General features: G+C 38.8%; 104 protein-coding genes and 1 tRNA gene (1 of these 105 running past the window's edge). 43 read left to right on the top strand and 62 right to left on the bottom strand.

Annotated elements, in window-relative coordinates:
• Positions 1-322 precede the first annotated feature (322 nt).
• The 7 genes from H561_RS0110970 to H561_RS0111000 all read right to left on the bottom strand — a co-directional run bounded on the left by H561_RS0110970 (position 323) and on the right by H561_RS0111000 (position 12,563).
• A complete protein-coding gene (locus H561_RS0110970; RefSeq protein WP_034762064.1) occupies positions 323-649 on the bottom strand; it encodes a VanZ family protein in 327 nt (108 codons plus the stop codon).
• 25 nt (positions 650-674) lie between these two features.
• On the bottom strand, positions 675-1,052 hold the full coding sequence (gene gcvH / locus H561_RS0110975) for a glycine cleavage system protein GcvH (protein WP_027387050.1): 378 nt from the start codon (positions 1,050-1,052) through the stop codon (positions 675-677).
• A gap of 110 nt (positions 1,053-1,162) precedes the next feature.
• Positions 1,163-8,266: a T9SS outer membrane translocon Sov/SprA gene (gene sov / locus H561_RS0110980; protein ID WP_027387051.1), complete on the bottom strand. Its 7,104-nt coding sequence runs from the start codon at positions 8,264-8,266 to the stop codon at positions 1,163-1,165.
• A gap of 6 nt (positions 8,267-8,272) precedes the next feature.
• Positions 8,273-8,857, bottom strand: a complete 585-nt coding sequence (ruvA, locus tag H561_RS0110985; protein WP_027387052.1) for a Holliday junction branch migration protein RuvA — start codon at positions 8,855-8,857, stop codon at positions 8,273-8,275.
• A gap of 188 nt (positions 8,858-9,045) precedes the next feature.
• On the bottom strand, positions 9,046-11,346 hold the full coding sequence (locus tag H561_RS0110990) for an NADP-dependent malic enzyme (protein WP_027387053.1): 2,301 nt from the start codon (positions 11,344-11,346) through the stop codon (positions 9,046-9,048).
• A 16-nt stretch (positions 11,347-11,362) separates the two neighbouring features.
• A complete protein-coding gene (locus tag H561_RS0110995; protein ID WP_027387054.1) occupies positions 11,363-12,214 on the bottom strand; it encodes a BadF/BadG/BcrA/BcrD ATPase family protein in 852 nt (283 codons plus the stop codon).
• An 85-nt stretch (positions 12,215-12,299) separates the two neighbouring features.
• A complete protein-coding gene (locus H561_RS0111000; RefSeq protein ID WP_027387055.1) occupies positions 12,300-12,563 on the bottom strand; it encodes a hypothetical protein in 264 nt (87 codons plus the stop codon).
• A gap of 230 nt (positions 12,564-12,793) precedes the next feature.
• Here H561_RS0111000 and H561_RS0111005 point away from each other — a divergent pair, with 230 nt between their 5' ends.
• From H561_RS0111005 to H561_RS0111040, 10 genes are all read left to right on the top strand, one after another.
• Positions 12,794-13,252: a GtrA family protein gene (locus tag H561_RS0111005; protein WP_027387056.1), complete on the top strand. Its 459-nt coding sequence runs from the start codon at positions 12,794-12,796 to the stop codon at positions 13,250-13,252.
• Positions 13,252-13,989, top strand: coding sequence for a lysophospholipid acyltransferase family protein (locus H561_RS0111010; RefSeq protein ID WP_027387057.1), 738 nt, complete (start codon positions 13,252-13,254; stop codon positions 13,987-13,989). The genes H561_RS0111005 and H561_RS0111010 overlap by 1 nt, the downstream gene beginning before the upstream one ends.
• A 30-nt stretch (positions 13,990-14,019) precedes the next feature.
• A complete protein-coding gene (locus tag H561_RS24290; RefSeq protein ID WP_027387058.1) occupies positions 14,020-15,774 on the top strand; it encodes an MFS transporter in 1,755 nt (584 codons plus the stop codon).
• 85 nt (positions 15,775-15,859) lie between these two features.
• Positions 15,860-16,822, top strand: a complete 963-nt coding sequence (locus H561_RS0111020; RefSeq protein ID WP_081411659.1) for a DUF3810 domain-containing protein — start codon at positions 15,860-15,862, stop codon at positions 16,820-16,822.
• A gap of 474 nt (positions 16,823-17,296) precedes the next feature.
• On the top strand, positions 17,297-18,802 hold the full coding sequence (locus tag H561_RS0111025; protein ID WP_027387060.1) for a thioredoxin domain-containing protein: 1,506 nt from the start codon (positions 17,297-17,299) through the stop codon (positions 18,800-18,802).
• Positions 18,803-18,902: 100 nt separating this feature from the next.
• On the top strand, positions 18,903-19,079 hold the full coding sequence (locus tag H561_RS23950; RefSeq protein ID WP_155845782.1) for a bacteriocin-like protein: 177 nt from the start codon (positions 18,903-18,905) through the stop codon (positions 19,077-19,079).
• Positions 19,080-19,281: 202 nt separating this feature from the next.
• Positions 19,282-19,482, top strand: a complete 201-nt coding sequence (locus H561_RS0111030) for a bacteriocin-like protein (RefSeq protein WP_027387061.1) — start codon at positions 19,282-19,284, stop codon at positions 19,480-19,482.
• A gap of 145 nt (positions 19,483-19,627) precedes the next feature.
• Positions 19,628-21,826 carry a peptidase domain-containing ABC transporter gene (locus H561_RS0111035; protein ID WP_034762020.1) on the top strand — a complete coding sequence of 733 codons (2,199 nt, stop codon included), beginning with the start codon at positions 19,628-19,630 and terminating at the stop codon, positions 21,824-21,826.
• A gap of 46 nt (positions 21,827-21,872) precedes the next feature.
• Complete coding sequence (locus tag H561_RS23955; RefSeq protein WP_155845783.1) at positions 21,873-22,076, top strand: bacteriocin-like protein; 204 nt, start codon at positions 21,873-21,875, stop codon at positions 22,074-22,076.
• 63 nt (positions 22,077-22,139) lie between these two features.
• Positions 22,140-23,438, top strand: a complete 1,299-nt coding sequence (locus H561_RS0111040; protein ID WP_027387063.1) for an HlyD family secretion protein — start codon at positions 22,140-22,142, stop codon at positions 23,436-23,438.
• A gap of 300 nt (positions 23,439-23,738) precedes the next feature.
• Here the strand turns inward: H561_RS0111040 and H561_RS0111045 are convergent.
• The 5 genes from H561_RS0111045 to greA all read right to left on the bottom strand — a co-directional run bounded on the left by H561_RS0111045 (position 23,739) and on the right by greA (position 27,455).
• A tRNA-Met gene (locus H561_RS0111045) sits at positions 23,739-23,812 on the bottom strand.
• Positions 23,813-23,856: 44 nt separating this feature from the next.
• The gene (locus H561_RS0111050; protein ID WP_027387064.1) at positions 23,857-25,143 is read right to left on the bottom strand and encodes a peroxiredoxin family protein; all 1,287 of its coding nucleotides are present in this window, start codon (positions 25,141-25,143) and stop codon (positions 23,857-23,859) included.
• Positions 25,144-25,281: 138 nt separating this feature from the next.
• A complete protein-coding gene (gene clpX, locus H561_RS0111055) occupies positions 25,282-26,469 on the bottom strand; it encodes an ATP-dependent Clp protease ATP-binding subunit ClpX (protein WP_027387065.1) in 1,188 nt (395 codons plus the stop codon).
• A gap of 71 nt (positions 26,470-26,540) precedes the next feature.
• A complete protein-coding gene (locus H561_RS0111060) occupies positions 26,541-26,930 on the bottom strand; it encodes an HIT family protein (RefSeq protein WP_027387066.1) in 390 nt (129 codons plus the stop codon).
• Positions 26,931-26,984: 54 nt separating this feature from the next.
• Entirely contained in the window at positions 26,985-27,455 is a 471-nt protein-coding gene (gene greA / locus H561_RS0111065; protein ID WP_027387067.1) for a transcription elongation factor GreA, read from the bottom strand.
• A gap of 109 nt (positions 27,456-27,564) precedes the next feature.
• Here greA and H561_RS0111070 point away from each other — a divergent pair, with 109 nt between their 5' ends.
• The 3 genes from H561_RS0111070 to H561_RS22370 are packed head-to-tail and all read left to right on the top strand — an operon-like array spanning position 27,565 to position 29,182.
• On the top strand, positions 27,565-28,017 hold the full coding sequence (locus H561_RS0111070; protein ID WP_027387068.1) for a hypothetical protein: 453 nt from the start codon (positions 27,565-27,567) through the stop codon (positions 28,015-28,017).
• 2 nt (positions 28,018-28,019) lie between these two features.
• Entirely contained in the window at positions 28,020-28,469 is a 450-nt protein-coding gene (gene dtd / locus H561_RS0111075) for a D-aminoacyl-tRNA deacylase (protein ID WP_027387069.1), read from the top strand.
• A 29-nt stretch (positions 28,470-28,498) separates the two neighbouring features.
• Positions 28,499-29,182, top strand: coding sequence for an FKBP-type peptidyl-prolyl cis-trans isomerase (locus H561_RS22370; RefSeq protein ID WP_051349358.1), 684 nt, complete (start codon positions 28,499-28,501; stop codon positions 29,180-29,182).
• Positions 29,183-29,262: 80 nt separating this feature from the next.
• Here the strand turns inward: H561_RS22370 and H561_RS0111085 are convergent, their stop codons facing one another.
• The 8 genes from H561_RS0111085 to H561_RS0111125 form a co-directional block, all read right to left on the bottom strand.
• Positions 29,263-29,775, bottom strand: a complete 513-nt coding sequence (locus H561_RS0111085; protein ID WP_027387070.1) for a hypothetical protein — start codon at positions 29,773-29,775, stop codon at positions 29,263-29,265.
• Positions 29,776-29,827: 52 nt separating this feature from the next.
• Positions 29,828-30,373, bottom strand: coding sequence for a hypothetical protein (locus H561_RS0111090; protein WP_228372259.1), 546 nt, complete (start codon positions 30,371-30,373; stop codon positions 29,828-29,830).
• Positions 30,374-30,630: 257 nt separating this feature from the next.
• Positions 30,631-32,001, bottom strand: coding sequence for a DUF4153 domain-containing protein (locus H561_RS0111095; RefSeq protein WP_027387072.1), 1,371 nt, complete (start codon positions 31,999-32,001; stop codon positions 30,631-30,633).
• Positions 32,002-32,026: 25 nt separating this feature from the next.
• Positions 32,027-32,512 (bottom strand): Coq4 family protein, encoded by a 486-nt coding sequence (locus tag H561_RS0111100; RefSeq protein ID WP_027387073.1) that lies wholly within the window; start codon positions 32,510-32,512, stop codon positions 32,027-32,029.
• Positions 32,513-32,900: 388 nt separating this feature from the next.
• Positions 32,901-33,740, bottom strand: coding sequence for a metallophosphoesterase (locus H561_RS0111110; protein ID WP_027387075.1), 840 nt, complete (start codon positions 33,738-33,740; stop codon positions 32,901-32,903).
• A gap of 21 nt (positions 33,741-33,761) precedes the next feature.
• Positions 33,762-34,052 carry a hypothetical protein gene (locus H561_RS0111115; RefSeq protein ID WP_027387076.1) on the bottom strand — a complete coding sequence of 97 codons (291 nt, stop codon included), beginning with the start codon at positions 34,050-34,052 and terminating at the stop codon, positions 33,762-33,764.
• Between the two features lie 65 nt (positions 34,053-34,117).
• Complete coding sequence (locus tag H561_RS0111120; RefSeq protein ID WP_027387077.1) at positions 34,118-34,408, bottom strand: winged helix-turn-helix domain-containing protein; 291 nt, start codon at positions 34,406-34,408, stop codon at positions 34,118-34,120.
• Positions 34,409-34,465: 57 nt separating this feature from the next.
• Positions 34,466-35,083 (bottom strand): hypothetical protein, encoded by a 618-nt coding sequence (locus H561_RS0111125; RefSeq protein ID WP_027387078.1) that lies wholly within the window; start codon positions 35,081-35,083, stop codon positions 34,466-34,468.
• A gap of 130 nt (positions 35,084-35,213) precedes the next feature.
• Here H561_RS0111125 and H561_RS0111130 point away from each other — a divergent pair, with 130 nt between their 5' ends.
• Positions 35,214-36,020 carry a hypothetical protein gene (locus tag H561_RS0111130; RefSeq protein ID WP_027387079.1) on the top strand — a complete coding sequence of 269 codons (807 nt, stop codon included), beginning with the start codon at positions 35,214-35,216 and terminating at the stop codon, positions 36,018-36,020.
• 57 nt (positions 36,021-36,077) lie between these two features.
• On the opposite strand, the gene H561_RS0111135 is transcribed toward H561_RS0111130, so the two are convergent.
• Positions 36,078-36,842 (bottom strand): enoyl-CoA hydratase/isomerase family protein, encoded by a 765-nt coding sequence (locus tag H561_RS0111135; protein ID WP_027387080.1) that lies wholly within the window; start codon positions 36,840-36,842, stop codon positions 36,078-36,080.
• 560 nt (positions 36,843-37,402) lie between these two features.
• On the opposite strand from H561_RS0111135, the gene H561_RS0111140 reads away from it, so the two are divergent.
• The 3 genes from H561_RS0111140 to H561_RS23305 are packed head-to-tail and all read left to right on the top strand — an operon-like array spanning position 37,403 to position 39,364.
• Positions 37,403-37,945 (top strand): phage tail protein, encoded by a 543-nt coding sequence (locus H561_RS0111140; RefSeq protein ID WP_027387081.1) that lies wholly within the window; start codon positions 37,403-37,405, stop codon positions 37,943-37,945.
• Positions 37,946-37,978: 33 nt separating this feature from the next.
• Positions 37,979-38,509: a phage tail protein gene (locus H561_RS0111145; RefSeq protein WP_027387082.1), complete on the top strand. Its 531-nt coding sequence runs from the start codon at positions 37,979-37,981 to the stop codon at positions 38,507-38,509.
• 27 nt (positions 38,510-38,536) lie between these two features.
• Complete coding sequence (locus H561_RS23305; RefSeq protein ID WP_027387083.1) at positions 38,537-39,364, top strand: T9SS type A sorting domain-containing protein; 828 nt, start codon at positions 38,537-38,539, stop codon at positions 39,362-39,364.
• Between the two features lie 72 nt (positions 39,365-39,436).
• Here H561_RS23305 and H561_RS0111155 read toward each other — a convergent pair whose 3' ends face one another.
• From H561_RS0111155 to H561_RS0111245, 19 genes are all read right to left on the bottom strand, one after another.
• On the bottom strand, positions 39,437-40,138 hold the full coding sequence (locus H561_RS0111155; RefSeq protein ID WP_027387084.1) for an SMUG2 DNA glycosylase family protein: 702 nt from the start codon (positions 40,136-40,138) through the stop codon (positions 39,437-39,439).
• A 2-nt stretch (positions 40,139-40,140) separates the two neighbouring features.
• Complete coding sequence (locus tag H561_RS22380) at positions 40,141-40,920, bottom strand: DUF4241 domain-containing protein (protein WP_051349359.1); 780 nt, start codon at positions 40,918-40,920, stop codon at positions 40,141-40,143.
• Between the two features lie 51 nt (positions 40,921-40,971).
• Positions 40,972-41,508 carry an SMI1/KNR4 family protein gene (locus H561_RS0111165; protein ID WP_027387085.1) on the bottom strand — a complete coding sequence of 179 codons (537 nt, stop codon included), beginning with the start codon at positions 41,506-41,508 and terminating at the stop codon, positions 40,972-40,974.
• Between the two features lie 68 nt (positions 41,509-41,576).
• Complete coding sequence (paaZ, locus tag H561_RS0111170) at positions 41,577-44,072, bottom strand: phenylacetic acid degradation bifunctional protein PaaZ (protein WP_027387086.1); 2,496 nt, start codon at positions 44,070-44,072, stop codon at positions 41,577-41,579.
• A 37-nt stretch (positions 44,073-44,109) separates the two neighbouring features.
• Positions 44,110-44,370 (bottom strand): hypothetical protein, encoded by a 261-nt coding sequence (locus tag H561_RS0111175; protein ID WP_027387087.1) that lies wholly within the window; start codon positions 44,368-44,370, stop codon positions 44,110-44,112.
• Positions 44,371-44,377: 7 nt separating this feature from the next.
• Positions 44,378-45,205: an alpha/beta hydrolase gene (locus tag H561_RS0111180; RefSeq protein ID WP_027387088.1), complete on the bottom strand. Its 828-nt coding sequence runs from the start codon at positions 45,203-45,205 to the stop codon at positions 44,378-44,380.
• A 21-nt stretch (positions 45,206-45,226) separates the two neighbouring features.
• The gene (locus H561_RS0111185) at positions 45,227-45,820 is read right to left on the bottom strand and encodes an acyltransferase (protein WP_027387089.1); all 594 of its coding nucleotides are present in this window, start codon (positions 45,818-45,820) and stop codon (positions 45,227-45,229) included.
• Between the two features lie 135 nt (positions 45,821-45,955).
• A complete protein-coding gene (pcaF, locus tag H561_RS0111190) occupies positions 45,956-47,164 on the bottom strand; it encodes a 3-oxoadipyl-CoA thiolase (RefSeq protein WP_027387090.1) in 1,209 nt (402 codons plus the stop codon).
• An 81-nt stretch (positions 47,165-47,245) separates the two neighbouring features.
• Positions 47,246-47,659, bottom strand: a complete 414-nt coding sequence (locus H561_RS0111195) for a PaaI family thioesterase (RefSeq protein ID WP_027387091.1) — start codon at positions 47,657-47,659, stop codon at positions 47,246-47,248.
• A gap of 3 nt (positions 47,660-47,662) precedes the next feature.
• Positions 47,663-47,977 carry a hypothetical protein gene (locus H561_RS0111200; protein WP_027387092.1) on the bottom strand — a complete coding sequence of 105 codons (315 nt, stop codon included), beginning with the start codon at positions 47,975-47,977 and terminating at the stop codon, positions 47,663-47,665.
• An 89-nt stretch (positions 47,978-48,066) separates the two neighbouring features.
• Entirely contained in the window at positions 48,067-49,203 is a 1,137-nt protein-coding gene (locus H561_RS0111205) for a 3-hydroxyacyl-CoA dehydrogenase NAD-binding domain-containing protein (RefSeq protein WP_027387093.1), read from the bottom strand.
• Between the two features lie 80 nt (positions 49,204-49,283).
• Positions 49,284-50,084 carry an enoyl-CoA hydratase/isomerase family protein gene (locus H561_RS0111210; RefSeq protein WP_027387094.1) on the bottom strand — a complete coding sequence of 267 codons (801 nt, stop codon included), beginning with the start codon at positions 50,082-50,084 and terminating at the stop codon, positions 49,284-49,286.
• Between the two features lie 94 nt (positions 50,085-50,178).
• Positions 50,179-50,643 carry a 1,2-phenylacetyl-CoA epoxidase subunit PaaD gene (gene paaD, locus H561_RS0111215; RefSeq protein ID WP_027387095.1) on the bottom strand — a complete coding sequence of 155 codons (465 nt, stop codon included), beginning with the start codon at positions 50,641-50,643 and terminating at the stop codon, positions 50,179-50,181.
• Between the two features lie 96 nt (positions 50,644-50,739).
• The gene (gene paaC / locus H561_RS0111220; RefSeq protein ID WP_027387096.1) at positions 50,740-51,489 is read right to left on the bottom strand and encodes a 1,2-phenylacetyl-CoA epoxidase subunit PaaC; all 750 of its coding nucleotides are present in this window, start codon (positions 51,487-51,489) and stop codon (positions 50,740-50,742) included.
• A 71-nt stretch (positions 51,490-51,560) separates the two neighbouring features.
• Positions 51,561-51,842, bottom strand: a complete 282-nt coding sequence (gene paaB, locus H561_RS0111225) for a 1,2-phenylacetyl-CoA epoxidase subunit PaaB (protein ID WP_027387097.1) — start codon at positions 51,840-51,842, stop codon at positions 51,561-51,563.
• 115 nt (positions 51,843-51,957) lie between these two features.
• On the bottom strand, positions 51,958-52,896 hold the full coding sequence (paaA, locus tag H561_RS0111230) for a 1,2-phenylacetyl-CoA epoxidase subunit PaaA (RefSeq protein WP_027387098.1): 939 nt from the start codon (positions 52,894-52,896) through the stop codon (positions 51,958-51,960).
• A 67-nt stretch (positions 52,897-52,963) separates the two neighbouring features.
• Positions 52,964-54,049 (bottom strand): 2Fe-2S iron-sulfur cluster-binding protein, encoded by a 1,086-nt coding sequence (locus tag H561_RS0111235; RefSeq protein ID WP_027387099.1) that lies wholly within the window; start codon positions 54,047-54,049, stop codon positions 52,964-52,966.
• On the bottom strand, positions 54,046-55,365 hold the full coding sequence (locus tag H561_RS0111240; RefSeq protein WP_027387100.1) for a phenylacetate--CoA ligase family protein: 1,320 nt from the start codon (positions 55,363-55,365) through the stop codon (positions 54,046-54,048). The genes H561_RS0111235 and H561_RS0111240 overlap by 4 nt, the downstream gene beginning before the upstream one ends.
• Positions 55,366-55,553: 188 nt before the next feature.
• Positions 55,554-56,132: a TetR/AcrR family transcriptional regulator gene (locus tag H561_RS0111245; protein ID WP_027387101.1), complete on the bottom strand. Its 579-nt coding sequence runs from the start codon at positions 56,130-56,132 to the stop codon at positions 55,554-55,556.
• Between the two features lie 318 nt (positions 56,133-56,450).
• Here H561_RS0111245 and clpB point away from each other — a divergent pair, with 318 nt between their 5' ends.
• Together clpB and H561_RS0111255 are read left to right on the top strand one after the other, a co-directional pair.
• Complete coding sequence (clpB, locus tag H561_RS0111250; protein ID WP_027387102.1) at positions 56,451-59,045, top strand: ATP-dependent chaperone ClpB; 2,595 nt, start codon at positions 56,451-56,453, stop codon at positions 59,043-59,045.
• A gap of 298 nt (positions 59,046-59,343) precedes the next feature.
• On the top strand, positions 59,344-60,339 hold the full coding sequence (locus tag H561_RS0111255) for a zinc metalloprotease (protein ID WP_027387103.1): 996 nt from the start codon (positions 59,344-59,346) through the stop codon (positions 60,337-60,339).
• Between the two features lie 65 nt (positions 60,340-60,404).
• Here the strand turns inward: H561_RS0111255 and H561_RS0111260 are convergent, their stop codons facing one another.
• Both H561_RS0111260 and H561_RS0111265 read right to left on the bottom strand, forming a co-directional pair.
• Positions 60,405-62,270: a M1 family metallopeptidase gene (locus H561_RS0111260; RefSeq protein WP_027387104.1), complete on the bottom strand. Its 1,866-nt coding sequence runs from the start codon at positions 62,268-62,270 to the stop codon at positions 60,405-60,407.
• Between the two features lie 92 nt (positions 62,271-62,362).
• On the bottom strand, positions 62,363-64,735 hold the full coding sequence (locus H561_RS0111265; protein ID WP_027387105.1) for an outer membrane beta-barrel family protein: 2,373 nt from the start codon (positions 64,733-64,735) through the stop codon (positions 62,363-62,365).
• Positions 64,736-64,883: 148 nt separating this feature from the next.
• Here H561_RS0111265 and H561_RS0111270 point away from each other — a divergent pair, with 148 nt between their 5' ends.
• Together H561_RS0111270 and H561_RS0111275 are read left to right on the top strand one after the other, a co-directional pair.
• Entirely contained in the window at positions 64,884-66,206 is a 1,323-nt protein-coding gene (locus H561_RS0111270; protein WP_027387106.1) for a sensor histidine kinase, read from the top strand.
• Positions 66,196-66,882 (top strand): response regulator transcription factor, encoded by a 687-nt coding sequence (locus H561_RS0111275; protein WP_027387107.1) that lies wholly within the window; start codon positions 66,196-66,198, stop codon positions 66,880-66,882. The genes H561_RS0111270 and H561_RS0111275 overlap by 11 nt, the downstream gene beginning before the upstream one ends.
• Here H561_RS0111275 and H561_RS0111280 read toward each other — a convergent pair.
• The 3 genes from H561_RS0111280 to H561_RS0111295 all read right to left on the bottom strand — a co-directional run bounded on the left by H561_RS0111280 (position 66,879) and on the right by H561_RS0111295 (position 71,143).
• Positions 66,879-67,715: an endonuclease/exonuclease/phosphatase family protein gene (locus tag H561_RS0111280; RefSeq protein ID WP_027387108.1), complete on the bottom strand. Its 837-nt coding sequence runs from the start codon at positions 67,713-67,715 to the stop codon at positions 66,879-66,881. The genes H561_RS0111275 and H561_RS0111280 overlap by 4 nt on opposite strands.
• 126 nt (positions 67,716-67,841) lie before the next feature.
• On the bottom strand, positions 67,842-70,040 hold the full coding sequence (locus tag H561_RS0111285) for a M1 family metallopeptidase (protein WP_034762030.1): 2,199 nt from the start codon (positions 70,038-70,040) through the stop codon (positions 67,842-67,844).
• A gap of 221 nt (positions 70,041-70,261) precedes the next feature.
• Entirely contained in the window at positions 70,262-71,143 is an 882-nt protein-coding gene (locus H561_RS0111295) for an SDR family oxidoreductase (protein ID WP_027387110.1), read from the bottom strand.
• Positions 71,144-71,334: 191 nt separating this feature from the next.
• Here H561_RS0111295 and H561_RS0111300 point away from each other — a divergent pair, with 191 nt between their 5' ends.
• The 5 genes from H561_RS0111300 to H561_RS0111325 all read left to right on the top strand — a co-directional run bounded on the left by H561_RS0111300 (position 71,335) and on the right by H561_RS0111325 (position 77,836).
• The gene (locus H561_RS0111300) at positions 71,335-73,632 is read left to right on the top strand and encodes a GH92 family glycosyl hydrolase (protein ID WP_027387111.1); all 2,298 of its coding nucleotides are present in this window, start codon (positions 71,335-71,337) and stop codon (positions 73,630-73,632) included.
• Positions 73,633-73,802: 170 nt separating this feature from the next.
• Complete coding sequence (locus H561_RS0111305) at positions 73,803-74,804, top strand: aldo/keto reductase (RefSeq protein WP_034762033.1); 1,002 nt, start codon at positions 73,803-73,805, stop codon at positions 74,802-74,804.
• Positions 74,805-74,984: 180 nt separating this feature from the next.
• Positions 74,985-75,878 carry a helix-turn-helix domain-containing protein gene (locus tag H561_RS0111315; RefSeq protein ID WP_027387113.1) on the top strand — a complete coding sequence of 298 codons (894 nt, stop codon included), beginning with the start codon at positions 74,985-74,987 and terminating at the stop codon, positions 75,876-75,878.
• A gap of 100 nt (positions 75,879-75,978) precedes the next feature.
• Positions 75,979-76,878, top strand: coding sequence for an SDR family oxidoreductase (locus tag H561_RS0111320; protein WP_027387114.1), 900 nt, complete (start codon positions 75,979-75,981; stop codon positions 76,876-76,878).
• 43 nt (positions 76,879-76,921) lie between these two features.
• Positions 76,922-77,836 carry a helix-turn-helix domain-containing protein gene (locus H561_RS0111325; RefSeq protein WP_027387115.1) on the top strand — a complete coding sequence of 305 codons (915 nt, stop codon included), beginning with the start codon at positions 76,922-76,924 and terminating at the stop codon, positions 77,834-77,836.
• A gap of 11 nt (positions 77,837-77,847) precedes the next feature.
• On the opposite strand, the gene H561_RS0111330 is transcribed toward H561_RS0111325, so the two are convergent.
• On the bottom strand, positions 77,848-78,234 hold the full coding sequence (locus H561_RS0111330; protein ID WP_051349360.1) for a winged helix-turn-helix transcriptional regulator: 387 nt from the start codon (positions 78,232-78,234) through the stop codon (positions 77,848-77,850).
• Between the two features lie 112 nt (positions 78,235-78,346).
• Between H561_RS0111330 and H561_RS0111335 the strand changes: the two genes are divergently transcribed.
• Positions 78,347-78,949 (top strand): FMN-dependent NADH-azoreductase, encoded by a 603-nt coding sequence (locus H561_RS0111335; protein WP_027387117.1) that lies wholly within the window; start codon positions 78,347-78,349, stop codon positions 78,947-78,949.
• A gap of 140 nt (positions 78,950-79,089) precedes the next feature.
• On the opposite strand, the gene H561_RS0111340 is transcribed toward H561_RS0111335, so the two are convergent.
• On the bottom strand, positions 79,090-80,427 hold the full coding sequence (locus H561_RS0111340) for a dihydroorotase (protein ID WP_027387118.1): 1,338 nt from the start codon (positions 80,425-80,427) through the stop codon (positions 79,090-79,092).
• A 240-nt stretch (positions 80,428-80,667) separates the two neighbouring features.
• On the opposite strand from H561_RS0111340, the gene H561_RS0111345 reads away from it, so the two are divergent.
• From H561_RS0111345 to ribA, 8 genes are all read left to right on the top strand, one after another.
• Entirely contained in the window at positions 80,668-82,086 is a 1,419-nt protein-coding gene (locus H561_RS0111345) for a lipopolysaccharide biosynthesis protein (RefSeq protein ID WP_027387119.1), read from the top strand.
• An 82-nt stretch (positions 82,087-82,168) separates the two neighbouring features.
• The gene (locus H561_RS0111350; protein WP_027387120.1) at positions 82,169-83,185 is read left to right on the top strand and encodes a sugar phosphate nucleotidyltransferase; all 1,017 of its coding nucleotides are present in this window, start codon (positions 82,169-82,171) and stop codon (positions 83,183-83,185) included.
• A gap of 108 nt (positions 83,186-83,293) precedes the next feature.
• Positions 83,294-84,142 (top strand): DUF4292 domain-containing protein, encoded by an 849-nt coding sequence (locus H561_RS0111355; protein ID WP_027387121.1) that lies wholly within the window; start codon positions 83,294-83,296, stop codon positions 84,140-84,142.
• On the top strand, positions 84,139-85,704 hold the full coding sequence (locus H561_RS0111360) for a peptidoglycan DD-metalloendopeptidase family protein (protein ID WP_027387122.1): 1,566 nt from the start codon (positions 84,139-84,141) through the stop codon (positions 85,702-85,704). The genes H561_RS0111355 and H561_RS0111360 overlap by 4 nt, the downstream gene beginning before the upstream one ends.
• A gap of 30 nt (positions 85,705-85,734) precedes the next feature.
• The gene (locus H561_RS0111365; protein ID WP_027387123.1) at positions 85,735-85,941 is read left to right on the top strand and encodes a twin-arginine translocase TatA/TatE family subunit; all 207 of its coding nucleotides are present in this window, start codon (positions 85,735-85,737) and stop codon (positions 85,939-85,941) included.
• Positions 85,942-85,957: 16 nt separating this feature from the next.
• Positions 85,958-86,569, top strand: a complete 612-nt coding sequence (locus H561_RS0111370; RefSeq protein ID WP_027387124.1) for a DUF4254 domain-containing protein — start codon at positions 85,958-85,960, stop codon at positions 86,567-86,569.
• Positions 86,566-87,021 (top strand): hypothetical protein, encoded by a 456-nt coding sequence (locus H561_RS0111375; protein ID WP_027387125.1) that lies wholly within the window; start codon positions 86,566-86,568, stop codon positions 87,019-87,021. The genes H561_RS0111370 and H561_RS0111375 overlap by 4 nt, the downstream gene beginning before the upstream one ends.
• A gap of 22 nt (positions 87,022-87,043) precedes the next feature.
• On the top strand, positions 87,044-87,646 hold the full coding sequence (gene ribA / locus H561_RS22385; RefSeq protein WP_051349361.1) for a GTP cyclohydrolase II: 603 nt from the start codon (positions 87,044-87,046) through the stop codon (positions 87,644-87,646).
• A 71-nt stretch (positions 87,647-87,717) separates the two neighbouring features.
• Here the strand turns inward: ribA and H561_RS0111385 are convergent, their stop codons facing one another.
• Positions 87,718-88,215: a hypothetical protein gene (locus tag H561_RS0111385; RefSeq protein WP_027387126.1), complete on the bottom strand. Its 498-nt coding sequence runs from the start codon at positions 88,213-88,215 to the stop codon at positions 87,718-87,720.
• A gap of 115 nt (positions 88,216-88,330) precedes the next feature.
• On the opposite strand from H561_RS0111385, the gene H561_RS22390 reads away from it, so the two are divergent.
• The 5 genes from H561_RS22390 to H561_RS0111410 all read left to right on the top strand — a co-directional run bounded on the left by H561_RS22390 (position 88,331) and on the right by H561_RS0111410 (position 93,401).
• Positions 88,331-90,052, top strand: coding sequence for a glycoside hydrolase family 3 protein (locus H561_RS22390; RefSeq protein ID WP_034762037.1), 1,722 nt, complete (start codon positions 88,331-88,333; stop codon positions 90,050-90,052).
• Between the two features lie 15 nt (positions 90,053-90,067).
• Positions 90,068-91,216 (top strand): N-acetyl-alpha-D-glucosaminyl L-malate synthase BshA, encoded by a 1,149-nt coding sequence (bshA, locus tag H561_RS0111395; RefSeq protein ID WP_027387127.1) that lies wholly within the window; start codon positions 90,068-90,070, stop codon positions 91,214-91,216.
• 180 nt (positions 91,217-91,396) lie between these two features.
• Positions 91,397-92,662: a DUF2851 family protein gene (locus H561_RS0111400; RefSeq protein ID WP_027387128.1), complete on the top strand. Its 1,266-nt coding sequence runs from the start codon at positions 91,397-91,399 to the stop codon at positions 92,660-92,662.
• Between the two features lies 1 nt (position 92,663).
• Positions 92,664-92,885, top strand: a complete 222-nt coding sequence (locus tag H561_RS0111405) for a PspC family transcriptional regulator (RefSeq protein ID WP_027387129.1) — start codon at positions 92,664-92,666, stop codon at positions 92,883-92,885.
• 3 nt (positions 92,886-92,888) lie between these two features.
• Positions 92,889-93,401 carry a GNAT family N-acetyltransferase gene (locus H561_RS0111410; RefSeq protein ID WP_027387130.1) on the top strand — a complete coding sequence of 171 codons (513 nt, stop codon included), beginning with the start codon at positions 92,889-92,891 and terminating at the stop codon, positions 93,399-93,401.
• A 95-nt stretch (positions 93,402-93,496) separates the two neighbouring features.
• Here the strand turns inward: H561_RS0111410 and H561_RS0111415 are convergent, their stop codons facing one another.
• From H561_RS0111415 to H561_RS0111425, 3 genes are all read right to left on the bottom strand, one after another.
• Complete coding sequence (locus H561_RS0111415; RefSeq protein WP_027387131.1) at positions 93,497-94,231, bottom strand: SIMPL domain-containing protein; 735 nt, start codon at positions 94,229-94,231, stop codon at positions 93,497-93,499.
• Between the two features lie 85 nt (positions 94,232-94,316).
• Positions 94,317-95,090, bottom strand: a complete 774-nt coding sequence (locus H561_RS0111420) for a carboxypeptidase-like regulatory domain-containing protein (protein WP_228372260.1) — start codon at positions 95,088-95,090, stop codon at positions 94,317-94,319.
• A 21-nt stretch (positions 95,091-95,111) separates the two neighbouring features.
• The gene (locus H561_RS0111425) at positions 95,112-95,867 is read right to left on the bottom strand and encodes a carboxypeptidase-like regulatory domain-containing protein (RefSeq protein WP_027387133.1); all 756 of its coding nucleotides are present in this window, start codon (positions 95,865-95,867) and stop codon (positions 95,112-95,114) included.
• Positions 95,868-96,049: 182 nt separating this feature from the next.
• On the opposite strand from H561_RS0111425, the gene H561_RS0111430 reads away from it, so the two are divergent.
• On the top strand, positions 96,050-99,190 hold the full coding sequence (locus H561_RS0111430) for a UvrD-helicase domain-containing protein (RefSeq protein ID WP_027387134.1): 3,141 nt from the start codon (positions 96,050-96,052) through the stop codon (positions 99,188-99,190).
• Between the two features lie 177 nt (positions 99,191-99,367).
• Here the strand turns inward: H561_RS0111430 and H561_RS0111435 are convergent, their stop codons facing one another.
• The 7 genes from H561_RS0111435 to folE all read right to left on the bottom strand — a co-directional run bounded on the left by H561_RS0111435 (position 99,368) and on the right by folE (position 108,298).
• Positions 99,368-99,877, bottom strand: a complete 510-nt coding sequence (locus H561_RS0111435; protein ID WP_027387135.1) for a ferritin — start codon at positions 99,875-99,877, stop codon at positions 99,368-99,370.
• A 128-nt stretch (positions 99,878-100,005) separates the two neighbouring features.
• Positions 100,006-100,464: a hypothetical protein gene (locus H561_RS0111440; protein WP_027387136.1), complete on the bottom strand. Its 459-nt coding sequence runs from the start codon at positions 100,462-100,464 to the stop codon at positions 100,006-100,008.
• 189 nt (positions 100,465-100,653) lie between these two features.
• Entirely contained in the window at positions 100,654-101,679 is a 1,026-nt protein-coding gene (locus H561_RS0111445; protein ID WP_027387137.1) for a hypothetical protein, read from the bottom strand.
• 138 nt (positions 101,680-101,817) lie between these two features.
• Positions 101,818-104,469, bottom strand: a complete 2,652-nt coding sequence (locus H561_RS0111450; RefSeq protein WP_027387138.1) for a 4-alpha-glucanotransferase — start codon at positions 104,467-104,469, stop codon at positions 101,818-101,820.
• Positions 104,470-104,593: 124 nt separating this feature from the next.
• Entirely contained in the window at positions 104,594-105,760 is a 1,167-nt protein-coding gene (locus H561_RS0111455; protein WP_027387139.1) for a T9SS type A sorting domain-containing protein, read from the bottom strand.
• Between the two features lie 248 nt (positions 105,761-106,008).
• Complete coding sequence (gene cysS, locus H561_RS0111460; protein WP_027387140.1) at positions 106,009-107,475, bottom strand: cysteine--tRNA ligase; 1,467 nt, start codon at positions 107,473-107,475, stop codon at positions 106,009-106,011.
• A 154-nt stretch (positions 107,476-107,629) separates the two neighbouring features.
• A complete protein-coding gene (gene folE / locus H561_RS0111465; RefSeq protein ID WP_027387141.1) occupies positions 107,630-108,298 on the bottom strand; it encodes a GTP cyclohydrolase I FolE in 669 nt (222 codons plus the stop codon).
• Between the two features lie 88 nt (positions 108,299-108,386).
• Here folE and H561_RS0111470 point away from each other — a divergent pair, with 88 nt between their 5' ends.
• Complete coding sequence (locus H561_RS0111470; RefSeq protein WP_034762081.1) at positions 108,387-109,541, top strand: hypothetical protein; 1,155 nt, start codon at positions 108,387-108,389, stop codon at positions 109,539-109,541.
• 18 nt (positions 109,542-109,559) lie between these two features.
• A complete protein-coding gene (locus tag H561_RS22395) occupies positions 109,560-110,066 on the top strand; it encodes a hypothetical protein (protein ID WP_051349362.1) in 507 nt (168 codons plus the stop codon).
• Between the two features lie 98 nt (positions 110,067-110,164).
• Here the strand turns inward: H561_RS22395 and metF are convergent, their stop codons facing one another.
• The 4 genes from metF to H561_RS0111495 all read right to left on the bottom strand — a co-directional run.
• Entirely contained in the window at positions 110,165-111,124 is a 960-nt protein-coding gene (gene metF / locus H561_RS0111480) for a methylenetetrahydrofolate reductase [NAD(P)H] (protein ID WP_027387143.1), read from the bottom strand.
• Positions 111,124-112,503, bottom strand: a complete 1,380-nt coding sequence (locus tag H561_RS23310) for a Fic family protein (protein ID WP_051349363.1) — start codon at positions 112,501-112,503, stop codon at positions 111,124-111,126. Before H561_RS23310 ends, metF begins: the two co-directional genes overlap by 1 nt.
• 24 nt (positions 112,504-112,527) lie before the next feature.
• Positions 112,528-115,188, bottom strand: a complete 2,661-nt coding sequence (gene metH / locus H561_RS0111490) for a methionine synthase (protein ID WP_027387144.1) — start codon at positions 115,186-115,188, stop codon at positions 112,528-112,530.
• A gap of 61 nt (positions 115,189-115,249) precedes the next feature.
• On the bottom strand, positions 115,250-115,343 hold the 3' portion of the coding sequence (locus tag H561_RS0111495; protein WP_027387145.1) for a homocysteine S-methyltransferase family protein. It continues 926 nt past the right edge of the window; 94 of the gene's 1,020 nt are visible here — the last part of the coding sequence; its start codon lies beyond the right edge, outside the window; its stop codon occupies positions 115,250-115,252.

The following is a 115,343-nucleotide window of genomic DNA, read 5'->3' on the forward strand; positions in this document are numbered from 1 at the left end:
TAATGATGATAGTTGTAAACATAACTGTGGAAGATCATGATAATATTAATGGTAAGAAACTTTGTCAGATAACAAACCGGATAGCAACTGGAGATTAGTGACCATTGGTGGTAATTTTATTTATATGCATGCCATTATTATATAGCAGACTACCCTAGCCCCGATAGAAACGGTTACCCCGCAGCAAAAAAGGATAAGCAAAGGCTTTGCGGCCGGAAAGCATGGTGTGAGGAGTATAAGTGGATAGCGGGATTAGCTCCAAAAGAAAAAATACTATAAGAAATGAAGTAATAAGTGAAGTAATGAATTCTCGTTTACGCAATCAGAAAAAACGTTTGATAAGCATCTTATATATAAAGTATCCGATCAGACAGCCGATGGTATCCGCAACAACATCCAACGTTTCCATCGATCTTCCGAGGCCCATCTTTTCCTGAAGAATCTCGGTGATGAATGCATAAATCAGGATGATCTGAAAAAAGTAGGAAAATCTGATCCTGGGAAAGGCAGAAATGAAACAAAAACCCAGCATGGCAAATATACTGACATGCAAAACCTTGTCGATCCCACTGAACATAAACCAATATTCGTGGTTTTCTTCTCCGGGCCTGAGAAGCATATAAGTAAGAAATGCCCAGTAAACGGGCAAAATCTTACTAAATATGTTTGAAATCTTATCCAATGATTTCCTGATATTCTTCTGCAGAAAGCAATTCTGAATGATCTGCACCTTCAGCAACTTCTAATTTGATGATCCATCCGTTTCCATAAGGATCTGTATTCAATAACTCAGGCTGGTCTTCCAAATCTGAATTGAATTCGATTACTTTCCCTGCAATAGGCAAGAACAGATCCGAAACTGTTTTTACAGCTTCTACACTTCCGAAAACGGCACCTCCTTCCAATTCATCATCTACGGTATCTATATCTACATAAACGATATCTCCAAGCTCGCCCTGTGCGAAATCTGTAATACCGATGGTAGCTACGTTACCTTCGATTTTAATCCATTCGTGATCTTTCGTGTACTTTAATTCTGATGGTGTGTTCATTTTTAAATTTTATTTTGTACAAATGTATTCAAAATTCCATAAGGTTCAAATATCGGATATAAAAAATGTCCTTCAAAACTGAAGGACATCCCTATTTATTTTTGTTCTTATTAAAAACCTCCTGAATCCCCGAAGGTAAACGTAGCGGAAATACCGGCCCTAACCGTTGACAGCGGGAAAGCGGTTGATATTTTATATTTGGAAGTCATCTGCTCATAGAATACCCTCAGGTTTAAGTTTTCGGAAACATTATAGTCGGCGGAAACTTTGATGTTCATCAGCCTCTGGCCTCCCGTTACCTGCGAGTCATCCAACAGAATATTGGTTATGCTTGTTCTGCTGTCTCTCAGTGAAAAATCTCCCCTGATATTCAAGTCGGTGCCCTTCCCTTTTCCTCTTCCTCTGACATTGGTCATCCCCAACCTGAAATTCCTGATGATATACCCTACTCTTACGACATATTCACTGTTTGAATCTTCCGTTAAAGTATGGTTAACCAATCCCAATAATAATGTCCGTAACCGGTTGTACTGAATACCGAGCTGGATATTGTTTCTCATGGTCATATCTACCCCGATCAGTGGTGAGAAATTCTCAACATATCCTACCTGAGCGAAAGTAAATGGATTGATATAATCATCATTGATATCCCTCTGGGTAGCATTGAAAGAACTGAGGGAATTGAAATAATCTATACTTGACTGGATTCCCGTTGCCGTATAGGTGGCTTGATAAGCATGCAGGATATCAAATTTTGAGAACTGCCCGTTAATGATAGGGACATTCCTCAACCCTGAATAGGTAATCCTCCAGTTCGGAATCGGAAGTCCTGCTTTCTTAGGATTATCCATCATTTTTACCGTCTTCCCTTCCACTGCTGCACGGAATGCCGGAATTAAAATATAGGCATTTGAAATTCCGTACCCGTCTTTAAATCCGTCCGATTGAAGAGCTCCCGGCATCTGCTGGGATAAGGTTCTTGCATTTTCCCTGATGGCCTGGTAAATAGCCGTCCCGTCCTGGAATGCTGTTTTCAGGAGCACTACAGAATTGGTATAAGTAACCAGATCATTGGCAAAAGTATAATCCGGGTTTGAGAGTCCAGTGATCGGATCCCTGTAATTAAATCCGGTATGGGTAAAATTCCGGTTGTAATTATGTATTGCGCTGAGATCAATCCTCAGATCATTCATCGGCATCACCTGTAAATTGGCCCGAAGTTCCCTCGTTGACATCCGGATGTAAGGATCCGTCATAAAATCTGAATCACTGACCCAGCCATTTTCTATAACCGCCCTTCTGATATCCGCCTGTGAACCCAATAAGAACCCTACTGTCGGACCTCCTCCTGTCTGTCCGTAGCCATACCAGTTCGGAGCAGATAATAGGCCCGGAAGCACCGTTCCGTTATTTTCAGAATAATTAACATCCAATTGCTTGATTGATGTCAGTAAATATGCCATGCTCTGAAGTGGAGTCAGCCTGTTTTTAAACTTATATTTTTTGTATGCATACCTGTTTTTCTCCCAGGCCTGGGTATAAACATTATTCAATGAATCGACCTCCTGCTTACGCTTCTGAAGCTTCGCAGAAACGTTTTTGAAATATTTGAACTGACTGAAGAATTTGGTAAAGTCTGCTGATCCCGTCGCCTGGATCACGTTGGTATTCTGACCGATTGACCCTAGGTTTCCATCCGGACTTGCCAGTAAAACGGTAGATCTTGCATTCCAGTTATAGGTAAATCCGTATCCCAGTTCCGCATCAATGAAATCCAGATAAGGAAGATACTGGAACGGCAGCTTGTAGTTCAACTGTACCCTGTGGTTATACAATACCGGCCTTCCGGCTCTGAATACGTTTCCAAAAATGGACGTATTATCCATGGTATTGACATCCATATTATCGTTCAGCGTTCTGGTAGCGGAATTGATCTCAAGCTTTAAAGATTTAGTAAAGTTGAATCCTAAACCATACTGCCATCCGAAATAAAAATTCCTGTTCTTAAGGGCCCCAAAGTCATCTCCATAATTCCCGTTTAGGATAGCATCAATATTCCTGAACTCCAGTTCATTGTAATTCCTGTCTACTTCTGTCCTGAAAGAGAATCTCGTAGGAACCGGGTTAAAGTTAAATTCTTTTACCCATCTTAAATATTTCGTAGACTTCGCAGTATCGCTGATCATTTTGTTGAACGGACGGATTACCCATGGCTTGAACGTATAGTTGTAATCAACATACCCTCTCAGATACTGCCTGTAATTTCTTTTTGTGTAAATATCCCTGTAGAAATCGTCATTATAAACAGCCGTTACGGAAATGTTTTCCACATCATAGAATTTCGGTTTTCTATTCTGGTTCATCCTTTCTTTATGCATGTTTACCACACCGATACTTCTCTGCTGGGTATAAGTTCTTGCTACTTTTTTCAGCTCCTCCCTGTTAGCCGCTTTCTTAAATTCAACATCGGTATCCAGAGGATTGTACTTCGGATCTTCGATGGTCTGAGAATAAGAATAATTCAACGGGATTTTCACTCCGCTCTTCGCCGGCAACAATTTATCCACATTCACCGCTGTGTTAATACTGAAAGCTGACTGTGTCGATTGGTTTCTTTCCGCCGGTTTAGAATCAATATTTCCAAAGCCTACAGAGGTATAGGATGCACTTGTATTTACGGTCGCAAAATCTCCGAGATTGAAGTTTAAACTCGCGTTTCCTGCATATCCTCCGTCATTTTCAATTTCAGAAAGACGGATTTCGTTGACCCAGAGAATTCTGTCAATCGGTGCTGCACCAAGCTCGCCTCTCGCATAGCCGTTTCTTACCCCGATCATAATTGTAGTAACATTCCCCAGACTCGGGCGCCCCTTGATATATAACTTTCTAAAGGTTCCACCTTCATCAAATGAAGTGTCCATGAGCCTTTTTGTAATATCATTAGGATTATTTTTATCCCTTCTGATTTTAGCATCTACAAAGTCCTGAATGTTCAAATCCACATCATTTTCCATCGGCCAGATTTCCATTGGTGCCGTTGCTGTTGTCGGAGTCATTTTCAAAGCAGATTCATACTCGTAGTAATTATCTGTAGCATCACTTCCGAAACGGATAAAGAACTTAGTGTTCTTATCCAAACCAATTACTCTGTTCGTCGGATCCTGTGCGTGTACAAAAAGTTTAAGCTTTTTATATCTTCTCATATCAAGAGAAGTATTTTTGAACACCCCTTTTGCTTCTGTAGATGCTAAATCTTTAACTTTTAAATATAATGAAGATTCATTTTGTCTCTGAGCTCCTGCATTTCCACTCAATATCTGTCTGTCGATTCCCGGAGGCAGTACATAAGGGGGCTGATTTAATGCATTTTCTTCAATATTCACACTTCCTACCTCCAGATTCTCAATCGTTGTATCATTGTTAAATCCCTCATTGGTTGCAGGATCAGCCTGAGTATTACTTCCAAATACCGCAACATTTTTAGGATACTTTCTCCAATCCGATCTTACAAGATCCATCGTTCCGAATCTTAAGGTCGAAGTCTGGTCAAAACCTTTTAATAATAATCTTGCAAAGCGTACATTATTTAAAACCGAAGGATCAGCGTCACCTGCAGTGGTCACATATTGTGAAACCGGAATTCTGAACAAATACCATTTTACCTGTGAAGTCTGACCATTCTGGAAGGTTGCCTGAACGGTTTTAATATCAACAATATTATTATTTGATCCTAAAGTTAAGCTTCCCGGCGCCAAATCCACTTCATACTGGTTATAGCTTTCACTCTGGTCCAGGTTGTAATCTTTATTGATATCTTCTGCATCCGGAGTCTGTGAAGCTACTTCCAGAGAGTTGCTCTGTGAGTTGCCTTCAGGCCCCCTGAAATATTTGTATCTCTGGATAACGGACGAAGCCTGGTTCCCTGTAAAGCGGTCAGACATATAGAATACAAAATCATCTACTGCCGGATCAGATAAATTCGTCACCGGATTGATGAATGTATTTCCGAATAAAGCCGCTTCCTGATCTGAACTCAAGCCGTCATAACCCAAATCCTGCGCTACCCTGTCCTCCCCTTCACTGGAGAAAGCATATAAAATCGGCGGCTGCTTAGGCTGGGTTCCCCAGTTTGAGCTTGTGGTGGTTGACGAGGCCGAAGCTGTCGGCAATCCGTTTTCGTACTGCATCTGTCCGTCTTTCAGAACATCCTCGGATACATTCCCTAACTGTAATAAAAGTTTTGGAGCGGCACCCAGTGTATTTCCATCGGCATAAGGATCCATCATCCAGAATTCTACATATTCAATATTAGAATTCACAAAATTGGAAACCGAAATCGGTCTCATGATCCCGGCCCATCGCTGTGCCGTGCTTTCGGTTGCCGGGTTTGAGTTGTAAGGTCCTTTTTCTGTAGGATAATAGGAAATATCGAAAGTATTCGTAAATGTCTGTTCACCCGCAACAAAATCACGGTTGTTGAAGATTTCGGAAAACTGAACCCTTCTTGAGGCGTGATTAGACACTGACTGTGGTGTAATACCGGTCGGCGCTTTTCCTCCTACTCCCCAGAATCTCGGGTCGATGTTGTACCATGATAACAAACCTCTTCCATAACCTTCTCTTATGTCATTATTTTTTCCGGCTCCTGCAAAAAGAGGATCCGACTGGTTTCTTTCAGGTTTCGAAGCCAGGCTCCAAGCTGTCGGTTCCTTTAAAGTAATTTTTGAGGTGGTCTGTTCGAAATCATCAATATAAGACTGATCATTGATTCCTTTATTGAGTCCCGGAAGCAGATAAGCGGCTTCCATTTTGAAGTTCAGATTTGAAGGTGCTTCGGTATTGACCAGCGGGATCTTATCCGTTAATCTGGTCAGGAACGGGAGCTGGTTGTTGTACATCAGATTGATACCGGCCATGGTATTGTTTACGGCTTCCTGACCGTAATTTACTTTCTGGGTCAGCGGAGACTCGGAATAATTGACAACGGTTCCGCCTAAAATAAAGTTTTCATTAAACCTTCTTTCTAAATTCACTCCCAGAAAGCGTTTTCTCTGGGTATTGAAAGTCAGTTGATTTTCCAGTGAAATATTAATCGCCTGACCTGATTGTTTTACCTGGTCATTAATAATCGTTACGGTTCCCAGCATGTAATCCACGGTATAGTCGATTCCTTCTGTCAGCTGTACGCCGTTTGCAGAAACTTTTACTGAACCCTGCGGAACATTCACAGCCCCTAATGAGATTCCCTGGCCCTGGGTTCCTTTATACCGGCCTTCAATGGTGTAACGCTGCGCCAGATTACTGGAAGTAGCCACCTGCTTCTGCTGGTTATACAAGTCTGAAAATACATACTGAGGATCGTTACTTCCGATCACATTCTGAATAAAGCTTCCGAAAGGCTGAACTTTGGTAAAGATCACCTTCCCGGTTTCCGGCCTGATGGTAATGCCGTTGACAAAGTCAAAAATACCGTCTCCGGTTGACCCTCCGTTATTCTGTAAATCCCCGTTGGCATTCAGCCTGTCCCAGTTTAATAATTTAATTAAAGGCTGGCTCCGGATCTGCTCGTTATTGTTAACCGGAAGATAATTTACCTTACCTCCGGACTGGGGATCCCTGTATAAAACGTTCAGAATAAATCCGTCCTGGTTTACCTGTCCGGCATCCAGGGAATAGATGTTTTTCATCATCAGATTCCACATCGGAGAAGAGGTCTTTACGGTCGTGTTCGGTTTTAAGAGCTTAGTTACCAAAACCGTACTTTCTTCAGAGAATTCCCCTACTTTATACACCTGGTTGCTTCCGTTTACCGTGTAGGAAAATGAAACTCCCAAAAGCTGGTTGTCATTCAGTCTCTGGTTTAATGAAATGTACCCTAACTGCGGCTGAACTATATATTCGTTCTGATTTAATCTTCTTGCTTTCTTGTTAAAAATAAAATGCTCTCCGTCTACATACGGTTCCGTACCTCCTGAAGAAACCGGAAGATTGGCGCCCTTGATTGCATTATAGGCTGTACTCGCATCCCTGAGTCCGGGTAAACCGTTCACTGTAGAATACAGATTCAAACCCGGCTGATCATTATTCGGCAGAATGCCCGGAGCATCCCCTAAATCCCTGATCCCGACAATACTTTTCTGATATTGTAAATTACTGTTCCCCTGATCCAATACCCAGACTTCCATCCTGGTGATGCTTATTTTTGAGTTGATCTGAGGATAGTTCAGCAAGGAATTATCATAACTGTCAAGGAAATAATGTCCTATAAAATAATGCTGGTTGTCTTCATAATCAATGGCATTCAGCTTGAAGTTATTCAGGACGCCGCCGCCCTGAACCGTAATATTTCTTGCTTCTCCCTGCTGTTGGGATAAAACCACCGTCCCATATGTTTTTCCCATCTGAAACTCGGTCTTCACCCCAAATAACGACTGGGAACCGCGTATCAAACTGGTTGACAGCGGCATATTCACGTTACCGAATTCTACTCTTTTAATGATTTTATCTTCTCCTCCTGCACTCGGCTTATCCACATCCTGGAGCCCTTTCTGCTGAAGGTCTTTCCAGCTTCCTTTAGCCTGCCAGACCAGGTTCATCCTGTTCTCGAAGGCAAAACCACTCTGGGTATCATAATTGGCTTTCAGCTGGAGGTTTTCTCCTACTTTTCCTAATAAACCCAACTGGATCCTCTGGTCGATATCAAACGTAAAGCTGGTTCTGTTCTGTGGCAGAATCAGAGGGTTGTCAATCTTTTGATATAATCCGCCGAAATCAAACGAAGCATATCCCGAAGGAATAATTTCAATCTTATTGCTTCCGAAAATGGTTTCAAAAAGCCTGTTGTTGATCTGTAAGGAAGGAATCAATCCTTTTCTTGCCGCATCGCTTTTGTCTTTCCTGAACATCAGACTGTAGCGGTCTGATTTTTCCTTGTAATAGGCACGCGTCTGTTCCGCCATCATGAACTCCTTATAATCTTCAGGAGACATGGCAGTCGGTGGCCCGGTTATTGTATTTCCTACTTTAGGATATACGAAATACATCCCTGTTTTTATATCATAATAAGCCTCATACTGTGTAGGATCGGCCAGTTGATAGTCTTTTTTTATGATCGCTGTGTCACGGACCGGCGGTCTCTGCTGTGCAAAAGTAAATACTGATACACATAAAAACGACAGGAACAAAAATATGTTGAGATACTTATTATTTGCCACCAAATGTTAAATGTTTTTTAAAATTTGTTTTACCAATTCTTCTATTGTAATATCGGGATTCTGTTTTATAATCCTGTCCGCAATCTTCTCGCTCATCCGTTTCGGAATCCCCAAAACTTCTAATGCAGATAACGATTCTTCCTTTACTTTATTATTTGCATAGGTAGAAATATTTTCATCCGGATTACTGAATTTCTGCACTTTATCCTTTAGGTCGACAATAATTCTTTCCGCCGTTTTTACCCCAAGCCCTTTGGCTTTCTGAATCAATGCGCTGTTTTTGGAAAGTATAGCTGAGGCTATTTCATCGAGACTTAATGTTGACAATAAGATAAGGGCCGAAACAGCGCCTACTCCGTTAACACTTATTAAGAGATTGAACATTTCTTTTTCTGAACGGGTATTAAATCCGAAAAGCAAATGAGCATCTTCTCTGATGATCTGCTGAATAAAAAGGAAGGTCTCCCGGTTGACAGCAAGTGTCTGTGAAGTCATTAGACTTATACCAACATAGTAACCAACTCCCTGTACGTTGATCACTGCATAGGTAGGTGTAAGTTCCTGAACAGTGCCTTGTAGTGAAAATATCATTATTAATTTTTAAAACTCCCAAATATAGCAAATTAAACTAAGTAATGTTTTCATTTAACACACGAATGGTTTTTAACTTAATTTTTAATGACGATTTTAAAGATCGTGTATAAAAACAAAAGACTTCAAAAAATTGAAGCCTTTGTTTAAGTATGTGTATTGAGATTATTTAATTACATATTCCCATTTTAAATAGTTGCCTGTCCCTTTTTCTCTCTTTTCTGGGCATCCAGAACGGCAATGGTGGCCAGATTCACGATCTCATCGACGCTCGAACGCATCTGCAGTACGTGAACAGGCTGCTTTAACCCCATCAAAATCGGCCCGATGACCTGCGCCACTTTCATTCCTCTGATAATTTTGTATGATAAGTTCGCACTTTCAAGATTCGGGAAGATAAAAGTATTGGCCGGCGTTGTTCCTAATTTTGAGAAAGGATAGTCGCTTAGATGGTCGGCATTCATGGCGAAATCCGGCTGGATTTCTCCGTCAACCACCATTTTAGGATATTTTTCGTGAAGGATGCTTACCGCTTTTGCTACTTTTTTGGACGTTTCCGAAATTGCTGCAAAGTTTTCAAACCCAAGCATGGCAATTCTCGGCTCAATGGCAAAAGATTTCACTGTGATTTCCGCCATTTTAGCAATATTGACCAGATCTTCGGCTGTAGGATTTTGGTTTACGGAGGTATCTGCAAAGAAGATCGGTTTCTTTTCAGAAAGGATCATCATCATAGCCGCCACTTTATCAACACCTTTGTCTTTTTCAATGATTTCCAGAACCGGTCTTAAAACAGAGACATAGTTTTTAGAGAAACCGACAATTAATCCGTCCGTATCGCCATGCCTTAACATCAGAGGCCCGAAGTAATCCCTCTGGCGAACGAATCTTTTTGCTTTGTATTCATTCATCCCTTTTCTCTGACGAAGTTTCCAAAGCGTTTCCCTGTATTTTTTGCGGTTTTCTTTCTGGTCGTCATCGCTCGGATCGATAATCGGTACATCAAGACTGATGCCGAAACGCTCCATCTGCTCCTGGATATATTTTTTGTTTCCTAAAAGACTTGGATAGGCAATCCCTTCTTCATAAAGGATCTGTGCCGCTTTCAATACATTGTATTCTTCTGCATTTCCTAAAGTAATCCTTTTGGGATTGGCTTTCGCACGGCTCTGCATCATCCTTACCAGCTTCTCGTCCCTTCCCATTCTGTCCAGAAGGCTGTTTTCATATTCATCAAAGTCGGCAATTGTTTTTCCGGCAATACCGCTGTCAATGGCAGCTTTAGCTACCGCACTAGACACCTTCGTGATCAAACGGTTATCAAACGGCTTAGGGATAAAATACTCTCTGCCGAACTGTAAATTCTGAACGTTATATGCTAAAATTACAGCTTCAGGAACCGGTTCTTTAGCCAGATCTGCAATTGCTTTTACGGCGGCCAGCTTCATTTCTTCATTGATCCCTTTTGCCTGAACATCCAACGCTCCGCGAAAGATATAAGGGAACCCTAATACATTATTAACCTGGTTAGGATAATCGCTTCTTCCGGTAGCCATGATCACATCCTTACGGGTTTCAAGCGCAACATCATAAGCAATTTCCGGATCTGGATTGGCCAAGGCAAATACAATCGGATTTTCGCTCATGCTTAACAGCATTTCGGGAGTCATGACATTTCCTTTGGATAATCCGATGAAAACGTCTGAGCCTTTTACGGCATCCTCCAGGGTATCAATATCCGTATTGGCAACGAAATCTATTTTTTCAGGGGTAAGGTTTTCTCTTTTGTGATTGATTACGCCTTTGCTGTCGCACATCAATACATTTTCTCTTTTTAAACCTAAAGAAATATATAAATTGGTACAGGCAATGGCCGCAGCTCCCGCTCCGTTTACCACCACTTTCACCTCTTCGATCTTCTTATTTGCAATCTGCAGTGAATTAATCAGTGCCGCTGCAGAAATAATAGCCGTTCCGTGCTGGTCGTCGTGCATTAACGGAATATCCAGCTCTTCCTTCAACCGCTGTTCGATATAAAATGCTTCAGGCGCTTTGATGTCTTCCAGGTTGATCCCTCCGAAAGTCGGGGCAATCCCTTTGACAATATCGATAAATTTATCGGGGTCTTTTTCATTGATCTCAATATCAAAAACATTGATATCCGCAAAAATTTTGAACAGAAGACCTTTTCCTTCCATCACCGGTTTTGAAGCCTCCGCACCGATATCTCCCAATCCCAGCACTGCCGTACCGTTAGAAATTACCGCCACCAGGTTTCCCTTACCTGTGTAGTCGTATACTGTTTCCGGCTTGTTATGGATTTCCATACAGGGAACGGCAACTCCCGGTGAATATGCCAGTGACAGATCTCTCTGGGAAGAGTGCGGTTTTGAAGGGATTACTTCAATTTTTCCTTTAGGTTCAGCTTTATGATAATCTAACGCGGCCTGATTGAAATTCTTTTCGTCGCGTTGGTTTTTTTTTGACATATTGAATGTTTTTTATTTATAATATATATTGGATATGGTAACTGACTAAACTTTCGATAGGTTTCTGTACAATCTGTCCCACATTTAAATTGAGCTCCGCCGCTGCAGAACGCAGAATATCTTCATAGTAATACGCAATTGAACCGATAAAATTAATTTCGGCATCTTTTGATTCTTCATACGGCAATACCTGGTAATCGAAGAAATTCAGCATTTCATCAAAAACCATTTTTTTGAAATAAGGATGGTCCTTTCTTTCTACCACAAATTTATTGAAATCGGCCAGGTATGCATTCGGGCGTGATGTATGATACATATTTTTAAGTGCCTCATCTACCGTCAGCTTATACGTTTCTTCAAATTCAGAAGACAGGTCTTGCGGCAGTTTCTGCATAAAGAATCTCCGCACCAATTGTTTTCCGATAGAGCTCCCGCTTCCTTCGTCACCAACGAGGAAACCAAGAGACGGCAGTTTAATTTTTACGTGTTCACCATCAAAAAAACAGGAATTGGATCCTGTTCCCAGGATACAGACGATGGCAGGCGTCCCTCTGTAAGCAGCATAGGCCGCTGCTGTCAGGTCTTCTTTGGCTTTTATTTCCGCATGAATAAAGAACTTCTCCAGCTCTCTTTCAATAATGGCGCAATTCTCCGGGATACCGCAGCCGGAACCATAGAAGAAAACTTTTTTAATAGAATTCTTCACCGATCCCAGACTGACGTTTTTCTCAATCTCGGGAACAATAAGCTCTGCTGCAATGTTATTAGGATTAAAACCAATGGTTTCGGTTTTTAAAAAGACCTTGTTAAAGTCATCCAAAATTACCCAATCACATTTTGTAGATCCACCATCAACAATAGCAACCATATTTTAGATTTTAGTTTAAGGATGCTAAATTAGGAATTAATCTTTAAACGGCCTTTACAAACAGCATGGAAGCTGTCTAAAATCATCAATGTTTTATATCAGTTTTATTTTCGCTGAACTGTACCAGCCAGTCTTCGATTTCTTCTTCCAGATAGGAAGCCTGCAGAATCATCGCATTGATAAAATCATCCGGAACGGATTTACCATCAGAATTTTCGAGGCTCCAGAGTTCATTAGACATATTTTCATATTCTGAATACACCCGCCGGAAACGGGAATTTTCTCTTTCAAGAGTCGCAATATTTTCCTGCTGGAGCTGGAATTTTCTGTATTTGTTTTGATGTTTCATACAAATAATATTAATATTTAGCGGTAAAATTTTAGATATTATACCTACCTTCAGGCACTACAAGATAGAAAAACCATCAACATAAATTGTTGACAATGAATTTATTATCAGGTACGGGTTTCTTTATTCAGAAAATTAAATTTAGAAATTATTTTGAATTTAAAAAAATTTTTAACATCTTTTTTCAGTGTTTAACATATAGTTATAAATTTGCATACCATATCAATTGAATGAGAGATTTACTATTACGTCAGAAGCAGGTTCTGTTCTTCATTATAGCAGGAGGGCTGAGCGCTATTGTAGAAATCGGGAGTTTTAAGTTCCTGAGCACTTCCCTTCCTCACTTTTTTCCGCGTGAGACCAATTTTCACGGAGTGCACTATCCCCTGAGTAATATCTTCTCGACCAGCTGCGGCATTATCACCAATTATTTTCTGAGCATCTGGTTTGTTTTTGAAAGAGGCAAGCATTCCAAACGAAAAGAATTCGCCTACTTCATGATGGTCTCCTTTATTTCCACTTTATTGAGCCTGGGGTTTTTCCAGATTTTTTACAGTTATGTTTTTAAGGATAATATTGATCTTATGGTATATACTTTAAGTCCGGAAGTCATCAGTAAGATCGCAGCCATCCTGCTCGTTTCGGTTCTTAATTATTCGATCAAGAAAAAAATAATTTTTAACGGATAATGACGAAAGCTTTAAACTATCTCTGGAGATTCTGGCTTTTGCTGCTCGCATTTGTTTTCACGATCCTTTTCGGAATTCCTGTCTACATTTTATCTTTTAACAAGAAACACTACCGCTATGCGTACCGGTTCATCAGGTATTGGAGCTACTGTATGTTTTTCGGAATGGGTTTACGCTACGAACTTCAGAAACTTTCTGAACAGAAGCTTGATAAAAACCAGCAGTATGTTTTCATTTCCAATCACACCTCGATTATGGATATTATGCTGATGTGCATTTTATGCGCTGATCATCCGGTATGTTTCGTAGGAAAAAAAGAACTGGTAAAAATCCCTATTTTCGGGACCATTTATAAAAGGATCTGTGTCATGGTAGACCGTAAAAGCGCCAGAAGCCGTGCCGATGTATACCGAAGATGCGCAGAAAAAATGGAAGAAGGAAACAGCATTGTCATTTTTCCGGAAGGCGGTGTTCCGGATGATACTTCTGTTATCCTGGATGAATTTAAAGACGGAGCCTTTACTCTCTCTTCGAAGCATAATTCCCCGATCGTTATTTTTACTTTTACCGGATTGAAGGAAATTTTTCCGTTTAAAAGTTCAGAAGGTCATCCCGGTAAAGCAAAGGTTTATTTTAACGGTATTCTCAATCCTTCAGCGTCACCGAAAGAGCTTAAAATGTCTTCTTTTGAGACCATAAAAAAAACTTTACTGGAATATAATAATCGGAAGAAATAATATATATTTGTTTTTCTTAATTTTTATGATATGGATGCAAATCAACAGCAGACCAAGTGGTCTCAATTTCTATCTTTAATTGTTGTCTTCTTCTTCTGGGGATTTGTTGCGGCAAGTAATGATATATTAATCCCGGTATTCAAGAAATGGTTTGTCCTGTCTCAGGTTCAGAGCCAGCTGGTGGCCTGGGCATTTTATGTTGCCTATTTCGTGGGATCAGTTATATTCTTTCTGATTTCTTTAAAAAGTGATATTCTTCAAAAATTCGGATATAAGAAAACACTGGCTGTAGGATTAGGGCTTTCCGCTTTGGGAGCATTCTTATTTGTTCCTGCTGCCTCTGCTGCCAGCTTCTGGTTTTTCCTTACAGCTTTATTTATTGTCGGATTAGGCTTTTCGGTACAGCAGATTGTTGCGAATCCATTAGCAATTAAGATGGGAAGCCCGAGAACGGGAGCCCACCGTCTGACTTTAGCGGGCGGAATCAACTCTTTGGGAACCACCATAGGTCCGATTCTGGTAGGTATTGCCCTTTTCGGAATGGGAAATAAAGAGGAAACCGTTAAAAATGATAACCTCACTAAAATCGAGATCGTAAAGACTGAATACGTGACGCATAAGAATGAACTTAGTGCCAATATTGCAGAACTGAAAAAGGACAGTCAGGATGACCCGGCTTCCATCAACGAAACGGTTACAAAATTAGAACAGAATATTAGTGAACTGGATAAGCAGATTGTCGTAATAGATCAGAATCCTGATGATTCAAAGGTTGATGCTTATAACTCAAAACTGAGCGAAATCAAACAGAAATCGACCAACATTTCTTATCCTTTGGGATTTGTAAAGGAAAATCTTAAAATGGTTAAGATCCCTTTTATTGTTTTGGGTATTGCGTTTATTTTTGTGGCGATCTTTATGCTTTTCTCAAAAATTGAAGATCCTGTTAAAGACGAAGAGGTTAAAACAGATGATGCAGATACCAAATTCAGTATTTTTAATTACCCTCAACTGTATCTAGGCATGCTCGCGATCTTTATCTATGTAGGCGTAGAGGTTTCCATCATCAGTAACCTGCCTGCACTTTTACATACAAAAGAATTCGGCGGGGTTCTGGAACATAATATTGCGCCGTTTGTTTCTTTATACTGGGGGAGTTTGATGATCGGCCGATGGAACGGAAGTATCAATGTTTTCAATATCTCCAAGGCAACTAATATGATCCTGAAATTCATTGTCCCTTTCATTGCATTCGGAATTATTATCGTAGCCAATGAACTGAGCGGTAAAGACGTTTCTTCATTCTATATTTACGCCATATGGATCGTTGCATTTATCATCATGAGCTTTATCGGCGGTAAAAACCCGGGCAGAACGCTTATGATTTTTGGGGTAGCCGGCATATTAATGATGTTTTTGGGACTGGTATATCCGGATAAAGAGATTGCAAAATATTTCTTTATATCAGGCGGGCTTTTCTGCTCGATTATGTGGCCGTCTATTTTTGACCTTGCGATTGCAGGGCTTGGAAAGAATACCGGAAAGGGATCTTCTTTCCTTGTGATGATGATCCTGGGAGGAGGTATTATTCCTTTAATCCAGGGTTGGATCTGTGATTTTGACAAATCCAGTCCCGAAGGAATCATGGGGCTTACCTGGACACATTTTTCATATGTCATCCCTATCCTGTGTTTTGTTTACCTTGCTTTTTACGGATTCGTTACCCCGAGAATTTTAAAAAGACAGGGAATAGAAATGGAAGAATCTACATCAGGTGGACACTAAAAAGATATTTTTTTCAAAGAAAAAATTTTGGGCAGGTTTATTACTTGCCCAATTTCTTTTGTTCTATGCATTTTCAAAATCAGGAATGATGATTACTTTTTTTGAATGGTTTTTTGAAATCCAGAAGGCGGCCCATCAAAAAATGTTTTCATGGATTCCTTTTGCTTTCGGAGACCTCCTGTATGTGGGGTTAGTCATTGTACTTTTTTATCTTATCATCAGATGTTTTAAAAGTAAGACCCGAAACAGTGCTTTATTACGGCTTTTTGTCCTGGTTAATGTTATCTATTTTATATACCAGATCTTTTGGGGAATACTGTATTTCCAGACCCCGATTATTAAAAAGTTGCCAACCCAGAGACAGCCGACAGTAGTACATGCAAAAATACTGGCTTTAAGATATCTTGAAAAATGCAGGGAAACAAGAAAACTTGTCCATGAAGATCAGAATAGGATTTTTATCATCACCGATCTGAAAGCCATTCAGGAAGAGATTCTTTTGCAACAAACCAAACTTCCTAACAACATTTCGAATAAAAAGTGTCCTGGGATCAATTCATTTAAGCCAAGCCTGTTCAGGAACATGATGAGCTTTACAGGAATACTCGGATACTATAACCCTTTTACCGCAGAGTCTCAGTTCAATTCCCAATTGCCCAATACATTGATCCCCTTTACCTCTGCTCATGAAAGTTCACATCAGCTCGGTTTTGCCAGAGAGCAGGAAGCTAATTTTATAGGTTACATGATAGGGATTCATTCCACCAATGACGAACTTCGCTACAGCACCGAATATTTCACTTTAAAAAGTCTGCTGAATTTTATTTTTGATAAAGATCCTGAATTTGTAAAGGACGTCATGGAAAATTATTCTCCCGGGATGCAAAGAGACAGGGCGTATGAAAAGTCATTTATGATGCAACATCAGGGATGGCTGGATGATTTTTTCGGATTTACCAATAATCTTTTCTTACAAAGCAACCAACAGGAAGGTTCGGTGACGTATTCGTATTTTATTGACCTTCTCCTGAATTATGAAAAACAATAAAATAAAAGAATCGTATCAGTGATACGATTCTAAAACACAAATGATGAAAAAAAATTTATTACCCTGATTTGTTCCCTCATTCAAGGCTCTGTAAAAATACGATATATTTTAGTAAAACAAAATCATTTCATCCGTTTTTTAAAAATTTAAGAAAATTTTAAGATTTCAAAATCCCCACTCAGATAGATGCAATTTTACTACTGATTATTAACAAGTTAAACCATCAGTAAAAGACCATTAACTCTACTATTGAATCATAAAGAGCCACAAACTAATCATTTGTTTGATAGATAAAAAAGTACAGATGATCATCTCCAATATGTAGGAATCAGTTACATTAAGTAAAATATAAAAAGACTGCTGTTTTTTCATTCAATTCATTACAGGAAGTTTCAAAAAAATCATAAATCACTTAAAATAGAAAAAACTATTTGTTTTTCTCAAACATCTGCGTATTTTAGTTGAAAAATTAATATGCTTTTGGATAAACTCATCAACTATCTCAAACTAGACAAACAGGAGTTTCTATTTCAGTTCAATTCACATCCGAATTACCCTTCAGCCTTAGCGTTCAGTGATACCCTAAATTTTATGGGCGTAAGAAATGATGCATATGAACTGGATAAAGAATATTGGGATGAACTTCCGGAAGAATTCATAGCGATCGTTGACAATTCTTTCTCTTTGGTAAAAAAATCCGGCAACCAATATTCAGTTTATTCAGATAAAGCAAAAACGCTGGACAAAACGGAACTGCATCAAAAATCTACGGATTTTGTTCTTTTATTTGAAAAGGAAAAAACAGAAAGCCATTCAGCAACTAATTATAAACCGTTTATATATGCCGTTTTCGCGATAACTTTGATCTACTCGCTGTTAAATCTGGTTTGGTATGAAGCTGTTTTCAATCTGCTTTCATTAGCAGGAGTTTATATTTCATTAGAAATTTTCAATCAGAAATTCGGAAATACATCGGCCGTTATCGGAAGTATTTGTGGTGATACGGCTGGCAGCCAAAGTGTGAATTCATGTAATAAGATTATTACTCAGGACAAAACAAGCATTCTCGGATTAAAATTTTCAGATTTCTCTTTAATTTATTTTATCGGGCTCACCGTTCTTGGCTTATTTCTGCCCGCAACATCTTTTATTATTAAAGGGTTTACATTGGCTTCAGTAATTGCAATCGGTTACTCAATATATATTCAGGGTATTGTGGAAAAAACCTTTTGCCGTGTATGCCTTTTAATTATTACAGTTCTGGCAGCTCAGTTATTCATCGGAATATTTCTTTTTGACAATCTGTATTTTGATATGAAAATCGCTTTGTTAAGCCTTATTTTATGGATTGCTGCTTTTTCTTTAATTCTATATGTCAACAATACGCTTGAACAAAAAGAAAATTTACAGAAATCAAATGCAAAAAATTTGAGATTTAAAAGAAATTATGATCTTTTCAAAAGAGAACTTCTGGAAAATGAAAAAATAACGTTCACTGATACAGAAACTTTTTTTGTTGGAAATAAAGAGGCAAAACTTCATCTTTCCATTGTTTCAAACCCCTATTGCGGCTTTTGTAAAGATGCTCATAAAATTATGGAAAACCTTCTGGAAAGATATCCCAACGATATTTCTGTGCAGATGAGGCTCAACTATTCTCCGGATCCTAATAACGAAAAATCGACCAATCTGTTCTCTGATTTTATGCATACCTATAAGAATAAATCTGCCAAAGAATTCTTAGACCTGGTAGAATATTGGTTTGAAACCCGTGATGAAGAGAAAACGAGAAAAAAAGCAGGGATGATATCAGGAAGTGAAGATCTTACTCCGTTAATCAATATTTCTGCAGAGAACAGGAATGCAGGTCTTAATTTCACACCGATTATTTTGGTTAACGGATATCAGTTCCCTGACAAGTATGAACGTGAAGATATTTATTATTTTATCGATGAGCTGACGGAAGATGAGGAAATTTAATAAAAATAATTTTCGTAATATAATATTCACTAAATTAGGAAAAAATTAAGCGGAATCCGAAAAGCTATATAGAGTAGGAAAATAAAAACAACTTATTACTATGAAAAATCTAAAAAAGATTTCAAGAACAAATCTAAAATCTGTAAAAGGGGGAATTACAGAAGAATGTGCAAGAGCTCAAGCAACGATGACTTGTTTTTCAACTTTAAGTGCTTGCCAGGCGGGTATTGAAATTGATGATCTCTGTCTAAAAGTGTGTAACAAATATTGTCGTTAAATAAAATACGAAGGTAGAATTTAAATCTATAAAAGGAGGAATTTCCATTGAATATGTATCAGCTAAAGCTTTTTTTAAACAATATTAGCTTGTCAATCTGATACGAACTCAACAGATTCTAATTTCAGATTTTTGTATTGCCAACGTTTTTGTAACAAGTATTGTTATTAACATATTTTAGAATAAATCATAAAATTAAACTATGAAAAATTTAAAAAAGATTTCAAGAGAGGGCTTAAAATCAGTAAAAGGAGGCACCAAGGAAGGATGTCCTGGACCTAAATCACCATATTACCGTCCGTATGCATCACAGGAACAATGTGAAATTGCAACAGGAAAAACTTGTTATTATTCAGAGGACAGCTATTGCTTTCCTGCAGGATGGAATGCTGATTTACTATAATTTCTTAATTTGATAAAATCTATTATTGTTTTGATAATTATAACAAAATTTATAGTTTTATAAAAATTAAATGTCGTCAAAATATTGACGACATTCTAATAAAATATCAAAATATTTCTTATCTATCGGAACGCTTTAATATCAAATGATTTCAAAACAATTTCCTTTCTACCGCCAGCCCGATTCCAAAGACTGCGGCCCTACCTGCCTTCGTATTGTAAGTAAACATTACGGTAAAAGCATCTCCTTACAACAAATCCGGAACCTTTCAGAAACAACCCGGGAAGGAAGCAGCCTGCTCGGCTTAAGTGATGCTGCAGAAGATCTGGGATTCCGCTCATTGGGCGTTCAGATCAACTTTGAGTCCCTTGCTGAAGAAGTTCCGCTTCCGTGCATTGTGCACTGGAATAAAAACCACTTTGTGGTGGTTTATAAAATCGATAAAAACAATAAAATATATGTCTCAGATCCGGGCTATGGCCTGATCACGTATTCCCGTGAAGAATTCATTAAGCTTTGGATCGGTGAGAACGCAAATGAAAAAACAGAAGAAGGGATTGTACTTATTTTAGAGACCACTCCTGCTTTTTTCCAGTCTGAATTTGATGATCAGGAAAGCAAGGCCAGCTTCAGTTTCCTTTCAAAATACCTGCTGAAGTATAAATCACTTGTTATTCAGCTTGCCGTAGGACTGTTAGCGGGAAGTTTACTATCCCTTATACTTCCGTTTCTTACGCAAAGTATTGTCGATGTCGGGATTCAGAATCAGGATCTGAATTTTATTTACCTGGTCCTGTTAGCTCAGATCATGCTTTTCCTTGGCAGAATGGGTATCGAAGTAATCCGGAGCTGGATTTTACTGCACCTTTCCGCAAGAATCAATATTTCTATCATTTCCGATTTCTTTATTAAATTGATGAAACTTCCCATCAGTTTTTTTGATACGCGCATGACCGGAGATATTATGCAGCGGATCAATGACCATCACAGGATCGAGCAACTGCTGACCAGTTCTTCGCTGAATACTCTATTTTCATTAGTGAATCTCGTTATTTTCAGCATTGTCCTTTTATTATATGATTACAGGCTGTTTGTGGTCTATCTGGTGGGCGCTGTTGCCTATATCGGATGGATCAGTTTTTTCCTTGGCAGAAGAAAGGAACTTGATTACAAAAGGTTCTCACAGGTTTCACAGGAACAGAGTAAAGTGATCGAACTTATTAACGGCATGCAGGAGATCAAAATGCACAATGCCGAAAAGCAGAAACGATGGGATTGGGAATTTCTACAGGTTAAACTATTTAAAATCAGGATTAAATCACTTTCACTGGAGCAGTGGCAATCTGTAGGAGGAAATTTCATCAATCAAATGAAAGATATCCTGGTGAGCTTCCTGTCTGCAAAACTTGTTCTCAGCGGGAATTTAACGTTGGGGATGATGCTTTCCGTTCAGTACATCATCGGCCAGCTGAACAGTCCTTTGCTGCAGCTGATTGATTTTATCAAACAGACCCAGGACGCCAAGATTTCCCTTGAGCGATTAGGCGAAATCCATGATAAAGAAGATGAGGAAAATAAAGATGAACAATATTCGCACGACCTCCCTCAAAAAGATATTGAAGTAGAAAACCTTTCTTTCAGATATATCGGTTCCGATGCATTTGTTTTCGAAAATCTTACCCTGACTATTCCTTATCAAAAAACGACAGCTATTGTGGGAAGCAGCGGGAGCGGGAAAACAACACTTTTAAAATTGCTGATGAAGTTTTATGAGCCTACCCAGGGAGATATTAAGCTTGGCAATACAAAACTTAAAAATATTTCACCGAGATTCTGGAGGGATCATTGCGGTGTAGTGATGCAGGAAGGATATGTGTTTAATGACACGATAGCCAATAATATTGCGATAGGCGAAGATTATGTGGATAAAAATAAACTCAGAAGAGCTGTAGAGATTGCCAATATTAAAGAATTTATTGAAGAATTGCCTTTAAGTTACAATACGAAAATCGGAAACGAAGGTCTGGGCGTAAGCGGCGGCCAGAAGCAAAGATTATTTATTGCCAGAGCGGTTTATAAATCCCCGGAATACATTTTCTTCGATGAGGCTACTTCCGCTTTAGATGCCAACAATGAAAAAGTCATTATGGAAAACCTTGAACAGTTTTTCAAAGGTAAAACCGCTATTGTCATCGCCCACCGGCTTTCTACGGTAAAACATGCCGATAAAATTATTGTTCTTGATAAAGGTAACGTCGTAGAAGAAGGCAGCCATACAGAACTGGTAGCGTTGAGGGGCGAATATTACAGACTGGTAAAAAACCAACTAGAATTAGGAAACTAATTAATATTTCATTAAATTTAAATAACCAACTCAAAATCTTATAGTTATGAGAAATTTAAAAAAAATTGAAAGAAAGAACTTAAAAAATGTGTATGGCGCAGGCCCGGTTCCTGTAGTCCCATGCAATTGTTTCTGCTTCATCAATGACGTTAAGCAGTGGAGTCCCTGCAACCGATACTGCCCCGGCGGAGTAATCCCGGGAGTAGAGACCGGTAATGATCCCAAATGTAATTATACATTACCATCGTAACGATTATTTTTTAGAACCTGCTCAATAATCTTCACCATTGAAGATTATTGAGTTTTTAAGTATATGGAAAAAGACATTTTAGACAATATAGAACTTCGCTCAGAAAGCGTTCAGGATATCCTTACCCAACCGCCTCACTGGATGATCCGCTGGGGAAATACCATTATTCTTTTAATCCTTGTTCTCATTATGATGATGAGTTATGTGATCAAATATCCGGAATTCATTCCCGCACCTATTGTGGTAACATCTGAAAACCCGCCGGAAAAACTGGAAGCAAGAACCAATTCTAAAATTGAAAAAATATTCATCAAAAATCACCAGGAAGTTAAAAAAAATGATGTTTTGATGGTGATGCAGTCTACAGGAAATTACAAGGATATTCTGGAATTAAAAAAAATAATTGATTCAATAAATCCCAACCGATTATCCTCTTTCCCTGTAAATGAGACCACCCATTTCAAATTAGGTGAATTGCAGGGCGACTACAACAGCTTTGCAAAGGCGTTTCAGGACGAAGCCTTATTTACCAGGCTTCAGCCTTATGCCCCGGAAAATCTTGCGGCCAATCAGAGTCTGTCGGAATATAGGGTCAGAATTGCCACTTTAAAGCAGCAAAAGAACCTTGAACAGGCAAAATATGATCTAACCAGAAAAAGCTACCAGCGTTCTCAGGAATTATATAATCAGGGCGTTATTGCGGCACTGGAACTGGAAAATGAAAAAATAAAATATATTCAGGCTCAGCAGAATCTGGAAAATATTGCCCTTTCCCTTTCTCAGATTGAAGAAGGAATCTCCAATCTTAATAAGACCAAAAGCGGAACTGCTATTAATACGGAAAAAGATAAGATCAATTATTCATCCCAGACCTTGCAGCTGTTTGAGCAGCTGAGAAAATCTTTAAAGCAATGGGAGCAGAATTACCTCGTGATTTCCAATACGGATGGCGTGGCAAGTTTTCAGCAGTTTTTCGGTGAAAACCAGTTTGTAAAAGCCGGGGATGCCATTTTATCCATTCTTCCTAAAAGCAGGGACAAGATTGTAGGCAGAATGTCTGTTCCCGCCACAAATTCCGGTAAGATCGTAGCGGGAGAAAAGGTGTTGATCAAGCTGGATAATTACCGCTACCAGGAATATGGTATTGTAGAGGGGAAAGTTCAGAACATCTCGCTTTCTCCCGATAAAGACGGTAATTATTATGTAGACGTAATTCTCCCCAAAGGCTTGAAAACCTCTTACAACAAAAATCTGACTTTTGACAAAGAGTTAAGAGGGAATGCGGAAATTGTCACACAGGACTTAAGACTTATTGAAAGATTCTTCTACCAGATGAGGAAACTTCTGGGATATCAAAGCTGATTCTTTAATAAAAAGCATCACATAGTATATAGGCTGTCTCAAACGAGATGGCCTTTTTACAGCTCATTATTAATGATTAGTACTATTAATAATGAATCAATATGTTATATTTCAGATATAATTTGCATATAATTTCATATAAATATTGAGAATTTGATAAATTGTTAAAGAAAAATTTACTTGGTTTCATATTAACCTTAATACAATATAAAAACCTCTGTAATGTCAAACTGAAGAAGATATGATTTGCTATTATACCTTTAGTAAAAAAGGCTGTAAGAAATCTTACAACCTTTTTTGTAGCGAAGACGGGAATTGAACCCGTGACCTCAGGGTTATGAATCCTGCGCTCTAACCAACTGAGCTACCTCGCCGTTTTGGTGGTGCAAATATAGAAAATATTTACAAATCACCAAAATTATTTTAGCTTAAAATATTCCAAAACATCACCCACATGCTCTGGCTTGCTGATTATCTTATTGTTAGCATCCAAAATAAAATAGGTTGGAGTGGCATGAACATTATAGGTCTCTGCATAAGTACTGTTCCAACCTCTCAGTTCAGAATCATTTACCCAGGGAAAAGCACTGATCTTTTTGGAATAAGAATCTTTATCCATATCCAGAGACAGCCCTACTACCTGGATATTCTTAGCTTTTAAATCATTATATTTTGCCAATAACTGAGGCAGTTCAGTTTCACAGTGCGAACAGGTAGACGACCAGAATACGATAACCTTTTTGTCCGCTTTAATCGCATGAATTGTTTTAGCGGTAGTGTTCACAGGCGACTGGAATTTATAATCAGGAAAAACAGCGCCCATTTCCACGTTGGCATTAGATTTTAAGGTGGTAGCCAATCTGTCGGTAATGGTACATTTTAAATTCTTGGCGAGACCCAGATATTTATCCTTAAATTCCTGCATATCGTAGACATCAAAAATATCAATCAGCTCAGAAAGTACCGTCTGTCCCCGTGGGGTTTCAACTTTCAACCGGTCCAACAGCTTATCTACAGAAGCGGATACGTTGGTATTTCCTCCGGTATTAAGATATGATACTAAAATAGGTCTCAGCAGAGATGATGTTTCAAGCATGTCATTAGACTTGTCTATAAAGTTAATGATTTCCTCCTGATTTACCTTTTTAGAGGCATCTGCAGAAAGGTATTTGCTGTAATTGGTATTGTAATAATAGATGAACGGATGCTGAGCCTGATCGATTCCCTGTGAGCCGCCTGACAGCCTGTCGATCTCAGTCTTCAGCGCTTTTCCGAATTCCGTGTTGTCTTTATAATATTCTTTGATCTGGGAAAGAGCCGGAAGAATGAGTTCTTTTTTCTGGGACCCTTCCTGAAGTCCGTTCATAAGGTTATTAGACTCATCCAGATAAATAATGTTTTTAATTTTATTGGCCTGTGTTTCAAGTTTAACGTTTACATTTTTATTTTCTGAAATAAAATTGAATGTATTATTGGAACCGGGAAAATAGACTTTCATCATCCCCATATAATTTTTCGGGTATTTAAAAGTCCAGGTATTCCCTTTACTCTGCTCTTTCGAGAAAATAATATCTTTGGAACCGTTTAAAGTATATAGAATAGCATCTGGGTCTTTGAAATCAGCAGGAGCCTGAATAGTAACTGTAAACTGAGCCTGCAATGAAAATACAGCTAAGAAAGCTGATAATGTAAAAATCTTTTTCATAGCGTAAAAATAAAAAAACTCCCCGACTAATCAGAGAGTTTGTTATTATTTTAATAAAATTTTATATTTTCTGGCTTTAGGCTTTGCCTTGGTAAAAATACAATCAAAGCAAAAGGGATATTATAAAATCAAAATATTTTATTTGCTGACAAAAATATTTTCTTCAGTTAATACGATCTCTTTCTCTTCTCCAATCGAAAACATATAGTCTTCAAGAACCTTTTCCGTAGTTCCTCTTAAACCTCTTGCGCCTAAGCCTTTTTCAAGAGTTTCCTCTACAATTTTTTCAATGGCCCCGTCTGTGAAAACAAGATGGGTTCCGTCCATTTTGAAAAGTTCGATAAACTGGTTCACGATTGAGTTTTTAGGCTCAGTCATGATCCTTATCATCGTCTCTTTGGTAAGTTTATCCAGATAAGTAATGATCGGAAATCTTCCTAAAAGTTCAGGGATTAAACCGAACGACCTCAAATCTATTGCATTCAGATTGGTTAATATATATTCATCCTCACCGGTTTTATTAATTTTTTCCGAACTGAAGCCGATAGCCTGCTTGTTCATCCTTCTTTCGATAATTTCCTTGATCCCGTCAAAAGCTCCTCCGGCAATAAACAGAATATTCTGTGTATTGACCTGGATATATTTCTGATCCGGATGTTTTCTCCCTCCCTGAGGTGGAACATTCACAATACTGCCTTCAAGTAATTTCAACAATCCCTGCTGGACACCTTCCCCGGAAACGTCTCTAGTGATACTCGGGTTATCAGATTTTCTTGCAATTTTATCAATCTCATCGATAAATACAATTCCTCTTTCCGCTTTTTCAACATCATAATCCGCTACCATAAGCAGTCTGGACAGGATACTTTCCACATCTTCTCCCACATATCCGGCTTCCGTTAAAATAGTAGCATCAACGATACAGAACGGAACGTTCAGTTCTCTGGCGATAGTCTTGGCCAGCAAGGTTTTACCCGTACCGGTCTCGCCGATCATGATGATATTGGATTTTTCCAGCTCCACTTCCCGGTTTTCATCCTTCGCATGAAGCAGTCTCTTGTAATGATTGTATACCGCTATCGATAGCTGTTTCTTTGCCTGATCCTGTCCTATGACATACTGATCCAGAAATACCTTGATCTCTTTAGGCTTTTTAAGTTCTTCCATATTTTCTGCCGGAGCATACCCGGATTCTGAGCCACTGTCTTTTACAATAGCATGAGCCTGCTCAATACAGTTTTCACAAATGAAACCGTTTTGGCCGGAAATCAGCATCTGAACTTCATTTCTCTTTCTTCCACAGAAAGAACACTGGTTTGAATTCATTTTTTATATATGATATATAAGATATAGATTAAAGAAACTCGTAAAGGTTGGTTTACGAGCTTCGGTATTTTTTAGGAATTAATAATTGAGTCCTGAATTTCTTTATATTCTTCATCTGTTAATTTCAGCCTCTCATTTCTGAAATTCATCTCTTCTATTGTATTGAGAGGAATTAAATGGATATGGGCATGGGGAACTTCCAATCCTACCACTGCCACCCCTACCCTTACACAGGGAATCGCATTTTTGATCTTTTTGGCCACTTCCTGAGCAAATCCCCAGAGGTTTTTGTACTCTTCAGTTTCAAGATCGAAAATCAGATCGGTTTCTTTTTTGGGAACTACCAAGGTATGTCCTTTTACCAAAGGCATCGCATCTAAAAAAGCAATAAAGTTTTCATCTTCGGCAATTTTATAAGAAGGGATCTCGCCATTAATGATCTTAGTGAATAGGGTGCTCATTTTTCAGAAATTAATTTAAGATAGAATCAGGTTTAAATATCTAATGGTTAATGATTACAGACTGATGTCCAGTACTTCAAAAGACAGTTTGTTTCCGTTGGGTAATGTAATATCAGCCGTTTCCCCGATCACTTTGCCCAAAAGCCCTTTGGCAATCGGCGTACTCACAGAAATTTTCCCTGCTTTAAGATCACTTTCGTTATCAGGAACCAATGTAAATACCTGTTCCTGATTGGTGGCATTATTTTTAAGCCTTACTGTTGTAAGGATGGAAACCTTTGAAGTATCTAATTGACTTTCGTCTATAACTTTAGAAGAGGAAATGACATCTTTCAGCTTGGAAATTCTCATTTCAAGCATGCCCTGAGCCTCTTTTGCCGCATCATACTCTGCATTTTCAGATAAATCCCCCTTGTCTCTGGCTTCTGCAATCTGCATGGTAATTTTCGGTCTTTCTACAGTTTCCAACTGTTCCAGCTCAGCTTTCATTTTCTCTAACCCCTCCTTTGTAACATAGCTTGCCATAATTTTCAAAATTTAGTTTTAGTATAAAAAAATAATCCGACATTTGCCGGACAATGTTTTCGTGTTGTAATTGTTTACTTTATACAAATATATAAAAATTTAAATTGAAATGAAAAAAACTTTTTCAATCTTAACCATAATCACATTATTGATTTTCAGTAATTTAACTATACAATCCTGCGGAAGCCGTGAAGACACCGTAAGTTGTTTCCCTAACAACCCGATCAACGTTACATTGAATCTTAATCTGCCCGCTTATTACGCCTTAAACCAGGTAGGAGGATGGGTCTATATCAACGAGCAGCAATCAGGAACCCAGGGCCTGATCATTGTAAGATCGTCGGATACTACCTTTAAAGTATATGACAGAAATGCACCGCACATATGCCCGGACAATAATACGACCCTCGAAGTCCAGGACAATATCAGAGTGGTCTGCCCGAAAGACAATGCCCAGTGGATTTTACTGACGGGACAACCGACCGCCGTCGCCAACGTGCCCCCGAAAACCTATCTTTACAATTATGATCCTGCGGGGAAAATTTTAAATATCTATTATTAAAAATGAAAATCGTCATTCAAAGAGTTTCAGAATCCAGTGTAAAAGTGGACGGCAAAACAGCAGGCGAAATCGGTAAAGGCCTGATGCTCCTGATCGGGATTGATGAAAATGATGAAAAAACAGATGCAGACTGGCTCATTCAGAAGATTTTAAACCTGAGGATTTTCGGGGATGAAGAAGGCAAGCTCAATCTTTCCGTACAGGACATCAAAGGGGAAATCCTCTGCATCAGCCAGTTCACACTGATTGCCGATTATAAAAAAGGCAACCGTCCATCTTTCATTAAAGCAGCCAGACCTGAAAAAGCCATTCCCCTCTTCGAGTATTTTAAAGAAGAAATCGCAAAATCCGGACTGAAAACGGAAAGCGGGATTTTCGGAGCCGATATGAAAGTATTATTAATTAACGACGGCCCGGTAACGGTTGTCATGGATTCTATGACCAAAGCTTAAATTTACAAAACAGATTATATTTAATAAACATGAAAAAGACATTCATTAGTTTAGTTCTGCTGACCGCATTCAATTTTTCTTTTGCGCAAAAAACGTATACGGATGACCAGAAAGCATCCTATTACATCGGGCTGGATATTGCCCAGAATATGAAAAAACAGGGATTCCCAGTAGATCCGGACCTTTTGGCCCAGGCGATGAAAGATGAGTTCTCCGACAAGCCGAAATTATTCCCGAAAGAGGAAATGGGAACTTTCTTACAGGGTTTCATGCAGAAGCAGAATGAAAAAAGACAGGCCCAGGAAAAAGCAAAGGCAGACGAAAACAAAAAAGCAGGCGCTGAATTTCTTGCCAAAAACAAACAGAACAAAAAAATAGTCACCACTGCAAGCGGACTGCAGTATGAAGTATTGAAAGAAGGCGACAAAAAAGCCAGACCTGCCGCTTCAAGTACAGCTACCGTGACTTACACCGGAAAACTGATGGACGGTACCGTTTTCGATTCTACGGATAAAAAAGACGGAAAACCTATTGAGCTTAACCTTTCCAGTGTTATAAAGGGCTGGACCGAAGGCATACAGCTGATGAGCAGAGGAGCGAAATACCGGTTTTACATTCCTTCCGACCTTGCTTATGGTGATAACGGAGCGGGCAATGTAATTCCTCCGGGATCAACGCTTATTTTTGATATTGAACTGGTAGATTTTAAATAATAATCATTTTACTATCTGACAAAAACGTCTTTCAAAATTTTGAAAGACGTTTTTTAAATAAATAAATTTTTATAAAAAAATTAATTCGCAGGAATACTGCTGAAATTAAGGGCAATTCTAAGGTTCATGTCTGAACTGGTCTGGTTTTTAAGTTCATATACGGTTCTTACCGTAAGTCCCGTACTTTTCACCACCGTATCCAGAAAACCTGAGTTTTCAATATCAAGACTCAAACTTGAAGCATCCGTAGAAATATTTGATCTTGAAGCAACCAGTCTTTCTCCGGTTCCGTTTGATGAGATATATACTTTAATCGATTTAAAAGCATTCAGACTTCCGCCTGAAGGAGATACTACCGAAACTTTTGCCTCTGAAATCCTGACATCTTTAATTTGTGCATTATTATTACCGCCAAACCATGTCTGAACGTTGGAAGCCGTAGAAGATGATGAAACCTCGTTATTGGCAGGAACTCCGGTAGAAACTAAAACATTGGCCGTATAGGGAAATGTATTCTGAACCAGCGACTGTACGGTTCCACAGCTTACCAAAGCCGCTGAAGCCACTGCCGCTGACAAAAACATATTTTTCATAATGATAAATTTTAAAGTTGTATTTGCAGAAATTATACCAAACGACAAAAAATTATTCAATGCTTACGGTAAAACTCCCTTTGGTATTTCCTGAAGCCATATTGCTTTTCCCGATCATCAGCCAGACTTCTCCTTTCTCTTTTACTTCATAGGTGATCTCTCTGCCGAAAGGGCCATCGTAATCACCGTTCGGCAGCCTGATCTGGTTAAACCTGATATTAAAATCCTTTTCTTTCGTCGATATTTCAGCCTTGATTCCAGGCTTATTAAACCCGGTTACTTTAAGCACGAATTCCTGGCCGTCTTTGGTAAATTCCTCACCCAAGGTCACAGGAAGCTGCTCTGCATCTATTGTCCTGGTAATTTTTCCTTCCTTTACTTCCCGCATCACGCCTGTCTTCAACACTTCTTTGGTTTTCGGAGCATTATTGATTACGGAATCCCTCATCCTCAATGCAGCAGAATCTTTTTTTTCCGAAGAGACAGGCTGCTCTGTCACCATCGATGAATCCATTCCGGAAGAAGTTTCGGAAACAACCGGATCTTTTTTACAGGAAACCATAACCAACGGAATGAGCAATAAGGATTTTTTCATCATAATTCTTTTGTATAATAGTTTAAACATCTCGTTCACCACCCGCATAAGGTAAAAAAATCTGATTATCAACCAATGCAACTTTTCGGTCTACTCTATTTTAAATTTAAACAGATTGATATTAAAGCCATCTGACTTTTGAGTATACAGAAAAGCCAAAACTGTTCCATCTTCAGGATTTTAAACTTAAAAAAATATTAGAATCAGCTTCAGTGGATGTAATTTTTTATTTTAAAAACTTTTATTTTCAGTTATGAGGTTTACCGTACAGTCTGATAATAAAGGGCCTTGGAAAGAAATTTCTTGTTTTTCCGTGGCTTCACCTTATTCAGAATTTCGGCTTTTAATTTTAAATTGCCTTTCTCTTCGGCATACTTCAGGAGCTGCTTTTCATTAAACCTGATTTCGTTCATATGATAATTTAAAGCAAAGTCTTTACGCTTCATATTTTCAGCAGTAATAATGCCGCCCCAGTTGATATAGCTGCAGATCAGAACCGTACCGTATACATACCAGGTCATGGTGTTGAAAAGAAAAGCATTCTTCTTTTGCATCTGGATTTTGATGAGTGTCATGATTAAACCTACCAATGACAACATGAGAAATACGTAAACCCCTAACCGTTTGTAGGTAAACCCATAGTTGATAATATATTCCGAATTTTTCACCATGGCAGAAATGATCAGTACAGCGTTCAGCAGGATCCATATTTTAGCTAAGATTTTCATCAGTCCCGCTTTCGGATCAAAATTAAAACCGGATTTGAAGTAAAACATAATTACCAAAACGGCCATTATAATGGATAGGATCACTGCGTTTACCCTTTCATGGGTTTCTTCCGAAAGACGGCCGGGGGTTTTTGGCGTTTCATAAAACTGTTCATAGTTATAGGTGATGATGAAAAAGATCAGCATGATATTTAAAGTGAAGAAAGAAACCACTCCGCTCATTCTTTCAGCATCCAGATCAAGAAATGAATAAGTCGGCTTCTGAATCTGATCTCTTACTTTGAAATCATTATCCAGAACAGGATTGTTTTTATAGATTAATTTTTCCACGGCATAATTCCAGTAATTAAAGGCGATAAAAAAACCTAAAATGATCATCGCAACAAGCTGCCAGAAATTAATGTCAAATTCTACATTAGCAAAAAGATTGGCAAAATGATCGCTCCCCGCAGAATAAATTCCAAAGAAAGCCGAAATTAAAAACAACGGAATGAGCACAAATGCCAGCGTTTTCTGCCATAGCCCAGGGACATTTCTTTTAGGCAGCCATTCATCAAAGCTGAAGAATCTGCAGAGAGATGTAAATGCATTCACAATAATAACCGGAATCAGTAAAAGGATTTTCATCCGCCTGTTTTTTGACCGGTATCCTAACAATAAAAGGGAACTTACCTCCGCCAGGAATGAGGCCAAATCTCCATACCAGGCAAATGCTATACTTGAAAGTACGCTTGTCAGGAAAAGGAAAATAAAGGTCATGGTTCTATTTCTTACGGGCGTTCTAATAAAAGTAAGAAGGGCATAGATGATCCCGATAATCCCGAGATTCAGGCCTGTATTCTGATCGTAAAATACAATAACAAACAGAGCGGTGGTAAGAAATATATAGTGATGTGTTTTCATAGTATGGAATTTTAAAATTGTAATATTAATATAGAGCCTGGGTTTCTTTTTGACGGATAAAATCTTTCAGGTGGTCAAAATTCTGCCACAAAAGACCTTCAAAATCCCAATGATGGAAAGCCTTCATATTTTGTCCTTTACGGAAAGCTTTTAAATACGTTTTGAAATACTCAGGAAAAACCATGGTCCCCAAAGCCAGAACTCCTAAAAGATAAGCGCTTCGCTTCCCGTTTCCGAAAAGCAGATACTGCATGGCAATTTCATCCTGAATATTGGTTCCGAAATCTGTGATCAGATGATACACATCATGGTTTTCCATCTTGGCAATCATTCGGAAACCATGGTTGTGATAAAATTCACCCAAGGTTCTCCCAAGAGAATCTTCATTGAAACTCAACAGCTGTTTTTCATTGAACTGCCATTGCCTTTTTTTCTTTTTAAAATATTTCCTGTACTGCTTCTGTGAACTTTCGTACATAAAGATGATAAAGCGGACGCGTAGTGTTTTCATAATTTAAAGATTTTATAGTATTCAGGTCTGTAAAGTGACTGCCATCAGGATGGGGAAGTTTTAAGTTTTGTTTCGTGTTTAAAAATTCAGAAGAGATGTTCCTATAAAAAAATAGAGAACTGATACCGGAATATTTATACAGATAATTAATGATGCTCTCATGCAGGTTTTGAGTTGATCTGTATTGATCAGGCCGTAAATCACTAAACACAAGATCACTGATAAATTTATTATAGCCCCGAAGATTAAAAGAAGATAGCCTCCGATTGCGAACTGATCATTTTTGGAAACTATATATCCGAAAAGGCATATATTTCCTAAGATCAATGAAAGCCAAAAGAAAAACTTTCCAACTGATATGATTTTTTTATTATCCATTATTTTAAGTTTAAGCCTGAGTTAAAGTAAAAACTGTAATTTCCGGGCGCACCATAAACCTCACCTGAAAAGAATGCCCTAAGGCCCGGTTGATATAGAGCATTCTTCCGTCTTCCAAATCAATTTCCCCAGAAATGTATTTTTTGTTTTCGACAGGAAGAACGGGCGTGATCACTCCGGGAATCCGGCATTGTCCGCCGTGCGTATGACCACTCAAGATCCAGCCCTGATAACCGTTCCAGACCTTTTTATCGCAGACATCGGGATTATGGCAAAGCACCAGATTTGCTTTTCCGGGATCATAATCTTTCATCACCTTCATCGGATCAAAATTGGGAGACCATAAATCATCAAAGCCGATGATATTTAAGCCGTGAGATTCTTCCTGTTCATTCATCAGCATGGTCACGCCACTGTTTTGAAGGATGCGGCAAACCTGTTCTGAAGAGCCCAGGTTTTTCCAGCCTTCTCCGTAATCATGATTGCCGAGGATCCCAAAAGTCCCCATTTTTCCATAGACTGCTTTTTCCATCACTTTTAAAAGGTGTTTTTGATCTTCTGAAGTTCCGTGATTGACGTAATCTCCCGTATATACCACAAAATCCGGATCGAATTTTTTCGCTTTCTGGAAAGATTCAATCAGAAAATTCCAGTCGAAACGGTTTCCTACATGCAAATCTGAAATCTGCATCAGTATCTTTCCTTCCAATGCTGCCGGCAAATTTTTTATCGGAAGCTTCCTCTCTACAAACTCTACCCAAAAAGGCTCGATCTGCCAGGAATACAGAAAGGGCAAAGCTCCAGCTGCTGAAAGCTGCAGAAGTTTCTTGAGAAAATGTTTTCTGGTCATCATTTCAGAATTAATGACAAACTAATTTCCAGCGAAAGGAGTTCCGAAGATTCCGACCGCCAATTCTGTCCAGATAAGCATCAGCAGGAGAACAATTGCCACACCCATAAGAATTTTCCAGGTTTTGTTCTGTACTGTTCTCTGTATCAAATCAACAAGAAAAGCGGTTCCGAATAAAAGTATACCTCCGATTATAAAATCGTTTACCGACCAATTAAATTCCCCAGAAAAAATATTTCCCAGCAGCGGAATGCATAATAAAACTGCAGGCAGCGTGTAAATGAGCGTTGTTGTTTGTTTTTGAGTAGTCATTTTTTTTGATTTTAATTTTATAAAGTACTTTGTATTTCAAAGTTAATTAGCAAAAAAATATAGAGTTATCTTGCTATTAATTTTTCCAAGGCATCTAGATGCTCGGTAAAGGCAGTCCGTCCAGATTGCGTCACCCGGTAAGAAGTCTTTGGCTTTTTGCCTACGAATTCTTTTTTCACTTCAATATAATGGGCCTTTTCCAGAGCATTGCTGTGGCTGGCCATATTCCCGTCAGTAATTTCCAGCAGGCTTTTCATCTCTGAAAAATCAACCCAGTCGTTGACCATAAGGACAGACATAATGCCCAGTCTTACACGGCTTTCGAATTCTTTGTTGAGTTGATTTATATTGATCATAATCAGAGTGTGGTTTACAGGATGTTTAACAGCTCTTTCCAGCCTGCAATTTATAATTTATTTATATTTTTTGTGCATAATCAGGCCGTATACAATATGCAGAATGCCAAAACCAATGGTCCAGAAAAGCAGCCCCCAGCCTAAAAAGAACAAGGAAACCAATCCTAAAACAATCTGGCAGTAGCCTAAATATTTTATATCAGTCAGTGTATACCTTTCCGCATTTACCAGAGCCAGGCCGTAAAAGACCAGCGTTGCAGGAGCAACAAATACAAACAGGTGATGAAAAAGAAGGGCTAAGCAAAATATACCCCCGGCCAGTAAGGGAACAGCAAAAGTAATCAAAAGGCGCTTTGTTGTGGCATCCCATATTTTAAGCCCTTTTCTTCTGCTTTTATTAGCGGTAAAAATATATCCGCTGAGCACAGCAGCTAATAAAATCAAAGTCCCTACCAGTACAAGTTCTTTTACAAGGGACAGCCCGAAAATGTTTCTTTCTCCGTCAAAATAGTCAATTCCTTCTCTTTTAAAAACGAAGTATACATATACGGCACCAATAACAGCAGCCAGCCCTGCAACCACTCCGGATAAACCGCTCAGAGAAATAAACCGGGAAGACCGTTCCATCATAGAACGGATATGCAATAAGTCTTCGTGATAGTTTTTCGAATCCATATAAAGAACTTTGAAATACAAAGTTATAATTAAATTTGAAATCTCAAAATGTTTTTTGATGTTTTCACCATATTTTTAATTCTGACTGTTTAATTAATTATCTTTAGAATAAATCTGTTACTCACAATATATGAAAAGATTTTTTAAAGTTGTCCTGGTATTGTTCGGGGTTCTTTTCGGGATTATAGCTGTAATCATCATTGCATGGAACGTTTCAAGTTGTCAAAGAAGAAAAAAAGCAAATGAAGATTTTATTACCTTTTCGGAAAAATGCGATTCTGTTCCTTCCATAACCGAGCAGCCTGAAATCGGGTTTTCAGATTTCAGCAGTAAAGAAATAAGCATCCTCAGATTTCAGATTTTACGGAATAATAAACTGATCGGAGATTCAGTTATCAAAACAAATTTCAAAGAGAATTCCTTGATGCAAGTGAAGATCCCGTACAGAGAATTCCTGAAAACCGACACCATTGTAGTTATTACCGCCCGCAACAACCTTAAATATTACATCTCAGGCTATCATCATGTAGCAAGCCTCCATTATGGGATGATGGGTTATGTAGGCAGCCACGACTGTTCATTATCCGAAAGCTGTACCATTAATAAAAGCGAAACCAATGGGGTTATTTCAAAGACGGAAGCATGGCTGGAATCAGAAAAAGAAAACAGAATAAAAATCATCAGTCCTCAAAGCGAAGAGTATGAAGAAATCTCAAAGCGTTCGAAAATAAATAAGGACATGGCAAGCCATATATTTCAGAATAACAGGAAAAATGAACACCTGATGTCTGAAATCATGTGTGGAATTGAAATCCGGCGGGAAGGAACATTCTATATTTTTAAGGAGGAAATGGAAGATTCAAGGAAAAAAGATATCATTAAAATCAATGCTGAAACGGGAAGCTGTAAAAGATATACCGATTATCCTTTCCATTAAAAAAACCGCTGAGTGAGTTCATCAACGGTTTTTACAATTTTTTCAGAAGAAATATTATTATTTTGCTCTCAGCCTTTCTTTGATAGAGGCTATATTTTTCTTTGCAGAATCTTCCAGGATCAGGCTTGCGCTCATATGAATCCTTGCCGGCATCAGCTCATTAAAATGTTCCGTACCTTCCCATGAAACTTTTTTAATTAAAGCCAGAGCTTCACTGCTCCTTGAAGCCAAAGTCTCTAAAAATTTATCCAGCTTTGCATCCATCTCTGCAATATTTTCAGAAACCGAATGATAAATATTATGCTGTTCTGCCCAGGCTGCCGATCTGAAATCTGCATCAATAGCCATCGCTGAAAACTGGGATTTCCCAATTTTTCTTTCTACATATGGCCCGATTACAAAAGGCCCGATTCCAAGGTTGATTTCCGTTAAAGCCAATGCTGAATCTTTTGTTGCAAAACAGTAATCGGCACCACTGGCAATTCCTACGCCTCCACCGGTGGTTTTCCCCTGAATTCTTACGATCACAATTTTACCGCAGTTCCTCATGGCATTCAGAACTTTTGCAAAACCGCCGAAAAACCGGGTTGATTTTTCCAATTCTTCAATTTCCAGAAGTTCATCAAAGCTTGCCCCGGCACAGAACGCTTTTTCACCTTCACTTTTTATGAGAATTGCTTTTACCTCATCTTTTGCGCCTTCATCCATAATAGTCTGTGACAGCTTTTCAAGAATGGCTCCGGGAAGCGAATTGCTTTTGGGAGTTCCGAATGTGATTTCGGCAATATGATTTCTAAGTTCTGATGTTACGAATCCGTTCATTTTAGTATAATTGATTATTGCAAAAATAGTAAATAGAATGTGCCCGTACAGAATAACTTTAAAAATTAAGGAATTTATCTCATTATGTAAATCAGCTGGCTAATCATCAGTCATCTTTCCTGTAAATCTATCAGATCTTCTAATTACAAGTAATGAAAAAAGTGAAAAATCCGGAAATATGACAAGCAGGAAACTCAAACCAGACAAAATTTGGCGTATTTTATAGCAAACACATGAAAGATCAAACACAAACATAAAGGAAAATTTATCATAAAATCGCAATAATATCCTATTATATATTTTAAATTAAATACATAATTACCAATCAAGTGAAAATAATTTAAAATTAATATGGTAAATAAACACCATATCGTGATTTATTATTACATTTACAGCCTATCCGTAGAAATACGTAATCCTGAATTTGGTATTTTCTACGCTATTGCAGAACATCCGGTTATTGTTACTTTGTCATATCAATAGGACACAGATAAGATTAAGGCGGCATCCGAAAAGCCAATGACAGAGTAGGAATATTAAAACTGAAAAAACTATTAATTATGGACGAGTATTTAGGTATTATCAAATTATTTGCAGGAGACTTTGCACCCAGAGGATTTATGTATTGTGACGGATCTTTATTAAGTATTGCACAAAACACAGCACTTTTTTCTCTTTTGGGAACGACTTATGGTGGAGACGGACAAACAACGTTTGCTTTACCTAACCTGAAAGGACGTTTTCCTTTAGGAGCAGGCAATGTAAATGCCAATGAATATTATCCTTTAGGCGTACAGGCAGGAACTGCACAAAATACACTTGGCGTTCAAAATTTACCAAGCTTCAGCAGTCAGCTGAAAATTGCAAATGCAAATGCGAATTCTTCTGCACCCTCCGCTTCTTCTTCAATAGCTATTACAGGAACTCCCAACGGCAGAGAATTCAGTCCGCTTCCAAGCTTTGTAGACGGTGATCCTGATACAATGATTAACGCAAAAGCTGTTTCATTTACAAGCCAGAATACCCCGTTTAACAATATGCCTCCTTATTTAGGATTGAACTACATTATTTGTGTGGAAGGAATTTACCCTTCAAGACCGTAACAATAAACACTAACAAAAAAACTTATTAATATTATGGACGAATATCTTGGATTTATCAAAATGTTTGCAGGCAATTTTGCACCGAAAGGTTTCATGTTCTGCAACGGAGCTTTATTAAGCATTGCAAATAATTCAGCACTTTACTCGATTTTAGGAAATATATACGGTGGAGACGGTCGAACCACTTTCGCCTTACCTAATCTAAACGGCAGAATGCCGGTAGGAGCAAGTACAGGACAATATAATCTTGGTGAAGCTGCAGGAAGTACACAAACCACAATCCTGTCTCAAAACCTTCCGAGCTTTGTGAGCCAGCTGAAAGTGGCGAATGTAAACGGAGCCTCTGCTACACCGTCAGCCACCTCATCCATAGCGATTACGGGAATCCCGAACGGAAGAGAATTCAGTCCGCTACCAAGCTTTGTAGACGGTGATCCGGATACTGCAATCAATGCAAAGTCAGTTTCGTTTGCAGGTCAAAATCTACCGGTAGATAATATGCCTCCGTATTTAGGGATGAATTATATCATCTGTGTACAGGGGTTATATCCATCCAGGCCTTAAATCATAAAACAACCTAAAAATAAAATTATGAAGAGTACAACTATTTTCTTATTCTGCAGCATGCTACTATCTACTTTAGGATTTGCGCAGACCAGTACTGAACAGTTTGAAACAGAATCTGTAGGCAGTAGCAGTTTCACAGATAATGGGGTAATTTTTAATATTATCTCCCATCAGGCAACGTTTGACATGTATGTTTTAGCTAACGCAGGATGGAACGGAACAGCCGCTGACAACAGGTTTATAGACAACACCGGAACCGCTACTGCAGCCAATACCAATCCCTCTTTCAGTATTAAAACAACATCCAACCTGTTTAAAGTTAACAGGTTCTGGGTATTCGTTACCAATCAGTTTTTTAATCAAAATGCTGTAGGAACGCTTACCGTGACAGGAAAATTATCTGGTGTAACAAAATTTACCCAAACTAAAACTACAGGTTTCGTTACAAGTTTAGGTGCTACGAACGGATATACATTAATTGACCTTACCAATCTTAACGGTCAGAACTATTCTAACCTTGTTCTTGATGAGATTATGATCACAATAGGAGGTAACTACCGTTATTTAGGATTGGATGCATTTACCTGGGTAAAAGATACCGGTATTGTATTATCTGCGAATGACGTGAAAACTTCTAAAAAAGAACCGAGTATTTATCCTAATCCTACGAGTGGTCCACTTACCATTAATGCTGTTGAAAATACAAAGTTTGAAGTATATAGTCAGTCTGGACAGTTGCTTAAAACCATTGAGGCAAAAAAAGGAGTCAATGCAGCAGATATTTCAGAACTTCCTAAAGGAGTTTATATGGTTAAATCTCCTTCAGAATCTTACAAGATTATTAAAAAGTAAGATCCCGGCTTTTTTGATACCGTAAGAGATCAGAAAGATTCTAATACATAAATGAATAATAAATCCCCTGAATTATTTTTCAGGGGATTTGTTTTTCAGTGCTAAAATATACTTGTCAATATATATTACTTTTTCTTTTGATTTGTACTGTTGAATATAGCGCGGATGCTCCAGTACAGTCATGGCATCAAAAAGACAGGCCTCCTCATTCAACCGTGTAAGGAATTCAGCATTTTTCTTGCCAAGAATAAATACTTCTGAAGTATCCAGGTTAAGGCTGATATGCTTTTTCAGTGAAGCGATCATAAAATCTTTTACTTCATTAAACAATCCTTTATCATCATAGTAATTGGCATTGATCCAGCTGCCTTTTGACTTCCTTACAATAGCTAAGGGAAAAGGGGAATTGATGTAGATATCATTGTAGAATTCTTCCGGCCCTCCGTATGCTGAAATAACGTCATACATGAAAACAGAGGAAATTTCGTGGGTTCTGGCAGATTTCATCGGAATTCCGCAGACACTTTCCAGACGTTTGGTATCCGTAAAAGGAACGCCGGTAACCCCGGCTCCGTGGCGGCTCGGATTAATCCCGATCATGAATTTTCTCCGGTTGAAGTCATTGTAATATTTGTGATAAAACTTTTGCATGACTTCCATTGTTTCAGGATTGTCCAGATACGGATTCAGTACCAAAAAATCTTCTGGTAATTGTCCGTCATAATCCAGATTTTCATTGAATTCTATGACTTTGTCAGCAAAAGTTTTATTCATGTCTAGTCTCTGGGAAAAATAAAATTTTCCGGCTGGTTATTACCATCTTCTTCGTTTTCATCCTCCTCATCTTCATCGCTTAAAACCAGTTCAACATCAATAAACTGAATATATAATCCGCAGACTTTTTCATTCGCATCATAGGCAAAGTAGACAGGATATACTCCATCTCCGAAACCGCTTGCAAACATCGGAATCTGATATTGGGTATTTGGTACAGTCCAGTTGATCCAGTCTCCTGCCTCTCTCTGGTTATCCGGATTTTCTTTATAACTCTGTTCAAACAGTTCTGCAAAGTAATTGTCGTAAATATTATCAACATTCAGTTGAGACAAGAACTGATCCACATGCGGAAGAACTTCCGGGTCAGCAATACATGCCAAGCCGGCATCCACTCCAAAACCGAAATAATCATCTTCTTCTATTCCTTCCAGGTCCTCCTCACCCGTCAGAGCTTCCCGGTAAACAACAGGCTTTTCTTTGGTAAATTCCACTTTTACCACAGCATAGCGGTCCCCCCATTCTTCTGATTTTACCACCGCAACGGTTACAGGAAAATTTCCTTTCGGAGTGGTCTCAAAATAAGGCTCTTCACCGGAATTCAGAGATACTAACGGATCTCTTACCAATACCTTACCGGAAGGAAGGGAAACATTTCCTATTTCCATGGTTTCCATCGTCTGCCCGGAAATTTTATCCGAAATAAAATAGGATTCTAAATCCGTAGAACAGAATAAAATATCTTTCACTTCTTCCCATTTCTGCATCCAGTTTTCATTCATTTTTCTAATATTTTAAATTTGGTTGAATTAAGAATTAAAAATACAGTTTATTTACTCTTCATCAAACTCTTCTTCATCTTTTAACCCTTTAATAAACGTTTCAAAATCTTTTGCCAGAAAAATCTTCTTATAATCACCTTCCTGATCCACATGTACCACTTCCGGTTCCCCGTCTTTTCCGCATTTCGAATAATCTAGCAGGATCATATCATGGCCGGCAGAGGGACAGTCTGCGATATAAACACCGTCTGCAGGATATCCCCATTCTTCCATCATAAACCGGCTCCCGAGTTCTCCGCAAACAGAATAAGTTTTCTCGCGTCCTATTCCCATAATTCCGGTGATCGCTATATGGTTGTCTGCCCAGGAATTGTCTTCTGTTGTTGGGAAGCAGCTTTTTTCTACCAATCCTCCGTTCTGGATTCTCATTAATTCGATATAGGAGGCAGGGAGCTTGTAACCTAATTCATTTTCAATCGAAGCTATCATTTCATCGTTGGGGAATCCTTCGATATAATCTTTTTCCGAATAACGGTTTTCACTCCAGAAATCTGTAAAGTCAAAGTCTTTGAAAAATTGCAATTCCATACTATTCTGTTTTATTAAAAAAGGAAGCCTTGTAAAAAGCTTCCTCAAATATCATTATTTATTTTGAATTAAATCAATCCGAACTGTTCAAAATGATGGGTAAAATGTTTTTTATGAATCAGTTCCCACATTTCTTTGTTTAATTTTCCGAAAACGAAATTCATGTGTTCTGCCTGCGGATTTTCTTTATAATAAACAGAGAATTTCTTCAGGTTATCCATGAAAGACTGTTTCGCCGCTTCAAGATTTTTATGCCTTAGATCCAATAACTTTTCATCTTCCGCTAAGAAAGGTGCCGGGAAATCTTTCGGCATTTTTCTGTGATTGTACAGAGAATCCTGCCATTTTTCCAACTGTTCTTCCGGTGTGAAACATTTATCGGCTTCCGGTTCGCCTAAACTTACCAAAACAGTAAAATCCAAATGCTCGATCATCTGCTGAGGTGACATTTCCCCCCAGTTTGGCTGCGTGCTTTCGGTTAAACCATTTAATGATTTCTGAATATTTTTTAGATTAAGATCAATAAAAGGAGACTTTTTCGCCACCAACGTTAAGATGGTCGCTACACATACGATCTCATCTCTCTGATTGACTACCTCAACCAGCCATTTAACTACGCCGGAAGGAATGTTTCTGCCTTTTACGCCACGGTTGATCTTTTCTTTTGCCGTTAAATAAACCGTCATCGTGTCTCCTGCATAAACAGGTTTGAAGAATGAACAGTTTTCCAATCCGTAATTTGCAATAACCGGCCCTTTTTTCCCTGAAACAAACAATCCGGCCGCTGCCGAAAGAATAAAATATCCGTGAGCAACGGTTTTATCGAAAATCGTTCCCGTTAAGCTGGTTGCATCGGTATGTGCATAAAAATGATCCCAGGAAACATTGGAGAAATTTACGATATCAGCGTCAGTAACCGTTCTGCCTGCTGTTTCCAGTGAATCTCCAACCTCAACATCTTCAAAATATTTCTGGAAAGGATGTTTATCTGCAAATTTTTTCTCGGCTCCCTGCTGATATACCTTTGTAATCGCTGTTAAAATATCCGGAGAACCCTGAATGGCTGTTTTCTGAAGGAAGAAATGAAGACCGTTCAGTCCGCCCATTTCCTCGCCGCCGCCTGCTCTTCCCGGGCCGCCGTGCATCAAAGTAGGAAGCGGAGAACCGTGACCTGTACTTTCTTTCGCATTGTCCCGGTTTAACACGAAAATTCTACCGTGCTGGGAAGCCATTTTCCAGGAAGTTTCTGCCACGAATTTCTCATCGTGAGAAACAATTGAACCTACTAAACTTCCTTTTCCTCTTTTTGCCAACGCCGCCGCTTCTTCCGCATCTTTGTAAGGCATTAATGTAGAAACAGGACCGAAAGCTTCGACGTCGTGAGAGATATTTTTAGTGAAAGGAGAATCATTTAAGAACAATTTCGGGCTCATAAATGCACCATTTTCATAATCTGCATCTACCAGTTCGTGTTTTCCGTCGTAGATCAGTTCTGTTTCAGCTTTCAGAAGATTTACTTTTCTCAACACTTCGTCATACTGCTGCTTTCCAACCAAAGAGCCCATTCTTGTTTCCCTGCTTAACGGATTTCCTATTTTCGTCTGATCCAATGCTTTAGACAAGGCATTCTGAACGTCGCCAACCAAATTTTCAGGTACAATAATCCTTCTGATTGCGGTACATTTCTGTCCGGCTTTTGTGGTCATTTCTGTACGGACTTCCTTGATGAACAAATCAAATTCAGGAGTTCCCGGCTTTGCATCCAATCCAAGAATCGAACAGTTTAAAGAATCCGCCTCCATATTGAAACGAACAGAGTTTCCTGAAACAGAAGGCAAAGCTTTTAATTTTCTACCCGTCGTTGCAGAACCTGTGAATAATACAGAATCTCCATCTTTAACATAATCCAAAATATTTCCCGGTTCACCACAAACTAATTGAAGTGCTCCTTCAGGAAGAACTCCACTTTCAATCATATCCTGAAAAACCGCATTGGTCAAATAAGAACCATAAGGCGAAGGTTTCACAATGGAAGGAACACCTGCCAGTAATGAAGTCGATAATTTCTCCAGCATTCCCCATACCGGAAAGTTGTAGGCATTAATCTGCACGGAAACACCTTCGCTCGGCGTTAGGATATGAGTTCCCAGGAACGTTCCGTTAGCCGAAATTTTCTGGGTATCACCGTCTACCCAGAACGGCGTGTTCGGAAGCATTCTCTTTGCCAGCCCTGAATAAGTAAAGAAAGTACCGAAACCACCTTCAATATCTACCCACGAATCTGCATGAGTCGCTCCTGTTTTATATGATAATTCGTAATATTTTTTCTTTCTTTCTAAAAGGTAAAGTGCTGCTTTTTTCAGCATTTCTCCACGATCGTAAAACGTCATGGATGAAAGGTTTTTGTAACCTACCGTTCTTCCGTAATCCAGAGCCTGCTCAAAATCCAGTCCTTCCGTATCTGAAACGGCAACCTGCTCGCCTGTCACGGCGTTGTACAAAGGAATCCCTGTTCCGGTTCCTTCTACCCATTCGCCATAGATATAGTTTTTAAGTTTGTTCATATTGTTTTTTACTTTTTCAATTAAATGTATTCAATAATTATTTTAAAGCTTTTCTGATTCCATAGTAGATTAAAAACAGGAGAATTGCGGCATCCAGAATCAAAACCGTATCAACGATGGTATTATAAATTTGTTGCTTTGATTCAAGTTTTTCAATTTTATCCCGGCTTGTAAATTCTAATAAATAGGCTGTCTCCAAAGATTCAACATAGAAGAAAAATCCTAAAACATTGAATTTGAAACCCAAAACCAATATAATAAACCCATATTTTTTAAGAAACTTTTCCAGTTTAATCATGACTGTTTTATTTCGGTTCCTGATAAGGAAACAATTTCACCAGACCTTCATACAGGCTTCTGTGAAGAATGGTGGCATGATTATCCATTTCCATCATTTTATATTCTACCGTCCAGTTTTTTTTATCTGATTTTTTAAGAATATTATACAAATCTTCTGCATCTTTTACCATCACCGGATGTTCCCCTTTTCCGACAGAAATGTAAATAAATTTCTTTTTGTCTGCTGATTTGGAAAGCAGCTGGGCAGACTGTTTCAAAAGGCTTTCATCATCCCACCATAAACTCGGACTGATAATAAAATAGTTATTAAAAAGTTCAGGTTTTTTCAACAAAATTTCCGTTGCCAAAAGCCCACCAAGCGATTGACCGAATAGATAAGCATCAGTTGTTTTAAACTGACTTTCGATGTAAGGTTTTAATTCTTTTTCAAGAAATCCAATAAACTTATCTGAATGTCCGGTTGTTGGATAATCTTTCTGCAGATCTTTTAAATCCGTATGAAATGTGAAGTCTCTTTTTCTGTCGATATTCGCAATTCCCACTACAATGGTTTCCGGCATGGAATACATTTGATTAAAGAACTGTACCAATCCTGTCACATGAATAAAATCTTCATTTATGCTCCCGTCCAGAAGATAGATAATCGGATAAGATTTTTTTTTATCAAAGCCTTGTGGAAGATAAATGTTTAATGTTCTATCTTCATTTAAGATCTTAGACTTGAATGTTCTGATTTCTCCGATATTCAGTGGCTTTAAACTTCCTTCTTGAGCGAAAACTATAGATTGAAATACAAACAAAATACTACAGAAAACAAGAATTTTTTTAATCATACTAAATTTTGTAAGGTTGGATTATTTAACATCATCCCATATACTATAATCAACAACTTTCGTAGGAATTTGCTGGACATATTCTGTAAACGGTTCGCAGGGCAGAATCGCTTCTTTTCCTTCTCTTGCCAGTTCCTGATAGAGTTTTGTGCCTTCTGTTTTCCATTTGATCATTTCATCAGAAACATCACGGATGATTTTTGCAGGACTTCCTACAATCAGTTTTCTTGCATCACATCTGAAATTGGCAGGAACAAATGCCAAAGCACCGATGATACATTCATCGCCGATAACGGCTTTGTCCATGACCACGGCATTCATCCCGACCAGACAGTTTCTTCCGATATGTCCGGAATGAATAATCGCACCGTGACCGATGTGTGCCGATTCTTCTAAAATGGTTTCAATACCCGGAAAGACGTGAAGCGTACAGTTTTCCTGTACATTCGCTCCGTCTTTGATGATAATCTTACCCCAGTCGCCGCGGATCACCGCATTGGGACCAATATAAACCTCTTCGCCGATTTCTACATTTCCGATAATCACCGCCTGTGGATGAACATAAGCGGAAGGTTTGATGATGGGGCGAATGCCGTGATATGAGTAAATGTTCATAATTTTTTAATTAAAAAATTAAATTTAACAATGTATCAATTTAATAGTTTACCAATTAAAATGCTTCGACAACTCCGGCATAATACTGGAATTGTTACATTGATACATTTTTATATTGTTACATTATTGAAAAAGTTATACTTTTTCAATGACCATTGCATAGCCCTGTCCGACACCGATACAAAGCGTACACAATGCATATTTTTTATTTTGTTTTTGAAGCTCGATAGCAGCCGAACCAATGATTCGAGCCCCGGAAACTCCCAGTGGGTGACCGATGGCGATGGCTCCTCCGTTTGGATTGATTCTTGAATCGTCATCCTGTAAACCTAAACTTCTGGTTACCGCTAAAGATTGAGCCGCAAAAGCTTCGTTCAATTCGATAATATCCATATCATCCAGTTCAAGATTTAATCTTTTCAACAGTTTTTGAGTCGCTTCAACAGGTCCGATTCCCATGATTCTCGGTTCAACACCGGCAACCGAAGATCCTAAAATCTTAGCTTTCGGTTTCAATCTGTATTTTTCAACGGCTTCCTCACTTGCTAAAATTAAAGCTGCTGCTCCGTCATTCATTCCTGACGCATTGCCGGCCGTTACCGTTCCTCCTTCTTTTCTGAACGCAGGACGGAGTTTTCCCAATCCTTCCATGGAAGAACTCGGTTTGATGAATTCGTCTTTATCGAAAACTTTCGGTTCGCCTTTTTTCTGTGGAATTTCAACTTGTATAATTTCTTCCGCCAGCCTTCCGCTTTCCTGGGCTTTTGTAGCTTTCTGCTGAGACCAAAGGGCAAATTTATCCTGGTCTTCACGGCTGATATTGTGCATTTCCGCCAAGTTCTCAGCAGTGTCTCCCATCGCGTCAACGCCGTACATTACCTTCATTTTGGGATTCACAAACCTCCATCCGAAAGTGGTATCAAACATCTGGCTGTCTCTGCCGAAAGCGGTACTTGGTTTCGACATCACGTACGGTGAACGCGTCATGTGCTCTACTCCACCCGCAATGTAAATCTCACCTTCTCCTGAAGCGATTGAACGGAAAGCATTGGCCACCGCCGACATTCCCGAAGCACACAATCTGTTTACGGTTTCACCTCCGATTTTATATGGAAGTCCGGCCAGTAACAGTCCCATTCTTGCAACGTTTCGATTATCTTCACCTGCCTGGTTAGCACATCCGAAAATAATATCCTCAATTTCCTCAACAGGAACTTCAGGGTTTCTTGCCACAATTTCTTTAAGGACAATGGCCGCCAGATCATCGGCTCTCACGTCTGATAATCCTCCGCTTAGTTTTGAAATGGGAGTTCTGATGTAATCTATGATGTATACGTTGTTCATTTTTTATTAGATTTTAGATACTAGATTTCAGATTTCAGACAAACATGAATCTGTTATCGGATATCTGATGTCTTTTACCTTTTATAATTCTGTAATTTTCTTTCCGATTTTATAGACTGTTCCGACAAATTTTGCAATCAGGTCGTTATTTTGATTGGTGATTTTAATGTCATAAACAGCCGTTTTTCTGGTGTTGCTTACCAAGATACTTTCAGCTCTGAACATATCGCCTTCTTTTCCGGCTTTGGTAAAATTGATGATACAGTTCAGGGCAACAGCTGCATCTCCGGTATTGTTGGATGAGAATGCCAGCGCAGAATCTGCAAAAGCAAATGTAACGCCGCCATGAACGGTTTTCAGCCCGTTGATCATCTCTTTTTTGATGGGCATTTCCAGTAAACAATAATTTTCTTTGACCTCGATCATCCTGATATTCATCCATTGGGAAAAATAGTCCTGATCGAACATATATTCTGCAACTTGTCTTGGATTCATTCTTTAATTTACATTGGTTATTTCTTCATATAATTCATCGGCCAGTTTATCATAAATGTTCATGGTTTTGCCGAGAATTACCTGTTCATACGAAAGGTTTTCTGAATGTGATGAATTTTCATTTGAATAAGAAGTATTTAGATCAATGCCATTTTCGTTGGCCAACCTGTTGATCAGTTCTTTATATTTTTCGTTAAATTTCCCCAGCAATTCAAGCTTTTCCTGATCATCTTCCATCAAAGAAAGTTCCTGAATGATGTATTCTTTTTCAATAAGAAGCCTTGTTTCCAATTCGGCTCGAAATCCGTCTATATCCATACTATCAATTTGAAAATTAAATCAATTCGAGAATTTGAAAATTAAAAATTATGGTAATTCATTTTCAAATTAACACATTTTCAAATTCTCTAACTTAATTTACTAAGCAAAGGGCTTTGCCTGTATCGTTCTTCCTGATATTCCTCATAAAGATTCTGCAGGGTTTCGGAGATTTTTGAATAGCCGATTTCCTTTCCCCAGGCCAATAAACCTTTCGGGTAATTTACGCCTTTCTGCATGGCCAGTTCCAGATCTTCATCGCTGGCAATGCCCAATCTTTTGGCTTCAACGGCTTCATTGATCAGCATGGAAATAATTCTTAAATAGATCTGCTGATATAAAGCTTCGTCTTTTTCTGCAACCGGATTTTGAGCATTTTCTGAATAATCATAAAACCCTTTTCCGGTTTTTCTGCCGTGAAGCCTGGCTTCAGACATTCTTTGCTGCAATAAAGACGGCTTATATTTCGGATCGTAAAAATAATCTTTGTAAACGGTCGTGGTTACTGAGAAATTCACATCCACACCGATGAGATCCATTAATTCAAATGGCCCCATTTTGAAGTTGCCTAATGTTTTCATGGCATCATCTATCTGTTCAGGAGTAGCGATGTTTTCTTCAACTATCCTCAATCCTTCACCGTAGTAAGGGCGGGCAATTCTGTTCACGATAAATCCCGGAATATCTTTAGCGATCACAGGTATTTTTCCCCAATCTCTCATGAGGCTGTACATTTTTTCGGCTAAAGATTTTTCGGTAATTAAAGACGGAATGATTTCAACCAAAGGCATCAAAGGAGCCGGATTGAAAAAGTGAATCCCGATGAAGCGTTCCGGTCTCTGCAATTCCGCACCGAGGGAGGTGATGGAAATGGATGACGTATTGGAACTGATCACACAGCTTTCCGAAACGTATTTTTCTAATTCTGTGAAAACCCTGGTTTTAATTTCTTTCTTTTCGATGATGGCTTCGATGACTAACTCGCAATCTCTGAAGTCTTTCAATTCTGCAGCGATGGAAATATTGGCTAAAATTTCAGTCATTTTTTCTGACGAAATTTTCTGCTTGTCGACCAATTTGATCAATGTCTTTTCCAAACCTACCGTTGCCGTTTCTACCTGTTTTGGGTTGGCGTCATAGACCCAGACCTTGCATCCGTTCGTTGCGGCTACCTGCGCGATGCCGATTCCCATCGTTCCGGCACCGATAATTCCTACATTTCTCATGTTGTATTATGTAAAATATATTATGTAAAAAGTATTTTAAAGTACGTTGTACATTTTACTTTCTACATGATACAATTTTTTTATTTCCCTTTATATTCAGGTTTTCTTTTTTGTAAAAAGGCTTGCACCCCTTCTTTGAAATCTTCTGTTTCGGCAGCTTTCTGCTGTAAGTCGCCTTCCAGCTCCAGCTGTTCTTTCAACGTATTGTGATAAGAATTGGCGAAAGCTTTTTTGGTCAGTTTTAAACCAACGGTCGGCATATTGGATACTTTTTCTAAAATTTCCATTGATTTGGAATTGAACTCTTCTTCAGCAAAAACCTCAGCTACCAAACCATACGATTTTGATTCTTCAGCCGATAATTTTTTCCCTGTGAATGCTAAGTAATTAGCCAATTGCCTCCCCAATAACTTAGGCAGGAAATACGTTCCGCCGGTATCAGGAATCAACCCGATATTTGAAAATGCCTGAGCAAAATACGCTTTGTTACTCGCCAAAACGAAATCGCAAATCAAAGCCAACATTGCACCCGCTCCTACGGCAGGACCGTTGACCAAAGCCACAACCGGTTTTTTACAATGGGTAATTTCCATTACCAGAGGATTGTAATAGTCGGTTACGATTTTTCTGATAATATCGTCATCATGATGCTCATTGCCTTGAACAAAAGCATCATCCAGATTCTGACCGGAACAGAATGCTCTTCCCCTTCCTGAAATCGCCACACATCTTACGGTCGGGTCATCACTGCATTCTTTTACAAAGTCCTTCAAGTCTGCTAACGAAGGCTTGGTTAAAGCATTCATTGTATCAGGTTGGCTGAGGTAAGCGATTTTTAATTTTCCGTCAAAATGAGATTCAATATCAAGTTGTGTGTACATAGTATTAATTTTTTAATTTGAAAATTAGTCAATTTGAAAATTCTTATTTCACTACTAATTTACTCATTTTCAAATTAGCACATTTTCAAATTGTTTAATGGCATTTAAAATAATCAAACGGCTCCAGACAGTCTAAGCATTGGTAAGAAGCCTTACACAAAGTAGACCCGAATCTGCTGATCTGTTTTGAATTCATAGAACCGCAACGGGGACATTTTTTCGGTTTCCCGATGTGATGTTCGTCGGCTCCTTTTTCAGGAGGTGAAATTCCGTAGACGCGGAGTTTTTCTCTCGCTTCATCCGTCAGCCAATCGGTGGTCCAGATCGGAAACATTTTGGTGACTACTTTGGCATCCCACCCGTTTTCTTTCATCAATTTGATGATGTCTTCCTCAATCGTAAACATAGCGGGACAGGCAGAATACGTCGGCGTAATGGTTACTTCACAAGAATTCTCGCTTGTAACTTTCGCTTCTCTTACAATACCCAATTCCACTATATTGATTACCGGAATTTCCGGATCGGGAACTAATTGTAATATTTCTAAAGGATTTTTCATTTATTAATTTGAGAATTAAAAAATTTGAGAATTTGAGAATTAAAAGCTGTCCGCCGTTTTCAAATTAACTCATTTTCAAATTAACTCATTGATTTTTTACCATGTACATCCCGGATACGCTCTCTGCATATATTGCAGCTCGCAAAGCATAAATCCGAAATATTCAGTATGGTATCCAGTTCTTGATTTTGGCTGCATGAAAGGATTTGCCGGATATTCCAAGCCAAAATCCTGAAAATCTTTTTGAGTAACCGAAAGAAAGTTTTGATACAGAACATCAACATTCGGAGCAATATTTAAAGCAATCAGATCATTTTCTCCTTCCACTTCCGCAAATAACCCTTTGGTATATTCCCAGATATTTTCGATGGATCTTTCCAGACGCCTTTTACTTTCTTCCGTTCCCTGCCCGAAAATCTTCATCCAGGAAGCAGCGTGTGTGTAATGATACCTTACTTCTTTCAATGATTTCTGGGCGATGGCGGAAAGTTCTTCATCGGCAGAACCAGACAGTGCTTCGTACATCAGTTTCTGATAGACAGAAAAAACATATACTTTCAGAATCGTCTGCGCATAATCTTCATTGGGAAGCTCTGTCCAGTGTGCATTTAAGTACTCATGTTCATATCTCAGGAAGGCGAGATCATCTTCAGTTTTACCGTTATCAACAACTCTTGAAGCGTACACATAAAAGTTATTGGCCTGACCAAGTTCATCCAAAGCAATGTTCGTCAATGCAATATCTTCCTCCAAGTAAGGACCTTCACCGCACCACGCTGACAGACGCTGTCCCATGATGAAACTGTCATCTGCTAATTTTAATAGATAATTATATAATGGGTTCATTGTTTAATTTTTGTAAAATGTAAAATGTCGGATGTACAATGTACATTTTACAGCCGACATTTTACAAAAGATTACATATTTTTTACATCGTTAGGAATATCGTAAAACGTCGGATGACGGTACAATTTGTCATCAGCCGGATCGAAGAATGCTTCTTTATCAATTCCTTCTGAAGTCACCATATATTTACTTGGAACTACCCAAACTGAGGTTCCCTCTTTTCTTCTGGTATAAACGTCTCTGGCATTCTGCAAAGCCATTTCTGCTGTTGGGGCCTGTACAATTCCAACATGTTTGTGGGACAATCCCGGTTTAGTCTGAATAAACACTTCCCACATATCTAAATTTGCCATAATTAAAATTAATTTAACAATGATTTACCAATTTGAGATGCTTCGACAAGCTCAGCATGACAATGCATATAATTGCTACATTTTTACATTGGTATATTTTTACATTGGTATATTTTTACATTGAAATTTTTTCCTGTTTTTCTGCAAAAGCAATTGCTGCTTCTTTTACCCAAAGGTTTTCCTGCTGTGCTTTTACTTTGGTCTGTAATCTTTTTTTGTTGCAGGGACCGTTTCCTTTTAAGATTTCCATGAATTCATCCCACGGAAGTTCCCCGAAATCATAATGTTGCCTTTCCTCATTCCATTTTAAATCTTTATCCGGAACGGTTAAGCCTAAAAATTCAGCCTGAGAAACGGTCACGTCGATAAATCTCTGACGAAGACTGTCGTTACTTTCCCTTTTAACTCGGTAATTCATAGAAATTTTAGAGTTGGGTGAACTGTCATCATTCGGGCCGAACATCATTAAAGCCGGCCACCAGAAACGATTCAATGAAGCCTGAGCCATTTCTTTCTGCTGCTTGGTTCCACGGCAAAGAGCCATCAAAATCTCGTATCCCTGTCTTTGGTGGAAAGATTCTTCTTTACAGATTTTCACCATTGCTCTTGAATAAGGACCGTAAGAATTCCCCATCAGCATCACCTGGTTCATGATCGCTGCACCGTCAACCAGCCAGCCGATGGCACCGATATCCGCCCAGCTCAATGTCGGATAATTGAATATACTTGAGTATTTCGCTTTTCCCTCCAGCATATCTTCATAGGTTGCATCCCGATCTGCCCTGATGGTTCCGTTTCCTAACGTTTCAGTAGCGGAGTACAGATATAAACCGTGACCTGCTTCATCCTGAACTTTAGCCAGAAGCGCCATTTTTCTTCTTAATGAAGGCGCTCTGGAAATCCAGTTGGCTTCCGGCAGCATCCCGACAATCTCAGAATGCGCATGCTGTGAAATCTGACGAACCAATAATTTTCTGTAATCATCGGGCATTACATCTTTCGGTTCCACTTTATTTTCGTCGTGTACGTATTGTACGAATTTTTCTAAGTCCATTTCTTTTGTTTTTGTAAAATGTAAAAATGTATTCATAAATACATCTTACATTAAGTCATTAATACAATTAAACGTCATAATTAAGCATCACCACATTCGTTGTCGGGTGGCACTGGCAAGTCAGAACGAAGCCTCTGGCTACTTCTTCTTCGGTAAGCGCGTAGTTTTTCTCCATGAACACTTCCCCTTCGAGAACTTCCGCTTTACACGTACAACATACTCCTCCCTTGCAGGCAAAAGGCACGGGAAGATTGTCTTTTAATGCTTTATCTAAGATACTCTCTTTTTTTGAATTCAGGTGGAATGAATATTCATCATCATCGATAATCACCGTTACCATACTTTCAATATTGGCAATGGCCTTGAATTCATCGCTCATTTCTGCAGAATCTTCTTCATCCGGAGCCGAGAAATATTCGAATAAAACCTGAATGGCAGGTACTTTTTTCTCTTTCTTTAAATAATCTGCGATCCCTTTAATCATCTCCGAAGGCCCGCAAATGAAAAATGTAGATTCCCGTACATCGATATCCGCATATCTTTCAAATAATATATCTAATTTTTCAGGAGAAATTCTTCCCTGAAAAATTGGATCCTCATGCTGCTCGCGGCTCACCAAATAGACGACTTTCAGTCTCCCGTTAAACTGTTCAACCAACTTATCGATTTCAGCCTTTTTCATCACATGGTTCATGCTTCTGTTGCTGTAGAACAGATACGCATTTGAATTAGGCTCCTGGTAAAGGCTTTCTTTGATATTTGACAACACCGGGGAAATTCCGCTTCCTGCCGCCAAACCGACATACGTTTTCACATTGGTCGGGTGATAAGACGTATTAAAGCCGCCCATGGGAGGCATCACTTCAAGAACTTCATCCATGTGAAGATGTTCATTGAAATAGCCGGAAACCTTTCCGTTCTCCAACAATTTCACCAATACTTCCAGCGTATTGCTTTTTTCACTCGGCGCATTGCAGATAGAATAAGAACGCCGCTCTTCGGTTCCGTCGATCATCATCCGGAAGTTAAGGTACTGCCCCTGCTTGAACCTGAATTTATCTTTCAGTTCCTCAGGAATTTCAACGGCTACATTTACCGCATTGTTGGTATCTTTCTGAACCCTTACCGTTTTTAATTTATAAAATGAATTCATTTTGCTTTTAGTATTCTATTAATTTTTCCACCTTCACACTTAGGCAAACTGTCCTGGGCATGAATGTTCACTTTCGTGGTGATTCCTACCCGCTTTTTTATTTCGCTTTCTATACTTCTCCCAAAGTTTCCGACAAAAACAGCATAATCGTCAGTATCAATTTGGATTTGTTGTGCTTTCACAAAGTCATCACCGATTTCCAGATCGATATCCAAAGCTACGCACATTTGCTCTTTCTCAATCGGTGTTAAATAATAATTCGGAACAACACCTTCTACATGAGAAAATGCTTCTTCAACCTGGCTTGGATAAACATTTACCCCTCTCACGATCAGCATATCATCAGCTCTTCCCAAAATCGGTTTCATTTTAACCATGGTTCTTTTGGCATTTTCCTCATAATAAAGGCTTGTTATATCGTTTGTCCAATACCGTAAAAGCGGCATTGCTTTTTTTGTTAAAGTCGTAATTACCAAAACGCCTTCTTCCCCGAAAGGAACTGGTTGTTTGGTAATCGGGTCTAAAATTTCAGGATAAAAATGGTCTTCCCAAATGTAAGAGCCTCCTTTTTCTTCAAAATCCTCCATCGAAACTCCGGGACCGATAATTTCGCTCAACCCGTAGATATTGGTTGCATGAACGCCCAATCTTTCTTCTATATGATGTCTGATGATTTCCGTCCATGGTTCTGAACCTAAAACGGCATATTTTAAACTGATTTCGTCTGCAGAAATCCCTCTTTTAGCAAATTCATCAGCAATGGTTAAAGCATAAGATGGCGAACAGCACAGCACTTCGGGCTTAAAATCGATGATTAAATCAACCTGTCTTGAAGTCATTCCACCTGAAATAGGCAGAACGCTCATTCCTAATTTTTCAGCACCGTAATGAAGTCCAAGACCGCCTGTGAAAATTCCGTAACCGTAAGCATTATGCAATTGCATTCCCGGCTTTGCTCCGGCCGCATTCAATGATCTTGCGACCACTTCACTGAATAAATCAACGTCTTCTTTCGTATATCCCACGACCGTCGGTTTTCCCGTTGTTCCGCTTGAACAGTGAATTCTTTGCAATTCATTCTTCGGAACGGTAAATAACCCGAACGGATAATTATCCCTTAAATCCTGTTTGTAGGTAATCGGCAGTTTTGAAATATCTTCGATGCTTTTTATTTCCCCAGTTGACCTTCCTGATTCCTCAAATTTTCCTTTATAAAAATCCGACTTCTCTTCAAGATAACCCACCAAATCCACCAATCTTTCCGACTGGAGCTGTCTCAATTGGTCGAGCTGTAAGTATTCAACTAAAAAATCCACATTCATCACTAACTAACATTTGTTAGGTGTAAATGTAAAAAGATTTTGTGACCTGACAAAATTTTTATGATTTTCGTCATATCTGCATAAATCTTAGCATTGAGCCTTTCGTTCTGAAGAGAATGAATAAATTAACGATCTCTAAGAATAACATGTATTCTTCCACTTCAGAATGGCAAGGATACAGTTTATGGTTTGTGATTTCCTAAAAGGCCGTAAAGGATTTTATCCCTTATTTCATCCGTGATTTCAGTGGTTGATTCAATGTTTCTTTTAAACCAGAAATAAGAGTTGTTTAATGTGTGAAGAATAAACCTTGTGGTAAAAGTGGGCGATTTGAGTTCCCAGTTTTCAGCCTGATAAATCTCAGAAATCAATTCTTCAACTTCCTGCTGGTATTTTTTTCTTAATTCTATAAATTCGGGAAGCCTTTCTTCCAGATGCTTCCACTCATTAGAATAAATATGTGTAACATCACGGTTTCTGAGCACTATTGATAAATGTTGATCGATGAATAAATTCAACTTATCTTTTGGATTGATGTCCGTGCTTTTTACGGTTTGGAGCCCGGTAAAGAAATCATTGGCAATCCCGAAGCAGATCCATTCCAGAATTTCTTCCTTTGAGCGGATGTGTGCATATAAGGAAGCCGCTTTAATATTGAGCTTTGTCGCCAAATCCCTCACGGAACTTCCCATGTATCCTTTCTCCTTGAAAAGTTCTACTGCAACATCTAATATTTTCCTTTGTTTTTCTTTAAGTTCCATCGATGACCGCAAAAATAACTATTTTGATCCAATCTGTAGTTTTTTTGAACAATAAACTTTTTTAAACGATATATTTAACTGACGATTTTTATATCAATTTCATTCAAATCATCACAAATAAGAAATTTTGTCTTTTAATTATAAATCCGAAATACATAATTCGGAAATTTTGTCCTGAATATTTACAAATTCAACAATAGAACACTTTTTGCGGTAATGGTTTCAGAATTAAATGATTGATGGACATTAAGAAATTGAGTTGGAAGATTGAGTTTCTTAATGTTTTTTAAAAAAGTAAAAACTCCAAAAAATATAAATATGAACTTAAATCAATATACCGTAAAATCGCAGGAAGCCATTCAGGCCGCACAGCAGGTGGCCATGGAATTTGGCAATCAAAGTATTGAACCGCAACATTTGCTTGAAGGAATTTTTCAGGTGGATGAAAATATATCGCCTTTCTTATTAAAAAAATCTGAAGCAGATGCTGCCTTGGTCAGAGAGCGCAACCGTGAGAATTTAGAAAAGCTCCCAAAAGTACAGGGAGGAAATATTTATCTTTCACAGTCGGCAAATAAAGTCTTGCTTGACGCACCCAATATCGCTAAAAAAATGGGTGATGAATTTGTCACCATCGAACATTTATGGCTTTCATTATTGGAAAGCGGTTCAGAAGTTTCGAAGATGCTGAAAGATATGGGCGTAACCAAAAGTCTTCTGGAAGGCGGAATTAAAGAATTAAGAAAAGGAAGCAAAGCGACTTCTGCAAGTTCGGAAGAAACGTATCAGTCCTTAAATAAATATGCTAAAAACTTTAATGAATTGGCTGCCGAAGGAAAACTGGATCCTGTAATCGGCCGTGATGAAGAAATCAGGAGGGTGCTGCAGATCCTTTCAAGAAGAACCAAAAACAACCCGATTCTGATTGGTGAACCCGGTGTCGGTAAGACGGCCATCGCCGAAGGGATTGCACATAGAATTATTTCCGGAGATATTCCTGAAAATTTAATGGATAAAACATTGTATTCATTGGATATGGGAGCGTTAATCGCCGGCGCAAAATATAAAGGTGAATTTGAAGAGCGTTTGAAATCTGTGATCAATGAGGTTACAAAATCTAACGGGCAGATCATTCTTTTCATCGACGAGATCCATACTCTGGTAGGAGCCGGAGGTGGTGAAGGCGCGATGGACGCGGCAAATATCCTGAAACCGGCTTTGGCAAGAGGGGAATTAAGAGCAATCGGTGCAACCACTTTAAATGAATATCAGAAATATTTCGAAAAAGATAAAGCATTAGAAAGACGTTTCCAGAAAGTGATGGTGGAAGAACCGGATACCGAATCTGCCATTTCCATCCTTCGTGGAATTAAAGATAAATATGAAGCGCACCACAAAGTAAGAATCAAGGACGAAGCGATTATTGCGGCAGTTGAAATGTCCCAACGGTATATTTCAGACCGGTTTTTACCAGACAAAGCGATTGATTTGATTGATGAAGCTTCAGCTAAACTGAGAATGGAAATCAATTCAAAACCTGAAGAACTGGATGTTCTCGACAGAAAACTGATGCAGATGGAAATTGAGCTGGCGGCTATTTCAAGGGAAGGAAACAAGACAAAAATCGAGCATTTAAAAGAAGATATTTCCAAAATTTCTGAACAGAGAAATGAGATTAATGCGAAATGGCTTAAAGAAAAACAAAAATCTGAGGATTTAACATCTATCAAAAAAGATATAGAATCCCTGAAACTGGAAGCCGAAAGAGCATCAAGAGCAGGAGATTATGCTAAAGTTGCAGAAATTCAGTACGGAAAAATAAAGGAAAAAGAAGATGCTTTGCAGAAACTTGAACTGGAGATGCAAAATCATCAGAATGAATTGATTAAAGAGGAAGTAACTGCAGAAAACATCTCTGAAGTAATTGCAAAATGGACGGGAATTCCGGTAACGAAACTTATTCAGTCAGAAAGAGAAAAATTACTTCATCTGGAAGATGAACTGCATCACAGGGTAGTAGGCCAAAACGAAGCCATTCAGGCTGTCGCAGATGCTATACGAAGAAACAGAGCGGGATTAAGCGACGAGAAAAAGCCCATCGGTTCATTCTTATTCTTAGGAACAACCGGAGTGGGTAAAACTGAGCTTGCCAAGGCATTGGCAGAATACCTTTTTGATGATGAAAACAACATGACGAGAATTGATATGAGTGAATATCAGGAACGTCACTCGGTTTCGAGACTGGTAGGTGCGCCTCCGGGATATGTCGGATATGATGAAGGCGGGCAATTGACGGAAGCGGTTAGAAGAAGGCCTTATTCAGTTGTGCTTCTGGACGAAATTGAAAAAGCGCATCCAGACGTTTTCAATACCTTATTGCAGGTTTTGGATGACGGCCGTTTAACAGATAACAAAGGCAGGGTCGTGAATTTCAAAAACTCGATTATCATTATGACTTCGAATTTAGGCTCGCACATCATTCAGGAGAATTTTGAGCATATTACGGAAGAAAATCAGGATGAAATTGTGGACAAAACCAAGATTGAGGTTTTCGATCTTTTAAAGCAGACCTTACGTCCGGAATTCCTGAACAGGATTGACGAAACGGTATTGTTCCAGCCTTTGAGAAAAAAGGAAATCGGAAAAATTGTAACGTACCAGTTGAGAGGTTTTAATGACCTGTTGTCAAAAAGGAACATCATCATGACCGCCACTCAGGATGCTTTAAATTATTTAACCAACAAAGGTTACGATCCGGTTTTCGGGGCAAGACCTTTGAAAAGAGTAATCCAGCAGGAAGTTCTCAATAAATTATCCAAAGAGATTCTGGCAGGAACCGTGAATGACGGTGACAGAATCACTTTAGATTATTTTGAAGAAACAGGTCTGGTTTTCCGACCTGCAGAAATATAAGTAGTTTTTTTCATATATATTATTTTTGTAATAAGTGCCGCAGATAAAATTCTGCGGCACTTATTTTTATTTTATAATGGACTGTCATATCAAGATGGTTACACCTCATACGGCTACTGTTAAATAATCATATTTTAGAATAAAACCAATCAATAAAAAACATATTTTAATACGATATAATCATTAATAATACAAAAGTATTATTGAATAAATAATAAAATAACTCAACAAATGTGTGAAATATTTGTATATTAATTCAAAATCATTTAATTTCATCACCGCAACAAAATATATATTTATGAAAAAGTTATTGTATGGAGTTCTTATGTTGAGCTTCTTGTCTGCCTGCAACAGCGACAACCTTTCAAACCCAAATGAAGAATCTGATAACCTGACTGCCCTACCGGGAGGTTCCGTTTTACAGAGAGGATGTGCTTCTGAAGAAATCAGGAAGATTGCCCTCAAGAACAGTTCTGAGCTCAGACAAAAGTATTCAGAGCTTGAATCCAAAACTGAAAAATTCGAAAATGACTTAAAGCTTGGAAGAGTATTATCCGATGGTACGGTAGAAATCCCGGTTGTAGTCAATGTTCTATACAGGACGTCCTCCGAAAACCTTTCTGATTCACGGATTGCAGAACAAATTGCTGTTTTGAATGCGGATTACGGCGGAACCAACAGTGACGCTTCTAACATACCTGCTGCATTCCAGGGTATAAAAGCCGGAGATGTAAAGGTAAGGTTCAGGCTGGCCAACACCGTGAGAAAAGCAACAACCAAAACCAGCTGGAGTGCCAATGATGCGATGAAGAAAGCGCCCAGTGGAGGGATTGATGCCACCAACCCATCCAATTACCTGAATATCTGGATTATCGGAAATATGGGCCAGACCTTAGGGTATGCCACATTCCCGGAATCTTCCGGATTATGGAATGACGGCGTAGTGATTGCGGCTCCCTATTTCGGAAAAACAGGCGCCTCATCTCCTTTTAATAAGGGAAGAACTGCTACCCATGAAGTAGGCCACTACCTGAACCTGAGACACATCTGGGGAGATGCCAACTGTGGAAATGACCTGGTATCAGATACGCCTACGCAAACCACAGCCAATTATGGAAATCCAAGCTACCCACTGTACAACACCTGCAGTGGCGTACAGAGATCCGTTATGTTTATGAATTATATGGATTATGTAGATGATGCGGCTATGTTTATGTTCTCTGCAGGACAGAAGACCAGAATGCAGTCGGTAGTAGCCTCTTCCGGTGCAAGATCGGGACTAAGACTTTATTAATCTTTTCATCATTTTTTTATAATTAAAATGGCGGCTGTTTCAATTCTGAAACAGCCGTTTTTTATTTAAAGAACTTTCTTATTGTCTGCCGGTGTATAATCCATAAAAAGACCACCGTCCAGATTGACGGATTTCACTTTTTTCCTGATAGGAATGGTCAGCATGGCCTGTTTCTGATCTTTTTCCCAGACTGATGGCGAAAAATGAAGTTTTTCAACCGTTCCGTCCTCATAACTGATTTCAGCATCAAAAGGAATTGCAAAACCTCCTGTATTATCAATATGGATGGTAAGAAGATCATTGATCTGAGACGTCCCGGAAATTTTCAGGTCAATATAGTAATTCGTGTAAAACCAATTGTTAAAGAACCAGTTCAGATCTTTTCCCGATCCCGTATTCATTGAATTAAAATAATCCCACGGAACCGGATGCTTGCCGTTCCAGTTGTTCATATAGTGATGCAGTGCTTTTTTAAACAGCTCATCACCCAAATAATCTTTTAAAGCCAGATAAGATAAAGAAGCTTTCACATAAGAGTTGTTGCCGTATCCCGCTCCGCTTACCTGCGTGCTCATGGTAATAATCGGCTGGTCCTGTTCAGCAGAAGGATCATTGATCCATCTTTTCACCCTGAAGTTTTTGTAAAATTCCTTTGCTTTTGCTTCACCGTTTTCATCAATTCCTATTAAATATTCTAAAGTTGTTGCCCAGCCTTCATCCATAAAAGCATACCGTGTTTCATTGATTCCCATGTAAAAAGGAAAATAGGTGTGTGCAATCTCATGATCCGCAGTAAGCCTTGCATCCTGAAAATCATCTGGAATACTGGTATCATTGATCATCATCGGATATTCCATATCCGCATACCCCTGAATTGCGGTCATTACGTTATACGGATATTCAACACCCGGCCAGTTTCTTGAAAACCAGTCCAGGTTATAGCGCATCCATTCTGTATAATGTTCAAAATCTTTAGCTCCGGCTTTATATCCGGCCTGAACACTGGCTCTTTTTGTTTTAAGCTGAACGCTTGAGGCATCCCATACATAATGGCTGCTCAGGGCAAAACAGAAATCGGTAATATTTCCGGCTCTGAATTTCCAGGTATTCCATTTGTTCTGCTTGGTAACTTTTCCTGATTTCATTTCCTGTTCAGAAGCCACATGAATAACCTTATCACTTTTTAACGAAGCTTTATATCTTTTCAGGTATTCAGGCTGAAGCACCGACTCAGGGTTCAGGAAATCTCCCGTTGCCCAAACCACATAATTCTTCGGCGCTGTAATTGCGAAGCTGTAATCATTAAAATCATTATAAAACTCCTGCCTATCTGAATGAGGGAGCATATCCCAGCCATTATAATCATCATAAACAGAAATCCTCGGGAAAGAATAGGCTACATAAAAAGTTTCAGGATCAATCTGCCCTTCCCTTCCGCTTTGTCCGGACAGCGGATATTCCCATTCTATTTTAATTTCCGCTTTTGCTTTGGATTTTAAGGCCGTGTTGAGTTTTACTTTTTCTACAGTCCCCCAATCCTCGGTATTTACCGTATATTTTTCACCATTCACCATGAATGATTTGATATGGAGGCCAGAGGATAAGAAATCTTTAGAAACCACTCCTGATCTCGGAGCCTGGGGCTTATGTAAATTGTTAACGAAACGTATGGCCAGTTCGTTCAGATCATCCGGGCTGTTATTGCTGTATACAATGGTTTCTTTTCCCGAAACGGTCTTTGAAGCGGCATCAACCTTTACCTCAACATTATAAATCCCTTTATTCTGCCAATAGCTTTTTCCCAGCGCACCCGAAAGATCACGCGTTCCTTTTTCGTAGGCTTTTTTAATATTTCTGGGCATATACAGTTCCTGAGCCGAAACATGTAATGATGATGCCAACATGACCACTCCGAACAGAAATTTTTTCATGTATAATTTTTAATAATTAATCACAAAATTAAGCAAAATGTTGCATACAATTTATTGTGTTAACGATCAATATTATCAGAAAAAGTTTAACCTCACATCCTTCCCTGCTCGTCGGCTTTCTTAATGGACTTGGCATTCTTTACCGATTGGTTCCCGAAATTAAACTTCAAAGAGAGGGAAACACTTTGTGTATCGCGGTAATCAATAAAATAATTGTCCTGATTGGCGTATTTGGTACTTACTTTTTCCCCTGACGTCCTGAAAATATCATTAAACATCAAGCTTGCTTCCAGTTTTTTATCAAAAAACTTTTTGTTCATGACCAAGTATGCAGATGACGAACTAGAAATTCTAAATGTTCCCTGAATGGACGGTGAATTATACCGGTGGCCCAGCTCCAGTTTCCATTCACTGTTTTTATCCAGCGTGAAGCTGGTGGAAATATCGGAGACCCAATTCAGGACTTTGTTTTTATAGAGAGCATTATCAATCCCGATAAAATAATTTTCGTTGTGTTCAAGATTTTCAGATACACTCAGGCTCCACCAAGGTTTGATCTGAAAGTTTTTATATAGGCTCAAACCATAAGCCTGAGCTTTTTCAATATTGGTGTAATGATAAATCAAATTGTTGGTGCTCGGATCCTGATAAGAAATTTCCATCGATGGGAAGATTTCTTTCCTGTAGTAGAAATCAAGGTTCCACTCTTTCCAGGTATATGTGAAATTTAGATTATGGACAATGGTGGCTTTTAATTTCGGATCACCCTGAAAATAAGAAAACAGGTTGTAATACGACTTTGCAGGATTCAACCATGAATAGGAAGGCCGGCTGATGCGCTTTCCGTAAGACAGCCCGAACTGATGATTGCCTGTTGTTGTATATTGGACATAGAGTGTAGGAAATAATTTCCAGTAATTATTCTTATTGATTTCAAACGGTTCTGAAACCACACCTTCCAGATCGGTTTTTTCAGCCCGCAAACCCGCCTTAAAATTCCACTTCCCTGGATTGTATGCCAAAGAGGAATACAGCGCGAAATTATGTTCTTTATAATCAAAAATATTGCTTTTATCTGCCCTGTACTGTAATTCCCCATTCTCGTTGTCAGAAAAATCAAGCAGGCTGTTGGTTTTTACGAAACTGTATTTTCCTCCGGATTCCAGTTCCCATTTCTCACTTTTCCACTGATAATCTGCCTGTGTGGAATAGAGCTGGACATCGCTTTTATTATTGGTTATAAAATTATTCTCTGTGGGAAGCTGATTGGCAAAATCAAGATACGTCAGTACATCCTGATATTTCCGCGCATTGTTTCCAGCAAAATAATTGGTCCATGTCAGTTTGCTTTTACTGTTCAGTTTCCGGTCTGCCTGAAAGCTTACTGAATTATTGATAACTCGTGAATGATGGTCATTAACGGTTGTATAATTAGATTCCACCACATTCTGATTATTGTAGATCAGGGTTGGGACATTATAGGTTCCGAAGGATTTAGGATTGAAAAAACCTGAATAGTTGAGACTTACATTGGTAAGACTGTCGATTTCATATTCCAGATTGAAATTCAGGGTATTCTGGCTTTTATTCTGGTCTTTCCTGTTCATGGTGCTGATCCACCGCGTCTGGTCTTCAACATAATTTACGTAATCCGTCCCTTCACGGTAATATGTGCCGCTCCCCAAATAATAGCTCCCCATTACCGAAAGCTTGTTCTTTTTATAATATTGCGAAATCCCGGCTACGCCTTTTGCATATTGGCTCTGTATATATTTTGAAGTGATGGTTCCGCGGTACCCTTCAATCTTATTTTTCTTCATCACGATATTGAGAACCGCACTTCCGGATGCTTCATATTTTGCAGGCGGATTGGTAATCACCTCAACGGATTTTACTTCATCGCCCTGAGTGTTTTCCAGTAAATTTTTCAGTTCATCCCCGGTCAGCATGACTCTTTTGTCATTGATCGTCACCAAAATACTCTGGCTTCCCTTGATGGCTAAAACATCATTTCCCGCTGTAACGCCGGGTGTCTTTTTAATAATCTCCCAGGCATTGAGCGAAGAAATATTGCTGTTTTCCACATTGAATTCCATCCGGTCTATTTTTCTTTTCACCAAAGGTTTCTGCTTGGTCATCACCACTTCCTGAATGTCCTGTATATCTTTTTTCAGGACAATCTGCAAAGCCCCGTTCTCAATTTCCAGATTGAGCGTTTTTTCAATCTGGGCGTACTCCAGATCTTTGATGATTAATTTCACCGACTTATCATCGATATTTTCCCATATGAAAAATCCGTTTTCATCCGTTGTTAAAGTCTTTATTAAGGTATTCTGAGAATTATAAACTTCTACAGAAACCAAAGGAAGCTTTTCATTCTGAGCGTTGGTAACGGTTCCCTGTATGGTATGTTTTTGAGAAAACAACAGTACCGGAAGGAATACTAAAATCAGGAATTTATACATACTTAATTTTTTAGGTTTATAAAGACGGAGAGCAATACATCTCTTCCGCTACAAAAGTCTGCATTGGCAAAGAGAATTTAGGTTAACAGAAGGTTAATGAAGGGTTAATGCCTGCCAGGCAAAAGATGAAAGTTCTATCTTTGTTTTAATGATTTCAAAAAGCAAAAACCTTGTCGCTCTTTTTGCCACTTTATTCCTGCTTCTTTTGGGGATTCAGGGATATTTCATGTATAAAACCTATCAGGTAAAAGAACGTGAAATCTACCGGACCGTGCACAAAAGGCTCACAGAATACACAGACCGTCTGGAAGACAAAGGAGCCATGAGAAAGTCGCCGGATGATTCCATCCAGGCAATCTTAGTACGCTTTAAAGACAGAAAAATCACCAAGGATGAGTTCCTGGATCTTTTTGATAAGAACAGAAGGGCTACCGAAAAGGAATTCAGCAAATTTGTAGACAAACAGTTTAAAGATGAAGGGTATGAGGTAGCTGTAAAAATTGAGTATTCATCCATTGTTTTTAACCCTACGAAAACCAACCTCATTAATCACCCTATTGTCATTTATGAAACGGAAAAAAAGGTTAAAAAGGCGGGAATTGCCAATACGGGATCCTGGGAAACCGTTTCTAAATCAACTGATTCAACTGATAAAAAAATTACCAGAAACAACAGCTTTTCAGTCAGGAGCATCACAGGCTATGAAATTTTAAATATTAAACATGTTGTTTTTAAAGAACTCACCTTGCTCATCCTCTGCTGTATAGCGCTGCTTGCCAGCGTTTTGAGCCTTTATATTTTCACTATTAGAAATTTAATAAAGCAACAGAAGCAGATTGAGGTTCTGCATACCATTGTTGACAATATCTCCCATGAGTTCAAAACACCGATTGCTACTTTAAAAATAGCTTCTAAAGCACTGAAAAAGAACCTGAACCCGGAAACCACATTGCCTCTCATTGACAGGCAGATTATTCGCCTCGAAAGCCTGCTCCATCAGCTGCATCAGGAAGAAAATGAAGAAAAAGCGGACAAGATCCAACCCGAAGACTGGAAATTTTTTATTCAGGATTTGGCGTTTACCTATTCCGGGAATACATTCAGACTTCAAAGCAATGTTGTAAAAGAACTTCCTTTTGATAAAAACCTGATGGAAACGGTCATTAAAAACCTCTGTGAAAACAGCGTAAAATACGGAGCCTCTGAAATCGGTATCAACATTACTGATCTTGACAAAAACCTGGAAATTACCGTAGATGATAACGGAGAAGGAATCCCTAAAAGTGAGATGAAAAGTATTTTTGAAAAATTCTACAGGATACAGGCCAATAACATCCATAATACAAAAGGCTTGGGACTGGGACTGTATTTCGTGCATACTATTATTACAAAATATAAAGGGAAAATCAATGTCACAAGTACCCTGAAAAAGGGAACAACTTTTAAAATAAACCTTCCGTATGAAAACTAAAATTTTATTAGCAGAAGATGATTCCGACTTTGGAATGATTTTAAAACAATATATGGAACTGGAAGATTTTGAAGTGACCTGGTTTCAGAATCCCGAAGATATCGTAGCGGTTCTAACTTCAGACTTCTCATTTCACATTGGCATTTTAGATATTATGATGCCGAATATTGACGGGTTTTCTTTGGCTAAAATGATTTTAAAAGAAAAACCGGGGTTTCCGCTTCTTTTTTTAACGGCCAAAAACCAGAAGATAGACCGGCTTACCGGGTTAAAAATAGGAGCTGATGATTACATCTCAAAGCCCTGCGATCCCGAAGAACTGATTTTGAGGATCAGAAATATCCTTAAAAGGACTCTGCCTGTACGTGCCGAGACCCAGATAAAAATCGGTGACTATATACTTGATACCGAAAAGCTGCTACTTTCTCATCATCAAGCGGATACAAGGCTTACCATCCGGGAGTTGCAGCTTCTTCTTTATCTGATAAAAAACAACCGTAAGACCATAAAACGGGATGACATCTTAGACAATCTCTGGGAAACCAGCGATTATTTTACGGGCAGGAGCCTGGATGTATTTGTCAGCAGACTGCGGAAATATTTCATCCATGATCCTGAAATAAAAATCCAGTCCGTGAGAGGTGTCGGATTTGAAATTAATTTCCCCACAATCTAATTTTTCAGGAAACTCAGTTCTGCCAATACTGGGAAATGGTCTGAAGGATACAGCAGATTCTCTCTTCTGTCATTGATATGCCTGTGAGATCTTGTTCTGAATCCTTTTACAAAGATATAATCGATCCTGTCTTTCGGAACTTCATTGATATTGAATCCGGTGAACGTTCCCTCAGGCCCGTAATGCTTCGTTTCCGAATGATAAAACGTATCCTGCAGGCTTTTTGACATGATCTTAATTGGCTCGGAATCTTCCGTCAGGTTGAAATCCCCGCTTACGGTAACCGGTAAATTTTCAGGATTGATTTCTTTGATTTTCTTTAAAATTAATTCTGATGATTTTTCCCTTGCGATATTGCCGATATGGTCAAAATGAAGATTCAGTGCCATGAATTCTTTTTTGGATTTGTTATCTTTAAAAACAGCATAGGTGCAGATCCTGTTCAACGCTGCATCCCAGCCTTTGGAAGGTTTTTCCGGAGTTTCCGAAAGCCAGAAGGTCCCTGATTTTACCGCCTGCAGCCTTTCGGTATCATAAAATATTGCTGAAAATTCCCCTTTTTCTTTACCGTCATCTCTGCCGACCCCAATATAATCGTAATTTTTCAATCCGCTTTTAAGATCTTTCATCTGTCCGGGAAGCGCTTCCTGAACACCAAAATAATCGGGATGATAATAGCTCAGTAAATCTGCAACATCCTGTTTTCTGTTCGTCCATGAATTCTCTTTGTCGGAATCTACATTCAGTCTGATGTTGAAACTCATCACTTTAAGGTCCTGTGAAAAACCTAACGCAAAAAGCATTATAAATAGGATGGAAAATCTGAAATTCATACTTTTTATTTAAACAAAAATAAGACTTATCCCTCAGAGAGAGGCATGGCCATAAAGTTTTTCATAAGATATAACCATAAAAAAACTCCGGAAGATCCGGAGCTTAAGATTATTGGTATTGACCTATTATTCTTTGGTAAATTTAAATACCCTTCCTCCCTGCGTAAACGTCATGGTTTTCTTATCCTGACTGAAGGTCATTGAAATTTGTGCCTGGTCGAAGGTAAAAGTATTGTTTCCTGTATATTCCAGAGGAAATTCAGGCTGGCCTGTTGCCTGGCCGAAAAGCTGATTATCTTTCTCCCTGAAGGCAATTTTCAGAGGAAGGTCTTTACTGCCATAGGTTCCTGTAAAATCTTTACTATTGATTTTCTCTACAGGTTTTGCATCTGCTGAAGACCAGCTGTTGTTCCGGGCATTCACATCAGGGATCTTAGAATCGGGGTCAAGCTTCACCTGCTCTATTTCTTTGGCAGAATCCACTTTAAACGTCCATTCCGTATTTCTTTTCCATACTTCAACCGGTATTTTAATGATCTGTTGTGTCCCGTCTTTAAATTTTACCTGAACGGTTGTCGGCATCGGCAGCTGTCCGATATTTTCAACGGTAACTTGAGCTCCGTTTTTAAAATCGCCATTGACATATTTTACATTTTTCACAGCCTGGTCAATTTTCCATTTATTGATAAACCAGCCTCTCCAGAACCAGTTAAGTTCTTCGCCGGAAACATTTTCCATGGTGTGGAAGAAATCCCACGGCGTTGGATGCTTGAAAGCCCAGCGCTGAATATAGGTTCTGAATGCTTTGTCAAATTTTTCCGGTCCCAGAATAGATTCGCGTAAAATGCCCAATCCCAGTCCCGGCTTGTAATAAGCTAAGATCCCGATGCTGTTTTCCTTCATATTGTCTGGTCCGACCATAATCGGCTCAAAACCGTCATTCATCAGAAAGGCTCCCATCTGGGCTACATTTTTCTTTTCATAATATTCGCCTTTATTGAAAGCTTCCGTTGACAGTTCATTGATAAAAGTATTAAAGCCCTCATCCATCCAGGCAAACAGCCTTTCATTAGAACCTACAATCATAGGGAACCAGTTATGCCCGAACTCGTGATCGGTAACACCCCAAAGATCCCCGCCTTTAGAAGTCATATGGCAGAAGACAATTCCCGGATATTCCATTCCGCCTTCATTTCCGGCAACATTGGTGGCGGCAGGATAGGTATATTCATACCATTTTGCCGAATAATGCTCAATGGCTGCCTTTGTATATTCCGTTGATCTTCCCCATGCTTTTTCACCGGCACCCTCCGCAGGATATGCTGACACAGCCAATGATTTTTTTCCGCTCGGAAGATTGATTCTTGCAGCATCCAGTATGAAAGCTGCTGAAGATGCCCAGGCAAAATCCCTGGCCTGGTTGATCCTGAATTTCCAGGTTTTTGTACCCGCCTGCTGGTTCCTTCCAAGGTCCGCTTCAGAACGGATCATTACTGTTTTATCACTGTTTTTCGCCTGTTCCCATCTGCTATTTTCTTCTTTGGAATAGACTTCTTTCGCATTGAGAAGTTCACCTGAAGCCACTACATAATGACTGGCAGGAACCGTAATGTTCGCCGTGATATTTCCGTATTCCAGATAAAATTCAGAAGCTCCCAGATATGGCATCGTATTCCATCCCAATACATCATCATACACACACATCCTCGGATACCACTGGGCTATGGTAAAAACCTTTCCGTTTTTCGTATCTTCTATTCCCATTCTGTCGGATCCGTATTTCGGGGAAAGGAATGAATATTCAATTTTAATTTTCGCTCTCCCTCCCTGCGCTTTCAGCTCAAACGGAAGATCAATCTGCATCCGGGTATCTGTGATGGTGTATTTCACCGCTTTACCGTCAAGCTTTACCGACTTAATTTTATAGCCTCCTTCAAATTCTTCGCCATGAGACCCGTTACGGCTCCCGGACATCGGAACTACCGCATTTCCCCTTGACTCTTTTTCAAATAAGTTCTGATCCAGCTGCAGCCATAAAAAGCCCAGTTTATCAGGGCTGTTGTTGGTGTATGTAATTTCAGCAGTCCCGGTAATTTCATTCCTGGCTTCATTAAGGCTGACATTCAGATTATAGTCCACTGAATTCTGCCAGTAGGCATATCCCGGCTGTCCGCTTGCAGATCTTGTCGGCGTACCGGTCTGTGTATAGAAAAACGGTTTGAAAGTCTCTACATAATCATATTTGGGAACTTCCTGAGCATATACCAGCTGTGAAAAGAGCATAACCGCTACAGCGGAAACAAGGGTTGGAAATTTACGATTCATTGAATTATTTTTTATTTGAATTTGTAAAACAAACTGCCGGAATTGTTACAATCCAGCAGCCTGTTTCAATTCAGTATTGAACTTTATAAATTTTAAAGCTTATTTTAAATTATATTCTCGCTGATTTTTCAGATTCAGCAGATTTAAATATACATCAATATCTGTGTGATCATCATAATCTGTAAGAAATTATTTTTGAAATAAAATCAGACCGTTTCTGATCAATTGGATTTCTTTGCTTTAATCATGGCTTCCAGCGCATCCCACATTTCCTGCGGAATATCCTCCAGCATATTGAACTCTCCGGCACCCTGTAACCATTCCCCGCCATCAATGGTTACCACTTCACCATTAACGAAAGATGAGAAATCCGAAACGAGATACGCGGCAAGATTCGCCAGCTCCTGATGTTCCCCTACTCTCTTGAGCGGATTCTTTTTAGCCAGATCAAACTGGTCTTTCATATCTCCCGGAAGCAACCGGTCCCACGCCCCTTTTGTCGGGAAAGGCCCCGGAGCAATGGCATTAAAACGGATATTATATTTCCCCCATTCAACCGCCAAAGATCTTGTCATGGCCAGAACCCCTGCCTTGGCACATGCCGACGGCACCACATAAGCAGAACCGGTCCACGCATATGTGGTAACGATATTTAAAACGGTTCCCGGTGTTTTTGAGTCGATCCAGTGTTTACCGATGGAAAGGGTACAGTTTTTAGTTCCTTTCAGTACAATATCTAAAATGGAGTCAAAAGCAGAGTGGGTCAGCCGTTCCGTCGGGGAAATAAAATTCCCTGCAGCATTATTCAGAAGGATATCAATTTTCCCGAATTCTTTCAAAGCTGCTTCCTTCATAGTTTCCACCTCATCCCAGTTTCTCACGTCACAGGCTACGCAAAGCACTTTTCCGCCGGTCTGTTCTTCCAGCTCTTTTGCGGTTCCCTGCAATTTCTCAAGATTTCTGGACGTAATCACCACTTTCGCTCCCAATTCCAGGAAATATTTGGTCATGGCTTTTCCCAAGCCACTTCCGCCTCCTGTGACAATTGCTACTTTATCTTTAAGGGCGTCTTCACGCAACATCGGCTGTGTATACAGATTCATATTTTTATTGTTTGAGTAAATTTAAGATTTTAAGTGATTCGGCAAGCTATAAATAATATGCGGACAATAATAAGGAGTGTAAGAATGTTTAGTTTGGGCGGCGGCTTTGCCGCCGCCCAAACTAAACATTCAAATAAACTGAAAAGACATTTTAAATTTAATTAAATTTAAAACTCGAAAAATGATTATTTATGAAAAGGTCCGGAACCTATGCTTTTCTTTTTATTCTATTGTTCAGCTTATACTTTAAAGCTCAGCAATTTGAAAAACTTTACCAATATGTTAACCCGCTGATCGGTACTGAGAAAATGGGACATACCTATCCCGGGGCGACTGTGCCTTTCGGAGCCGTACAGCTGAGCCCGGAAACCGATACTGTTACGTATGCCCTGAACGGCAAATATAATGGTGAAGTGTATAAATACTGCGCCGGATACCGGTATGAAGATAAAACAATCGTAGGGTTCAGCTCGACCCATTTCAGCGGGACAGGGCATTCTGATTTAGGCGATTTTCTCATAATGCCGACTGTAGGGAAATTACAATTGAACCCGGGAACGGCTTCACATCCGGAAAACGGCTACAGGAGTAAATTCTCCCATCAAAATGAAAAAGCAGAGGCAGGATATTATAAGGTAAAGCTTGACGACCACAATATTTTAGCTGAACTGACGGCTTCGACAAGAGTCGGGGTTCACCGTTACACTTTCCCGAAGTCTGACCAGGCACATATCATCCTGGATCTGATGGCGGGAATTTATAACTATGATGGTAAAAACATCTGGACTTATATTCGCGTTGAGGACGGAAATACCGTAACAGGCTACCGGCAGACCAATGGCTGGGCGAGGACAAGAACAGTGTATTTTGCCATGAAGTTTTCAAAACCGTTCAAATCGTACGGACAGAAAAACTATGATGAAAAACAGGTATACAACGGATTCTGGAGAAAATTTGACCAGACCAAAAACTTCCCCGAAATCGCAGGGAAAAACCTGAAAATGTATTTTGATTTTGACACGGCTGAAAATGAAGCAATTGAAGTCAAGCTGGCGATTTCACCCGTCAGCCAGGCCAATGCACTGGAAAATCTGAAAAAAGAAACCAGAGGATTATCTTTTGATCAGGTGAAAGAAAAAGCACAGGAAAACTGGAACAGAGAACTGAATAAAATCGTCATTAAAGGTTCAGAGACCCAAAAGATTAATTTTTATACTGCCATGTACCATACCTTTATTAATCCGACCACCTATACCGATGTTAACGGAGAATATAAGGGTTTAGACCAAAACATCCATAAAGCAGAAGACTTTACAAATTACACTACTTTCTCTATCTGGGACACTTACCGTGCACTCCATCCGTTCTTCAATATTATCCAGCCCAAAAGAAACGGGGATATGGTGAAATCCATGATGGCGCATTATGATCAGTTCTCTATGAAAATGCTGCCGATCTGGTCCCATTATGCCAATGACAACTGGTGCATGAGCGGATACCACAGCGTAAGTGTGGTTGCAGATGCAATCATCAAAGGAAACTATAACGGAGATGCAGGAGAAGCCTTGAAAGCCTGTGTTGCAACGGCGAACAAACGAGATTATGAAGGCATCGGGCAATATATAGATCTAGGGTATATTCCTGCGGAGAAAAACGGAACGTCCGTATCCAATACATTAGAATATGCCTATGATGATTGGACCGTTGCACAGTTGGCGAAACATTTGGGTGAAACTGAAATTTACAATCAATTCATCAGACGTTCTGAAAACTGGAAAAACAATTTTGATAAAGTGTCCGGATTTATGCGCCCGCGTCTGGCAGACGGAAGCTTTAAAAAAGATTTCAATGCATTAAGCACGCACGGCCAGGGTTTCATTGAGGGTAATTCCTGGAACTACAGCTTCTTCGTTCCCCAAAATCCGGATGAACTGATCAAAATGATGGGCGGAAAGAAAAAATTCGCTTCAAAGCTGGATGAATTATTTACGATGCATTTACCGGATGAATTTTTTGCAGACACGGAAGATATTACAAGAGAGGGAATCATCGGGGGCTATGTCCACGGAAATGAGCCGGCACATCATGTTGCCTATCTCTACAATTGGGCAGGGCAGCCATGGAAAACCCAGGCGCAGGTGAGACGGATTTTAAACATGCAGTATAAAGCAACACCCGACGGATTAGGAGGAAATGACGATGCCGGACAAATGAGTGCCTGGTATATCCTGAGCTCACTTGGCTTTTATCCTGTGGCACCGGGCTCGGAAGAGTATGCAATCGGAAGCCCGGCAATTGACAATGCTGTTTTAAATTTAGAAAACGGAAAGACTTTTGAAATTGAAGCCATTAACCAGGGCCCGGAGAATGTTTATATCAAAAAAGTTCTTCTCAATGGAAAAGAAATTAAAAATTTCACATTAAAGCATTCTGAGATAATGAATGGCGGAAAGCTGAGTTTTTACATGAGCCCTCGACCGAAAAAATAATCAGGATGCATACACTACAGTTTGTAAGAATCTGAAATTTCGATACAGGACCCCCCGATCCTGACAAGATTAAACCCGAATCAGTAATTTACATACAACATCCGTCATTTTGCAAACATCCGCTTCCCGGTTTCTTCCCAACTTTGCGGTATTAAATTAATATCAACAATATGAACAAAGTAAAATTAGGAAATCAGGGATTAATCGTTCCGAATCTCGGTTTGGGATGTATGGGGATGACCGGTTTTGAAGATGCCAATATGTACGGTAAAGCCGATGAAAAGGAAGCCATTGCAACCATTCACCGTTCTTTAGAATTAGGCGGCAACTTTCTGGATACTGCCGATTTGTATGGTCCGTTTAAAAATGAACAGCTTATTGCAAAAGCCATTGGAACGGACCGTGGAAAGTATATCATTGCCACCAAATTCGGTTGGGAAATCAATGACAGTGATAAAGTAACCTGGGCCATCAACGGTAGCAGGAATTATGTCAAAAAAGCAGTTGAACGCTCCCTTAAAAACCTAAAAACAGATTACATTGATCTTTATTACATGCACCGTCTGGACAAAAACACCCCGATTGAAGAAACAGTGGACGCAATGGCGGAACTGGTAAAAGAAGGGAAAGTCGGCTATATCGGTTTATCCGAAGTATCTTCAGAAACAGTAAAAAGAGCCCATGCCGTTCATCCGGTTACGGCCGTACAGAGTGAATTCTCTTTGTTTGAAAGGAAGGTAGAAGAAAAAGGGGTATTTAATACCTTACGGGATTTAGAAATCGGTTTTGTGGCATATTCACCGCTGGGGCGGGGATTTTTATCCGGGCAGATCCGCTCAATTGATGATTTGCCGGAACATGATTTCCGCAGAGGAATCCCCCGTTTTCAGGAACAGTATTTCCATAAAAACATCGAATTGGTTGAGGCCATTGAAAATCTTGCCCGGGAGAAAGATATCACCCCTTCACAATTGGCACTGGCCTGGATCATCAGTAAAGGGATTATTCCGATTCCGGGAACCAAGCACAGGACCTATGTTGAACAGAACATTGAAGCCGGTAACATCATTCTGAATGAATATGATCTTTCAAAACTCGAAAGTATCGTACCTTTAGGAACTGATACCGGCGCGCCTTATGATGAATTCAGCATGGGACTGTTGGATTATTAATTTGTAACTTTAATTGGCGAAAATAACTACACCTAACAGCTTTTTGAAACCTGTTAGGTTTAATACGATCGCTCCCCGACTTGAGCGGAAATCCTTTTATGAGAAGGACGGCGAACAAAAATTGGGAGCGGAAGACGGAAAAAGGCGCCCAAAAATTATTATTAAAAAAGTTTAAAAGTAATGAACACCATCCCTTCTATTTCCGCATTTCATAAATTGCTTTCGCTTCCTGAGCCGAAGCATCCCATGGTAAGTGTTATTGACCTGTCTGAAAGCATTTTCCTTGAGGATGATACCTGGAAAGGTTTTGTCAACAGGTTTTATTGTGTTGCCTTAAAAAGGAACGCGACGGGAAAAATAAGATACGGGCAGCAGCATTATGACTATGACAAAGGTGTTTTAAGCTTTACCGCGCCCAATCAGGTACAATACCTGGATCTTCAGAATATGGAGTGCGGCGCAGGCTATCTGCTGATCTTTCATGAAGATTTTTTACTGAAGCACCCGCTGGCAAATACCATCTCAGGTTTCGGGTTTTTCTCGTATGCCGTAAATGAAGCACTGCATCTGTCGGAAGATGAAGAAAATAACCTGATCGAAATCTTTTTTAAAATCGATAAAGAATGCCGGCATATTGATCCGCATACTCAGGAGATCATCTTATCCCAGATCGAATTGCTTTTACAGTATTCCAACCGTTTTTACGAGAGGCAGTTTATCACCAGAAAAAACAATAACCATCAGTTGTTAATAAAATTTGAAAAATTCCTGAATGATTATTTTGAAAGGGATTCTTTGGAGAAAGGGCTTTTAACCGTTCACCACATTGCCGAAGCCATGAACCTTTCACCAAATTATTTAAGCGACCTGCTGAGGGTCCATACCGGGCAGAATACACAACAGCACATTCACGAAAAGCTCATTAGCAAGGCCAAAGAAAAACTTTCGACCACAGAACTTTCCGTCAGCGAAATTGCTTATCAACTGGGATTTGAACATTCGCAATCCTTCAGCACGCTTTTTAAAAAGAAAACGAGCAAATCACCTCTGGAATTCAGGCAGTCTTTTAATTAAATTGTAAATTCTGATACCTTTCGGCTACAGGAAAATACTTTTTGGCTACAAGTGCCGTCAGCTGAAACATGAACTTTGCATTATAAAAATTAGATTTACAATGAAAGTATTTGTTACAGGCGCTACAGGTTTCGTAGGAACTGCTGTAGTACAGGAATTATTAGCCAACGGACACGAGGTTTTGGGATTAGCTCGCTCGGAAGAATCAGAAAATAAACTGATTGCAGCCGGAGCAGAAGCCCATCGTGGAGACCTTAATGACTTCGAAAGTCTGAAATCCGGAGCCGCCGCTTCAGATGGAGTGATCCATTTAGGATTTGTCCACGATTTTACCCGATTTGAAGAAATGTGTAAACTTGATGGGAAAGTGATCAAAACGATTGGGGAAGCTTTGGCGGGAACCGACAAACCTTTTCTTATCACTTCCGGAACTGCGCTTTTTTCCAAAGATGGACTTACCATAGAAACAGACCGTTCGGCACATCCACATCCCAGGATTGCAACGGAAAATGCGGCTGATGCTGTAGCCGGAAAAGGGGTAAAAGTGGCTGTTGTAAGATTATCTCCTTCAGTTCACGGGAAAGGTGATGTTATTGGTTTTGTTCCCACATTGATAAGAATTGCAAAAGAAAAAGGCAAATCTGCCGTGATTAATGGGGGAGATAATTTTTGGCCGGCTGTTCATAAATTGGATGCTGCGAAATTGTATCGCCTGGCTTTAGAAAAACCTTTTGAAAGCGGAACAAGATACCACGCCGTTGGAGAGCAGGGAATTCCGTTTAAAGATATTGCTACCTATATCGCAGAAAAATTACAGGTTCCCGTTGTATCCCTTACAAATGATGAAGCGGCAGAACATTTCGGATGGTTTTCGCATTTTGCAGAACTTAACAATCTGACTTCGAGTGAAGAAACAAAATCAGCTTTAGGCTGGGATCCACAACATCCAACTTTGATGGAAGATTTGAAAGGTGATGTTTATTTCACTGAACCCCAATAATCTGTACCTTTATATTTATTAAATTTGATTAAATATTCAACCGATGTCTGACATACCGATAAGAATTAAAACCATTTCTCAATTCCATACTTTGCGGGGTTTGCCCAAGCCAAAACATCCGCTGATCAGTGTGATTAATTTTGAAGATATGGCGCAGGCTTCGGAAAGCGGAAAGCAGAGTTTGATATTTGATTTTTATATGATTTCTGTAAAAAGAGATATGGCCCACAAATACAGATACGGGCAGAAAGATTATGATTTTGATGAAGGCGTGATGTTTTGTATGGCACCGCATCAGGTCTTGAGCATTACAAGAGAAGAAAAAGGTAAAAACCCTTCCGGATGGATGATGATGATTCATCCGGATTTTCTTTGGAATACGCCCATGGCAAGTGCAATTAAGAAATATGAATTCTTTGATTATTCTGTACACGAAGCTTTATTTTTATCCGGCGATGAAGAAATAAGGATTCTGCAAATCATTGAAAATATCAAAGAAGAATATCAGTCAAACATTGATTTGTTTAGCCAGAATATCATTATTTCCCAACTGGAAACACTTCTGAATTATTCCGAACGTTTTTATCAGCGCCAGTTTATTACGCGTCATAAAACGCATCATCAGGTTTTGGAAAAGTTAGAAATTTTACTTAATGATTATTTTGAAAGAGATGATTTTAAGGAAAAAGGCTTGCCGAGCGTACAGTTTCTTTCGGATGAATTGAAAATGTCTCCGCAATATATGCGAAGTCTGTTGAAAACACTGACCGGACAAACAACACAGCAAATTATCCACGAAAAACTTATTGAGAAAGCTAAAGAAAAGTTGTCAACAACGGAACTTTCTGTAAGTGAGATCGCTTATGAATTAGGGTTTGAACATTCTCAGTCTTTCAGCAAATTATTTAAAGCGAAAACTGAGATTTCGCCGTTGGAGTTCAGGAAGTCTTTTAACTGACGGCCGAAAACCTACGGCTTATCAAACACGTCTTCCCTGATATTCCGTTTATGGGTCCTGCCCCATTCAGACAGAGCAGTAATCGTATTTTTCAGGGTCTTGCTGTAATCCGTAGAAACATATTCTACAATTACAGGCATTTGTTCGGCATGAACAATTCTTTTCACAAAACCGTTAAGCTCCAGGTCTTTCAGCTCATTGGAAAGCACCCTCGCTGAGATTCCGGCAATGGTTCTCTGCAGTTCATTGAAACGGATGCTGCCATGCTCCTGCAATACGATAATAATTTTGAGTTTCCACTTTCCGCCGATCACATACAGGGCATCTTCCACGGAAGAAAGATTTTCGGAACATCTGCCGGTATGTATTGACTCTTCTGATATAACAGCGTTTTCCATCGATTCAATTTTTATTGCTAACTAAAAGGTTACCGCTAACCTTTTGTTTACTGCTAACTTTTCATTAGCAAATGTACATAATTTTGTAAAAGAAATTTAATTTTTAAAAAATATGAAAAACATACTTCACATTATCTCAAGTCCGAGGACGGAAGTGTCAGCAAGCAGAAAATTAGGAAACGCAGTTATAGAGAAAATCCGGGAAAAATATCCTGAAAGCAATATAAAAGAGCGTGATCTGACGAAAAATCCAGCGCCTTTTTTAGAAGAGGTACACATCAATTCATTTTTTACGCCTGCAGAAAACCGTACCGCCGAACAGGAAGCCATCCATCAGTATTCCGAAGGCCTGATTTCAGAGCTGCAGGAAGCTGATATTATTGTAGTGGATTCTCCCATGTACAACTTTTCAGTCCCTTCAACACTCAGGTCATATTTTGACTATACCTCAAGAGCAGGATATACCTTCCGCTATGATGAAAACGGACCGAAAGGCATGCTGAACAATAAAAAATTATACGTTGCCTTTACTTCGGGGAATATTTATTCAGAAGGGCCTCATCAGATGTATGATTCCAATGTACCTTATGTTAGGAATGTTTTTGGTTTTTACGGAGTAACTGATGTGAGTATTTTCCGTGCAGAAGGCCTGTCTATTCCGGGAATTATGGAGAACTCTTTACAGAAAGCAATTGAAAGCATTGTGATTGCTTAAACCATGAAGTAATTGTTAGAAATGATCCCTCGCTGACCAGGCAGATTAAGCATATTTTTGATGCAAACATCTGCAAATCCGCCCAATCTGCGGGAGATTCAAAATTAAAAGACTGCCAATTGAATTGCCAGTCTTTTAATTTATTCTTCAGTTTCAAAAAGCAGCCGCTCTCCAGATTTTCGCTCATTGATTTTCCCGTTATCATACACCAGATTCCCATTGACAAAAGTATGGGTAACCTTAGAATGAAATTCCGTTCCTTCCAGCGGGCTCCAGCCGCATTTGTAAAGGATATTCTCTTTATCAACCGTCCAGCTTGCATTGAGATCTGCCAGAACCAGATCTGCCTTATACCCTTCTCTCACAAAGCCTCTTTTTTCAATCCTGAAAAGAATGGCCGGATTGTGACACATTTTTTCAACGATTTTCTCCAAAGATATTTTCCCGTTTTGATAATTTTCTAACATTACAACCAAAGAATGCTGAACCAAAGGGGCTCCTGAAGGACATTTGGTATACACATTCTGTTTTTCATCCCAGGTGTGAGGGGCATGGTCCGTTGCGATCACATCGATTCGGTCATCCAGCAGCGCTTCCCAAAGTCCGTCTTTGTCTTTTTGTGTTTTTACCGCAGGGTTCCATTTGATCAGCCCGCCTTTGGTTTCGTAGTCTTCATTGGTAAAAGTAAGGTGGTGCACACAAACCTCTGCCGTGATCTTTTTTTCCTTTAAAGGAATATCATTTCTGAAAAGTTCCATTTCTTTTGCCGTTGACAAATGGAAAACATGAAGTCTGGCTCCGGTTTTTTCTGCCAGCTCAACCGCTTTTGAAGAGGATTTGTAACAGGCCTCTTCACTCCTGATCAGATGGTGGAATTTTACAGGAATATCTTCACCGTACTCGTCCATATATTTCTGGGTATTGGCTCTGATCGTTGCTTCATCTTCACAGTGAACCGCAATCAGCATCTTGGTATTGCTGAAGATATTCTCCAGGGTTTCCGGATTATCTACCAGCATATTCCCTGTGGAAGAACCCAGAAACAATTTGATCCCGGGAACATTTTTCGGATCTGTTTTCAACACCTCTTCCAGGTTATCATTGGTTCCTCCCATCATGAAACCGTAATTGGCATACGCTTTCTGAGAAGCGGTTTCGTATTTATCCGCCAATAATTCCTGCGTTACCGCATTCGGCACTGTGTTGGGCTGATCGATAAAACTGGTAATTCCCCCTGCAATGGCAGCCCGAGATTCCGTTTCAATATCACCTTTATGCGTCAGGCCCGGCTCGCGGAAATGCACCTGGTCGTCAATAACTCCCGGCAAAAGATATTTTCCTGAACCGTCAATCACCTGATCTGCCTCCTCCGAAATATGAGCATTTATTTTAGAAATCAAATCATTTTCAATGAGCACATCGCCTTCAGAGATTTGTCCTTCGTTAACGATTTTTACGTTCTTAATTAAGGTTTTCATTTACTTTTTTAGAAATTAGAGGTTAGATATCAGAAGTTAGTTTCGGGTTATCAATTATGAGTTATAGCAATCACTAATTTCTAACTTCTCATATCTAGCTTCTATTAAAAGCAAAATTAAGGCTTATGAATGAATTTTAACGCCAGTGATCAAAAATCAAATTCTAAATATTTACATTTGCAGAAAATTTCACCTTTTGAAATCAGAGATTCCATCTGACCGATAAAAATAATTTAACAGATGAAAAAACTCCTGAACGAGACTATTATATATGGAATTGGGGCAATTATGCCGAGGATCATAGTCGTATTGCTTAACTATTTATTCATTAAAAATATAAATAATGAAGACTTTGCCATTTTCACCAATCTGTATGCATTGATTTCATTTGTCAACATCGTCCTGTCTTTCGGTTTTGAAACGGCATATTTCCGGTTTTCTTCTGACAAAGATAATGAGCAGAAAGTTTTCAATACTTCATTCTGGTTTCTTACAGGCCTCTCAACGGTCTTTTTAATATCGGTTTTATTGTTCAACCAGCCGATTGCCAATGTTTTCGGATATTCAAAAACTCCAGAATTTATCCGGTGGTTTGCGTGGATTGCATTTTTTGACAACATTCTTGTGATCCCTCTGGCTTGGTTCAGGTTTCATAACAGACCGGTAAAATATACTGCGGTAAGGGTAACCCAGGCAGCTTTCCAGAGTGCTTTTGCTATTGCCTTGTTCCTTTACATCCCGCAGGAATTAAGTTTAAAACTGGGATTAAAGGAAAAAGTGTCCTATCCATTTTACAGCAACTTAGCAGCAAGTGCCTTGGGGATTTTGCTGGTGATGCCGGTTATCCTGAAAATAAGATTCCGGTTTTCAAAAGAGCTTTTTCTGCAAATGATCAAATATTCATGGCCGATAATGATTGCCGGTCTGGCATTTATGGTAAATGAAAACTTTGATAAGTTTATACAGAAATTCATTATTGCTGACGGAGATGCGGGAGCTTACGGAGGATGCTATAAAATGGCAGTCCTGATGACGCTTTTCGTTACGGCCTACAGAATGGGAATCGAACCGTTTTTCTTTAAGCAGATGCAGAATGAAAATGCAAAGCTTACCTATGCAAAAGTAACGGAATATTTTTCATTTTTCGCATCGGTGGTGGCACTCGGAATTATTGCCAATGTTTCATGGATAAAAATGCTGTTGGTTCCGAACAGTTCTTACTGGGTGGCACTGAACATTATCCCGGTTATTGTGATCGCTAATTTATTTTTCGGAATTTATTACAATCTTTCAACCTGGTACAAAGTAACCGACAGAACAAGAGTTGGAACATATATTTCATGGGCAGGAGCTATGATTACCATTATTTTAAATCTCATCTTTTTAAGGAAATACGGATTTATGGTTTCAGCCTGGGTAACTTTGGCAGCGTATTTCTTAATGATGGTTCTTTCCTACTGGCTGGGACAGAAATATTATCCCATTCCGTACAGAATGAGGAAAATTTCTTTTTTCATTATCCTTTTGGCAATCTTCAGCTATATAATTGTAAAGTTCTTTGATTATAATCTATGGATCGGAAACTTATTTTTCCTGATCTATACCGGAATCCTGGTTTATTCTGAAAAAGCTATGCTCTTATCGAAAATGAAAAGATAAATCTTCAATACCTTAACCAATGGTTTTATCCTTATCTTTATAAAAAATTAAAACTCAATAAATAAAACATACTGTATAATTTATGAAAATTATTGTTCCTATGGCCGGACGTGGTTCCAGATTACGTCCCCATACACTGACTGTTCCAAAACCTCTTATCCCTATCGCAGGCAAGCCGATTGTACAGCGACTGGTGGAAGATATTGCAAAAGTTGCAGGAGAAAAAATTGAAGAAGTAGCTTTTATCATCGGGGATTTTGGCCCGGAGATTGAAAAATCTCTCATTCAGATCGCAGAGAGATTGGGAGCAAAAGGAAGTATTTATTACCAGACTGATCCTTTAGGAACAGCTCATGCTATAAAATGTGCCGAACAGTCGATGAGCGGCGATGTGGTAGTTGCGTTTGCCGATACATTGTTCCGTGCGGATTTTGTGTTGGATAAAAACTCGGACGGTGTTATCTGGGTAAAGAGTGTTGAAGACCCTTCCGCTTTTGGAGTGGTGAAACTGAATAATGATGGTTTTATTACGGATTTCGTTGAAAAGCCACAGACCTTCGTTTCAGATCTTGCCATTATCGGTATCTATTATTTCAACAGTGCCGAAAAGCTGATGGATGAGATCAACTACCTCATGGAAAACAATATTACAAACGGTGGTGAGTATCAATTGACGACCGCTTTGGAAAACCTCAGAGCAAAAGGAGCAAAATTTACGTTGGGCAAGGTAAATGACTGGATGGATTGCGGGAATAAAAATGCAACCGTAGAGACCAACAGCAAGATCCTTGAATACGAAAGAGAAGAAATGTCAACATATCCCGTTTCTGCCCATATTGAAAATTCACTGATTATTCAGCCGTGTTTTATCGGAGAAAATGTGCAGATCTCCAATTCGAAAGTCGGCCCTGGCGTTTCTTTGGGGAATAACACCATTATTGTTAATTCAAACATTGAAAATTCTCTGATTCAGGAAAATACAAGAATTCACCACGGAAATCTTTCCAATTCAATGATCGGGAATTCCGCTCAGTACTTTGGCGTAGCCAGAGAGATTTCTTTGGGAGATTATTCTGTTCTGGATTTTTTATCTAAGTAATCTGAACCCTAAAAGTTCAATTCAAAAAGTATATACAAACCACACAAAAACATTTTGTGTGGTTTGGCGTTAATATTGCAACATTTTTTTAATCTGAAAGGTAAATACATGAAAAACTGGATTATAGCATTATTATTAATTTTTTTGGTAACTTCTTGCAAAACAAGAAATGCTGCAGGAAAAAGAGACAAACGTGTAAAAACGGATAGTGCTTTCGTTGTAGAAAATAACAAAAGCCCGAAAGATATTAATGAGCCTGTAAGGGATAAATTCGCATTTTTTGAACATGTGCTTATACCGCCAGCCTTTGAGCAGATTAAAATCAGCAGCAAAGTTAATGTGGAAACCGGAAGCTTTATTCCGACCCTGGATGCTACCATTTATATTGAAAAAGACAAAAAGGTATGGATGACTCTTCAAGCATTTGTAATCACTGTTGCTCGGGGAATTGCTACGCCTGAAGGGATTAAAGGACAGGATAAAACCAGTAAAACGTATATTGATTCCGATTTTGATTATCTCAATAATTTACTGAATGTGAACTTCATCGACTATAAATCTCTCGAAAAGATTTTGCTCGGCAGAACCTTTGTCAAGATTAATGATTCACAGTTTACCCTGACAAGGAATGCTCAAGGTTTTAAGATGGAATCCAATGTCAACCAGAAAATTGTGACGAATGAAAAAACAAGGGAATATAAGATTGTTTTGCAGTATGATAAAAATTACGATTTATTATCCGTTAATCTGAAGGACGTATTAACACCTGATGAACTCGAAGTATCCTATGGCAATTGGGAAGAAATCAATAAGATCCGTCTTCCTAAGAATGTTAAAATAATTATAAAAGGATCAAAAAGCAGCCAGATTTTACTGGAAAATACGAAATTTGATTTTTCCAGGATGGATACGCCTTATTCCGTACCATCCAGTTATAAGAAAATCGAGATTCAATGATTAAAAAATTTAGCTTTTTAATAGGTATCCTGTTGTTTGGTCTGTATTACGGTCAAAACGGTAAAAAAGAACAGCTGCAAAAACAAAGTGCCGAACTAAAGAAACAAATTGCCCAGATAAATACAGATTTAGCAAAAACAAGAAATGAATCTAAACTTTCGGTAGCTTACCTTGACAATGTAAATAAGAAGTTGGTATTAAGGGAAAAAGTTTATAACAATACCCAAAAGGAAAAAAAATTCATTGAAGAAGAAATTTATCTTCGTCAGAGAGAGATCAACCATCAAAATAAAGAGCTTAAGATCCTGAGGGAAAATTATGCCAGGGTTTTGGTAAACGCCTATAAAAATAAGGGAGTACAGAACAAGGTAACTTTTATACTTTCCGCTAAAAATATGGGGCAGGCAATCCGGAGGGTTCAGTACCTTAAACAATATGCTGATTACCAGGATAAAAAAGCGGCAGAAATATCCAATGTGGCGGCAAAAATAAAACAAACGATTGCTATGAAGCAAAATTCCGTAAAGGAAAAAGCCAATCTATTGGTTAATCAACAAAAAGATCTCACCACTATTAATGCTGAAAGGGCCCAAAAGGAACAGTTAGTATCGAATTTCAAAAAGAATGAATCCAAATTAACTTCCGAGCTTAGGCAGAAGCAAGTACAATCTAAAACACTGGAAGGACAGATCAGGAGCATCATTGCAGAAGAGATAAGAATAGCAAAAGCGGAAGAAGAGGCCAGAAGAAAAGCGGAAGCAGAAAAAATCCGTTTGGCAAAAATAGCGGCTGAAAGAGAAAAAGCCCGGATAGAAGCCGAGAATAAAATCAGGGCCGAAGCATTGGAAAGGGAACGATTGGCTGCCGAAGCTGCTGCAAAAAAAGCCTCTGAACTGGTGGCCAAAAGAGTAGAAGAAGAACGGAAACGTAATGAGGATGCTTCCAAAGCTGAAGCGACAACGAGAGATGAAGCCAGAAAAGTGGCTGCAAAAAAAGCCTCTGATGAAGCCACTGCAAAAGCCAGAGAAGCGACTGAAAAATTAGTGGCGGCAAGAGCTGCGGAAACGGCACTGGCCAGAAAAAAGGAAGATGATAAAAAAGCAGCAGAAACCAAAGCTATGACCAGCTACGGCGTTACAACCGTTGCCGGAAGTAATTTTGCCGATAACAAAGGGCGCCTTGGGTATCCTGCAGACAGAGTGGGACAGGTCACACACCGTTTCGGAAGACATCCTCATCCCGTATTTAAAAATATTGATGAGGAAAATAATGGTATCAAGATTTCAGTGCCATTGGGTACCAGAGCGAAATCTGTATTCCCGGGAACTGTTTCTTCAGTACTGGCTAACAGTGACGGTACCAAGACGGTTATTCTAAAACACGGAAATTATTTTACTATTTATTCCAACCTGGGAAGTGTAAATGTATCCAAAGGACAACAGGTTTCAGCAGGCACTCCGGTAGGGGTAATAGGACAGGATTTTGACGGTACTTATACCCTTGATTTCCAGGTATGGAACGGAAGTACACCGGTGGATCCATTAGGTTGGGTTTCTTATTGATAAAAAGATTAACTTTGTAAAAAAATTAAGATGAATACATTAACAATACTATCCTTATCATGGCAGCACATCCTGATTGTAGCCATATTACTTTTATTACTTTTCGGAGGTAAAAAAATTCCTGAACTGATGAGAGGTGTAGGTTCCGGAATTAAAGAATTCAAGGATGCCGTAAAAGAGGAAGACAAACCGGGTTCAGAGAATAAGACGACCAATAATAATCCTTCAGGTAACTAAAAATTCTACATACCCAATGAATTTTACAGAAACTGCATGGAAAGTTTTCAATCAATCCATTGATAACTACCATGTGTATGATGACGTTAATACTCTAATTAATAACCCTTTCGAAAAAGATACTTTGGAACGAATTTTGTATGCAAAGAACTGGATTGATACCGTTCAATGGCATTTGGAAGATATAATTAGAGATGAAAATATTGATCCGGCTGAAGCTCTTCAATTAAAGAGGGCAATAGATGCTTCTAATCAGAAAAGAACTGATCTGGTAGAATTTATAGACAGCTGGTTTCTGAATAAGTATAAAAATACAATTCCTAAACCTGAAGCAAAAATCAACACCGAGACTATCGCATGGGCGGTAGACAGATTGTCAATTCTTGCTCTTAAAGTTTATCATATGTCGTTAGAGGCCAATAGAGATTCGGCGTCAGAGGAACACAGAGCCAATTGCCAGGCAAAGCTAGATGTTCTTCTTGATCAGCATAAGGATCTTTCAACTTCTATTAATCAGTTGCTTTCTGATATTGAGAACGGTGATGTTAAGATAAAGGTGTACAAACAAATGAAAATGTACAATGATGAAAGTCTTAACCCAATCCTCTATCAAAAGGGGCAAAAATGAAACAACTATTTTTTTGTGGAATAATACTGATAATAACATCCTGTGCAACGGAAAAACCTAATTTTTCTCCGTTGTCATCCAGCTTTTACAGTGACACCAAAGGATCTGGTTCAAACAATGATACAAAGAACAGCGTTGAAATCAGCATAAAAGGTAATGTAAACGCATCCGAGATTTCTAATCTTATTGCTACTTTTCCGAATTTTAAAAATACGGTTTTGAACAATGAAATTGTAACGTTGAAGTATAGCCTGCAGAATTATTTATATGCCCTAGATGTAAGCAATCCAAGCGGAAAGAAAAAAGCGATAAGAGATTTTGAAAAATCTTACAAAAAAGTTCAGAAATTGAGACAGAGCCTTAACGGTGACGATGATGAAGTCCTCAACAGATATCTTGTCCGGTTAAAGACAAATATTTCTGCGATCGAAGATTATATTAAGGGAAATTAAATTAATAAGGGATATCAAATCAATGATTAAAATTCAGGCGGAATCTAATGTGCCTACAGAATACGGCACCTTCCGAATGATCGCTTTATCCGAAAACGAAAATGACTGGATGCCACATATGGCCATCGTCGCAGAAAATACAGATTTTTCAAAACCTGTCAACGTACGATTTCATTCAGAATGTATCACTGGAGAAGTTTTCCATTCAAAAAAATGTGAATGCGGACAGCAGCTTGATGCGGCTATGAAGTACATCCAGGAAAACGGAGGTATTATTGTGTATCTTCGTCAGGAAGGAAGGAACATCGGAATTATCAATAAATTAAAAGCATATTCTTTACAGGAGCAGGGGTTCGATACAGTGGAAGCCAATCTGAAACTGGGACTTCCCGCTGATGACAGAAATTTTGGAGTGGCTATTGAAATTTTAAACCTGCTTAATGTTGAGGATATCAATTTACTCACGAACAATCCTGAAAAAGTTAAATATGTACAGGAAAGCAATATCCATCTTAATTCAAGAATACCTTTACAAATTCCGGCAAATGATATCAGCAGAGGATATCTTCAGACAAAAAAAGACTATTTCGGTCATTTGATTGATGATAACGAATCATATATTTAACAATTAAAAATCTCCTGAACTATTTCAGGAGATTTTTTTGTAATTATAAAAAACTGAAAACATATATTTTCTTAATTTACTTTTACGTTTTTAACATTAGAATCATTAAGATTATAATATTTGATTACTGCATTGTAATCACTTGTATCTACTGTAGAAGTCCCTTTTGCTGCACTTGCCGGCACAAGAACAATTCTGAATCTTTGGCTGTTAAGATATTGAGTAGCTTCAGAAGAATTAAATGTTGCTAAATCAAAGTTTTCATCATCTATACGAATCTGTACATTTTTGCTGTCAAAAACAAAGTTATATTGAAATTCTCTATTATTTGAAAGATACATCATTTTAGGAATCTGTTGCCAAGAATCACCTAACCATCTATATACTAATACTACATCTGTACCCTGTATATCAATACCTTGTGTGAATGAATAACTATTTGCATTGTTGAAAGATCCTGTAACGTCAGCAACTTTTGAGTAGGTATCAAAATCTTCATCATCATCTTTACAGCTGAATATAAATAAGCTAACGAAAGCCAGCAGTAGCATTGGAAGAATTTTTTTCATTTTATAAAATTTTGTTTGTTTATTATACAAAGCCTATTCAAATCATATACCAAAAGTTTAAAAAACATGGCTTTCATCATTTTTTTTAATTGTATTTTTGTTCTTATTCAGAATTATGAAGAAACTGGTTTATACTCTGGTCTTTATTTCATTGTTTTTAAGTTTAAAAATCAATGCGCAATACCAGCCTGAGAACCTCTCCAAAGAAGATTTGAAGAAAGCACATCACTGGGTTGACAAAACGTATAGAAAACTTTCCCAGGATGAAAAACTGGGACAGCTGTTTATCATAGCCCTTTATACCAATAAAGGTGAAAATGAAATCAATGCCGTAAGGAATATTGTTGTCAATGATAAAATCGGAGGATTGATCCTGATGCAGGATGATGCAGCGAGAGAAATCAGCCTTGTCAATGAATTCCAGCAAAAATCGAAAATTCCACTGATGATCGGAATGGATGCGGAATGGGGCGTACATCAGAGAATTGCCACCGCCCATAAATTTCCCTGGGCGATGACACTTGGGGCCATTCAGGATAAAAGGTTAATTGAGCAGATGGCAGCTAAAATTGCTGAAGACTGTCACCGGATGGGAATCAACTGGGATTTTGCACCCGTAGTTGATGTCAATACCAATCCCAATAATCCGATTATTGGAAACCGAAGCTTTGGATCAGAGGTAAATAATGTGATTAATTCCGCTTTGTCATACTCAAACGGGCTTCAGAAGAATAATATTTTAGCGGCAATCAAACATTTTCCCGGACACGGGGATACCAGTACTGATTCTCATTTAGACCTGCCCGTAGTTTCCCATAATTCAGAAAGATTGGAAGCTGTAGAGCTTGCCCCCTTTAAAGCCCTGATGGATAAAGGCATCGGCGGCGTAATGGTTGCTCACCTTTATATTCCCGCTCTTGAATCAGGAAAGGGAATTCCGGCATCGGTTTCTAAAAATATCATCACCGGTCTGCTGAAGGAAAAATTAGGATATAAAGGTTTAATCATTACAGATGCTTTAAATATGGGCGCTGTAGCCAATAAATACAAACCAGGAGAGCTGGATGCCATGGCTTTCAAAGCCGGAAATGACATCATGCTGTTTTCTCAGGGTGTGGCAGAAGGAAAAAAATTGATTCAGAAGGCAATTGACAACGGAGAGATCCCACAGTCGAGAGTAGAGGAAAGTGTGAAAAAAATCCTCCTGACCAAATACTTTTTAGGATTAGATCAGTACTCACCCAAAAAGCCTGAACATATTAATGCTGACCTTAATAATGATTCCCATCAGGTTCTCGTTCAGAATTTATATTCCAATGCTCTGACCTTATTAAAGGATGACAAAAAACTGCTTCCTTTAAACGGTAAACAAGTCTATTATGTTCCTTTAGAAGAAGCTCCTTATCAGACTTTTGCCAGTCGGTCAGGATCAGACATCATCATTAAAAAAGCAGCTGAGATCAATACCATTCCTGCAAATTCTACTGTAATCGTCGGTTTCCATAAAGATAATTCAACAGCGTATAAACCTTATAAAATTTCGGAAACATCGAAAAAGGTTTTAGCTGAAATGGCCAGGAAACAGAATGTGATCCTTACTGTTTTCGGAAGTGCCTATGCACTGAAAGACATTGATCTGTCTAAAGTTTCCACCGTTCTTGTTGCTTATGAAAACAATGATGATTCCATGACGGCAACCGCAGATGCGCTCAACGGGAAAACCAAAATATGGGGCAGGCTTCCCGTACTGGTCAATGATCAGTTAAAAGCAGGAGCCGGAATAGACCTTAATCCTGCTGCTTCTACAGATACAATTACGAACCACCAGCACCATTAAAACAACCATACACTAATGAAAATAGGCATACTTTGCTATCCGACCTACGGAGGAAGCGGAATTGTAGCAACAGAACTGGGCATGTCCCTGGCTAATAAAGGCTATGAAGTCCATTTTATAAGCTCTGCCCTTCCCGCAAGACTCGATATCACCAATCCGAATATTTTCTTTCACCGGGTGAATGTTCAGACTTATCCGCTTTTCCAGTACCAGCCTTATGATATTGCACTGAGCTCAATGATCTACCGTGTCATAAACCTTTACAAACTAGATCTGCTTCACGCCCATTATGCAATTCCTTATGCCTATGCGGCATTTACGGCCAAGCAAATGCTGAAGGAAGATAACAATGATATTCCTTTGGTCACCACGCTTCACGGAACGGATATAACATTGGTCGGGCAGCACCCGAGTTATAAGCATGCGGTGGAATTTTCCATCAATCAGTCAGACGCCATCACCTCTGTTTCAGAAAGTTTAAAAAGAGATACGCTGCAGTTTTTCAAAATAAAAAAAGAGATCCAGGTTATCACCAATTTCATTGACAATTCGGAGTTTGAAGAGCGTAACGAATGCCAGAGAACCCAGTTTGCCAATGCTGATGAAAAAATACTGATCCATGTATCCAACCTGCGCCCGGTAAAACGGGTAGATGAAGTATTGCAGATCTTCAAAAATGTTCAGAAAAAGGTAAAATCAAAATTAATCATCATCGGTGAAGGGCCGGACATGGAGAAAGTGAATCAGTTTTTAGAGGAAAATCCGGAACTGATTTCTAAAATCCGCCTGCTTGGCAAGGTCAATGACCTGTATAAAATCCTTCAGCTTTCGGACGTGTTTTTATTGCCGTCTGAACAGGAAAGCTTCGGTCTTGCTGCTTTGGAGGCGATGGCTGCAAATACGCCGGTCATCAGTTCCAATGCAGGAGGAATTCCTGAAGTGAACATCCAGGGAGAAACCGGATTCCTTGCGGAAATCGGTAATGTGGAAGCCATGAGCAATTATACCATCAAGCTTTTAAGTAATGAGGAGCTTTTAATACAGATGAAGAAAAATGCTAAAGAGCAGGCTATTAAATTTGATCTGAAAAATGTACTTCCGGTGTATGAGGAAATGTACAGGATAACCATTGAAAATTTCAAAAAAGAGATGACCATTATCTGACATAACAACAACTTATTTTTATCATATAAGCATCCTTACGGATGCTTTTTCCGTATTACCTATTCTATTGATTTAAAACATTTTTTCATTCCTGCAGTTTTCGATTCCCATTTGTTAAACCGCTTATTTTTTCAAATAAAAATAATTCTTAAATTAGTGGTAACACAAAAACACAACCTGATGACCGAAAAATTATTACAGTATCTCTGGAATTTCAAGATATTCAAGAGTTTCGATTTCACAGATGTTGGAGGCAATTCTGTTGAAATCCTAGAATTCGGAAAATGGAACACCAATGCTGGCCCGGACTTTTTAGATGCAAAAGTAAAAATCAGCAATATTCTGTTAGCCGGACATATTGAACTTCATGTAAAATCTTCCGACTGGATTTTCCACAATCATTCCCGGGATCCCAATTATCAGAACATTATCCTGCATGTGGTCTTTCATCATGATGTAGAAATTGATGAGTTGAATGATAAAAATATTCCGACACTGGAGCTGAAAGATCATATTGATGAAAATATTCTCAGAAAATATGAAAAGCTTGCCGGCGGAAACCAGTTCATTCCCTGTGAGCCTATTTTTAATCCATCCAAAATTCCGTTTGCCTTTCACGAAGAAAATATCCTGAAAAAGCTGGAAGAAAAATCTCTGGAGTTTGAAAGAAGCCTACGGCAGTTTAAAAATAATTTTGAAGCCGTTTTATTTCACAGCCTCGCCTACTCTTTCGGACTTAAAGTAAATACATTTATTTTCAAGCAGATTGCTGAAAGCATAGATTTCACAGTTATTAACAAGATCAGGCAGAACCGGACGCAGCTCGAAGCTTTGCTGTTCGGTATTTCCGGATGGCTTGAGCATCCTGAAGATGATCAGATGGTTATATGGAAACGGGAGTTTGAGTTTATTAAAGCGAAATTCAATATTTCTGACATACCGTTCCGTCCTAAATTTTTAAGATTAAGGCCTCCTAATTTCCCTACCATCCGCATGTCTCAGTTAGCCGGATTGTATTACCGTCATCAGAACCTGTTTTCCAAAATCATTCATATCAAAGATGCAGATGAACTTTCTGAACTTTTTAAAGAGGTAAAAGCTTCAGAATACTGGGACAATCATTTTAATTTCGGAAAACTTTCAAAGGTTAAACAGCCTAAAACCCTGACAAAAGAATTTACAGATTTAGTGATCCTGAATACCGTTCTGCCTCTGAAATACACCTATCACAAATACCAGCGTGAAGAAACCGCAGATGAAATTATAGATTTTTATCAGAAACTTTCTGCTGAGAAAAATTCGGTAACGGATAAATGGAAAAGATTAGGGGTAAATATCGAGACTGCCCTGGAAAGCCAGAGCCTCATTTTTCATTATAAACATTCATGTGAAGAAAAAAATTGCTTAAATTGCAGCATCGGTTTTAAACTTTTAAAAGATTCTTAAGATGCTTGATAACATGCGCCATAAAATGGAAAGGGAATGGTTCGGCGTTCTTACGAGAACAGGTGCCAAGCTGGGGATTCCCGTCTCTAAACTAAGGGTATTCTTCATCTACTCCACTTTTGCGACCGCCGGTTTTTTCTTTCTTATCTACCTCGGACTGGCATTTACCCTTTGGGTAAAGGATATTTTTATCACCAGAAGACCTAATGTTTTTGATTTATAAATCATGGAATTTTTACAGATTGCGTCACCTGAAGACTATAGATTTCAGGAAATTTATAATTCTTACTGCTCTTCTTTTCCGGAGGATGAGAGAAGAGACCAGGACAAGCTGGCTGCTCTATTCTTAAATCCGAAAGTAAAAGTGCTTTCTGTTTCCCATGAATCGAAAAATATCGGGTACCTTATCCTTTGGGAACTGAGTACCTATAGTTTTGTAGAGCATTTTGAAGTTTTTAAAGAATACAGGAACCGGCAATTAGGTTCTCAGATTACCCAATACTTATTTGAAAATTATCCGCGGATTATTCTGGAAATAGAACCTGAACATTTAGATGAAAATGCCAAACGACGGTATACTTTTTACCGGAAAAACGGCTTCTGCCTGATTGATGAAATGTACATACAACCAAGCTACGGAAAAGGCAAAAAGCCTTTAAGTTTATGGCTGCTGGCAAATTATACTCCTGAAAATTTACAGGAAGTTAAGGATGAAATTTATGATGTGGTATATCATTAAAATATAGATCCGGAGCAATGTAGGCTCCGGATTTTTGTTTTTACAGATTATTCAGATACTATAGACTGTAATCTTAAAAAGTTTTGAAAATGAAATCAATCCACTTCATATTCCAGTTTAATGGTAATGCTCGCTTCTTTTTCTTTAGAAGAAGTATTGAATGTTCCACCGTATGAATAATCTTCGTTTGAATTCGGGGCTGTAATCTGAATAACGCCCATCGTCGCTTTTTTAAGATTGCCCAGGTTGCTTCCCGAATTTTCTGCAATTTTTTCCGCCCGTTCTTTGGCATCTTTTGTTGCTGAAGCAATCATTTCCTGTTTTACGGTAGCCAGTTTCGTATAAAAATAACTGGGAGAAGAAGAGGTAAATTCAATACCCCGGTTGATAATTTCCGTAATATTTCTGGAAAGATTTTCAATTTTCGCCACCTCTTTGCTTTCGATCGAGACTTTCTGTGTGAGGTTATAGCCTGAGAATTCACCCTGCACAGAATTTCCATTGACGTCGTTATAGTTTCTAAACTGTTTCTGGATATCGACTGAAGAAAAAACAATTTCGTTCTGTCTGATTCCTTTGGATATAAGATAATCATTAATTATTTTTCTGTCTAAGGCCAATTCGTCATAAGCAGCCTTCAGATCAGTATTATTTTTGGAAAAGCTTCCCGACCAGGTAATTAGGTCGGAAGTGAATTGTTTAATGCCCAAGCCTGTTACGGCAATGGTGTTTTCAGATTTATTCCTGTTTTTAATGGCATTTCCCAGAAAAGCAAGTCCTACAATAAATCCGAGAGCTGCTATGGCAACCGCAATGATATTTTTATTCATATGAATTAATTTGACCTTTATATATTAGTTTTCAATACTTTACTTGATCAAATTCCATTCCATGTTTGGGGTCTTCAAAAGGACATTACAGCTTAGTTGCCTGCAGTCTTGTCTTAAACACAGGAATCATTTTTTCCATTCTCAATAGAGCTCCTGCTAAATTTTTCGCCCGTACAAAGGTCCGGGTCTGCGGTTTTATAAGAAAGGAGAACTCTATGAATTCTGAAATCCGTTCTTTGGGAATTCCTTCTTTGGTAAAATACTCATCTTCTACCCTATTTCTGATCCAGGAAATATCTTCCTGAAGATCATCATATCTGTACTGCCGCTTTTGCCTCCTGGCTTTTCCGCTGATGAGATCATACATACCCTGGACATTCAGCTGTCCCAGAATAATCGGAATTAAAACATCTTTTACTTCGGCAGGTTTCTCCCGCATTTTGCCTGAAGGCTGAGGAAGTCCTACTGCATCCTGAATAACCCTGCCCTTATCCGCTTTTTCTACGGATCTGGCATCTTTTGTAAGATCTTCCGTAATATTAGGGACCTTAACCTCTTCAATATCATGGGCTATTCTTGTCAGTTTAATATTCAAATCCTTATCTATGCCATAACTTGCCTGTATGGAAGCCCTTTCGTAACCCGCTCTTATGAACCTGAGCTCATCTTCAGCAGAGGCATCAATAGAAAAAGTACCATCAGTATTGGTATAGGTCTTTTGATCAGAAGATATATTCATCACGGTAACCGAGGTAAGTCCATTTCCATCTTCATCGGTAATCTTTCCCCTGACAGTTTGTGATAAAACGATACAGCATACCATAAAAACAAGGACAACTGAAAATCTTAATTTCATCATTGATTATTATGTATAAATGATTTACTTCAATGACCTCTGGGTCTGCGGAGCTCTGTATGATGAAATCCTGTTCAGGACAGCCCTCTGGAATCTCACCAAATCCGCCTCGCTGCAAAATCCGTATTTTAAAATCTTTTTTCTCTCGAAACCTCCTGCAAAAACATAATAGATAAAATGCTGAATCAAAGCCTTGTCAATTTTCAGATCAGTAAAATATTTCTCCCCCAAAGCATAGCTGAGATAACTGCTGAGATCCACATCATCCCATTTGTCTTTAATGTTCCCCACAGAGAACCCCTGCCCTTTCGGCTGAATAAATTCCCCGGGTCTTGCCGCTAAAATTCTGGGATCAGATTTTTGAGACATATAAAGCCCGAGATCACTCTTCAGTTTCTCTACTTTTTTAGGAGGATTCAGATTTTTGGAATCAATTTTTATATCCCCGGTAACTTCTTTTTTGATTTCAACTTCAGCAATCAGAGTGGCCGCTCTTACCAGTGTTACGTTGACAGGTGAACTGATATTTTGGGCGGTGACTTTCTGTTGGGTACGTTCATAGCCGTTTTTCACGAAACGCAGTTCATCGCCTGCTCTTCCTGAGATCATGAAATGCCCGTCACGGTTGGTGGCAACCCTTTCATCGGTCCTGATGTTGATCACCGTTACGTCAGGAAGTTCACTTTGTTCTTCGGAAGTAATTTTTCCGAAAATATAATCCTGGGCATTGATATGGATAAAAAGAACACTAAATAAGAAAAAGAGTAATTTAAGTTTCACAGGCTATTTTTTTTATCTGACAAAACTAAAGTTATTTTTCGCTTATCCCATAAGTTTAACCACAGTTAACGCGTTTTAGGATTTCTTTTGGAGTTCTGCTTTCAAAACTGTTAAATAGCTGTTGTAAATTGTTAAAATTTCACTCAAAAAATAGCTAACTTGCATTATCAATTCCATTTAAAATGCAAAATTCTTATACCGTTATCAATGCTTCGGCAGGTTCGGGAAAAACATATGCCCTTGTTCAGCGCCTTCTGATGATCTGTCTGCGCTATCCCAATCAGCAGCATTCGATCAGGAATATTCTGGCACTTACTTTCACCAACAAGGCGGCAAATGAAATGAAGGAAAGAATCCTGTCTTGGCTGGGCAATTTTTCCGCTGATAATTTTGCAGAAAACGGAGATCTGAAGAACATTCAGAAATCCTTTGAAGAACAGGGTCTGAAGATCACGATTGATGAACTGCACCATCGGGCAAAAAAAATGCTGGATTATGTGCTTCACAATTACTCTACGTTAAACATCGGAACTATTGACCGTTTTAATTCCAGGCTGGTAAGGAGCTTTTCGCACGAGCTGGGCTTAGCCAAAAATTTCAATCTTGAAATTGAAGCGGAACCGTTTCTGATTGAAGCCGTTGACAAAATGCTGGACCAGATCGGGGAAAATGAATCGATTTCCAATTCTTTCATGGATTATGTGGATTACAGTTTAGAGAATAATGAGAGGGTCAATCTGAATAAAAATCTTTATGATTCGGCAAAAGAGTTTGTCAAAGACATTCATTATGAACACCTTAAAAACAATAAGGATTTTGACAGTGCCAATTATGAAAATATAAAAAATACCCTGCGGAAAGAAATTGTAGCGAATAAAAAAATGGCCGTTGAACTCGCTTTAAAATCTGTAGAATTATTTACATCCAGAAACATCGGAATCGAAGATTTTGCGCAGGGGAAAAACGGGATAGGAGGATTTTTCATTAAAGTCCTTGATTTTTACGGTCAGAAAAGGCCCGGCTTCCCTTTTCCGACGACCGCTGAAGAATCGGTAGTCAATAATTACCGGAAAGGAGCCGCTTCCAAATCAAGAAATAAGGAATCCGAAATTTTTGAAATTCTGGAACAGCTGCTGGAAAACAGAATGCAGCTGATTCTTTTATATATTGAAACCCAGAAAAAAGAGAAAATTCTATCGGCACTTCTGCCTTTGAAAGTAAATAAAGACATCCAGGACGAGCTTAAAAAGATCGAAGATGAAAACGATCTGGTTTTACTTTCAAAATTCAATATCCTGATCAACGAAAATTTACGGAATGAGCCTTCTGCATTTATCTATGAAAAGGTAGGCTCACAGTTCCAGCATTATTTTTTCGATGAATTTCAGGATACTTCCGAACTGCAGTGGCAGAATTTCGTTCCGTTGAGGGATCACTCCGTTTCTATAGATAATACGTCTTTTACACTCGTAGGGGACCCGAAACAAAGCATCTACCGGTTCCGCGGCGGTGAAAGTAAATTAATGCTCGACATCATCAACAAAAAGGAAATTTCACCTAAAGAAGCCGAATTACTGGTTTTAAAGGACAACTGGCGAAGTGCAAAAAATATTGTGACCTTCAACAATGAGCTGTACAAATTTCATTCGGAGATTTTAGAGGAAGAGCACAAAGACATTTTCGGAACGGATGCCGAACAAAACCCGAAATCTTCAATGGAAGGCCGGGTAAAGGTAAATCTGATCGAGAATTTAACCAATGAAAATTTTTACACCGATACTTCCGAAAGAATGCGGAAAGACATCCAAGAAGCGCTGGATAACGGCTTTAAATTTTCTGATATAACGATTCTCTGCCGGGGAAATTTTGATATTTTCAGCTATTCCCAAAAGCTGGGAAATCTTAAGGTACGTTATAAAGGTGAAGAAACCAATATCAAAACCATTTCAGACAAAGGCCTTACCCTGGAATTGTCCAATACGTTGAAAGCGGTGATCGAGTTTCTAAAATGGGAAACCAATCCGAAAAACAAGCCCAGCCTGATCATGATGATGTATTACCTGAAGAAGCTGGAAAGAATCCGCATGGCAGATTTCACATGGGAAATGAAAGAAATCCTGGATATGGAATCCCATGAAAAAATAATGGAATTTATTCAGCACAAATATTCTTTGCAGCTGAAGCAGGATAATTTTCCCAGGTTTAACTTATATAATTTCGTAGAATATTACATTAATGAATTTTCGGTGGAACATAAAGAAACGGATTTCCTTCTGAACTTTCTGGAAATGCTTTTCAACTTTACCCAGAACGCAGGTGCGAGTACAAAAGAGTTTCTGAAATACTGGGACGAAGAAGCATCCGCCTATACCATTCAGGCTTCGGAAAATATTGATGCAGTACAAATCATGACGATCCACAAAGCAAAAGGGCTGGAATTCCCTGTTGTTTTCATCCCGATGATGAATAAAAACCGTGATACGGAATTTACGAATTGGTTTGAAACAACGCAGGACACGGCATTGAAATCCGTGAATATCAACCAATTCAGTAAAAACCTGGAAGTATATGACAAGGAAATCGAACAGTTCAACAGACAGAATTCCTATAAAAACTTTGTCGACAGGCTGTGCCTCCAGTATGTGGCCACCACACGGCCGGTGGAACAGCTGTTTTTTTATATTCAGAAGGCCAATAAAACCTCCAATAATTTAGAGCTTTTAGAATTCCTGCAATCGAAAAACACGGAAAACCCGGATGAGTTCGATTTGTATGAAACCCATCCTGACATGCTGAAGAAGTATACCAAGGACAAAACCTCATCCTTTAAAACCCGGGATATCCGGATCCTGAAGAACATCAATGAAAAAAATACAGCGATCAGGATTGCCACCCCTTCAAAAAATTATCAGGTAAAGAATGAAAAGGTGAGAATCGGACTTTTTGTACATGAATTACTTTCCCAGATCAACACGGCAGCAGATATTCAGAAAGTATTGGACTGCTATATCCTCGAAGGGCATATCAGCATTGAGGAGAGCAAAGAGATCAACCGCGACCTGCATCAGATCCTTGAAACCTATGCTGAATTCTTTGACGGAAAATGGGAGATCATCAATGAAAGGGATATTATGATTTCAGAAAACGGTGAAAGCAGGGTGTACCGCCCCGACCGGATTTTAAAAAGTTCCGAAGGTTACATCATCGTCGATTTTAAAACCGGAGAAGAAAACCGGAAAGATGAACGGCAGATTGAAAACTATAAAAATATTCTTGAAAAATTAGGAAGAAAGGTTCTGAAGACCCAACTTATTTACCTGTAATAATACTTGGCCTAGGATCAGACCTTTAGTCTGTTACCAATTTCATTGATCAGCCTGTATTGGATTGTTGTTCTTGGAACTTAAACTGACATAAGTTTTCTTTAAAAAAAGTCTACGGAATATCATAGATATTCCGTAGACTTTTAAGAGTAAATATAATTTATATATCGAAATATGTTAAGCTGTCGCATCCGGAACAAAAGTCCGCTGTGCCAGTTCCTGGTCAAAAAGATATAGTGCCGAAGGGTTATCACTTACCATTTTGATTTTCGTCACCAGTTGCGATGCGCTGGCCTCTTCTTCTACCTGCTCATTGATAAACCACTGTAAAAAAGAGGTTGTGGCAAAATCACCTTCATCATTGGCATTCTTTACGATATTAAAAATGCTTTTCGTTACTTTTTTTTCGTGTTCCAATGCTTTTTCAAAAATATCAATGGCACCGATAAATTCATGCGGCGGCTTAGGGATTTCCCCGATAATGATCTCGCCTCCCACATCATTCAGATAATCAAACATTTTATCAGCATGCATCAGTTCCTCTTTGCTCTGAACCCTGAAATAATTGGCAATCCCGTCAAGATCCTTGGCTGAAAACCAGGCAGACATTGAAAGATAATATTGTGCGGCATATTGTTCGTGAGCTATTTGTTCGTTAATTAACCTTGCAATTTTCTCGCTAACCATAAGAAATAAATTTTACAGCCAAAATTAGGGAATAAAACCCTAAATCAAAACTTTTAATAAAATTTAATCAAAAAGGACGGAATGAATCCCGTCCCTTAACACATTAAAAACACTAAACTATGAACTGCTTAATTGGTCTGCGGAGCTACCGTTTTCATAGGCTTATGCATCTTTTCTCCTTTCATTCCCCTGTCTTTCATCGCCATTTTTCTTTCTTCCATTTTAGCTTTTCGGTCTGCCTGCCATTTATCATACTGCTGTGGAGTCAGGATCTTTTTCATATCCGCATTCATCTGTTCTCTTTTCGCTTTCATTTGCTCCATTCTGGCCTGTCTCTGGTCTTTATTTTTATCAAAGTCAGTTTTCATTTCATTTTTTCTTTTTTCATGAAGCGCTTTGATCTGAGCTACCTGCGACTGATTTAAACCAAGGTCCTTCTGCATTTTATCCAAATGTTCCTGTTCTCTTTCCTGAAATTTCTGATGCATCTCCGCTCTTCTTCCTTCTTTATCCTGTGGAGGGGTTTGCTGAGCCATTACTAAACTTCCCATGCCAACTAAGGCAACTGCCAATACTAACTTTTTCATATTTCTAAATTTTAAATTTATTGTTGTCTATCTTTTTGATTATAAGTTAAAATGAAAGTTAAACCGTAAAATTCATAAAAATTGTTAAATTTTAATATTAAATACACAATAATAAAAAAAGTTTAAAAATAAAAGAAGAGCAAATCCTAAAATCTGCCCTTCACACCACTTAAATATAATATATGAAAATTAATTCTTTGCAAATCCGGTCCTGAAACCACGGTTTCCGCTTCTCTCTCCGCCTCCGTTATTCTGTTGTCTCGGAGCTGAATTCTCACTTCTTTTAAAACCGCCTTCACTTCTGAAACCGCCTCCGTTATTTTCTCTTCTTGGCGCTTCTTCCCTTTTCACTTCACTGTTCCCACGGAAGCCCCCGTTATTTCTGAAGCCTCCGCTTCCACTGTTTTCAGCTCTTTCTGTACGGAATCCTCCGTTAGTTCTTACACCGCCATTATCATTGCTCCTAAAGCCTCCGCTGCTTCTTATGCCGTTATTTTCTTTTCTGAAACCTGAATTATTATTATTCCTGTTTTCAGCCTGATTCCGGAATCCGCCACCATTGCTGCCGTCTCTTACCGAGCCTCTGAAACCGTTATCTGGTCTCTGACTTCTCACGATATTAATCGTAGGATTATCCATTCTGCGGAAATGAGACCGGTCAACCCGGTAAATATTAATGTTCACATTTCTGTAGCGCGGCATCGGCCTGCATATGGCTGCATAATGCGATCTTCTGTAATTCTGGAAATATACTACCGGACTGTATCCTCTGTAGTAATTATTCTGGAAAATTACAAAAACCCTAGGCCCCATAATTCTCTCCAATGCATAAAACCGGTCATAGTACCATCTGTCAGGGTTGTATCTGTAGAAATTATTCCATGTAGAAAAACCTGAATACAGATTATTTAGCCTTAAGATCTGATCAATCTGCCACGGTGCAAGCCTGTTCTGATTGAAGAATACATTCCAGTTGATGCCTGAAATACTGTTCCTGTAGTCATTATAGTTATTCTGATAATAATTATTCGGATAATAATCCTGGGGATAGTTGTAATAATAATCATCAGGGAAATAATTCTGATCATCCTGATCACTATAATATCCTCCCTCATTCTGAGAATATCCTCCGTCGTCCCATCCGTTGTCCGGATACTGTTGAGCAAAAGCAAAAGTTGCAATACCCAAAGCAAAACTGATTAATATTTTTTTCATTGTATAGCCGTTAATTGGTTAATATAAAGTAGAATATCTTAATTCTACCTTTTTGATATAAATAAAAAAAAGAAGTTAAATCATATGATAAAACTTCTTTATATTTAATATTAACGGATTGATAATCAAATGTTAAATTTATGATCTTCCGCTGTCTTTTACCCAATCCGAGATCTTCTGATTGAAATCTGAACGCCCTTTGAGATCTTCCAGCTGAAGGTGCATCCTGTATCTCCAATAATGCGGAAAGACAGCAGGATTATTAATCCTTTCATTATTCATTTCAATATTGGTAAGTTCTTTATCAGTTGCCAGGAACTCCTGAATCGGGAAAATAGCCAGCATGGCATCATTGTACAGGTGCTGCTTCATAATAATTTCAGCCAGATGCGCATCCAGCTCTTCCGGGGCTTTTCCGTACTGCACCAGCTGCTGATTAAAATACTGCTGGGTTAAAGCCGGATTCTCCTGCCACCATTGTCTCAATGTCGAACTGTCATGCGAAGAAGCAGTAACCACATTCAGGTAGCCTGCATTCTGGGGATTGTAAAAAGGAAGGTGATCCGAAGGCATACGCTGAACCTTCAGCGCCACAATTGCCAGCTCATCCATCACCACAGGAACGCAGTGAGGCACCATTCCAAGATCTTCACCACAAATCAGCATTTTGGTGGAATTAAGGATGACCGGAAGCTTTTCCATCGCTTTTTCATACCAGAGCTGATCTTGTCTTACAAAGAAATAATCCTGGTAAAGGTCATAAAGCGATTTCTTTTCCCAATCAGATAAATAATGATAAGATTCGGTATGATAGAGGTTGAATCTCGGGTGATAGACGACCTGCCCGTTTCTTTCTTCGATTAAAAACAATACGTTGGCGCATAAAGCAATCAGCTGTTCTTCAATCAGGCCATGAGGATTTTTCCTGAAGAAATCAGACAGTTTGCGCTGCGTATCGAATTCTTCTTTAAAAGAATACGTTCCGTCCTGATCCATACTTATAAATGAAAGGACATCCTCTTTATTTTCACCGAAGTAATTCTCCAGAATATGATCATTAATAAACGGTTTGCAGTAACGGTCAAAATTAAACGGAATATGCCGGGCACTGAATTCTTCGAGGGTTACCGGTACGGCAGGATAAAAATAGCCTAAAATTCCCTGAGTAGCGGAAACCGGCATCCTCCAAATTCTGAAAAAACCAAGGATATGGTCAATACGCATCGCGTCAAAATACTGCTCCAGCGCCTTGAATCTGTTTTTCCACCACTGGTAATCATCGGCTTTCATGGCTTCCCAGTTATAAGTCGGGAATTCCCAGTTCTGACCGAGTTCCGTAAACTGGTCAGGCGGTGCTCCGGCCTGAAAATCCATCCCGAACAATTCAGGTTCCGTCCATGCTTCTACAGAATACCTGTAAATTCCGATCGGCAGGTCACCTTTTAAGGAAACGCCTAAACTATGGATATAGTCTACGGCATCTTTAAGCTGCTTATGAAGCTGGTACTGTACCCAGGCATGAAGCATGGAAGTTTCATATTCTTTGCTTTTTGCGGTAAAAAAAGGAGCAATTTTACCTGCGATATATTTTTTATGGGTTTTCCATTCGTTGAAATTCGGGGTTTTATATTTATCTCTTAAAACGCAAAATGCGGAATACGGGACCAGCCAGCTTTCATTATCCTTGATAAACTTTTTAAAGTTTCTGTCTTTATAGATGGTATCCCTGTTGGTATTAAAAACGGTTTTCAAATATTTCCATTTCCCCGAAATCATTTTTTCATAATCAATTAATTCCAAAGCATTAAGATTCGCTTTTTCGGTTTCATATTGCTGACCGGTGTCTTCAGGCAGTTCAAAATCAAGTTTTTCAAGGGAAATATACTGCGGATGCAGCGCATATACAGAAACTGCGGCGTAAGGATAAGAATCCGTCCATGTATAATTGGCTGTAGTATCATTGATCGGCAGAATCTGGATAATGCCAAGGCTGGTTTCTTTTGTCCAGTCGGCAAGCTTTTTCAGATCAGAAAACTCTCCGACTCCGAAGCCATCCTGTGTTCTTAATGAAAATACGGGAACGGCAACTCCCGCGTCATGGTACATCTGATGGAGCTTGAATTTAAAATAATGATCCGAAACAATCTGAAGCACCTCTTTCGACTGATTTGGTGAGGCAAAACGGTTATCACCTGTTTCAATATCGATCAACTGCTGCTTTTCTGTATCATACAGTCCGTACTTATATTGAATTGATTCATTTTCAGTGATTTCAACTGAAATTTCCCATATCCCGAAACCGGTCTGAACCAAATGGAGGGCATTTTCATAATCCCAGTTCCCTAATGAAGCCGTACTTCCGGCGAGTACAACTTTCCAGTTCGGATTATATACCGGAGCTTCAATTCTGAACAAATGGGTATGCTTTTTCAGAACCGATCTTTTTTCAGGCTTAAAGGTATTCAGCTTATTATAAAGAATCTTATTGTTTAAATAATTTTCAGGAAAATTTTTATTATTCCACTGATCAAAAATCACAAATTCTTTATAATGATGGGGAAAATTGAGATGGTGTTGAACAAACTCTTCTCTAAGGATATTTCTCCCTTCCCCTACTAATTGGTAACGGTAAGAAACCGATTTTGAAAAATAATCAATCTCACATTTCCATAAACCGTTTTCTGTATAAAACATAGGATGAGTCTTTGATACAGCACCTTCTTCAGTGATCACCAACTGCAATTTTTCTCCTACTTGTGTACTGTACCCTACATTAAAGTATAGCTTCATGTATATTTTTTTTATAAAAATACATTTTAATATCGAAAAATGAAACTTAATGAATGTCAAATATTCATTAAAAAAAACCTTCTCAGATGCTGAAAAGGTTTTTTATTTTAAGTGCAGTTAAGGGTTATTTCGTGACCACAATTTTCTTGTTCAGCAATGTTTTCCTGGATTCATCGGTAATATTTACCAGATAGGCTCCGGTTACCAGATTCCTGAGATCAACCTCCTGATTTAAAGAGCCTCCTTTTACAGATAAGTCCTGCTTCACTACATTTTTACCGGAAAGATCGAAAACAGTCAGCCTGATATTTCCTTTTACTGATTTATCATTGACGTTCACATTGATTAAATGTTCATCCACTCTTGTCGGATAAATATCCAGATTGGCAAAAACAGTATTGGAAACAGCTTTATCATTCGCGAAATACTTACTGGCCAGATCATAAATATGAAGATTCTGCTCGCCGGCCATCGGGTTTGCCTGTAAGGTATTCAGGTCGACTTCATATAACGGAGCGCCTTTTGCGCTGGCAATTACTACTTTTCCTTTTGAGTTTACGGCAGAACCATTGACCGAATAATTTTCAGGGATTCCGGAAATCTTACCCATAAACTTAGCCTTAAGTTCTTTCGTAAAAATCTTGAAAACATTCCCTGAAGTGGAAAAAACATAGAAATTGTTATCCGCATCGGCAATCATATCGCCGCCGAAACCAGTTTCGATCATGGTAAAAGAATTTTTTCCGTTGGAAGCATCATCTTTTATAATACCTAAGTCATTCACCATATAACGGCCTCCCTTTCTAATGATCTGCAAAAACTGGGTTCCGGCATTGTTGATTGCATAGATATTCCCGTCATAGCCAGTTGCCATTCTCGTCATATGGGAATTGATGTCACATGATGTTACTCTCACCACATTGTTTTCCACCAACGTAATTTCTTTGGTTTTTGCATTTAGGACATAAATATTAGGAGAAAACATCGGCATGTAAACCAGATTATTGTTTACCTGATCGTAAGCCAATGTTGCCATATTCACCGCCTGAGCATTATTATACGTATTCTTATCTTCAACTACCGTTGCGCTTCTGTTCTGCGAGAATACCTTTGCTGAAGCATCAGCGGTAAAAACCTTATCTCCGGACACGCCGGTGGTTCCGTCAAGAGCGCGGAAATCACTGAAAATAATGCTTGGCGTATCTTTCCCGGTGAGGGCAAAAAAATCCTGTTGTGCATAGACATTGGCAGCGGACAGCATTAAAAATAGAGGAAGTAAATGTTTTTTCATAGTATGTATATTTGGTTCGTAATTATTTTACTATGACTAAGTTACACAATTTTCAAATTGATTGAAAAAAAATTGTGAGATTTAAACAGGAATATTATTAGCTTTTCCAGGCCTAACGTCAGAACGAAAAAAAAATTTTAAAATTGAATGTTGAAATGATAAATTCTTCACTACACTTAAGTGACAGGGATAAGGATAAAAAACTCTCACAAATAATTGTGAGAGTTTGTATAAATATTTAAAAAAATTTAATTCAGGACATACGATGTTCCGTCCCTGCCGTCTTTAAGCTCAATACCTTCAGCAAGCAGTTTGTCACGGATCTGGTCTGAAAGCTCGAAGTTTTTAGATTTTCTAGCCTGGTTTCTTAATTCAATTAACACTTTCAAAGTCTGGTCCAGCTTTTCATTGTTATTTTCTTCAATGGTCTGTAAGCCTAACACATCAAAAATAAAAGCGTTTAAAGTAAATCGTAAGTTCTCTAAATCTTTCGCTGAAATGGTTTCTTTTCCATCCTTCAAAGCAAAAATGTATTTCACGGCTTCAAATAAGTGGGCTATCAGCACCGGAGAATTGAAATCATCCGTTAATGCATCATAGGCTTTATTTTTCCACTCTTCCAGACTGAAACCGGATTGTTTTTCATCATCCGGGTTGACTGAGTTTAAAACTTTCACGGCTTCCATTAACCTTATGAACCCTTTTTCGCTGGCAATCATTGCATCATTGGAAATATCCAGAACGCTTCTGTAGTGTGCCTGTAAAAAACAGAACCGTACAATAGACGGATGGAAAGGCTTTTCGAAGAAATCATTCTCCCCTGTTACCAATTGCATCGGCAGGATATAATTTCCGGTCGATTTACTCATGCGCTGGGAATTCATCGTCAGCATATTGGCATGCATCCAGTAATTTACCGGAGCAGCATCATTGCAGGCTTTTCCTTGGGCAATTTCACATTCATGGTGCGGGAATTTCAGGTCCATTCCGCCTCCGTGAATATCAAAAGTTTCGCCTAAATATTTCGTGCTCATCGCCGTACATTCAAGGTGCCATCCCGGGAAACCTTCTCCCCATGGCGAATTCCATCTCATGATGTGTGCCGGAGATGCTTTCTTCCAAAGTGCAAAATCCTGCGGGTTTTTCTTTTCGCCCTGTCCGTCCAGGTCGCGGGTGTTGGCAAAAAGCTCTTCAATATTCCTTTTGGAAAGCTCACCGTAATTCAGGCCTCTCCTGTTGTATTCCAATACATCAAAATAAACGGAACCGTTGCTTTCGTAAGCGAATCCTTTTTCAATCAGTTTTTGCGTTAATTCAATCTGCTCAACGATGTGCCCGGTTGCTGTCGGTTCAATATTCGGCGGCAACAGATTAAACATTTCCAGGACTTTATGGAAATCCACCGTATATTTCTGTACGATTTCCATGGGTTCCAGCTTTTCAAGGCGGGTTTGCTTAACGAAACGGTCGTTATTTACATCCCCGTCATCGGTAAGGTGGCCGGCATCGGTGATATTCCGGACGTATCTTACTTTATAACCCAAATGCGCTAAGCTCCTGTAAATAAAATCGAAAGAAAGGAAAGTCCGCACATTTCCCAAATGCACATTGCTGTACACGGTAGGCCCGCAGACATACATTCCGACATTTCCTTCAAGAATGGGTTTGAATATTTCTTTTTCTCCCGCAAGCGAGTTGTATATTTTTAGTTGCATTGTTTATTTTGATTTAATGATTTTAAAATTTAGTTTAAAGTTTTCCTATTAAAAGACCGACATCCTTTAACAACAGCATTCATAGCAACAACAAATAATTGTGGTTATAAAAATTTTGTCTGAAACTTTTTTAAATTTTATCATTCGCCGTAATTTAATAGTCCAATTTCGCATGGCTTCCCACATAATGAAGGAATTCCTGTCTTGTGATCGGATTGGTTCTGAAAATCCCGCTCAATTCTGCCGTGATCGTAGAACTTGCCGTATCTTTTATTCCCCTGCAATTTACGCAAAGATGTTTTGCATCGATAATACAGGCTACATCTTTTGTTCCCAATGCTTCTTTTAAGGCATCGACAATCTGCATGGTGAGCCTTTCCTGAACCTGTGGCCTTTTGGCATAATAATCCACCAGCCTGTTGATCTTTGAAAGACCGATGACCTGACCGTTTGAAATATACGCTACATGTGCCCTTCCGATAATCGGTAAAAAATGGTGTTCACAGAATGAATATACGGTAATATCTTTTTCCACCAGCATCTGGCGGTATTTATATTTATTTGAGAAGGTAGAAATCCCGGGTTTGTTATCCGGCAGAAGCCCGCCGAAGATTTCATTCACATACATTTTGGCTACCCGCTTCGGGGAATCTTTCAGAGAATCATCGGTCATATCAAGGCCTAACGTTTGCATAATTTCCCCGAAAAGCTCTGTGATTTTCTCTATTTTTTCCTGTGGCGATTTATCAAAAGCATCTTTCCTAATAGGCGTATGTTCTTTTCCCGTGAAAATATCATCATCGTTATCCGTAAAATCAACCATTTTTATTTAATTTGCAGCAAAAATACGGATAATATCCGTTTTGTTTATTTCAAATCATACTAAAAAATTATCTTTCAGCCTCTGCCTTATGATTATTGTTGAAGAAGTACACAATGAAAACCACAAAAGAGAATTTCTGGAGTTTCCGGCAAGACTTTATCAGCATGACGAAAACTATATCAGACCCTTGGATAAAGATATTGAAGAGTTCTTTGACCCTGAAAAAAATAAATTCTTCAGGAGCGGGGAATGCACCAGATTTCTATTCAAAAATAAACAACATCAAACGGTAGGAAAAGTGGCCGTTTTCATAAACCCTTTATACAAACAGGAACAACCTACCGGAGGCATCGGATTTTTCGACTGTATCAATGATCATGAGACCGCAAACTTTATTTTTGACTTTTGTAAAGACTGGCTTCAGCAGCGTGGAATGGAAGCCATGGACGGCCCGATCAACTTCGGGGAACGTGACAAATTCTGGGGTCTCCTGATCGAAGGTTTTATTGAACCTTTGTACGGAATGAATTATAATTCCCCTTATTATAAAGCTCTTTTTGAGCAGTATGGTTTCAGGGTATATTTTGAACAGCTTTGCTTTTCAAGACCTGTTTTTGCTGAAGTTTCGAGAGTTTTTACCGTGATGCACGCCAAACATAAAAGAAACCCGGATATTACAGCACGCCCAATGAAAAAAGCCCATCTGGAAAAGTTCGCAAAGGACTTTACGGAAATTTATAATAAAGCCTGGGCATCGCATGGAGAAGGAAAACAGATAGAAGAAACCAAAACCTTAAAAATGTTTAAGATAATGAAACCCATTATTAATGAACACATCTCATGGTTTGTGTATGAGAATGAAAAACCGGTTGCGATGTGGATGAATATCCCTGACCTGAACCAGTGGTTTAAATACCTGAACGGAAAATTCGGGCTCTGGGAAAAGCTTAAGGTTCTCTGGCTTAAAAGATTTAAGAAGAATGAGAAAATGATTGGTCTCGTTTTTGGTGTTGTTCCCGAGTGGCAGAAAAAAGGTCTTGAAGGATATATGATCTGGGAAGGAACGCAGCATTTGAGAAAGTATACTGATTTTAAGGTGACCGAACTGCAGTGGATCGGTGATTTTAACCCTAAAATGATCAAGATTGCCGAAAGCCTGGATACTACCATAACACGCAAGCTTGCTACTTACCGGTATCTGTTTGACAGCAATAAAGAATTTAAAAAACACCCCGAATTATAATATTAAAAAGCAAAACTTATGGATCCAATGATTATTTTCTTTATCCTCTTTCTTCTGATCATATTCTCTATTCCCGCACTTATTTTTCTGATTGCCTATCTTGCAGCCAGAAGCAGAAAAAAGAAACAGAAAGCGTTGCTCGAGAAAATCGGCACTCCTGAATATTATGCCTTTGTGCGCTACAATATGGGGAATACGCAGAATGAATTTTTTAAACTCAAAGCGTTCCAGGGAAGCGGAATTATTTACGTTGAAGGCAGGAATATCCATTTTGTAGATACTTTACACCAGAACCCGCATGTATTTTCTCTGGATGAAAGCTCTATAAAATGGGAAGACATCAATATTGTGAACGGCCTTTTGAAATGGTTTTCAGTAGCAGATCTAGAAAAAAAATATTACTTCAATATTGAGAGCGGTATGTTTATCTTCAATACCAATTCTTCAAAACCCACCACAAAAAGCGTTTTCGACAGGCTGGTTCTGTATCAGAACGAAATGCCGGCAACCCTTCATCAGATATAAAATTTCGGCGGAGCCTTTGGCTCCGCCGAAATTTATAAAACCTAATTAAATTACATAATAAAGCCCTGTTTTCTAACAGGGCTTTAATTTTTAATCTATCAGAACAGTGCTCCCGCCACTTTCTTGATGTTATCGCTTTTACCCATTGAGTAAAAATGTAAAACGGGAATACCAAAATCCAGCAGTTCCCTGCACTGGCTGATGGCCCATTCGACACCGATCTGTTTTACAGCTTCATTATTCTTCGCTTTTTCCACTTCATTGATTAATTCTTCCGGTAAATCGATCTTGAAGATCTGCGGTAAAATCTTTAAATGTTTCTTGGTGGCAATCGGTTTGATGCCCGGAATAATAGGAACGGAAATTCCCATCGCCCTTGCTTTCTGGACAAATTCAATGAACTTTTTATTGTCAAAAAACATCTGTGTGACAATATAATCGGCACCTGCATCCACTTTTTGTTTCAGCCATTTCAGGTCATAGTTCATAGACGGGGCTTCCATGTGTTTTTCGGGATAACCGGCTACCCCGACACAGAATTTATTATGCTCATCACATTCCTGTTCTTCATTATGCAGGTATTTCCCTCTTCCCAGGTCATTAATCTGGTGTACCAGATCCATGGCACTTGCATGCCCGCCCTGCGTTGGTTCAAAGTACTGATGCCCTTTCATCGCATCACCGCGTAAAGCCATAATATTGTCTATTCCGAGATACATACAGTCCACCAGAAGATATTCCGTTTCCTCTTTAGTGAAACCTCCGCACAGCAGATGAGGAACGGTATCGACATTGTATTTATGCTGAATGGCGGCGCAGATCCCTAACGTTCCCGGACGCATTCTTGTGATCCTGCGCTCCATCAATCCGTTTCCTTTATCAATATAAATATATTCCTCTCGGGAAGTGGTGACATCAATGAACGGCGGCTTGAATTCCATCAGCGGATCGATATTCGTGTACAGATCTTCAATCCCGATTCCCTTTTGTGGAGGAACGACCTCAAGGGAGAATAATGTTTTCCCGTTTGCGTTTTTTATATGGTCTGTGATTTTCATTAAATCTTTTCTACTTTATTTTTTATAAAATTTATAATATAACTTATTATGCGAGTTGCAACTTCGTTATAAATTACAATTTGATTTACATCATAAAAATATATTTTTGAATCAATTGGAAATTCTTCTATAACACCTTCACCTATTACATTATAAAAAACTTTTTCGTTAGATATTGTATACTTTACTGTCTTTCTTTTTAATGAGATTCGAACAATAATATTTAAATCAAATTCATCAATTAAATGATCATTAAAATTAATAGGTAATTCTAACTCAATAGATTCATTAAATACAAAAGATTCATCATGAAATTTGTTGATTAATAATTTATAATCTGTAAGTAAGAACTTTTCTCCAGAGTACATCAAATATGACTTTTGAAAAAGTTCTCCAATTTTGTTTAACTTCGGAAGTAAATATTCTAAAAAATTAATTATATAATAATCAGTTAATATTTTTTTATCTTTTTCAAAATCTAGCCCTACTGATGTACTAATTTTTGATTCTTTAACAAACAACTCAATCTCCTTATCCAAATCATCTGCTTCATTAATATTTTCTCCATTAATCGCTTTCTGCATAATATAGAAGCTGAATCCTATATTTTCGGCAAATAGCTTTATTAAATCTTCGTAGATTCCATTATCAGCAATGTTTAATGCAGCGTAATATTGTTTTTTATCTTTATTTTTAATGACAATAACTGGATACTGATGTTTAAGCAAAATGAAATTGCTCAGAATTCTTGCTAATCTTCCGTTTCCGTCGTCAAAGGGATGAATAGAAGTAAATTTATGATGGAAAATAGCGGAAATGATGATTGGATGCAGATTTTCTTCCTCAGCATTTCTGTACCATTCCAAAAGATTATTCATTTCAAAAGCTACTTCATCAGGATTTGTATAATAATGTATATCACCCGAAAGCGTTTGTACATGATTTGGGGATGTCTTATATTCCCCTATTTTTATTTCCTTTTGAAATTCAATCCCTTGAGGTGAAATGGTTTTTGAGAAATAAGGTTCAACCAAGATAATCTTATGTAAATCTTTGATATCACTTTCTGAAAGCAGGCGGTCTTCTTTAATCAGTTGAAGCATAAATCCTATTGCCTCATTATGTCCTTTGATATCCAGGTGATCTTTAAAAGGTTTTCCTTTTGCAGTCAGTCCGAAATTTAAAAATGCAACAGTTTCTCCATAACTTAATTGATTGCCTTCAATTGCATTAGAATTGTAGTTCCAATCCAACTTTAATTTTTGGAAAATTTTATTTTCCAATTCTTTGGAAAATGGACGGTGGGCATCTATCTTTGCTTTCTGGTTATCAATCAGTTTCATGTCGTTTAATTCTTCTAATCCTTTGTAATTTTTCATATTGTTTTTTTTTACAAAAGTAACTTAATCCGCTAAATTAGGTGACAGCCATTTTCTGGCTTCCTGTAAAGAAATCCCTTTTCTTTTCGAATAATCTTTCAACTGGTCTTCAGCAATTTTGCCCAACCCAAAGTATTTGGCGTGCGGGCTTCCAAAATAATATCCGGACACTGAAGCGGTAGGAAACATCGCAAGGCTTTCCGTCAGATATACCCCGATATTTTCTTCTACGTTTAAAAGATCCCAGATCGCATGTTTTTCGAGATGATCCGGACAGGCGGGATAGCCGGGTGCAGGGCGAATCCCTTTATATTTCTCAGCAATCAGGTCTTCATTACTCAGGTTTTCCTGGTTGGCATAGCCCCAGTATTCGGTCCTGACTTTTTTATGCAAAAATTCAGCATAAGCTTCTGCAAAACGGTCGGCTAAAGCTTTTACCATAATGGCATTGTAATCGTCATGGGCCTTTTCATATTCATTGGACAGCTCATCCGTCCCAAAGCCGGTGGTTACACAGAAAACTCCTACATAATCCGTTTTACCGGAGCTTTGAGGAGCAATAAAATCACTTAATGCCAGATAATCTTTTCCTTTTGATCTTTGGGCCTGCTGTCTGAGGGTTAAAAATTTAACCTGTTCATGATGGTTTTCATCAAAGATGATAATATCATCTGTCTCATTGGTATTTGCTTTAAAAATCCCGAAAATAGCTTTTGCAGTGAGCAATTTTTCATCGAGGATCCTTTTTAAAATCACCTGCGCATCTTTAAACAATTCTCTGGCCTGCGCCCCGACGACCTCATCTTCTAAAATATTCGGATATTTTCCATGCAGGTCCCAGCTTCTGAAAAACGGAGACCAGTCTACAAACGGCAGCAATTCATTTAAATCCTGGTTTTCAAAAATCTGTATTCCCAATTGGTTAGGGGTGAAGATTTCTTCATTCTGCCAGTCAATCTTAAAACGGTTTATCCTTGCTTCTTCAATGGTAACATAATCTTTATCGATCTGCCGGTTCAGGAATTTTTCCCTGAAATCCGAATAATCGCTTTTCAGATCCGAAACATATTCTTTATTACGGTCGCCCAGCAGGGAACTTACTACATTCACCGCTCTTGAGGCATCATTTACGTGAACGACGGCATTTTTATATTTCAAATCGATCTTTACCGCGGTATGGGCTTTTGAAGTCGTTGCTCCGCCGATCAATAAAGGAAAACTTAAGTTCTGCCGTTCCAGTTCTGAAGCGATGTAGACCATTTCGTCTAAGCTTGGGGTAATCAGTCCGCTTAATCCGATCACATCAACATTATGTTCAATGGCAGCCTGAATAATTTTTTCGGCAGGGACCATCACACCCAAATCGACAATTTCATAATTGTTGCATCCCAGAACTACACTCACAATGTTTTTACCGATATCGTGAACATCGCCTTTTACGGTGGCCATTAATATCTTTCCGTTGGCTTTCTGAGTCTGGTCTTTTTCCGCTTCAATGAAGGGCTGCAGATAGGCTACTGCTTTTTTCATTACCCGTGCTGATTTTACCACCTGCGGCAGAAACATTTTTCCGCTTCCGAAAAGATCACCCACCACGCCCATCCCGGTCATCAGATTGATTTCAATAACATGTAACGGTTTTACGGCCTGCTGCCTGGCTTCCTCCACATCTTCTTCAATAAAACGGTCGATCCCTTTTACCAGAGAATGGGTAATTCTTTCCTGCAAAGGATAAGAGCGCCATTCCAGTTCTTCAACCTTTTCTTTTTTAACTGATTTATTTCTTTCAGAATAATCTAAAAGACGTTCCGTAGCGTCTTCTCTTCTGTCAAGAATGACATCTTCAACAAGTTCCAAAAGTTCTTTGTTAATCTGATCATACACCTCAAGCATTGCGGGATTCACAATACCGATGTTCATTCCTGCCTGTATCGCATGATAAAGAAAAACAGAATGCATCGCCTCCCTTACGGTATCATTTCCACGGAAAGAGAAAGAAACATTGGATACGCCTCCGCTCACCGAAGCATAAGGAAGATTTTGTCTTACCCATCGGGTCGCCTCAATGAAATCGATTGCGTTCCTGCGGTGTTCATCCATTCCGGTGGCAACAGGGAAGATATTCAGGTCGAAAATAATATCCTCAGCAGGAAATTTCACTTCGTTGACCAGAATGTCATAAGAACGTTTTGTGATTTCGAGTCTCCTCTTGTAATTGTCCGCCTGCCCCACTTCATCAAAAGCCATCACGATCACGGCTGCTCCATATCTTTTTATGGCCCTGGCATGTTTTACGAACTCTTCTTTCCCTTCTTTTAAACTGATGGAATTCACCACACACTTTCCCTGAACCACCTGAAGGCCGGCTTCAAGAATCTCCCACTTGGAAGAATCGACCATAATCGGAATTTTGGAAATATCAGGTTCGGAGCCGATAAGGTTAAGAAATTTGATCATGGAAGCTTTTCCGTCGATCAGACCGTCATCAAAATTAACGTCAAGGATCTGGGCACCACCATCTACCTGGTCTCTTGCAATATCTAAAGCTTCAGAAAACTTCTCTTCTTTTATTAATCGTAAAAACTTCTTGGACCCGGCTACATTGGTCCGCTCCCCAACGTTGATAAAATTGCTTTCCGGTGTTATAATCAAAGGCTCAAGCCCTGATAATCTTAAATATTTCATTTTATAATTTACCAATTTAAAAATCTAACAATCTGCTGCTGAACTGAACATTCGCAAACTGTTAAATTAACGCCTTATTATAGGTTGCTTTTCTCGGCTCATATTTTTCAACCAGATCTGCAATCGCTTTGATATGTTCCGGCGTTGTTCCGCAA

It is taken from the genome of Chryseobacterium gregarium DSM 19109, from assembly GCF_000430845.1.
GTDB classification, from domain to species: domain Bacteria; phylum Bacteroidota; class Bacteroidia; order Flavobacteriales; family Weeksellaceae; genus Chryseobacterium; species Chryseobacterium gregarium.

Excerpts from the sequence above, each read along its gene's own strand:
- gcvH (WP_027387050.1), bottom strand. The coding sequence starts at position 1,052 with ATGAACACACCATCAGAATTAAAGTACACGAAAGATCACGAATGGATT.
- ruvA (WP_027387052.1), bottom strand. The coding sequence starts at position 8,857 with ATGATATTTTCACTACAAGGCACTGTTCAGGAACTTACACCTACCTAT.
- H561_RS0110990 (WP_027387053.1), bottom strand. The coding sequence starts at position 11,346 with ATGTCAAAAAAAAACCAACGCGACGAAAAGAATTTCAATCAGGCCGCG.
- H561_RS0110995 (WP_027387054.1), bottom strand. The coding sequence starts at position 12,214 with ATGGTTGCTATTGTTGATGGTGGATCTACAAAATGTGATTGGGTAATT.
- H561_RS0111000 (WP_027387055.1), bottom strand. The coding sequence starts at position 12,563 with ATGAAACATCAAAACAAATACAGAAAATTCCAGCTCCAGCAGGAAAAT.
- H561_RS0111005 (WP_027387056.1), top strand. The coding sequence starts at position 12,794 with ATGAGAGATTTACTATTACGTCAGAAGCAGGTTCTGTTCTTCATTATA.
- H561_RS0111010 (WP_027387057.1), top strand. The coding sequence starts at position 13,252 with ATGACGAAAGCTTTAAACTATCTCTGGAGATTCTGGCTTTTGCTGCTC.
- H561_RS24290 (WP_027387058.1), top strand. The coding sequence starts at position 14,020 with ATGGATGCAAATCAACAGCAGACCAAGTGGTCTCAATTTCTATCTTTA.
- H561_RS0111020 (WP_081411659.1), top strand. The coding sequence starts at position 15,860 with ATGATGATTACTTTTTTTGAATGGTTTTTTGAAATCCAGAAGGCGGCC.
- H561_RS0111025 (WP_027387060.1), top strand. The coding sequence starts at position 17,297 with ATGCTTTTGGATAAACTCATCAACTATCTCAAACTAGACAAACAGGAG.
- H561_RS23950 (WP_155845782.1), top strand. The coding sequence starts at position 18,903 with ATGAAAAATCTAAAAAAGATTTCAAGAACAAATCTAAAATCTGTAAAA.
- H561_RS0111030 (WP_027387061.1), top strand. The coding sequence starts at position 19,282 with ATGAAAAATTTAAAAAAGATTTCAAGAGAGGGCTTAAAATCAGTAAAA.
- H561_RS0111035 (WP_034762020.1), top strand. The coding sequence starts at position 19,628 with ATGATTTCAAAACAATTTCCTTTCTACCGCCAGCCCGATTCCAAAGAC.
- H561_RS23955 (WP_155845783.1), top strand. The coding sequence starts at position 21,873 with ATGAGAAATTTAAAAAAAATTGAAAGAAAGAACTTAAAAAATGTGTAT.
- H561_RS0111040 (WP_027387063.1), top strand. The coding sequence starts at position 22,140 with ATGGAAAAAGACATTTTAGACAATATAGAACTTCGCTCAGAAAGCGTT.
- H561_RS0111050 (WP_027387064.1), bottom strand. The coding sequence starts at position 25,143 with ATGAAAAAGATTTTTACATTATCAGCTTTCTTAGCTGTATTTTCATTG.
- clpX (WP_027387065.1), bottom strand. The coding sequence starts at position 26,469 with ATGAATTCAAACCAGTGTTCTTTCTGTGGAAGAAAGAGAAATGAAGTT.
- H561_RS0111060 (WP_027387066.1), bottom strand. The coding sequence starts at position 26,930 with ATGAGCACCCTATTCACTAAGATCATTAATGGCGAGATCCCTTCTTAT.
- greA (WP_027387067.1), bottom strand. The coding sequence starts at position 27,455 with ATGGCAAGCTATGTTACAAAGGAGGGGTTAGAGAAAATGAAAGCTGAG.
- H561_RS0111070 (WP_027387068.1), top strand. The coding sequence starts at position 27,565 with ATGAAAAAAACTTTTTCAATCTTAACCATAATCACATTATTGATTTTC.
- dtd (WP_027387069.1), top strand. The coding sequence starts at position 28,020 with ATGAAAATCGTCATTCAAAGAGTTTCAGAATCCAGTGTAAAAGTGGAC.
- H561_RS22370 (WP_051349358.1), top strand. The coding sequence starts at position 28,499 with ATGAAAAAGACATTCATTAGTTTAGTTCTGCTGACCGCATTCAATTTT.
- H561_RS0111085 (WP_027387070.1), bottom strand. The coding sequence starts at position 29,775 with ATGAAAAATATGTTTTTGTCAGCGGCAGTGGCTTCAGCGGCTTTGGTA.
- H561_RS0111090 (WP_228372259.1), bottom strand. The coding sequence starts at position 30,373 with ATGATGAAAAAATCCTTATTGCTCATTCCGTTGGTTATGGTTTCCTGT.
- H561_RS0111095 (WP_027387072.1), bottom strand. The coding sequence starts at position 32,001 with ATGAAAACACATCACTATATATTTCTTACCACCGCTCTGTTTGTTATT.
- H561_RS0111100 (WP_027387073.1), bottom strand. The coding sequence starts at position 32,512 with ATGAAAACACTACGCGTCCGCTTTATCATCTTTATGTACGAAAGTTCA.
- H561_RS0111110 (WP_027387075.1), bottom strand. The coding sequence starts at position 33,740 with ATGACCAGAAAACATTTTCTCAAGAAACTTCTGCAGCTTTCAGCAGCT.
- H561_RS0111115 (WP_027387076.1), bottom strand. The coding sequence starts at position 34,052 with ATGACTACTCAAAAACAAACAACAACGCTCATTTACACGCTGCCTGCA.
- H561_RS0111120 (WP_027387077.1), bottom strand. The coding sequence starts at position 34,408 with ATGATCAATATAAATCAACTCAACAAAGAATTCGAAAGCCGTGTAAGA.
- H561_RS0111125 (WP_027387078.1), bottom strand. The coding sequence starts at position 35,083 with ATGGATTCGAAAAACTATCACGAAGACTTATTGCATATCCGTTCTATG.
- H561_RS0111130 (WP_027387079.1), top strand. The coding sequence starts at position 35,214 with ATGAAAAGATTTTTTAAAGTTGTCCTGGTATTGTTCGGGGTTCTTTTC.
- H561_RS0111135 (WP_027387080.1), bottom strand. The coding sequence starts at position 36,842 with ATGAACGGATTCGTAACATCAGAACTTAGAAATCATATTGCCGAAATC.
- H561_RS0111140 (WP_027387081.1), top strand. The coding sequence starts at position 37,403 with ATGGACGAGTATTTAGGTATTATCAAATTATTTGCAGGAGACTTTGCA.
- H561_RS0111145 (WP_027387082.1), top strand. The coding sequence starts at position 37,979 with ATGGACGAATATCTTGGATTTATCAAAATGTTTGCAGGCAATTTTGCA.
- H561_RS23305 (WP_027387083.1), top strand. The coding sequence starts at position 38,537 with ATGAAGAGTACAACTATTTTCTTATTCTGCAGCATGCTACTATCTACT.
- H561_RS0111155 (WP_027387084.1), bottom strand. The coding sequence starts at position 40,138 with ATGAATAAAACTTTTGCTGACAAAGTCATAGAATTCAATGAAAATCTG.
- H561_RS22380 (WP_051349359.1), bottom strand. The coding sequence starts at position 40,920 with ATGAATGAAAACTGGATGCAGAAATGGGAAGAAGTGAAAGATATTTTA.
- H561_RS0111165 (WP_027387085.1), bottom strand. The coding sequence starts at position 41,508 with ATGGAATTGCAATTTTTCAAAGACTTTGACTTTACAGATTTCTGGAGT.
- paaZ (WP_027387086.1), bottom strand. The coding sequence starts at position 44,072 with ATGAACAAACTTAAAAACTATATCTATGGCGAATGGGTAGAAGGAACC.
- H561_RS0111175 (WP_027387087.1), bottom strand. The coding sequence starts at position 44,370 with ATGATTAAACTGGAAAAGTTTCTTAAAAAATATGGGTTTATTATATTG.
- H561_RS0111180 (WP_027387088.1), bottom strand. The coding sequence starts at position 45,205 with ATGATTAAAAAAATTCTTGTTTTCTGTAGTATTTTGTTTGTATTTCAA.
- H561_RS0111185 (WP_027387089.1), bottom strand. The coding sequence starts at position 45,820 with ATGAACATTTACTCATATCACGGCATTCGCCCCATCATCAAACCTTCC.
- pcaF (WP_027387090.1), bottom strand. The coding sequence starts at position 47,164 with ATGAACAACGTATACATCATAGATTACATCAGAACTCCCATTTCAAAA.
- H561_RS0111195 (WP_027387091.1), bottom strand. The coding sequence starts at position 47,659 with ATGAATCCAAGACAAGTTGCAGAATATATGTTCGATCAGGACTATTTT.
- H561_RS0111200 (WP_027387092.1), bottom strand. The coding sequence starts at position 47,977 with ATGGATATAGACGGATTTCGAGCCGAATTGGAAACAAGGCTTCTTATT.
- H561_RS0111205 (WP_027387093.1), bottom strand. The coding sequence starts at position 49,203 with ATGAGAAATGTAGGAATTATCGGTGCCGGAACGATGGGAATCGGCATC.
- H561_RS0111210 (WP_027387094.1), bottom strand. The coding sequence starts at position 50,084 with ATGTACACACAACTTGATATTGAATCTCATTTTGACGGAAAATTAAAA.
- paaD (WP_027387095.1), bottom strand. The coding sequence starts at position 50,643 with ATGAAAAATCCTTTAGAAATATTACAATTAGTTCCCGATCCGGAAATT.
- paaC (WP_027387096.1), bottom strand. The coding sequence starts at position 51,489 with ATGAACCCATTATATAATTATCTATTAAAATTAGCAGATGACAGTTTC.
- paaB (WP_027387097.1), bottom strand. The coding sequence starts at position 51,842 with ATGGCAAATTTAGATATGTGGGAAGTGTTTATTCAGACTAAACCGGGA.
- paaA (WP_027387098.1), bottom strand. The coding sequence starts at position 52,896 with ATGGACTTAGAAAAATTCGTACAATACGTACACGACGAAAATAAAGTG.
- H561_RS0111235 (WP_027387099.1), bottom strand. The coding sequence starts at position 54,049 with ATGAATTCATTTTATAAATTAAAAACGGTAAGGGTTCAGAAAGATACC.
- H561_RS0111245 (WP_027387101.1), bottom strand. The coding sequence starts at position 56,132 with ATGGAACTTAAAGAAAAACAAAGGAAAATATTAGATGTTGCAGTAGAA.
- clpB (WP_027387102.1), top strand. The coding sequence starts at position 56,451 with ATGAACTTAAATCAATATACCGTAAAATCGCAGGAAGCCATTCAGGCC.
- H561_RS0111255 (WP_027387103.1), top strand. The coding sequence starts at position 59,344 with ATGAAAAAGTTATTGTATGGAGTTCTTATGTTGAGCTTCTTGTCTGCC.
- H561_RS0111260 (WP_027387104.1), bottom strand. The coding sequence starts at position 62,270 with ATGAAAAAATTTCTGTTCGGAGTGGTCATGTTGGCATCATCATTACAT.
- H561_RS0111265 (WP_027387105.1), bottom strand. The coding sequence starts at position 64,735 with ATGTATAAATTCCTGATTTTAGTATTCCTTCCGGTACTGTTGTTTTCT.
- H561_RS0111270 (WP_027387106.1), top strand. The coding sequence starts at position 64,884 with ATGATTTCAAAAAGCAAAAACCTTGTCGCTCTTTTTGCCACTTTATTC.
- H561_RS0111275 (WP_027387107.1), top strand. The coding sequence starts at position 66,196 with ATGAAAACTAAAATTTTATTAGCAGAAGATGATTCCGACTTTGGAATG.
- H561_RS0111280 (WP_027387108.1), bottom strand. The coding sequence starts at position 67,715 with ATGAATTTCAGATTTTCCATCCTATTTATAATGCTTTTTGCGTTAGGT.
- H561_RS0111285 (WP_034762030.1), bottom strand. The coding sequence starts at position 70,040 with ATGAATCGTAAATTTCCAACCCTTGTTTCCGCTGTAGCGGTTATGCTC.
- H561_RS0111295 (WP_027387110.1), bottom strand. The coding sequence starts at position 71,143 with ATGAATCTGTATACACAGCCGATGTTGCGTGAAGACGCCCTTAAAGAT.
- H561_RS0111300 (WP_027387111.1), top strand. The coding sequence starts at position 71,335 with ATGAAAAGGTCCGGAACCTATGCTTTTCTTTTTATTCTATTGTTCAGC.
- H561_RS0111305 (WP_034762033.1), top strand. The coding sequence starts at position 73,803 with ATGAACAAAGTAAAATTAGGAAATCAGGGATTAATCGTTCCGAATCTC.
- H561_RS0111315 (WP_027387113.1), top strand. The coding sequence starts at position 74,985 with ATGAACACCATCCCTTCTATTTCCGCATTTCATAAATTGCTTTCGCTT.
- H561_RS0111320 (WP_027387114.1), top strand. The coding sequence starts at position 75,979 with ATGAAAGTATTTGTTACAGGCGCTACAGGTTTCGTAGGAACTGCTGTA.
- H561_RS0111325 (WP_027387115.1), top strand. The coding sequence starts at position 76,922 with ATGTCTGACATACCGATAAGAATTAAAACCATTTCTCAATTCCATACT.
- H561_RS0111330 (WP_051349360.1), bottom strand. The coding sequence starts at position 78,234 with ATGGAAAACGCTGTTATATCAGAAGAGTCAATACATACCGGCAGATGT.
- H561_RS0111335 (WP_027387117.1), top strand. The coding sequence starts at position 78,347 with ATGAAAAACATACTTCACATTATCTCAAGTCCGAGGACGGAAGTGTCA.
- H561_RS0111340 (WP_027387118.1), bottom strand. The coding sequence starts at position 80,427 with ATGAAAACCTTAATTAAGAACGTAAAAATCGTTAACGAAGGACAAATC.
- H561_RS0111345 (WP_027387119.1), top strand. The coding sequence starts at position 80,668 with ATGAAAAAACTCCTGAACGAGACTATTATATATGGAATTGGGGCAATT.
- H561_RS0111350 (WP_027387120.1), top strand. The coding sequence starts at position 82,169 with ATGAAAATTATTGTTCCTATGGCCGGACGTGGTTCCAGATTACGTCCC.
- H561_RS0111355 (WP_027387121.1), top strand. The coding sequence starts at position 83,294 with ATGAAAAACTGGATTATAGCATTATTATTAATTTTTTTGGTAACTTCT.
- H561_RS0111360 (WP_027387122.1), top strand. The coding sequence starts at position 84,139 with ATGATTAAAAAATTTAGCTTTTTAATAGGTATCCTGTTGTTTGGTCTG.
- H561_RS0111365 (WP_027387123.1), top strand. The coding sequence starts at position 85,735 with ATGAATACATTAACAATACTATCCTTATCATGGCAGCACATCCTGATT.
- H561_RS0111370 (WP_027387124.1), top strand. The coding sequence starts at position 85,958 with ATGAATTTTACAGAAACTGCATGGAAAGTTTTCAATCAATCCATTGAT.
- H561_RS0111375 (WP_027387125.1), top strand. The coding sequence starts at position 86,566 with ATGAAACAACTATTTTTTTGTGGAATAATACTGATAATAACATCCTGT.
- ribA (WP_051349361.1), top strand. The coding sequence starts at position 87,044 with ATGATTAAAATTCAGGCGGAATCTAATGTGCCTACAGAATACGGCACC.
- H561_RS0111385 (WP_027387126.1), bottom strand. The coding sequence starts at position 88,215 with ATGAAAAAAATTCTTCCAATGCTACTGCTGGCTTTCGTTAGCTTATTT.
- H561_RS22390 (WP_034762037.1), top strand. The coding sequence starts at position 88,331 with ATGAAGAAACTGGTTTATACTCTGGTCTTTATTTCATTGTTTTTAAGT.
- bshA (WP_027387127.1), top strand. The coding sequence starts at position 90,068 with ATGAAAATAGGCATACTTTGCTATCCGACCTACGGAGGAAGCGGAATT.
- H561_RS0111400 (WP_027387128.1), top strand. The coding sequence starts at position 91,397 with ATGACCGAAAAATTATTACAGTATCTCTGGAATTTCAAGATATTCAAG.
- H561_RS0111405 (WP_027387129.1), top strand. The coding sequence starts at position 92,664 with ATGCTTGATAACATGCGCCATAAAATGGAAAGGGAATGGTTCGGCGTT.
- H561_RS0111410 (WP_027387130.1), top strand. The coding sequence starts at position 92,889 with ATGGAATTTTTACAGATTGCGTCACCTGAAGACTATAGATTTCAGGAA.
- H561_RS0111415 (WP_027387131.1), bottom strand. The coding sequence starts at position 94,231 with ATGAATAAAAATATCATTGCGGTTGCCATAGCAGCTCTCGGATTTATT.
- H561_RS0111420 (WP_228372260.1), bottom strand. The coding sequence starts at position 95,090 with ATGATGAAATTAAGATTTTCAGTTGTCCTTGTTTTTATGGTATGCTGT.
- H561_RS0111430 (WP_027387134.1), top strand. The coding sequence starts at position 96,050 with ATGCAAAATTCTTATACCGTTATCAATGCTTCGGCAGGTTCGGGAAAA.
- H561_RS0111435 (WP_027387135.1), bottom strand. The coding sequence starts at position 99,877 with ATGGTTAGCGAGAAAATTGCAAGGTTAATTAACGAACAAATAGCTCAC.
- H561_RS0111440 (WP_027387136.1), bottom strand. The coding sequence starts at position 100,464 with ATGAAAAAGTTAGTATTGGCAGTTGCCTTAGTTGGCATGGGAAGTTTA.
- H561_RS0111445 (WP_027387137.1), bottom strand. The coding sequence starts at position 101,679 with ATGAAAAAAATATTAATCAGTTTTGCTTTGGGTATTGCAACTTTTGCT.
- H561_RS0111450 (WP_027387138.1), bottom strand. The coding sequence starts at position 104,469 with ATGAAGCTATACTTTAATGTAGGGTACAGTACACAAGTAGGAGAAAAA.
- H561_RS0111455 (WP_027387139.1), bottom strand. The coding sequence starts at position 105,760 with ATGAAAAAACATTTACTTCCTCTATTTTTAATGCTGTCCGCTGCCAAT.
- cysS (WP_027387140.1), bottom strand. The coding sequence starts at position 107,475 with ATGCAACTAAAAATATACAACTCGCTTGCGGGAGAAAAAGAAATATTC.
- folE (WP_027387141.1), bottom strand. The coding sequence starts at position 108,298 with ATGGTTGATTTTACGGATAACGATGATGATATTTTCACGGGAAAAGAA.
- H561_RS0111470 (WP_034762081.1), top strand. The coding sequence starts at position 108,387 with ATGATTATTGTTGAAGAAGTACACAATGAAAACCACAAAAGAGAATTT.
- H561_RS22395 (WP_051349362.1), top strand. The coding sequence starts at position 109,560 with ATGGATCCAATGATTATTTTCTTTATCCTCTTTCTTCTGATCATATTC.
- metF (WP_027387143.1), bottom strand. The coding sequence starts at position 111,124 with ATGAAAATCACAGACCATATAAAAAACGCAAACGGGAAAACATTATTC.
- H561_RS23310 (WP_051349363.1), bottom strand. The coding sequence starts at position 112,503 with ATGAAAAATTACAAAGGATTAGAAGAATTAAACGACATGAAACTGATT.
- metH (WP_027387144.1), bottom strand. The coding sequence starts at position 115,188 with ATGAAATATTTAAGATTATCAGGGCTTGAGCCTTTGATTATAACACCG.